Source organism: Microbulbifer regidiadema (SeqCode) (genome assembly GCF_052466995.1).
Genome location: NZ_CP174297.1, coordinates 115,343 through 230,685, shown reverse-complemented (window position 1 = coordinate 230,685; position 115,343 = coordinate 115,343). Strand labels below are relative to the sequence as shown.

95 protein-coding genes and 6 tRNA genes (2 of these 101 running past the window's edge) are annotated in these 115,343 nt (G+C 51.4%); 46 read left to right on the top strand and 55 right to left on the bottom strand.

The annotated features are described in order from the left end of the window. The 3 genes from ACJJIK_RS00995 to ACJJIK_RS00985 all read right to left on the bottom strand — a co-directional run. Positions 1-989, bottom strand: partial view of a SulP family inorganic anion transporter gene (locus tag ACJJIK_RS00995; protein WP_444943913.1) — the 5' portion only. 724 nt of this gene lie to the left of the window's left edge; the window shows 989 of its 1,713 coding nt (coding positions 1-989); it begins with the start codon at positions 987-989; its stop codon lies beyond the left edge, outside the window. 141 nt (positions 990-1,130) lie between these two features. Next, positions 1,131-1,544, bottom strand: coding sequence for a TIGR01244 family sulfur transferase (locus tag ACJJIK_RS00990; protein ID WP_444931619.1), 414 nt, complete (start codon positions 1,542-1,544; stop codon positions 1,131-1,133). Between the two features lie 56 nt (positions 1,545-1,600). Continuing rightward, complete coding sequence (locus ACJJIK_RS00985) at positions 1,601-2,479, bottom strand: MBL fold metallo-hydrolase (RefSeq protein WP_444931620.1); 879 nt, start codon at positions 2,477-2,479, stop codon at positions 1,601-1,603. Between the two features lie 92 nt (positions 2,480-2,571). Between ACJJIK_RS00985 and ACJJIK_RS00980 the strand changes: the two genes are divergently transcribed. The 11 genes from ACJJIK_RS00980 (at position 2,572) to ACJJIK_RS00930 (ending at position 10,227) form a co-directional block, all read left to right on the top strand. After that, positions 2,572-2,886: a metalloregulator ArsR/SmtB family transcription factor gene (locus ACJJIK_RS00980; protein WP_444931621.1), complete on the top strand. Its 315-nt coding sequence runs from the start codon at positions 2,572-2,574 to the stop codon at positions 2,884-2,886. A gap of 4 nt (positions 2,887-2,890) precedes the next feature. After that, complete coding sequence (locus ACJJIK_RS00975; RefSeq protein ID WP_444943912.1) at positions 2,891-3,328, top strand: YeeE/YedE family protein; 438 nt, start codon at positions 2,891-2,893, stop codon at positions 3,326-3,328. After that, complete coding sequence (locus ACJJIK_RS00970) at positions 3,328-3,759, top strand: DUF6691 family protein (RefSeq protein ID WP_444943911.1); 432 nt, start codon at positions 3,328-3,330, stop codon at positions 3,757-3,759. Before ACJJIK_RS00975 ends, ACJJIK_RS00970 begins: the two co-directional genes overlap by 1 nt. A 134-nt stretch (positions 3,760-3,893) precedes the next feature. Further along, the gene (locus tag ACJJIK_RS00965) at positions 3,894-6,116 is read left to right on the top strand and encodes an ATP-dependent helicase (RefSeq protein ID WP_444943910.1); all 2,223 of its coding nucleotides are present in this window, start codon (positions 3,894-3,896) and stop codon (positions 6,114-6,116) included. Between the two features lie 116 nt (positions 6,117-6,232). Then, positions 6,233-6,721, top strand: a complete 489-nt coding sequence (locus ACJJIK_RS00960; protein WP_444943909.1) for a DUF1993 family protein — start codon at positions 6,233-6,235, stop codon at positions 6,719-6,721. 240 nt (positions 6,722-6,961) lie between these two features. Continuing rightward, on the top strand, positions 6,962-7,603 hold the full coding sequence (locus ACJJIK_RS00955; protein ID WP_444931626.1) for an outer membrane beta-barrel protein: 642 nt from the start codon (positions 6,962-6,964) through the stop codon (positions 7,601-7,603). 388 nt (positions 7,604-7,991) lie between these two features. Then, a tRNA-Arg gene (locus ACJJIK_RS00950) sits at positions 7,992-8,068 on the top strand. A gap of 135 nt (positions 8,069-8,203) precedes the next feature. Further along, positions 8,204-8,280: transfer RNA gene (locus tag ACJJIK_RS00945), tRNA-Arg, on the top strand. A gap of 280 nt (positions 8,281-8,560) precedes the next feature. Further along, on the top strand, positions 8,561-8,836 hold the full coding sequence (locus ACJJIK_RS00940; protein ID WP_444931627.1) for a hypothetical protein: 276 nt from the start codon (positions 8,561-8,563) through the stop codon (positions 8,834-8,836). After that, a complete protein-coding gene (locus ACJJIK_RS00935) occupies positions 8,836-9,378 on the top strand; it encodes a hypothetical protein (RefSeq protein WP_444943908.1) in 543 nt (180 codons plus the stop codon). Before ACJJIK_RS00940 ends, ACJJIK_RS00935 begins: the two co-directional genes overlap by 1 nt. A gap of 201 nt (positions 9,379-9,579) precedes the next feature. Further along, complete coding sequence (locus tag ACJJIK_RS00930; RefSeq protein WP_444943907.1) at positions 9,580-10,227, top strand: MOSC domain-containing protein; 648 nt, start codon at positions 9,580-9,582, stop codon at positions 10,225-10,227. 157 nt (positions 10,228-10,384) lie between these two features. On the opposite strand, the gene ACJJIK_RS00925 is transcribed toward ACJJIK_RS00930, so the two are convergent. From ACJJIK_RS00925 to ACJJIK_RS00915, 3 genes are all read right to left on the bottom strand, one after another. Beyond that, positions 10,385-11,869, bottom strand: coding sequence for an APC family permease (locus ACJJIK_RS00925; protein ID WP_444931630.1), 1,485 nt, complete (start codon positions 11,867-11,869; stop codon positions 10,385-10,387). Between the two features lie 399 nt (positions 11,870-12,268). Beyond that, positions 12,269-13,432, bottom strand: coding sequence for a serine hydrolase domain-containing protein (locus ACJJIK_RS00920; protein WP_444931631.1), 1,164 nt, complete (start codon positions 13,430-13,432; stop codon positions 12,269-12,271). A gap of 723 nt (positions 13,433-14,155) precedes the next feature. Further along, positions 14,156-15,301 carry a serine hydrolase domain-containing protein gene (locus tag ACJJIK_RS00915; RefSeq protein ID WP_444943906.1) on the bottom strand — a complete coding sequence of 382 codons (1,146 nt, stop codon included), beginning with the start codon at positions 15,299-15,301 and terminating at the stop codon, positions 14,156-14,158. Positions 15,302-16,014: 713 nt separating this feature from the next. Here ACJJIK_RS00915 and ACJJIK_RS00910 point away from each other — a divergent pair. After that, positions 16,015-17,592 (top strand): phytoene desaturase family protein, encoded by a 1,578-nt coding sequence (locus ACJJIK_RS00910; RefSeq protein ID WP_444943905.1) that lies wholly within the window; start codon positions 16,015-16,017, stop codon positions 17,590-17,592. A 344-nt stretch (positions 17,593-17,936) separates the two neighbouring features. Here the strand turns inward: ACJJIK_RS00910 and ACJJIK_RS00905 are convergent, their stop codons facing one another. Further along, a complete protein-coding gene (locus tag ACJJIK_RS00905; protein ID WP_444943904.1) occupies positions 17,937-18,377 on the bottom strand; it encodes a 5' nucleotidase, NT5C type in 441 nt (146 codons plus the stop codon). Between the two features lie 809 nt (positions 18,378-19,186). On the opposite strand from ACJJIK_RS00905, the gene ACJJIK_RS00900 reads away from it, so the two are divergent. The 6 genes from ACJJIK_RS00900 (at position 19,187) to ACJJIK_RS00875 (ending at position 28,199) form a co-directional block, all read left to right on the top strand. Next, positions 19,187-20,575, top strand: coding sequence for an SWIM zinc finger family protein (locus tag ACJJIK_RS00900; protein WP_444931635.1), 1,389 nt, complete (start codon positions 19,187-19,189; stop codon positions 20,573-20,575). Beyond that, positions 20,569-22,068: a DUF5691 domain-containing protein gene (locus ACJJIK_RS00895; RefSeq protein ID WP_444943903.1), complete on the top strand. Its 1,500-nt coding sequence runs from the start codon at positions 20,569-20,571 to the stop codon at positions 22,066-22,068. Before ACJJIK_RS00900 ends, ACJJIK_RS00895 begins: the two co-directional genes overlap by 7 nt. A 105-nt stretch (positions 22,069-22,173) precedes the next feature. Further along, positions 22,174-23,253, top strand: a complete 1,080-nt coding sequence (locus ACJJIK_RS00890; RefSeq protein ID WP_444943902.1) for an ATP-binding protein — start codon at positions 22,174-22,176, stop codon at positions 23,251-23,253. 10 nt (positions 23,254-23,263) lie between these two features. After that, on the top strand, positions 23,264-25,567 hold the full coding sequence (locus ACJJIK_RS00885) for a DUF5682 family protein (RefSeq protein ID WP_444943901.1): 2,304 nt from the start codon (positions 23,264-23,266) through the stop codon (positions 25,565-25,567). After that, entirely contained in the window at positions 25,555-26,778 is a 1,224-nt protein-coding gene (locus ACJJIK_RS00880; RefSeq protein ID WP_444943900.1) for a VWA domain-containing protein, read from the top strand. The genes ACJJIK_RS00885 and ACJJIK_RS00880 overlap by 13 nt, the downstream gene beginning before the upstream one ends. Positions 26,779-27,281: 503 nt before the next feature. Then, the gene (locus tag ACJJIK_RS00875) at positions 27,282-28,199 is read left to right on the top strand and encodes a hypothetical protein (RefSeq protein WP_444943899.1); all 918 of its coding nucleotides are present in this window, start codon (positions 27,282-27,284) and stop codon (positions 28,197-28,199) included. A gap of 128 nt (positions 28,200-28,327) precedes the next feature. Here the strand turns inward: ACJJIK_RS00875 and ACJJIK_RS00870 are convergent, their stop codons facing one another. Then, entirely contained in the window at positions 28,328-29,494 is a 1,167-nt protein-coding gene (locus tag ACJJIK_RS00870) for a DNA cytosine methyltransferase (RefSeq protein ID WP_444943898.1), read from the bottom strand. Between the two features lie 588 nt (positions 29,495-30,082). Between ACJJIK_RS00870 and ACJJIK_RS00865 the strand changes: the two genes are divergently transcribed. Continuing rightward, positions 30,083-31,060 carry a trypsin-like serine peptidase gene (locus ACJJIK_RS00865; protein ID WP_444943897.1) on the top strand — a complete coding sequence of 326 codons (978 nt, stop codon included), beginning with the start codon at positions 30,083-30,085 and terminating at the stop codon, positions 31,058-31,060. A gap of 11 nt (positions 31,061-31,071) precedes the next feature. Further along, entirely contained in the window at positions 31,072-31,383 is a 312-nt protein-coding gene (locus tag ACJJIK_RS00860; RefSeq protein ID WP_444931643.1) for a hypothetical protein, read from the top strand. Between the two features lie 990 nt (positions 31,384-32,373). Here the strand turns inward: ACJJIK_RS00860 and ACJJIK_RS00855 are convergent. Both ACJJIK_RS00855 and ACJJIK_RS00850 read right to left on the bottom strand, forming a co-directional pair. Continuing rightward, positions 32,374-32,868 carry a hypothetical protein gene (locus ACJJIK_RS00855; RefSeq protein WP_444931644.1) on the bottom strand — a complete coding sequence of 165 codons (495 nt, stop codon included), beginning with the start codon at positions 32,866-32,868 and terminating at the stop codon, positions 32,374-32,376. A gap of 34 nt (positions 32,869-32,902) precedes the next feature. Further along, positions 32,903-33,079: a hypothetical protein gene (locus tag ACJJIK_RS00850; protein ID WP_444943896.1), complete on the bottom strand. Its 177-nt coding sequence runs from the start codon at positions 33,077-33,079 to the stop codon at positions 32,903-32,905. 663 nt (positions 33,080-33,742) lie between these two features. Between ACJJIK_RS00850 and ACJJIK_RS00845 the strand changes: the two genes are divergently transcribed. The 5 genes from ACJJIK_RS00845 (at position 33,743) to ACJJIK_RS00825 (ending at position 38,746) form a co-directional block, all read left to right on the top strand. Further along, entirely contained in the window at positions 33,743-34,414 is a 672-nt protein-coding gene (locus ACJJIK_RS00845) for a hypothetical protein (RefSeq protein WP_444931646.1), read from the top strand. Positions 34,415-35,101: 687 nt separating this feature from the next. After that, positions 35,102-35,689: a hypothetical protein gene (locus tag ACJJIK_RS00840; RefSeq protein WP_444943895.1), complete on the top strand. Its 588-nt coding sequence runs from the start codon at positions 35,102-35,104 to the stop codon at positions 35,687-35,689. 1,049 nt (positions 35,690-36,738) lie between these two features. Continuing rightward, a complete protein-coding gene (locus ACJJIK_RS00835) occupies positions 36,739-37,299 on the top strand; it encodes a TIGR02594 family protein (protein WP_444943894.1) in 561 nt (186 codons plus the stop codon). 4 nt (positions 37,300-37,303) lie between these two features. Beyond that, positions 37,304-37,753: a hypothetical protein gene (locus ACJJIK_RS00830; RefSeq protein WP_444931649.1), complete on the top strand. Its 450-nt coding sequence runs from the start codon at positions 37,304-37,306 to the stop codon at positions 37,751-37,753. 414 nt (positions 37,754-38,167) lie between these two features. Next, on the top strand, positions 38,168-38,746 hold the full coding sequence (locus tag ACJJIK_RS00825) for a transposase (RefSeq protein ID WP_444931650.1): 579 nt from the start codon (positions 38,168-38,170) through the stop codon (positions 38,744-38,746). Between the two features lie 460 nt (positions 38,747-39,206). On the opposite strand, the gene ACJJIK_RS00820 is transcribed toward ACJJIK_RS00825, so the two are convergent. After that, positions 39,207-39,803 (bottom strand): hypothetical protein, encoded by a 597-nt coding sequence (locus ACJJIK_RS00820; protein WP_444943893.1) that lies wholly within the window; start codon positions 39,801-39,803, stop codon positions 39,207-39,209. Between the two features lie 1,197 nt (positions 39,804-41,000). On the opposite strand from ACJJIK_RS00820, the gene ACJJIK_RS00815 reads away from it, so the two are divergent. Next, entirely contained in the window at positions 41,001-41,834 is an 834-nt protein-coding gene (locus ACJJIK_RS00815; RefSeq protein WP_444943892.1) for a transposase, read from the top strand. A gap of 112 nt (positions 41,835-41,946) precedes the next feature. After that, positions 41,947-42,834, top strand: a complete 888-nt coding sequence (locus ACJJIK_RS00810) for a replication endonuclease (RefSeq protein WP_444943891.1) — start codon at positions 41,947-41,949, stop codon at positions 42,832-42,834. A 110-nt stretch (positions 42,835-42,944) separates the two neighbouring features. On the opposite strand, the gene ACJJIK_RS00805 is transcribed toward ACJJIK_RS00810, so the two are convergent. The 12 genes from ACJJIK_RS00805 to uvrB form a co-directional block, all read right to left on the bottom strand. Continuing rightward, entirely contained in the window at positions 42,945-46,217 is a 3,273-nt protein-coding gene (locus ACJJIK_RS00805; protein ID WP_444943890.1) for a hypothetical protein, read from the bottom strand. 323 nt (positions 46,218-46,540) lie between these two features. Further along, positions 46,541-46,617: transfer RNA gene (locus ACJJIK_RS00800), tRNA-Pro, on the bottom strand. Positions 46,618-46,731: 114 nt separating this feature from the next. Beyond that, the gene (locus tag ACJJIK_RS00795) at positions 46,732-47,100 is read right to left on the bottom strand and encodes a MerR family transcriptional regulator (RefSeq protein ID WP_444943889.1); all 369 of its coding nucleotides are present in this window, start codon (positions 47,098-47,100) and stop codon (positions 46,732-46,734) included. Then, the gene (gene ihfA, locus ACJJIK_RS00790) at positions 47,081-47,386 is read right to left on the bottom strand and encodes an integration host factor subunit alpha (RefSeq protein ID WP_444931660.1); all 306 of its coding nucleotides are present in this window, start codon (positions 47,384-47,386) and stop codon (positions 47,081-47,083) included. Before ihfA ends, ACJJIK_RS00795 begins: the two co-directional genes overlap by 20 nt. Before the next feature lie 129 nt (positions 47,387-47,515). Beyond that, entirely contained in the window at positions 47,516-49,891 is a 2,376-nt protein-coding gene (pheT, locus tag ACJJIK_RS00785; RefSeq protein WP_444943888.1) for a phenylalanine--tRNA ligase subunit beta, read from the bottom strand. Between the two features lie 101 nt (positions 49,892-49,992). After that, on the bottom strand, positions 49,993-51,006 hold the full coding sequence (gene pheS, locus ACJJIK_RS00780) for a phenylalanine--tRNA ligase subunit alpha (RefSeq protein ID WP_444931662.1): 1,014 nt from the start codon (positions 51,004-51,006) through the stop codon (positions 49,993-49,995). A gap of 193 nt (positions 51,007-51,199) precedes the next feature. Beyond that, complete coding sequence (rplT, locus tag ACJJIK_RS00775; RefSeq protein ID WP_020413350.1) at positions 51,200-51,559, bottom strand: 50S ribosomal protein L20; 360 nt, start codon at positions 51,557-51,559, stop codon at positions 51,200-51,202. Positions 51,560-51,595: 36 nt separating this feature from the next. Next, positions 51,596-51,790: a 50S ribosomal protein L35 gene (rpmI, locus tag ACJJIK_RS00770; RefSeq protein ID WP_020413351.1), complete on the bottom strand. Its 195-nt coding sequence runs from the start codon at positions 51,788-51,790 to the stop codon at positions 51,596-51,598. 146 nt (positions 51,791-51,936) lie between these two features. Next, a complete protein-coding gene (gene infC / locus ACJJIK_RS00765; RefSeq protein ID WP_444945026.1) occupies positions 51,937-52,476 on the bottom strand; it encodes a translation initiation factor IF-3 in 540 nt (179 codons plus the stop codon). Positions 52,477-52,503: 27 nt separating this feature from the next. Further along, the gene (thrS, locus tag ACJJIK_RS00760; protein ID WP_444943887.1) at positions 52,504-54,432 is read right to left on the bottom strand and encodes a threonine--tRNA ligase; all 1,929 of its coding nucleotides are present in this window, start codon (positions 54,430-54,432) and stop codon (positions 52,504-52,506) included. A gap of 108 nt (positions 54,433-54,540) precedes the next feature. Beyond that, positions 54,541-54,617: transfer RNA gene (locus ACJJIK_RS00755), tRNA-Val, on the bottom strand. A gap of 176 nt (positions 54,618-54,793) precedes the next feature. Continuing rightward, positions 54,794-56,803, bottom strand: a complete 2,010-nt coding sequence (gene uvrB, locus ACJJIK_RS00750; RefSeq protein WP_444943886.1) for an excinuclease ABC subunit UvrB — start codon at positions 56,801-56,803, stop codon at positions 54,794-54,796. Between the two features lie 240 nt (positions 56,804-57,043). Here uvrB and ACJJIK_RS00745 point away from each other — a divergent pair. Together ACJJIK_RS00745 and ACJJIK_RS00740 are read left to right on the top strand one after the other, a co-directional pair. Beyond that, a tRNA-Asn gene (locus tag ACJJIK_RS00745) sits at positions 57,044-57,119 on the top strand. 46 nt (positions 57,120-57,165) lie between these two features. Continuing rightward, positions 57,166-57,241 (top strand) — tRNA-Asn (locus ACJJIK_RS00740). Between the two features lie 130 nt (positions 57,242-57,371). Here the strand turns inward: ACJJIK_RS00740 and ACJJIK_RS00735 are convergent. The 13 genes from ACJJIK_RS00735 to gyrA all read right to left on the bottom strand — a co-directional run bounded on the left by ACJJIK_RS00735 (position 57,372) and on the right by gyrA (position 73,697). Next, complete coding sequence (locus ACJJIK_RS00735) at positions 57,372-59,324, bottom strand: polysaccharide biosynthesis protein (protein WP_444943885.1); 1,953 nt, start codon at positions 59,322-59,324, stop codon at positions 57,372-57,374. Between the two features lie 54 nt (positions 59,325-59,378). Next, on the bottom strand, positions 59,379-60,260 hold the full coding sequence (locus tag ACJJIK_RS00730) for an MraY family glycosyltransferase (RefSeq protein ID WP_444945025.1): 882 nt from the start codon (positions 60,258-60,260) through the stop codon (positions 59,379-59,381). Between the two features lie 359 nt (positions 60,261-60,619). Further along, on the bottom strand, positions 60,620-60,928 hold the full coding sequence (locus tag ACJJIK_RS00725; protein WP_444943884.1) for a ComEA family DNA-binding protein: 309 nt from the start codon (positions 60,926-60,928) through the stop codon (positions 60,620-60,622). A 140-nt stretch (positions 60,929-61,068) separates the two neighbouring features. Continuing rightward, positions 61,069-61,776, bottom strand: a complete 708-nt coding sequence (pyrF, locus tag ACJJIK_RS00720; protein WP_444943883.1) for an orotidine-5'-phosphate decarboxylase — start codon at positions 61,774-61,776, stop codon at positions 61,069-61,071. 69 nt (positions 61,777-61,845) lie between these two features. Then, positions 61,846-63,039 carry a lipopolysaccharide assembly protein LapB gene (gene lapB / locus ACJJIK_RS00715; RefSeq protein WP_444931669.1) on the bottom strand — a complete coding sequence of 398 codons (1,194 nt, stop codon included), beginning with the start codon at positions 63,037-63,039 and terminating at the stop codon, positions 61,846-61,848. A 1-nt stretch (position 63,040) separates the two neighbouring features. Beyond that, a complete protein-coding gene (locus ACJJIK_RS00710; RefSeq protein ID WP_444931670.1) occupies positions 63,041-63,349 on the bottom strand; it encodes a lipopolysaccharide assembly protein LapA domain-containing protein in 309 nt (102 codons plus the stop codon). A gap of 94 nt (positions 63,350-63,443) precedes the next feature. Then, a complete protein-coding gene (gene ihfB, locus ACJJIK_RS00705; protein WP_444931671.1) occupies positions 63,444-63,752 on the bottom strand; it encodes an integration host factor subunit beta in 309 nt (102 codons plus the stop codon). Positions 63,753-63,892: 140 nt separating this feature from the next. Then, complete coding sequence (gene rpsA, locus ACJJIK_RS00700; protein WP_444931672.1) at positions 63,893-65,572, bottom strand: 30S ribosomal protein S1; 1,680 nt, start codon at positions 65,570-65,572, stop codon at positions 63,893-63,895. Positions 65,573-65,740: 168 nt separating this feature from the next. Then, complete coding sequence (gene cmk, locus ACJJIK_RS00695; RefSeq protein WP_444943882.1) at positions 65,741-66,430, bottom strand: (d)CMP kinase; 690 nt, start codon at positions 66,428-66,430, stop codon at positions 65,741-65,743. 77 nt (positions 66,431-66,507) lie between these two features. After that, entirely contained in the window at positions 66,508-68,739 is a 2,232-nt protein-coding gene (locus tag ACJJIK_RS00690; RefSeq protein ID WP_444943881.1) for a bifunctional prephenate dehydrogenase/3-phosphoshikimate 1-carboxyvinyltransferase, read from the bottom strand. Next, positions 68,739-69,842 (bottom strand): prephenate dehydratase, encoded by a 1,104-nt coding sequence (gene pheA / locus ACJJIK_RS00685; protein ID WP_444931675.1) that lies wholly within the window; start codon positions 69,840-69,842, stop codon positions 68,739-68,741. Before pheA ends, ACJJIK_RS00690 begins: the two co-directional genes overlap by 1 nt. A gap of 46 nt (positions 69,843-69,888) precedes the next feature. Beyond that, positions 69,889-70,968 (bottom strand): 3-phosphoserine/phosphohydroxythreonine transaminase, encoded by a 1,080-nt coding sequence (gene serC / locus ACJJIK_RS00680; RefSeq protein ID WP_444931676.1) that lies wholly within the window; start codon positions 70,966-70,968, stop codon positions 69,889-69,891. A gap of 167 nt (positions 70,969-71,135) precedes the next feature. Next, positions 71,136-73,697, bottom strand: a complete 2,562-nt coding sequence (gyrA, locus tag ACJJIK_RS00675; protein ID WP_444931677.1) for a DNA gyrase subunit A — start codon at positions 73,695-73,697, stop codon at positions 71,136-71,138. A 189-nt stretch (positions 73,698-73,886) separates the two neighbouring features. On the opposite strand from gyrA, the gene ACJJIK_RS00670 reads away from it, so the two are divergent. The 4 genes from ACJJIK_RS00670 to ACJJIK_RS00655 all read left to right on the top strand — a co-directional run bounded on the left by ACJJIK_RS00670 (position 73,887) and on the right by ACJJIK_RS00655 (position 77,549). Continuing rightward, a complete protein-coding gene (locus ACJJIK_RS00670; RefSeq protein WP_444943880.1) occupies positions 73,887-75,212 on the top strand; it encodes a TRZ/ATZ family hydrolase in 1,326 nt (441 codons plus the stop codon). Positions 75,213-75,364: 152 nt separating this feature from the next. After that, a complete protein-coding gene (gene ubiG / locus ACJJIK_RS00665) occupies positions 75,365-76,066 on the top strand; it encodes a bifunctional 2-polyprenyl-6-hydroxyphenol methylase/3-demethylubiquinol 3-O-methyltransferase UbiG (RefSeq protein ID WP_444931679.1) in 702 nt (233 codons plus the stop codon). Between the two features lie 12 nt (positions 76,067-76,078). Continuing rightward, positions 76,079-76,738, top strand: coding sequence for an HAD family hydrolase (locus ACJJIK_RS00660; RefSeq protein ID WP_444943879.1), 660 nt, complete (start codon positions 76,079-76,081; stop codon positions 76,736-76,738). Positions 76,739-76,790: 52 nt separating this feature from the next. Beyond that, the gene (locus ACJJIK_RS00655; RefSeq protein ID WP_444931681.1) at positions 76,791-77,549 is read left to right on the top strand and encodes a YciK family oxidoreductase; all 759 of its coding nucleotides are present in this window, start codon (positions 76,791-76,793) and stop codon (positions 77,547-77,549) included. 81 nt (positions 77,550-77,630) lie between these two features. On the opposite strand, the gene ACJJIK_RS00650 is transcribed toward ACJJIK_RS00655, so the two are convergent. Beyond that, a complete protein-coding gene (locus tag ACJJIK_RS00650; protein ID WP_444931682.1) occupies positions 77,631-77,939 on the bottom strand; it encodes a hypothetical protein in 309 nt (102 codons plus the stop codon). A gap of 236 nt (positions 77,940-78,175) precedes the next feature. Here ACJJIK_RS00650 and ACJJIK_RS00645 point away from each other — a divergent pair, with 236 nt between their 5' ends. The 3 genes from ACJJIK_RS00645 to ACJJIK_RS00635 all read left to right on the top strand — a co-directional run bounded on the left by ACJJIK_RS00645 (position 78,176) and on the right by ACJJIK_RS00635 (position 80,624). Further along, positions 78,176-78,598 carry a hypothetical protein gene (locus ACJJIK_RS00645; protein ID WP_444931683.1) on the top strand — a complete coding sequence of 141 codons (423 nt, stop codon included), beginning with the start codon at positions 78,176-78,178 and terminating at the stop codon, positions 78,596-78,598. A 192-nt stretch (positions 78,599-78,790) separates the two neighbouring features. Next, the gene (locus ACJJIK_RS00640; protein WP_444931684.1) at positions 78,791-79,939 is read left to right on the top strand and encodes a sigma-70 family RNA polymerase sigma factor; all 1,149 of its coding nucleotides are present in this window, start codon (positions 78,791-78,793) and stop codon (positions 79,937-79,939) included. Between the two features lie 100 nt (positions 79,940-80,039). Then, positions 80,040-80,624 carry an acyloxyacyl hydrolase gene (locus ACJJIK_RS00635; protein ID WP_444931685.1) on the top strand — a complete coding sequence of 195 codons (585 nt, stop codon included), beginning with the start codon at positions 80,040-80,042 and terminating at the stop codon, positions 80,622-80,624. Between the two features lie 42 nt (positions 80,625-80,666). Here ACJJIK_RS00635 and ACJJIK_RS00630 read toward each other — a convergent pair whose 3' ends face one another. Then, positions 80,667-81,764 (bottom strand): glycosyltransferase, encoded by a 1,098-nt coding sequence (locus ACJJIK_RS00630; protein WP_444943878.1) that lies wholly within the window; start codon positions 81,762-81,764, stop codon positions 80,667-80,669. A gap of 180 nt (positions 81,765-81,944) precedes the next feature. Between ACJJIK_RS00630 and ACJJIK_RS00625 the strand changes: the two genes are divergently transcribed. Beyond that, positions 81,945-82,835 carry a TraB/GumN family protein gene (locus ACJJIK_RS00625; protein WP_444943877.1) on the top strand — a complete coding sequence of 297 codons (891 nt, stop codon included), beginning with the start codon at positions 81,945-81,947 and terminating at the stop codon, positions 82,833-82,835. A 143-nt stretch (positions 82,836-82,978) separates the two neighbouring features. Next, positions 82,979-84,253 carry an OprO/OprP family phosphate-selective porin gene (locus ACJJIK_RS00620; protein ID WP_444943876.1) on the top strand — a complete coding sequence of 425 codons (1,275 nt, stop codon included), beginning with the start codon at positions 82,979-82,981 and terminating at the stop codon, positions 84,251-84,253. Positions 84,254-84,305: 52 nt separating this feature from the next. Here ACJJIK_RS00620 and ACJJIK_RS00615 read toward each other — a convergent pair whose 3' ends face one another. Continuing rightward, positions 84,306-87,863 carry an indolepyruvate ferredoxin oxidoreductase family protein gene (locus ACJJIK_RS00615; RefSeq protein WP_444943875.1) on the bottom strand — a complete coding sequence of 1,186 codons (3,558 nt, stop codon included), beginning with the start codon at positions 87,861-87,863 and terminating at the stop codon, positions 84,306-84,308. Positions 87,864-88,140: 277 nt separating this feature from the next. On the opposite strand from ACJJIK_RS00615, the gene ACJJIK_RS00610 reads away from it, so the two are divergent. Further along, positions 88,141-88,611: an Lrp/AsnC family transcriptional regulator gene (locus ACJJIK_RS00610; protein ID WP_444931690.1), complete on the top strand. Its 471-nt coding sequence runs from the start codon at positions 88,141-88,143 to the stop codon at positions 88,609-88,611. A 57-nt stretch (positions 88,612-88,668) separates the two neighbouring features. On the opposite strand, the gene ACJJIK_RS00605 is transcribed toward ACJJIK_RS00610, so the two are convergent. Then, positions 88,669-89,190, bottom strand: coding sequence for a shikimate kinase (locus tag ACJJIK_RS00605; RefSeq protein WP_444931691.1), 522 nt, complete (start codon positions 89,188-89,190; stop codon positions 88,669-88,671). 19 nt (positions 89,191-89,209) lie between these two features. Beyond that, complete coding sequence (locus ACJJIK_RS00600; RefSeq protein WP_444931692.1) at positions 89,210-89,932, bottom strand: acyltransferase; 723 nt, start codon at positions 89,930-89,932, stop codon at positions 89,210-89,212. A 117-nt stretch (positions 89,933-90,049) separates the two neighbouring features. Between ACJJIK_RS00600 and ACJJIK_RS00595 the strand changes: the two genes are divergently transcribed. Beyond that, complete coding sequence (locus ACJJIK_RS00595; RefSeq protein WP_444931693.1) at positions 90,050-90,667, top strand: class I SAM-dependent methyltransferase; 618 nt, start codon at positions 90,050-90,052, stop codon at positions 90,665-90,667. Here ACJJIK_RS00595 and ACJJIK_RS00590 read toward each other — a convergent pair. The 8 genes from ACJJIK_RS00590 to ACJJIK_RS00555 all read right to left on the bottom strand — a co-directional run bounded on the left by ACJJIK_RS00590 (position 90,596) and on the right by ACJJIK_RS00555 (position 99,628). Then, complete coding sequence (locus ACJJIK_RS00590; protein WP_444931694.1) at positions 90,596-91,708, bottom strand: prenyltransferase/squalene oxidase repeat-containing protein; 1,113 nt, start codon at positions 91,706-91,708, stop codon at positions 90,596-90,598. The genes ACJJIK_RS00595 and ACJJIK_RS00590 overlap by 72 nt on opposite strands. After that, positions 91,705-92,469: a class I SAM-dependent methyltransferase gene (locus ACJJIK_RS00585; protein ID WP_444931695.1), complete on the bottom strand. Its 765-nt coding sequence runs from the start codon at positions 92,467-92,469 to the stop codon at positions 91,705-91,707. Before ACJJIK_RS00585 ends, ACJJIK_RS00590 begins: the two co-directional genes overlap by 4 nt. Beyond that, positions 92,469-93,845: a glycosyltransferase family 4 protein gene (locus tag ACJJIK_RS00580; RefSeq protein ID WP_444931696.1), complete on the bottom strand. Its 1,377-nt coding sequence runs from the start codon at positions 93,843-93,845 to the stop codon at positions 92,469-92,471. Before ACJJIK_RS00580 ends, ACJJIK_RS00585 begins: the two co-directional genes overlap by 1 nt. A gap of 432 nt (positions 93,846-94,277) precedes the next feature. Beyond that, positions 94,278-95,663 (bottom strand): glutamine synthetase family protein, encoded by a 1,386-nt coding sequence (locus tag ACJJIK_RS00575; RefSeq protein WP_444931697.1) that lies wholly within the window; start codon positions 95,661-95,663, stop codon positions 94,278-94,280. 122 nt (positions 95,664-95,785) lie between these two features. Then, the gene (locus ACJJIK_RS00570) at positions 95,786-97,135 is read right to left on the bottom strand and encodes an aspartate aminotransferase family protein (RefSeq protein ID WP_444931698.1); all 1,350 of its coding nucleotides are present in this window, start codon (positions 97,133-97,135) and stop codon (positions 95,786-95,788) included. A 226-nt stretch (positions 97,136-97,361) separates the two neighbouring features. Then, on the bottom strand, positions 97,362-98,027 hold the full coding sequence (locus ACJJIK_RS00565) for a GntR family transcriptional regulator (protein WP_444931699.1): 666 nt from the start codon (positions 98,025-98,027) through the stop codon (positions 97,362-97,364). 2 nt (positions 98,028-98,029) lie between these two features. After that, positions 98,030-99,133 (bottom strand): hypothetical protein, encoded by a 1,104-nt coding sequence (locus tag ACJJIK_RS00560; RefSeq protein ID WP_444931700.1) that lies wholly within the window; start codon positions 99,131-99,133, stop codon positions 98,030-98,032. Positions 99,134-99,187: 54 nt separating this feature from the next. Then, positions 99,188-99,628, bottom strand: a complete 441-nt coding sequence (locus tag ACJJIK_RS00555) for a VOC family protein (protein WP_444931701.1) — start codon at positions 99,626-99,628, stop codon at positions 99,188-99,190. Between the two features lie 74 nt (positions 99,629-99,702). On the opposite strand from ACJJIK_RS00555, the gene ACJJIK_RS00550 reads away from it, so the two are divergent. Both ACJJIK_RS00550 and ACJJIK_RS00545 read left to right on the top strand, forming a co-directional pair. Then, on the top strand, positions 99,703-100,869 hold the full coding sequence (locus tag ACJJIK_RS00550) for an aminotransferase class V-fold PLP-dependent enzyme (RefSeq protein WP_444931702.1): 1,167 nt from the start codon (positions 99,703-99,705) through the stop codon (positions 100,867-100,869). A 62-nt stretch (positions 100,870-100,931) separates the two neighbouring features. Next, positions 100,932-101,642, top strand: a complete 711-nt coding sequence (locus tag ACJJIK_RS00545; protein ID WP_444931703.1) for an SIMPL domain-containing protein — start codon at positions 100,932-100,934, stop codon at positions 101,640-101,642. 69 nt (positions 101,643-101,711) lie between these two features. Here ACJJIK_RS00545 and ACJJIK_RS00540 read toward each other — a convergent pair whose 3' ends face one another. Continuing rightward, positions 101,712-103,076, bottom strand: a complete 1,365-nt coding sequence (locus ACJJIK_RS00540) for an amidohydrolase family protein (RefSeq protein WP_444931704.1) — start codon at positions 103,074-103,076, stop codon at positions 101,712-101,714. Positions 103,077-103,165: 89 nt separating this feature from the next. On the opposite strand from ACJJIK_RS00540, the gene ACJJIK_RS00535 reads away from it, so the two are divergent. Beyond that, positions 103,166-103,777 carry a glutathione S-transferase family protein gene (locus ACJJIK_RS00535; RefSeq protein ID WP_444931705.1) on the top strand — a complete coding sequence of 204 codons (612 nt, stop codon included), beginning with the start codon at positions 103,166-103,168 and terminating at the stop codon, positions 103,775-103,777. 41 nt (positions 103,778-103,818) lie between these two features. Here the strand turns inward: ACJJIK_RS00535 and ACJJIK_RS00530 are convergent, their stop codons facing one another. Both ACJJIK_RS00530 and ACJJIK_RS00525 read right to left on the bottom strand, forming a co-directional pair. Continuing rightward, the gene (locus tag ACJJIK_RS00530) at positions 103,819-106,635 is read right to left on the bottom strand and encodes a M16 family metallopeptidase (protein ID WP_444931706.1); all 2,817 of its coding nucleotides are present in this window, start codon (positions 106,633-106,635) and stop codon (positions 103,819-103,821) included. A 218-nt stretch (positions 106,636-106,853) separates the two neighbouring features. Further along, positions 106,854-107,942 (bottom strand): Glu/Leu/Phe/Val dehydrogenase dimerization domain-containing protein, encoded by a 1,089-nt coding sequence (locus ACJJIK_RS00525; RefSeq protein WP_444931707.1) that lies wholly within the window; start codon positions 107,940-107,942, stop codon positions 106,854-106,856. A gap of 513 nt (positions 107,943-108,455) precedes the next feature. Between ACJJIK_RS00525 and ACJJIK_RS00520 the strand changes: the two genes are divergently transcribed. Together ACJJIK_RS00520 and ACJJIK_RS00515 are read left to right on the top strand one after the other, a co-directional pair. Continuing rightward, the gene (locus ACJJIK_RS00520; protein ID WP_444931708.1) at positions 108,456-110,420 is read left to right on the top strand and encodes a VacB/RNase II family 3'-5' exoribonuclease; all 1,965 of its coding nucleotides are present in this window, start codon (positions 108,456-108,458) and stop codon (positions 110,418-110,420) included. A 124-nt stretch (positions 110,421-110,544) separates the two neighbouring features. Beyond that, positions 110,545-112,017 carry an aminoacyl-histidine dipeptidase gene (locus tag ACJJIK_RS00515; RefSeq protein WP_444931709.1) on the top strand — a complete coding sequence of 491 codons (1,473 nt, stop codon included), beginning with the start codon at positions 110,545-110,547 and terminating at the stop codon, positions 112,015-112,017. Between the two features lie 100 nt (positions 112,018-112,117). On the opposite strand, the gene ACJJIK_RS00510 is transcribed toward ACJJIK_RS00515, so the two are convergent. Genes ACJJIK_RS00510 through ACJJIK_RS00500 form a run of 3 tightly spaced genes read right to left on the bottom strand, consistent with a single transcriptional unit; the run spans position 112,118 to position 114,903 of the window. Beyond that, positions 112,118-113,020 (bottom strand): polysaccharide deacetylase family protein, encoded by a 903-nt coding sequence (locus ACJJIK_RS00510; protein WP_444931710.1) that lies wholly within the window; start codon positions 113,018-113,020, stop codon positions 112,118-112,120. After that, positions 113,020-113,892 carry a GNAT family N-acetyltransferase gene (locus tag ACJJIK_RS00505; RefSeq protein WP_444931711.1) on the bottom strand — a complete coding sequence of 291 codons (873 nt, stop codon included), beginning with the start codon at positions 113,890-113,892 and terminating at the stop codon, positions 113,020-113,022. Before ACJJIK_RS00505 ends, ACJJIK_RS00510 begins: the two co-directional genes overlap by 1 nt. A 39-nt stretch (positions 113,893-113,931) precedes the next feature. Continuing rightward, a complete protein-coding gene (locus ACJJIK_RS00500) occupies positions 113,932-114,903 on the bottom strand; it encodes a linear amide C-N hydrolase (protein ID WP_444931712.1) in 972 nt (323 codons plus the stop codon). 387 nt (positions 114,904-115,290) lie between these two features. Between ACJJIK_RS00500 and ACJJIK_RS00495 the strand changes: the two genes are divergently transcribed. Continuing rightward, on the top strand, positions 115,291-115,343 hold the beginning of the coding sequence (locus tag ACJJIK_RS00495) for a VOC family protein (protein WP_444931713.1). 346 nt of this gene lie beyond the right edge of the window; only the first 53 of its 399 coding nucleotides appear in the window; the start codon lies at positions 115,291-115,293; its stop codon lies off the right edge, out of view.

Below are 115,343 nucleotides of genomic sequence, written 5' to 3'. Positions count from 1 at the left end.
AATCCCCCACTCACAGGGAACCCACCTGAGAAGCCAGCGCCCATATTGGCCATACCCAGAGCGATCAATTCCTGGTTGCTATCAATCCTCTGCCTGCGCTTAGCGGCCAGGGTTTTAGCAACGGATACAGATTCCACATAACCAATAATGGCAATCATTAGTGCCGGTACCAGCAAGGCCTCAAGGAGTGGCAGTGATATCTTGGGCAGATTAAGTACAGGTAAACCTGAGGGAATAAAACCAACCAATGCGACTTGTCGCGCCTCATAGCCCAACCCAAAAGACAACCCCATCGTTGCCAGCACCCCCATTGCTGGAGCGGCTCTGGATAGGAGTTCGGCGGTACTCGACGATAAACCCATAGCTTGAAGTAGCCCTGCCCCATAGGCTCGTGCCCAATAGAGAAATAGTACCACCCCCAGACCGGTTATAAGCGCTAGATTATTAACCGTATTGAGGTTTCCCCATAGGGAGGCGATCAATTCAGGCGCGGTATCGCCACTGGCAGGTATACCCAGCAAGTGGCGCAACTGACTCAGTGCGATCAGCAAGGCGGAAGCGGTGATAAAGCCCGATATTACTGGGTGAGAGAGAAAATTAGCGAGCATCCCCAGGCGCAAAGCACCCAGCACGGCAAGAATGGCTCCAGATAGGAGTGCAAGGGCAGTAGCAGCACTCAGGTAGTCAACCGCACCCGATGCTGTAACCTCCGCTAATGCAGTGGCACTCATTAAGGAAACCACAGCAACCGGCCCTACCGATAGGGTACGACTAGTCCCAAAAATACCGTAAACGATAAGGGGCAATATACTGGCATACAGCCCCACCTCAGCGGGCAGACCGGCAAGAATAGCGTAAGCGAGGGATTGCGGGATCAATAATACGGTAACGATTGCTGCGGCTAACAAGTCCCGAAGCAGAATTTCACGATTATAACCATGAAAAATATTAAGAATGGGAAACCATCTGGAATACTGCTGCTCAGCCATTATTTACTGCCCGCGCTTTTACTATCCACAGCCCTCCTTATACGCAGGACCCAGGGAGATAAGTGGCGGCGCTCCATTGTGCCGCCATAGAGAATCGTTATTTATCAGCAAACAGTATTGATTGCCGATAAATATTTGCAGTTAAGGTTCGATTGTGACCAGTGCCGCACTAATATCAAAACCCGCCTGCTGAGCCTGGGTGTACAGCTGCTTTTTATCCGCGCCCATCAGGAGTTTAGCTCCGGCCCAAACCTGACTGGAGCGATTACCCGTTCGGCAGAAAGCGTGTACTTTCTCTCCACTTTGTAAAACATCGCGAAACGCCTCACAGTGATTTTGCAGCATACGCCCACGGGCAAAAGGGATAGCCACAAATTTTATCCCCACCGCTAGCGCCGCCTGCTCCATTTCAGTGTAAGAGGGGTGAGCTTCACTCTCACCTTCAGGGCAATTGCATACCACGACTTGAACCCCACTCTGAGCCAAAGGCGCCATGGTTTCACAGGTAATATGCTCAGAGACACTCACTTGATCATCTAACACTTTAATATTCATTATCACCTCAATTTTATACATTCAATAGAGCGAATCACACGGATCAATAAGTTCGTTTAGAGCAGGTTAAGTGGCACCTTTAGGTAAACTGTGCCGTTGGACTCTGCCGGAGGCATCTGCCCAGCCCGGATATTGACCTGTACCGAAGGTACAATCAGCCTTGGCACAGATAGAGTGGAATCACGCTTGCGCCGCACTGCGACAAAATCCTCCTCGGCCACACCATCGCGCAGGTGAATATTTTCTCTGCGCTGCTCACCAACACTGGTCTCGCACTGGTAGTCCCGCTTGCCCTTAGGCGGGTAGTCGTGGCACATAAACATGCGGGTTTGATCCGGCAGGGACAAGATTTTGCGCACCGAGCGATACAACTCCGACGCATCGCCCCCGGGAAAATCACAGCGCGCACTACCAACATCCGGCATAAATAGGGTATCGCCAACAAACAGGGCGTCGCCGATTAACCAGGCCATATCTGCGGGGGTGTGACCGGGACTGTAAATAACTTTCGCTGTCAGCTGCCCCACCTGGAAAGTCTCACCGTCCTTAAAGAGGTGATCAAACTGACTGCCATCAGCCAGAAACTCCCGCTCAAGATTGAATACATCGCGGAAAATTTGCTGCACCTGACAAATCTGCTCGCCAATCCCTATTCGCCCCCCCAGCTTCTGCCGCAAAAATGGCGCGGCCGACAAATGATCGGCATGGGCGTGGGTCTCCAGTATCCACTCCAGGGTCAAGCCTTTATCCCGGATAAAAGACACCAGCTCTTCGGCACTTCGGCTACAGGTACGGCCGGAAGCCACATCAAAATTGAGCACAGAGTCCACTACAGCGGCGGAACCCCCTTCCCTGTCGTACACCACATAGCTCCAGGTCTCCGTTTCCCGGTCTAGGAATGGCTGCACCTGCGCAGGGTGTTGTTGTTGAGGCATCTTCAGCCCTCCAGTATTCGCTACACTAACAATATACAATCTGATAATATATAAAACAATATATTGTAACTATGTAAACTGTTTTAGTCCCTATGTCTGATACTGAACATCTCGACCTTACAAAAATGCGCGATTCCGCCAACCAGGCGGCTATGATGCTGCGCTCCCTGGCCAACCGGGACCGCCTGTTACTGCTGTGTCAGCTTAGCCAGGAAGAACTCAATGTCGGCGAGCTGGAAGAGCGCCTGGGCATCCACCAACCAAGCCTGTCCCAGCAGCTGGGGGTCCTCCGCCGCGAGGGCTTGGTCGAAACACGCCGAGAGGGAAAAAACGTCTACTACCGGGTTGCAGACCCGCGCGTGCTGACCCTGCTGCAAACTCTCTACCAACTCTACTGCGCGGAGTAGCCCTATGACTATCGATTGGGCCGCCTTCACTCCAGGCTCCGCACTCGCAGGGGGGCTACTGATCGGCCTCGCCAGTGCTACTTTACTCGCCTTTAATGGTCGCATCGCAGGTATTTCCGGCATTATTGGCAACCTGCTTAACCACCGCCGAGACACCCTATGGCACTTAGCCTTTATTGGCGGGTTATTGATGAGCCCTTTTGCCTGGAAGGTTTTTGCGGCAATGCCCACCATTGATATTAAGGCAGATTACCCCAGCTTAATTACAGCCGGTTTACTCGTGGGCCTGGGTACTCAAATGGCATCCGGTTGCACCAGCGGCCACGGCGTTTGCGGCCTATCCCGACGCTCTATTCGCTCACTAACCGCCACCCTAATATTTATGACTGCGGGCTTCACCACCGTTTTTCTAATAAGGCACCTGCTGGTGGGGCAATTCTGATGAAAACCAATATCAGCGCACTCTGCGCGGGACTGATTTTTGGCCTGGGACTACTACTCTCCGGCATGACCAACCCGGAAAAAGTACTGGGCTTCCTCGATCTTGTTGGCGCCTGGGATCCATCTCTGGGACTGGTGATGTTTAGCGCTATTGCTGTGGGGCTACCCCTGTTCCACTTGGTCACAAGGCGTGGAAAATCTATCTGGAATCAGCCCCTCCATCTACCCACAAAAAGCCGGATCGATCGCCGCCTAGCGCTGGGCAGCCTTCTGTTTGGCGCAGGCTGGGGATTGGTCGGCCTCTGCCCGGGACCGGCCCTTGTCGCTGCCGGGGCCGGGCAGCCAAAAGCCTTGATATTTGTTCTCGCTATGCTCACAGGCATGAGCATATTCCAACTCTTTGGTAGCAAGCGCACCACAGCAGCGAAATAAGTAAGCCCGGGGCTGATCGGCAAGCCCCCTTTTGCTGCCCCCGATTACCCCTGGAATCCCCCGGCCAAAGGCGGCGCTACTTGTAAGGCGGCACCAAACACTGGCAAAATATCCAGTATTTGGGTGAAAATGCGATGGGCGGCAACAATCTCACATCAGAGCAACAGGCAATCGCAGACCACAGCGGCGGTCACGCTAAAATCATTGCCGTTGCCGGCTCCGGCAAAACCACCGCCCTACTGCACTATATAAAGAATCGCCTGGATGCAGGCATCCCCCCCGAGCGACTACTGGTATTGATGTACAACCGCAGCGCGCGCGAGGACTTTGATCGGCGCATGAAAGGCTTGGCCGAGGGCCCTATACCGGCAGTACACACCTTCCACAGTGTCGGGTATCGCCTATACCAACGCATGATTGCCAACAATCATCTTACTGCCGCCAATCTCTCCCCCCTGCCACAAGCCACTATTCAATTACAGATATGGAAAGCGATTGAAGAGTGTGCCCCTACCCACGAATTAGAGGAGATTCGCGCGCGCAAGCAGTCTGAAATTGAAGCCGCAGAATTTTTTATCGACTATGCCAAAACCATTTTATCCGGGGAGCTAAGCGCATTTCAGGAGCTAAAACTCGGCGACGAGTTTATGTATTTTCTACAGGTATTTCGCACTTTCGAAGCGTGGCGCCGCAGCCAAAGTGCCGTGACCTATGCCGACCTGATTTACGATCCCGCCATGCTGCTCAGCACCGATGAGCAAATGGCCGAGCAGTACGGCGGTTATTATGAAGATATCCTGGTAGACGAATACCAGGATATCAATGAGATACAACACTTTTTACTGCGAGCTCTCAATGGGGAGTCCGGCAACGTCATCGCTATCGGTGATCCAGACCAAACGATTTATGAATGGCGCGGCTCCAAGCCGGATTTCCTACTCAATCTTTTTGATAGGGACTTCCCCCCCTCAAATATTTACCACCTGAGCCGCACCTTTCGTTACGGCCACCAGCTATCTCTAGCCGCCAACCATTTTATTGAGAACAATCGCGATCGCGCCGATATATTCTGCATATCCGCCAGTGAGGAACAACAAACAGAGATAGAGCAGGTGACAACCGATAAAGAGGGTCGCTGGCTGGTAGAACACCTACGCAGATACCAAAAACAGGGGCAGGCTCTCAGGGACGTTGCCGTATTGGTACGACTGTGGTCGATCGCAGCACCTATTGAGCTGGCGCTACTGGCCAACAATATCCCCTACCGATCCGCCAGCCGCAATACCGTACTGTCCCGTCGTGAGTTGCGGCCACTGTTTTGGAGTCTGAATATTGCCTCCGGCCGCTTTACCGAACTTTCGGCCAAACGCCGCCAGCAAGGACTTTATGAATGGCTGACCGCCCCCCATGTCCGCATTCCACGCAAAGTTTTGGAGCCCGTTTGTTCCACCCTGGCCACTCTGGATAAAGACTGGGGCAAACAGTTAATTACCCTGCTGCCAGAAGGCTTGAGCAAACCCCAAGCCAAACGCCTGCGCCAGCGGGCAGACCTGCTCACCCAGATTGAGAGCTGGCGGGGCCATGCTGGAGAACTGTTGCGCCGCCATATCGGCGAATTGGAGCTTCTCAGTGGGATCGCTGATGACGCCTTCACTCGTCAACAGGGGGAGGAAAGACAGCAGACGATCATCGCCTTCTGCAAGTATCTGGACACACTGAAGCAATCCCCCGCAGAAGCCCTGGCACACCTGCAGGAACTACAGCGGCAACATCGAGAGGGCGAGCAATCCCGTGTCGATGGTATTCAAATAACCACGATGCACCAGGCCAAGGGGCTGGAGTGGGGGCAAGTTATTATCCCGAGCCTCACCCAGCACAATATGCCCTACCAACCCCAGCGAGACTTCTCTACACCCGCCTCCCTGGAAAGCGAGCGCCGCCTGATGTATGTCGCTATGACCCGGGCAAAATCAAAGCTGTTCTTATTGGCCCCCACGGAAAATACCGATAAAAAGGATCCCGAGGCTTCGCAGCCCTCTCTGTTTATCAATGAAATGCAACTCCCGCTAAGTAAGTTAATGGCAGATGCTCTGCGGGATCGTCCAGACAAAATCGATACCGATGTACCAGTATCACGCCAGGCACTCCACTATTTAGAGGCCTGCGATTACAACCCCAATATCAGCGCACCCCGCGCACCAATACGAAAACCCGAACCCGGTGAAAGCCTGCGCCACCAAAAACTCGGCTATGGCAGGGTTTTGGGCTGGGAGGATAAGCGCATAGAGATCTTATTTAGCGATGGCAAGGCTCGTCGATTTGATTGGGAAACCCTGTCACAGTATCTGATGCAGTGATGGCCCGGTGAAATTTTTACCGTTACTGTTGATTTCGGACAAATAAAGCCTATGGCGGTCAAAGTATTATCAATTACCGCCATCCCCCAACTTCACATTTTTGCTGACTTATTCTGATGCAAGTATCTATCAAACAGCTTATCAAAAACCCTCTTTCCCAACTATTTTTCATCAGCCAAAAAATCCCACAGGAATTATTTAGTAAACAACTGACCCAGGACATGTTTTGCCTAGGGGAAAACGCAAAAATTGCGACCAATTTTGCCCTTCGCGGGTACTGCCCACTGGTTGACAGAACAACGGTCACTTTTGAAACAGGCGGGATTCAAAAAGAGGATATCCTTCAAACCATTCAAAAAACACTCAATCACCTGAACACCCTACCCGAAGTGACACAGCTAGATGACAGTAAAACAATTGCGGACAAAGCGGGCTTTAGCGTGGTAACGCTTCCTCAGCCGCAATATATCCATCAATATATACTGCCGAATTTGCTATTTCACATAAGTATGGTTTATGCCATTGCACGCAGCCACGGAGTGGCCCTCAGCAAAGGAGATTATGACGGCTACCACAGCTATCCAGCAGCATTTAGTTTTATTTAACGATCGACCTCTGGATAGCTTTGCAACTCTCAATATTTGAAATTTGGTTTTTACAGAAAATTTTAATCCTGGCACTACCGAACATTTGAAATTAACTATTACTCACACGATAGTTCCAGAAGCTAACCTAAACACCTTTAGATTATTTAAAACCACTTGACCCATCCCATTTAAAAAAATATAACTACGTTTCAGGTAGATATCTACAGCAAACTTTTTAACGGAATAGAAGTAATCGGTATGAAAATCTCCAAGCTATTACTACTCCCCCTAGCTCTGACAATCTCCAGCATTTCTACCGCAGAGGAAAAACCGCTCTATGTAGGTTTCGGAATGGGTTACCACGACTTTGATGGGCAGAAAGCTCAATCTGATCACTACCTTGATGGGCAGCGTTTCGGCGATCAAACAAACTCTATAAATATTTATCTCGGCTATCAGTTTAACCAGCACTTCTCAGTAGAAGCTGCCTATCAGCATTTCAATAGTGCTAATGATGAATATCGCGCACTGGTTAACTCTTATGATTACGAAACCGATGGATACCGCTATATCTACGTCAACGACGATGAAACACTTGAGGTCAGCAGTTTCCAATTAAACAGTGTCGCACACTACCCTGTGCTTGAAAAACTGACCCTCAGTGCCAGTCTGGGCCTCTCCTATACCAGAGTCGATAGTGAATTCAGGCCAGTTTCGACCTGGTGGTCACTTATAAGCCCGGTTAACAGATACAGCGAAAAAGACTTCGACCTCACCTACGGTCTCGGCGCCAAATATGACTTTACCGATAACATTTCTGGCAGGCTTCAGTGGAAGAGAATCGATAACGACATCATAGCGGTTAATGGGTTTAACCTATCCCTAGAAACTCACTTCTAGCCCCCTTTACCAGGGAGCGCAAAGGAACCAAGCCCCTCACGGCTTAGCCCAGGGGCCTCTGAATGATTCTGTAATATCCCTGCCGGGCTTGCTGAGCGACTCACACTCTACGTTGCAACATTTTGAAAAGGTCTAAAGCCCCGCGTTGATTGAGAAGTGCTCTACAGGCCAGAGATATCACAAATTATTCAGAGCCCCATACACAATCAAACCTCTCTAAACCGTCGGCAGGATTAACTGGGCACTCAACTATCGCCTTAAATAAGTCCAGGTTGCTCTAAATGCCTCCAAAGTGCCCAATCTTTAGCCAACCCAATGATTTTTAAGGATTTTTTTATTGTTTAGGTTGACTTGTACCAGGTCCATCTATAATATCCGCACCTGTAACGCGCTCGTAGCTCAGCTGGATAGAGTACCTGGCTACGAACCAGGCGGTCGGAGGTTCGAATCCTCCCGAGCGCGCCACATACAAAGGCCTGCATCGAAAGATGCAGGCCTTTTTTATTATCCCCATCTGAGAAATTCAGGTCGATCGTTAAAAGTTTCAAAAAAAGATTGACTAATGGTCGGAAAGGGAATAAATTACGCCACCTCGACGACGCGCTCGTAGCTCAGCTGGATAGAGTACCTGGCTACGAACCAGGCGGTCGGAGGTTCGAATCCTCCCGAGCGCGCCATCTTCAAGGGGTTTACGTTACATGACGTAAGCCCCTTTTTTATTTCCCGCAAGCATACTGGCTGCACCCAGCAATTCCTTTTACAATAAAGAGAGGCTTGGGTTCACCCTGATCACCCCCGCTTCCCCCCCCTCCTTAGCTGCAACACTTGGTCAGCAAGCTAGATCCCGTAGTGAAAGGCTGGCGTCAAAGCTCTGGACAAACTTAAACCAAGTTGAACCAGGAGTCTCAATAGTTAAAAATACGCAAGGAGCTGTCAAAATCAGAAGTAAGGGACTACATGGCTGACATCCTTAAAGATATACTCCAGTTTGTGCAGAGTATGGGGCTCAAGAACGGCCTCTTTGTCATATTTTTCATCTTTGCGCATTACCTGCTCTTCTGGATGTACAGCGGGCGCCTGAAAGATCGTCAAGTTGAAATTGATCGGCTTGCAGCCGATAATAAAGAATACAGAGACAGGTTTCTGAAACTGATGGATAATGCCTTCTCTTATTCTCCACCCACCAGGAAAGCTGCGTCCAAAAGACCGGCTAATGAAAAGGAGTTTGAGTAGTGCTCTATATATTGCTGGCAATTGCTCTTGTCTTCATTTTCGCCAAGATATATCAGCTTCTGGAAGTAAAGAAGCACGATCAGCACCTGTTTGAATTTTGCCAGCTGCGAAGAGATACAATCAGCTACCTCTCCAGCTCCTACACAGACCTATCAAGAACAGATTACATCGCCTTACGCAAGGTTAGTGACACGCTTAGCGCCATCATTGCCGAGTATAAGGAGCACCGCACGGTAGTATTTAACCTCAGGCTATTTTCAGAGTATGTCAATCAGCTAAAAACCTTTGAAAAAAAGACAGAGAAAATATCAACCAACAACCCCCAAATACAAGATCTACTCCATAGAACTCACCGATCTATATTTAATGCCTTTCTAGCATTTACGCCCTGCCTTAAATCGGAGCTCGCTTTCGCTGTTGCAATAAAGCTTATCTCCCTTGGGGTAAAGGCTGGAGTCAAATCGCTCAGAAGGTACTTATTCAGCCTTAAAGAGGCAAAGTTGCTGCTTAATACATTTGAGCGGCTCTCCGCCCCCTGCTGATACCCCTATTCGCCCCAGGCCACATCAAGCTTTCCATAGGTATAGCTTTCATATGCAAAGCTACTCAATTGCTATTTCTGAAACTACAAAAAGCTGTCGGGCAACGGCTCCCCCCCAAAAAAATAATGAAAAATGTGCAACTTAAATTCATTTCATTAAGATCTGCACCTTATACAAGGTTCTATCGATAGGCCAAACTGCATGAAATTAATTTCTATCAATGTATCCAAAAAAATAGCCTCTGAATTCAAAGGCAAGCCCGTTACTACCGGAATCTTTAAAAAATCCACTGAAGGAAGAGTTTTCGTTAGCAAGGGGAATCTAGAGGGGGATGAGCAAGCAGACCTAAAGCACCATGGCGGTAAAGACATGGCCGTATATGCATTTTCTTATGATCACTACGCCTACTGGGAGGGTCAACTAGGCAGAAGCGGGCTTAAATATGGCGCATTTGGTGAAAACCTAACCATAGAGGGACTTCAGGAAGAGAAGATTTTTATTGGGGATCAATTTCGCATCGGCAGCTGTCTCCTGGAGGTAAGCCAGCCCAGGATACCCTGCTTTAAACTCTGCATGGCAATCAACAGTGATTCCGCAGTCAAGATTTTCACAAACAGCTTTAATTGCGGTGTATATTTTAGAGTCATTGAGCAGGGGTATATCGAGGCCGGAGATTTTATGGAAAAAACTTATGAAGCATCAAACTCTATAAGCATACGCTCCATGTTCAGATCTTTATTTGACAAAGATTTCCTCGATGCCATGGACACGCTTCAAATCGCAAGTCAGTTACAACCCTTATCACAAGAATGGAGAGATAAAGCCACAAAACGACTTGCCAAATACTGACAACTAAAATCTTACGTTTTCCGAAAGCAATGGCAAGTAATACAAGCCCCATAACAACACCGTTACTACAAAGCTTGGGGGTAATCGAAATTTAGCGCCCCTTTAGCTTTACTCCTGTGAGCAGACTCATCAAAAGATCAAGGGGCCACAAGAAAAATTATGGCTCATTATATATCCTACAAAATTTAACATAGGTTTTTGAGGATATTAACAAGTAAATAATCGCCGAAAAAACCATCACCAACCAGGTGTATTGCACAAAATATAAAACCCATAAATAGGAAATAAATGGCAATACAAAAACAGCCAGCTTCTTAATACCAATACTGGTAATATGCAGCGAAGCATATATACAAATCAGCACCGATAAAGAAGAGCATACCAATAACAGTGATGATGGCTTTATTGTAATCATTAGCGCGCTTAGTAAAACAAAAACGATACCTCCAAAGTATCTCAGCCCGGGCTCAAGCGCCCCCATACTAATAGGAGCAGCCATATATCCAACCAGGTGATAACCGGTGACAATCACCATAAGCGCCGCCCAGCTATCGGCATGAGCAAGAACAATCGCCGCTATCAACCAATTGGTGAGTATAGAACGCCTTGATAAATTGTGTATAGGGTCGAGTACAGCCAACCAGCCAGGCATCTGTCGCACCGAGGCCATAGCAAACAGTATTCGCGATGAAGCCCCCAGGTAAGTGTATCCCGAAGCTGAAGGGCTTATGATACTATCTGCAAGCAGTATCATGGCAAGAAAATGCAGCCCCAGCAGCGCAGCCAGATCTAAAAGTGGCGAGTCAAAATTAATCTCTTGCCAGCCGCCATTTTTCACCAGGAGATCGTTTGGCACCGACGCCATAAAGGCATATTGTAACGCCAGATAAACAAGCGTCATAATCGTTATTGACAAAAACACAGCCAAAGGAATATTGCGCTTTGGATTTCTAACCTCACTGGAAAAGGCAGCACTAACCTGAAAACCATTAAATGAATAAATCAATCCAGCACCAACTATTGCGGAAAAAGCGCTTTGAAAGCCAAACTCCTGATCAGAATCTATCGAGAAATTTGCCCCACTGGTATCATTACTAAATACTACAATAAGCAACACAATTATTGCGAAGGTAGGCGTAAAAATTTTCAGCACCGTAACAACATTATTGATTTTGGTAAGAACACGTATTCCATAAAAATTAATCACCAAATACACAAAAAGAATGCTTAGTGCAAGTACCTTACCCCACAAGGTTAAGATGTGATTATCAATTAAAAGAGAGGAGTCAATCGCAGATGAAATATATTGAGTGGTTGCCTGGGCCTCTGTAGCCACAACCATTAAGGAACCAAACCAATTGGCAAATGCAAATGGCATCCCAAAGATACTGTTGTGTGACAGCGCACTCGCTTGAGCTAAAGCACCACGAACTGGGTAGAATGCAACAATACGCGTTAGGCACAAGCCAACCATTAGGGCGAAAAGTGCCGCTAAAATCCACGCTCCAAATGCCCAGTTACCCGCATAATTTGCCGTCAACTGTGCGCCAAACAACCAACCTGAGCCAATCATGCAGGTCGCACTAAGCAGCGTAGCACTGATCAGGGAAACACGTGCTTTTCCGTCTTTGGCACAATCCATATCAACTATTTCTGAAGTGTTACGCAGGTGTTGTCACTATCCAACCTGGTAAGTCCTGCGGCTAATACTTTTAGTCTAGTCAGCTACGGGGCCTTTGAATAATTCTGTAATACCTCTGCAAGCCTTGAGAGCTACATATATTAAATTAAACTCCCCCACAAATGGTCGCAGGAGTTGTAACGTAAAATTCGCCTCCCCAGAATTCAGCTTCACTTCAGCCCCATAACAATAGATCACACTAGATTCACAAGCTGAAATATTAAACACTAAAAAGGCCTATTGCGCTGCAACAAATAAAAAGCCGCCTATTTTAGTGTTTAATTCCCCTCCTCCCACTGGGAAGCCTATGAATAACGCCACAATATCTCTGCAAACGCTAAAATCAGCAGATATTACGCCTTACTCAGAGTACGACGAAACATCCCAACGGGCACAATTTGCAACATCGATATATTCCTTGAGGATGGCAACCATACGTCCGCGTATGCGCCAGAACTTCTCAGGGACATGATTTGTCGCAAAAGCAATTGAGGCCCTACACTCAGGAATAACAAACAGATAAGCCGTAGCTGCATTATCAGTCACACCACCGTGATGCAGTGCTAGCCATGGCTTTTCCTCCTTCCCCAACTCGATACCAGCAACCCGCCAACCAAGCGAATATTTTTCCTTATTAACCTCACCGTTGCGTAGTTTCACTGGTGTAAAAAGCGCCTGTAATGCATCATTTGATAAGAATCCAACCTTATAGAGAGCTTGGGCCATCCTCACCAAATCGGAAGGGGTTGAAATAAATCCTCCTCCACCAAAGAGAAAACTCCTATCTCGCTCACCTGTGGAACGAACAAACACTCCCATGCTATCCACATTCGAATAATAAGCTGCTTCGCTCCCCCGCCCAGCAAAAGAAGTATCCAGCTCTGTAGCTGCCATCCCCAAGTGACTCCAAAGCTCTGATTTAAGATAATCGATATACCCTTTTTCTGAAGCGGCTCCAACAACAGCTGATAGCAAGATATAGCCATTTGATGAATAGCGATACTGAGTTCCAGGCTCAAATAACAATGGGTGCCCATCGAATACGTAAAATGCATCCAGCGGAATTTTATGATTCTTCACATCGGTAAATTCAGCTAAATCCCTCTCCCGAGTATCGTGCGGCACGCCAGCTGTATGCGCGGCAAGCTCAGCAACACTAAACGTTGATGTATACTCAGGGTGCTTGACATAGGCACTTACTGGTTGTTGCAGGTCCATTTTACCCTCAGTAAGTAATCGAGCCACAGCCAGTCCTGTCATAGGTTTGGACAAGCTGCCGACTGAATATTGCGTGTCAGTATCGGCCTCCAACTCCTGTTCAATATCAGCAAATCCTATCGCCTGAGCAAAAGCCACCTGGTCGTTCAGCCCTATTGCGACAGATAAGGAGGGAAGCTTATACTCCTCCTTTAGCACTGCAACCTCCCTCATAATCCTGGAAGCCTTATTCTCCTCTGCGAAGGCCTCCAAAGCCAGCCCCTCAGACAACGCCATCAAGCTGATTAACAAATAATTTCTTAACATTTTTCCCACTTCGAATTTACCATGATCATACTGTCAACCATAAATCAACAAAAACTGACTTATTTATCCCTACCAAAGTATCTATACACTCAACTACAATGTGTATTCATGTTTGATCAATTACAATTTGGTTAGACGCACCTAGCCCAGGGGATAGATGCAGTAGGACAATTATTTTTTATCTCCACCCAAGTATTACTTGACCCGCTAACAAAGCCGGCGAGCACTATAGGCAGTTAGTATGTCAGCCATACCCATCAGGCGCTACTGAAGGAGCATGGAATGATATGTTCAATGAGCAGTAAAGGAAATTGTTGGGACAACGCACCAGCTAAGTGGCTTTTAGCAGCCTGAAGTGAGAGTGACCAATAAGAAACCCCTATGGAACAAGGGAGGATACGACCACAGATGTGAGAGCCTATATTAATTATTAAAACTCATGCAGAATACACACAATACTGGGCCATATAACCCCTACCAGATTTGAGAAATGCGCTTAAAGAGGTGTCCGGTTGGGCTTGATCACAGCAAAGGTGAACGAAATAGGCTTGAAGTGTATTTGTTTTCAATACATTTTAACCCCAAGCAGAGTTCGGTTTAACCTATAAATCTATGGCACTACAACTGAATCAATATAAAATCCTCTCCTCCCCTACAATATCAAACAACGACTTTAGGAGAGGGAGGGCAGCACTAAATCAGTCTAGCTTAGATTTTTAGCCATTAAAACTGAGCATGTTCATTATGAAATAAATCCAACGTCCTCAGAGACAGCTCTACCAAATCTACTGCTCGATCACTATCCGCATTTTTAATGGCACTTACCGAACGGGCATGGTCAGGGCAGAGCATCAGTATACTATTCGCACCAACAGCCTCTCCGCTAATTATCTTCATATTTGGGTGCTCCTGAAGAATTCTAATCACATCTGCATCTTCCACCGGATCATACAGCTCACCCAAAGCACTGGAATCAACAATCCAGCCCATACCATAACTAAGCTCATCGCCACTTGCTAGAGTCCCCGGGCTAAAAATTTCAGATATAGACTCAGCGCTCAGGTAGCGCTCATCAAGGTGCGATAAAGCAAATTTAACCAAATCACTCGGTGTTGAAAGCATACCTCCGCCAGCATACTTATAGCTGCTATTTACCTCTGGAGAGTTAATTAAGGTTCCACCCCAATAAGAATAGGCTCTTTGCCTATGAGGTATTATGGGTGAATTCTCATCGAAGGTACTATTTTTCAACTTCAATGGCACAAATACTTCTTCTTGCACCAATGTCTTAAACTCAGATCCCGACGCAGACTCCATAGCCGCAGCAAGTAGTGTCCAGGCATAAGTAGAATATCCAAAGTCTGTCCCCGGATAGAACAGCAGGTCATCATTTTTAAAAATATCTAGCGCCTCTGCTGTCGAGCTATACTCCACATTGAGAAGCATCTCCTCCTCAGAGCTATAGTAGCGTATTCCGGAAGTATGATTCGTTATCTGCCTGAAGCTAATGTCAGCGTGTGAATCAGGCCAAGCCTCCACTAGTGGGCCGACATATTCATCCAGCTCAAGAGCCCCCTGCTCTTTTAATCTCATCAAAGCAGCAGTAGTGATAACCTTTGAAATACTCGCTATCCTTAACTTAGTTCTTCTGGTCATTGGAACTTTAGCTTCCAAATCAGCAAAACCATAGCCTTTTGCCCAGCGAACGTGTCCATTTTCCCCAACAGCCACACTAACCCCGGGTACTGACTCCTCTGAAACTGCCTCCTCAAAAATATCATTTAGGCTATTTACATGACTTTCTGCGTTTGCAGCTTGCAACGCTGCACACAATATAAACGCAGCACAATAAGTTAGACGTTGGTACATGATTTGGGCATCCATCCTCTATTATTTTCATCATCAAAAAGACACATCAATATACCGCACTCAGCTATCGATGTGAAAAAAATCTCACAGTTAAAGTAGAAAAAGTGCAAGCGATAATAGAGCATAAAATTAACCCCTGCGGCAAACCGATTTCCAACCTAGAGCTGAAAGTAAAACTGCCTCCTGACAATTAATAATTAAGCAGAAAAATGTTTTATTTCTAGAAGCAAGCCAAACACCTCCCGCCGAGCAGAAGTGAAAGCATACTCACCTTTAAGCGAAAGCATTGCAATCTAACATAAAGTATCACCAGATAATCCAAGGCTAAACATGGAAGCTTTATGAGAGCTGAGTCTTTATTTGTATTATACCCCCCAGCAGAAACAAACCCTCCTACATAACCCCTACATCTACCAGAGTTCTACGACCTATAATTCCCACAAAACATTCAGGCTTACAGAGCAAGATCTCTGTTTCTGTTAAAACCTCAATATTTCCAATAGAAAATCTCGCATATAGCTTTACATAGGGCTTATAGCTTGTCAGTTCATTTTTTAACAATCTGAGGCTAGCGCCATAACCACCAGGAGGTCATATAAAAGCACAAAACAGTGTATTTTAGTACGACCTACAATAATCTTCTTTTCAAACCCTGCATTTTTCAATACTCTTCAAGAACAATCTGAGCTTACCCCATCAAAACGAGAATAATAATGAAGGATTATTTGATTATCGGCGGCGGCCATAACGGTCTGGTCTGCGCCTGCTATTTGGCTAAAGCGGGAAAAAAAGTAACGATACTTGAGCGCCGATCAATTGTTGGCGGTGCTGCGGTTACCGAAGAATTTCACCCAGGATTCCGTAACTCTGTAGCAAGCTATACTGTTAGCCTGTTAAATCCGAAAATCATCAAAGACCTCCATCTGCATGCGCACGGCCTGGAAATCAAGTTGCGGCCGCAATCAAACTTTTTTCCACTTTCGAATAGAGAAAGCCTCTCCTTCCACAAGAATCTCGCAGATACACAGGCAGAAGTTGCGCGCTTCTCGGAAAGGGACGCGACCACCTTACCTGACTTTTATGCCATGCTGGAAACTGTAGCGGATATTTTGCGCGAGGAATTGTTGCGCTCGCCCCCCAATGTAGGGGGTGGTCTTGCAGATCTAATCCGCGCAGGCGGTTTTGGCCTGAGAGCTAAAAAACTGAGTATGGCATCGCGCCGTGATGCACTGGACCTATTCACCAAAAGCGCCACCAGTGTACTGGATGCCTGGTTTGAAAATGACCACGTCAAGGCCGCATTTGCATTCGACGCTATCGTGGGCAACTATGCCGCACCCAGCACTCCCGGCTCAGCCTATGTCTTGCTACACCATGTGTTTGGCGAAGTAAACGGTGAGAAAGGTGCCTGGGGGCATGCAATGGGCGGTATGGGTGCTATTACCCAAGCCATGCATAAGGAGGCCGAGCGCCTTGGTATCACTACTCGCACAAACACCGAAGTTAGAGAGGTCTTGGTTAATAGCGGCCGCGCCACAGGGGTGCAGCTAAGCAATGGGGAGATAGTTACTGCCGATAAAGTGATCGCCAACATTGGCCCCAAACTGCTCTACTCCCAAATGATTGACGAGCAACACCTGAAACCCGAATTTCATCGTCGTGTGCGTGGTTTTAGAGTGGGCTCCGGCACTTTTCGTATGAATGTAGCGCTGTCTGAACTACCCGACTTTACCTGCAAACCCGGAACTCATTTGCAGCCACACCATCAGTCTGGAATTGTCATTGGTCCCAATATGAATTACTTGGAGCAGGCCTATGTGGACGCAAGGCAATACGGCTGGTCTAAGCAGCCCATTGTAGAAATATTGATCCCCTCCACCGTCGATTCCACTCTAGCTCCCAAAGGCCAACATGTCGCTAGCCTATTCTGTCAACAATTCGCGCCGGAGCTACCGGAGGGCAAGTGTTGGGATGACTATCGCGAGCAGGCAGCGCAAACTGTTATCGATACTGTCACAAACTATGCCCCCAATTTTCGCAACGCTATCATCGCGCAGCAAATTCATTCACCTTTAGATTTAGAGCGCAAGTTTGGCTTGATCGGAGGCGATATTTTTCATGGCGCCCTAGGCTTGGACCAGCTATGGAGCAATCGCCCCTTTATGGGCTTTGCGAATTACCGCACGCCGATTCAAGACCTGTATCTCTGTGGTTCGGGCAGCCATCCGGGTGGAGGGGTCACCGGTGTACCTGGTCATAATGCTGCAATGGAGATTTTGAGAAATCAATAAAACAGCCAGAGAAATAAGAGCTTTAGGTGTCGTATTCCACCGCTAAATTATAGCTTATTGAAAATTCGTGTGTAGCCGTTAGAAAAAGTAAATACCCTCCGCAAAACCGGAGGATATTTACTCCCATATTGTCAACATAAGTGCCGCACTTGGTACACCCCTCAATAGCTAGTGGTTCACGCGGTTAATACTATAACGATTAATTTTCCCACCCGGCCTCGCTTAGGCTCCTACATTATTTTGAAGAGGGCTAGGCATTAGCCTAGCACACACGTATTGATCGGTAGCAGTTCGTCTAGGGCGTAGGCTGTCTACTGGAGGGACTTGCTGGATCGGAGCATTAATTATACTTGAAAATAGGCCCTAACAGCATTCCAGTCAGGGTATTTATTTGAACCAAAATGTAATAGCTCTCCTTCAAACTCACTTTGGCAGCGACCAGTGATATTGTCGTCGATTAGGAACTCTCCTTTTAACAAGCTTTTATTTGGACTAATAATTAACCTGTTAACCATCTCCATCCCTAAGTGATTACCCACCCAAACTCTTTTTTCGGTATAACATAAAGGATTCTTGACCGATGGCGCCGTAAGAATATAGGGCTCATACTGCTCTGATGCGAGCAGAGCGTTAACAGCTTCGATAGCTCCGATCAACGGCGATAGGTTTGCAAAAAAACCATATTGTGACTGAGGGAATTTTATCGATGGATTTCTTTCCAGCTCTCTCTTTGACGCCCCTGAAAAATCACAAAGCACATCATCCATATCTATATATACAATCATACCTTTCCTAATCCGTACAACACCCAATCTGTGTTTTATACCTATACTTTAATCCTGCTCAAAACCTCATAAAGGGAGATGATTTGACTCCTCCACTATGTGCCCCCTCTAACCCGATAAAGGCCTAATATTTTCGAACACCTCGCTAAGATAGTAAAACTAGCAAGTGAGGTAAAGTATGACAACCAAAGATACACGCCGTAACTCTTATCTCTGGGTGAGGATGTTCGATTTCTAAGGCCACAGAAGCTATAGGAATCCGTGCCAGCAAACTGTGATAGTGGGCAAAGGTGCTGGAGGCGGGATAAATCTGGATATTGGCGAGCACGCTAAATTATAGCTGAACCTATACGCAATAAGGAATACACCCAGCATCTATACCTGCTGACTGTCTTTATCAACTTATAATCGAGAAAATAACCCGCTGCCCCAGGTGCCGCACGCCTAAAATCTAAGCAGTATAGATTTTAGGCAATTAAACCATAGGAAGAAGCATTCAAGATCCTGTACTCAGATCAAAAATAAGCTTTCTTCATATGGTATTTTGTTAGAAGCAGAGCTTCATTTATTAACGCTACCCCGAGAATACTACGGCTAACCCTCACCCCTCAACAAACCGCTCGATCGTACCAACTAAACACCTGGGAGTATGTGTTTCTTGCTCTAAATCAATAGGAGTGACGGCAAAATCAAGATTTGTGAAATTAGATTTTAATCTCTTCATACTGCGTGATACCTTATGCGCCATCATAGTGACCCAGATACGAAGGCTGTATTTACATACAGTATACAGTTGTGTAAGGCAAGAAATGAATATTTCCCTAGAGGTTGTGCAAGAGCTGGCTCCAGACCAGGCATCTTTGAATGCAGCCAAAAAACTGTTGAAACCCGCTAAGTGGCCTCTGCGCGGTAAAGCAGCTTCTGTAAATTGCATATGGGGGCAGTGCCAAGGATCGGGGGCTAACCCCTACTACATCATGGCCGATACGGTGGATCATGGTTACAAATGCACCTGCCCTTCACGCAAGTTCCCCTGTAAACATGTTCTGGCCCTGTTGTGGCAATTTGCCGATGGTCCAGATGATTTTGCTGAGGGCGAAACACCGGAATGGGTCGTAGAATGGCTGGGGCGGCGGCGCAAAACTAAGACTGAAGCGCAAACTGACACAAAAGCCACCACCGGCAAAAGTCTTCACGGCATTCCTGAGGAGGCCCCAGAAAGCGCGGAAGAGCGAGAGAAAAAGGAGGCGGCCAAGGCCAAGCGGGCAGCGCAAACGCGAGCCAAAACCCACAAGAGCATCGCGGTGGGGTTGAGTGAATTTCGGCAGTGGGCGGAGGATCAGCTGCGCACCGGTATGGTGGGGTTTCTCAAAGAGCTGCGCTCGCGCTGCCGCTATATTTCCTCGCGTTTAGTGGATGCCAAAGCTGCGGGGCTGGCATCCAGGATTGATGAACTACCAGCCAAGACCCTGGGACTTGCGCCACAGAAGCAGGCTGAAGTCGTTTTCAAGGAGCTGGGGCAATTAATATTGCTCTGCAACGCCTGGCTCACCGATGAGGAAGACGTGGATGCTCGCAGGGCTATTGCCGTTACCGAGAACCGCGATCAGATACTGGGAAACCCCGCCAGCCTGCGACAAACTGGCATCTGGCAGAATATCGGGGAGAAGGTGAGCACCCGCCGCGATGGCCTGGTGAGCCATGCCTCCTGGCTACTCAAGCTCGACAGCGACACCTCCGTTTTTGCTCTGCTGTTGGATCACTACCCCGCTTCTGCGGGGCGCCGCGAGGTGGGGATTGGAGTCGGCGCCTGTATTGAGGGAGAGCTGGCTTTTTATCCCAGCCGCACCCCCATAAGAGCTTTCCCTGTTGGGTTTAAGATCGCACAGGATGATGTGAATAAAATCTGGCCAGCCCAGCAGGAGAGTGTGCTCTCTCGCTATCAAAAGCAACTTTCTCTGCTGCCCTGGGTCGAGCAGATACCACATATTCTTGAAGGTGGCCGCCTACTGCGCTGCACCAATGGCAACTATTGGTGGCGCTGTTCTACTGGGCAGCAAACACTGCCGCTCAACAATGAACAAATTCCCGCCCTACTACTGGGCTCAAAGCTACAGGCGGCATTTATTTTATGGGACGGAAGCAGTGCTGAACTCTATAGCGCACGCACCGAAGAGTGGGGGACCATCGCATGCTAACGCCTGAGCAAATCCAGGAAGAACAGTTATTATTGGAACGCCTGCAACAGCGCTGGATGGTGGGTTCTGACTTACCCATAGAACTGGATGCCCTACCCGCATCCTGGCACCCGCTGTTTGAAGACTTGGCAGAAGAGCATTTTGCCTCAGCGGCAATAGCCCTTCTCAGCCAGCACCAAAGTGCTCTCTATCAACCCCAGACTGCGGAGGAGTTGCGCGACTTTCCGCTGCTACCCGAGCTGAATAAGCCCGTGCTGCCCTACCCAATGCGCGCCCATTTTCGACGAGTCAGCGGCAGTCTTCAGTCTCACTCTACGGAGCAAATCGGCTTGCTGCTGCAATTGATGCTACAGCGAGGCTATATTGCCCACCCCGCCGACTGGCTTCCATCGAGCAACGACGAGGGCTTACCGGGAGTATATCTACCCTGGTCACAATGGGTCGCCAATGAGCAGAGTGCTATTGATGAGAAGGAAGCGCTAACAGAGGAAAATTGGGATGACTGGTACCCCGCCAGTCGCCTGGTAAAGCTTCGGGAGATGCGCTTCAGCAATCCCGCCGCCGCACTAGCGCTGATCCAGACCTGCGCCGCAGGTGAACCCGCCGAAAAACGCTTAAGAATAGTGCAAGTTCTAACTATTCGGCTGAGCGAAGCGGATACAGAATACCTGCAATCCCTACTTAAAGATCGCTCACAAAAAGTAGTGCGCCTCGCCAGTCAGTATTTGTCCCGATTGGGGCAGGCGCCGGAGCTTGAAGGCAATGCGCAGACGGTATCTTCTGCACAAGAGTTAGCTGAATTTTACGAGTTAAAAAACAAGGGGCTGGTAAACAAGCAACCACAGCTATTGCCGCGCAAACTCAAAAGTAAGAAGCAGCAAGCTATCCGCTCAGAACTCCTGCAAAAGATCCCCCTGCACAGCTTTGCCGAGGTACTGGATATCACTGTGGCCGATTTGGTCGGAGCCTGGCAATTTGACACAAATCGCGATTATGACAACCACAGTTTTGTCACCAGTGCGGTAGACAGCCTACCGGATGAGGCCATTGCTTTATTAGTCGGCAATATTGAGGGCTATCTCGATACGGGAGAGGCCGGTATGCCCCTTCTGCACAGTCTATTACCGCGCCTGGAACAATCCCGCCGCGCCGAATTGATGTTCGGATTGCTGCAACATAAAAAGGCCAAGGTGGACTTTCAGGATTTGCTCCAATTTTTGCCCGAGCCTCTAACAGAACTCTCCTGGGATGGATTGAAAAAGACTTCACCCTGGAAAGCGCTGCTGAAGCTTGTTGCCGAAGAATTAAATGAGAATGGCTATCTACAGTCTATTTATATCCAGCGAGAGCTAACGGCGCTGGGTTTGATGTTGCCTAGGGAAACGACTCAACCACTACTGGAAACACTGTTTAAGCAGGGTGTACTACAAGCCGACCCGGCAACCGACTGCCTCCGATTTAACCGTGGACTTGCGAGCGTGGATGAGCGCTAGCTCACACACCCAGCAACGATTTTATTTTAAGACCGATAGATATCCGGCTGAACTCGTAAAGAAAATCCATGAGCTCCCGGATAGGTAAAACAAAAGGATTCCCCCATGAGTGACGTACTTCGTCAACCCGCTGAAATTACCTACCAGTCAGAACTGGATGCCCTGAAAGCCGAAGACGCGGGTAAAAAGCCAGAGAACTGGAGCCTATCGCCCCAGGCCGTGGTGAAATACCTGATGGGAGGCACAACAGCCGATGGTGTGGAGATCAGTGCAAAATATATCGGCAACCGCCGCCTGATTGAAACGGCCGTTGCCACCCTCGCCACCGATCGCGCACTGCTGTTACTCGGCGTGCCGGGCACGGCAAAATCCTGGGTATCCGAACACCTGTCTGCGGCTATCTGCGGCAATAGCACCCGGGTTATCCAGTGTACAGCGGGCACCGACGAGAACCAGATTCGCTATGGCTGGAACTACGCACAGTTACTGGCAAATGGCCCCAGCAAAGAGGCTTTGGTACCAACTCCCCTGTTCCGCGCTATGGAGCAGGGCACCTTGTGTCGCCTGGAAGAGCTGACCCGTATGGGTTCTGATGTTCAGGACACTTTAATTACCGTCCTCTCAGAGAAGATGTTACCGATCCCCGAGCTAAACGATGCAGTTTATGCCCAGCGCGGCTTTAATGTTATTGCTACTGCCAATAATCGCGATAAGGGGGTAAATGAACTCTCCTCCGCACTGAAGCGCCGCTTCAATGTCGTGGTGCTGCCACTGCCCGATGATATGAAAGAAGAAGTGAGCATTATTTCTCGCCGCGTAGCAGAGATGGGTGAAAATCTGGAATTGCCGGTACCCGCCAATGCCAGCGAGGAGATCGAGAAAATAGTAACCATTTTCCGCGAGTTGCGCAGCGGTGAAACACTCGATGGAAAAATCACCCTGAAAACCCCTTCCGGCAACCTGTCTACCGCCGAGGCGATCGCCGTAATGGTGGGCGGTTTGAGCCAGGCCAACTGGTTTGGCAATGGCAAATTCAGTGCAGAAGAACTCTCCAGCAATTTGGTGGGGGCCATTGTCAAGGACCCCGTACAGGATAAAGCGGTACTGGAAGAGTATTTGGAAACGGTGCTGAAAAAGCGCCGCGACTTTGCCGGTTACTACCACACCATGAACGAAGTACTGTAAGGGATATCCCGTGTCCAAGGTGGATTGTCATTATTTTGGTATTCGGCACCACGGGCCAGGTTCGGCGCGGCGGCTTGTCGCCGCGCTGGATCAGCTGAAACCAGAAAAAGTATTGATCGAAGGCCCGGCTGATTGCAGCGAACTACTGCCCCTGCTAGCCAGTGCACAAATGCACCCCCCGGTAGCACTACTGGGCTATGCCGCAGAGTCACCCGCCTCCAGTCTCTACTACCCGTTCGTAGAGTACTCCCCGGAGTACCAGGCCTGCCTATGGGCCGTACAACAGGGAGTAGAAGTTAAATTTATTGATCTACCCCTCAATATCCAGCTGGCACAACTGCTGCACCCTGAACCCCAGGACGCAGAGGGAGAGCCGAGCGAAGCCGAAGCAGCCCCCCCAGCGACCGCAAACCCGCCGGAACCGAGCACCGACACTTCCGACCCTATCGGTCTGTTAGCCAGGCTGGCGGGCTACAAAGATGGTGAGGCCTGGTGGAATGATCTGATCGAGCAGAACCGCGACGACAGCGCGGAAATATTTGCCAGAGTAGAGTCAGCCATGACTATGCTGCGCCGGGAGATGAGCGAAACAACTCCCCTGTCGCCAAGGGACCTCGTGCGTGAAGCCTATATGCGCCTGGAAATCGCCAAAGAAAAGAAAGGGGTGGAAGGTGAGATTGCCGTCGTCTGCGGGGCCTGGCATGTCCCGGCATTTCGCCAAAAGCACACCGCCAAAGATGATCGCGCACTGATTAAACAGCTGCCGGCAAAACTGCCCAAAAGCAAAGTGAAAACCACCTGGATACCCTGGACATCCCCCAGATTGGCGATGGCTTCCGGTTATGGTGCCGGGGTTGCCGCACCCATGTGGTATCAGCACCTTTGGCGCGAGGGCAGCGGCGAACAGTGGCTGGAGCTTTGGTTTGGCCACCTGGTAAGAGCACTGCGCCACAGCGGGCAGGTGGTTTCCACCGCTTCTGTTATTGAGGCAGTGCGCCTGAGCCACAGTTTAGCGGCGGTAAGAAATCGCCCCGCTCCCGGATTTGAAGAAATTATTGAGGCCGCCATAGCCTGTCTGTGTTTTGGTGAGCGCCTTATCTGGCAGCAAATAGAAAGAGAGTTGTTGCTGGGCCAGGAGGTCGGGGCCATTCCCGAAGACGCGCCGCTGGTGCCGCTGCTGGAGGATCTACAGCGCTGGCAGAAAAAGACCAAGCTGAAGCCCACCGCCCTGGATAAAGAAGTTTCCCTGGATTTACGCAGTGAAATCGGCCTGAATAAATCTACCTTACTGCACCGCCTCGCCGTGCTTGAAGTGCCCTGGGGCAAACCCTCCCATACCGGTAAAAGCCGCGGCACTTTCCGGGAAAACTGGATACTCAGCTGGCAGCCGGAATACGCAGTAAAACTGGTGGAAAACCTAGTTTACGGCTCCACCATTGAGCAGGCGGCCAACAATAAATTAATCGAGGCGATTGCCGCTGAAGACAATTTGGGCAAGTTGGCCGAAGTGGTTTTACTGTCCCTTGAATCTCAGTTACACCGGGCTTCTGAAGCGGGCCTCAAGCAATTGGCCGCGCGGGCAGCCCTGGCCAGTGATGGTATCGAACTTCTCGACAGCCTACCGGCCCTGATTCAAGTGCAGCGTTACGGCACCGCGCGAGAATTAGCCCTGGAGCAAGTCGCCGGCCTGGTAGAGCGCCTAACCATGCAATCCGCCCTGGCCCTCCCCTACGCCTGCCGCAATCTCAACGACGAAGAGTCCCTGCGACTGCGCAATAGCATCCACAGCGCTCACCAGGCACTGCAACTGGCAGAGCTGAGTGACGAAGTGATGGCGGACTGGTGGCAGGCTTTTGAGCAGCTGGTCGATAGCCCGCTGTCGAGCTTGCAGGTCAGCGGCCTGTGTACACGCCTGCTCTATCAGGCTGAGCGCATTGATGGACACAGGTTGCAGCAATTGCTGGAAAAAGCTCTATCCCCAGCCGTGCCCGCCGCTGACGCAGCGCGATTCTTCGAAGGTTTTTTTGCCGAGGCGGTTGAGCGCCTACTCTACGACCCAGTATTGATGGCAGCGGTACAGCGTTGGTTACTGCACCTGGATGAAGAGGCATTCACCCAATATTTGCCCCTGTTCCGCCGCGTATTCTCCAGCCTCGATGCCATGGAGCGCCGGCGTATGATGGAACTGGTGCTGGGCGCCCGTTCCAACCACTCGGTCCCCAAGACCATCAACCCCGACGTATTACCGCAGTGGTCAGAGCACCTATTGCGCATTGGCAAATTAATTCATAAGGACAAGACATGGGCGCAGTAAACGAAGTGTCTGACGAGCAGCAACCCGATGAGGTAGGCAGCGACAACAGCGCAGAAAAAGAACGCCGCTGGCGCCTGGTGCTGGGGGCTGATGAAGACGACTCCGGGCTGTCAGAGCGCGATACGCGCCTATCCCAGGCTCTGAGCGCACTCTATGGCAGCGGAGACAGCGAAACCGGCAAGAAGGGCCGCGGCGGATTATCGCGCTCTTCACCACAGGTATCCCGCTGGCTGGGCGATATCCGCGAGTTCTTTCCAACGCCAGTAGTACAGGTTGTCCAACGGGACGCATTTGAACGCCTCGGCCTCAAGCAAATGCTGATGGAGCCCGAGTTCCTTTCGGCCATTGAAGCGGATGTTCACCTGGTTGCAGACTTGGTCAGCCTGCGCTCCGTGATGCCGGAAAAAACCATTGAAACGGCTCGCCAAGTTATCAAAAAAGTGGTCGATGAACTGATGGAGCGTTTGGAACGCAAGACCACAGAGGCGGTTAGAGGGGCAGTGAATAAATCAAAACGCAGTTTCAGACCGCGTTTTGCCGATATCGACTGGCACAGAACTATTCAGCAAAACCTCAGGCACTACCAGCACGACTACCGCACCGTGGTGCCGGAGAAGCTAATTGGCTTTATGCGGCAGAGCCGCCGCCTCGCCGATTTGGATGAAGTCATTCTGTGTGTCGACCAATCCGGCTCCATGGCCACCTCCGTGGTATACAGCTCTATCTTTGCCGCTGTCATGGCTTCAATACCGGCAGTGAAAACCAAGTTGATCTGCTTTGACACTGCAATTGTCGACCTTACCGAGGACCTGGAAGACCCAGTCAGCGTCCTATTTGGCGTGCAGCTGGGGGGCGGTACCGATATCAACCAGGCAGTGGCTTATTGTGAGGACAAAATTGAACGTCCAGGCAAAACCCACTTAATCCTGATTACCGACCTGTATGAAGGGGGAAATGCCGAAGAATTAAAAGCACGGGTTGCCAACCTGGTTCGCCAGGATGTGAATGTAATTACATTACTCGCACTCAGTGATGATGGGCGCCCATCCTATGACCAGTCATTGGCAGAGGAATTTGCTGCAATAGGCTCACCGGTTTTTGCCTGCACTCCAGACCAATTCCCGGACCTGATGGCAACAGCACTGCGCCGTGAGGATGTGCTCAGTTGGGCAGCCGACCAGGATATTAAGGCGGTTCGCCCAAAGAAATAGATCCTTCTCCTCTGATGAATGGGGGTAAGTGCAGGTACTTACTCCCTCTCACTTACACCCATATCGGAGTATTCCAACAAAAACTCAACCTCAAGCGCACCTTAAAAAGGCCTTTAAAGATTCACTCAACCCAGCAAAATTGATGTAGCGGCTTGTCCCGAGCTAAAAGCGCAGAGTGTGCAAATTATGCCATTGTCAAGCTTTTCTTAATTTCACACCGCCAAATAGCAAGAATATAGCTATTGCGTACTTTTAAACTAGCAACACATTTATCTCAACTTCAGCATTTGACGCGCAACAACACAAAAATCCTTATTTAAAATCCCCGTCTAACCTCAGAGCACTCAATGATTGAGTTGTTTCTGTTTAGCTATATACAATAAGTCCACTTTACGAAAGCATTTATACCTAAACTGAAGGTTGATTCGGCAAACCTATTGCCTGCCCGCCTATACAATAAAAATAAAAGCTCTCAAGCTAATTTTCACTCAAGGATTACAGAAATGTTTAACTTATCCAGAAAAGAAATGGTTTTAGGTGTCGCAATACCCATCACTGCCGCTATCATTGCTGCCATTATAGGATTAATGGGCAATCAAGAACGGGATAAGAAGCCAGCCAAACTAACTTTAGAAAAGATTTTCATTGCTAATAACAGCACACCCGAGAACTTGTTTGGCCAATGGGAAATAACCAATATAGCAGCCGAAGACCTAGGTGGAGAGTATCACCGTGAACTGGTGGAAAGTGACTGGGGTGAAATGGAGATAAAAGACTCTGGCATCCACATATTAAACCCAGAACTGTTCAAAGCGGAGTTCCTCAAATCTAACCACAGCTATATTCACTGGGAGTTCAAGTCTGGAACAATTGCAGACGAAATAGAATTCACCGGTTACAGAGACGATATTAGTGAAGCAACAAAATCCTATCTAAAGCAAAGCTCATTTTACCAAACCTACCAAAGGCAAGTAAAAGGTACTGAATACTTCAACTGGAGACTTTTACTCACCGAGTATTTGAACTCAAAAATCGATACAAAACCCACCCTCAGGATAACCATTAGAAACACCGGGGAGCAACCCGCCACCGCTTACGGGATTACCTCTAAAAATATATTTATGAGCGGTGGGGAAGCCGGCGCCGGTGGCTCAAGGTTAGAGGTTGCCAACTTAGAGACAGATATCCCATTGTACTGGGACAGAGATGCCCGGTTAGATTTCACTCAACCAATAGTGATAGACCCTGCGGAAACCGCAATGCTACAAGTCAACCCTATAGTGGAGGATGCAGCAAGGGGAGATGGTGATGGAACTCTGACCTATCAACTTTCGCTACAATATTTCAATGGCGAAGAGAACACAGAGAAAAGCATCGGGATTTTTGCACAGAGTGATGGACAAGGCTTCGAGGAATATTGATCACACTGAGAACACCACACCATCAGATTTCGACAGCCCGCAGCAGGCACAATGGTTAACCTGCATGCCGACTGCAAAACTCAGTGATCAGCGCCGAATCGCACCTAAAAGCCTACCTTTCAGCCAGATCACGAGCTGCTGGCCCGCCGTAGCGCATCAAAAACACTCTCCCCCACCATACGAGCCAACTGTACCGGCACTGCATTACCCAACTGTCGCATCGCCTCACTCCATACGCCGGTTATCTCGTATTCATCAGGAAAGGTTTGTATTCGGGCACTTTCCCTTACTGTGAAATAGCGCACCGCCCCATTCTCAAATCGAATCATATTTTCCCCACCAGGAACACCATGGACTCCGGCTTTCAGAGTCTTCGAAGGAGCATCGATATAGCTGCCAGTGTGCCCCGGATATACCCAAGCCCCTTCCTTGAATACATGATTTAAATATTTACCCCTTCCCTCCTTTAAATACGGCTTGGGCAAATCGTATATAGCGTCTCGTACCGTGTGCCAAGGCTTGGCACTAGGAGGTGACTCTCCATATCTCTTTATCAGGCTGACCCTCTTACGCTGCTCGCGATCAGATAACAGCGGCGGACTGACCTTATGACGATTCCAATAATCTAAGGAAACCATTTGATCCCACAGCAACCGATCCTGGGTATGTGTTACCTCAGGAAATGACCACTCAACTCCGAGATCCTTTCTAAACCCAACAATTACAACCCGCTCCCTTTTTTGTGGCACACCAAAGTCTGCTGAATTTAGCAGACGAAAGGCAACATTGTACTCGGAAGAGGATTTGTGACCTTCCGTATGTAACCTTTCCAGCCTTGCAAGATGGCATTGCCAGCTCTCCACTGACTCTCTCACAATATTTGGATACTGCAGCTGTAACAAAATATACTCAAAATACTCAGAAAAAGACTTTCTCAATAAACCTTTTACATTTTCTAAAATAAATGCTTTTGGTCTAAGCTCTCGAATTGCACGCACCGCTTCGGGAAACATATCTCTATCATCATTGTAAGCTGAATGCTTTCCCCCTAGCGAAAATGGCTGGCATGGTGGACCGCCAGAAACCAGATCAACAGCATCGTATACGCTGTAATCACAGGTGCGAATATCAGCCTCAACAACTTCACACTCAGCTCCCATAAGTCGATTACCAATCAACGTGGCACAGGCACCGCTATTGCGTTCAAACGCAGCCAGAGTATTAAATCCTGCTTGATGTAAACCAACCCCCAAACCTCCAGCACCCGCAAAAAGCTCTATTGACCTCAGTGACATACCGCTCACTCTTAAACCTAAAACCTGTAAGAAATATCCCGCAACAACCCTTTAGACCCAACAACCTATGGGTATAAAGCTCGGCAATGATAAATGAAAAATCCGACAAGATGTCGGTTTTTTTGAGGTTAGCTAAATAATCAGAAAGTTACTATGAGACATCCGGAACTGTTAAACTATAAGTACCTCCCCGGCAAAGCCAGAGATCCTCTCTTTTGGGCTAGAGCTCCTCACATAAGCTTAATATGAAATCACTCATGGCAGCACTCCCTAACCTGCAAAGAATACTCCAGACAATAACCCACCACAGAACCAATCGAAATAAAACCTTTAATTACTTAAATGACATCCTAGAAAAAATAAGAATTTATAGATCCCTCCAACACTTTAATAAATAAAGCCAATAAATTCGATTAGCTTATGAGAACTTTCTCCCCTAGAAAAATGGCGTTAGTTAGCCTCCAACTTATAATTAGCAAGTTGTAAACATGTACAGAAGTACTATATTGTGCACCCACACAAAATTAAGTGTGGAATATAAAATGATCGCACCGCTACTAAACACCCATTAACTTAAATGGACTAGATATGAACAAGGCTCATATTTTTCTTTCACTGGTAGTGTTCTCAGGAGTGTCACATGCAGATACCCTTTACAATTTTGTTGAGACAGATCAAACCGCAAGCTTTATAAGCGGGCATAATGTTGCCAAGCAACCAGAAGTCGATGAGACTGCTGTAAAGAAGCAATATACATTAATGGAGCGCACTTCATCTTTAAGCGCCATTGCAGTCACTCCAGACGGCAAGCAATATGTAGCAGGAATAGATAAAACAGCACTTGCTCTACTAGAGCAAGCAATAGAAACTATTGAGTCACACGGCTTAGATTCAAGAATTTTTTCATCCAAAGGGCAGTTGCCCACTATAATTCCCAGTGAGCAACTACTAACACCCTCAGTTGTAATAGGCACTGACGATAGAGTTCAAATCACTAATACGGTGCAAAATCCCCACTGGTATAATGGCCGTATTGATGTGGGGTGTACCGGTACGTTAATTTCAGAAAAGCATGTATTAACCGCTGGACATTGCGTTTCTGATGGTTCCGGAAACTGGTATAGCTCCCTTGATTTTACAGTGGCTCAATCTGGCAGCTATGAACCCTGGGGAAGTGAAAACTGGTCAACCGCCGTAACCACTACAGCCTGGCATAATAATGCAGATACCAATTATGACTACGCGCTTATTGTATTAGCGGAAGCACCTCATAATGGACATTCCGGGTGGGGCGTCTATTCAGATGGTACTCATAGTGTTACTGGATACCCAGGAGATAAACCATCTGGCACCATGTGGACAGACTCAGGCAGCACAACTTCCAGCACCTATAGAGTGTGTTATACATTAGATACAGCTGGCGGCCAAAGTGGTAGCGGGATTAAAGACACTGCTGGCTATGTTCGTGGAATCCATACAACAGGGTCACCCTCACAGAATTGTGGAACACGTATGACCAGTACACTGTTTACTACTTTACAAGATTGGATTGAGAGTTACCCATAAAGTAAAACGCCTTGTTCAAACTTGGAAAAGGCGCCCTTTGGCGCCTTTTTAAAAACATGAAAAAAATTATTCCTTTAATCTTTTTTCTAAGTGCATGCGGTATAACGGCCAATGATGAATCCGAATGGCATCGGGTAATGGTAAGGGGCAGCCTAAAGACACCTGACCCCGTTTTACGCGAAGTACAACGCCTGGAAAAATTAGGGCAGGTAAGAGATGTCGTTATTTTAGAGTCCTATCCATTACAGATATGGTTTAGCTCTGATTTGGAGACTGTCGAAAAACTGAAGGCTCTATCAAAGCAAAATAGCTCCACACAATAACTATATCCTGGATTTCCTAGCGCTAACTGATAAGTGGCAAAGGCAGCCACTCTTGACGACGCCCTCACCTCTTTATGTCTCCTAAACCAGCCGCCCATCAACTCACAATAACACTTCCCTTCAATACTTGAACAAAAATTCCAGGTAGAACCGGTAATGATTTTTACCATGAAACTGGATCTACCAATCTCGTATATGAACCACCTATAGCACTTACCCACACATAGAATTCACATTCTTACCTTGTACGGCTGGGCTCCATTAACTCTTACCATCAGAGAGTGCACTCCAGCATCAACTAATTAATCGGCAAGGCCAGCCTGAACCCACCTGAAATCAATGGCCTTCCTATCAGTATAAACTTGGCACTTAAATGTTAGTTTAAAATCTGTTCTTGTCACAACAGCGACAGACTACTTTCAGTCCTATTGCACAGGGATTTTAGGTCTACAATTATCAAACCCTAAAAATAAAAAAAACCGGCTTGGGGGCCGGCTCAAGAAAGGATGACCGCTGCATGGAAACCAAAGCAGCAGTGAATATATTAACCTCAAGCACCAACACTGTCAATACATACACCTGTACATCTATACAGCTCATGTCGATTTGTGCGCCACTTCATGGTCCAACATACCTGCATAAGGCTGGCTTTGGAACTTTTAGCTAGGAGCGTGTGTATTCCCTCTCCATAAAATGTTACGCAGTTCTGAGGTAAAGGAAGTCAAGGTTTTTAAGCTCAGCAATTATATTAGGCACATTAAAATCTAATACTAGAGACTCAGCCTTTTCAGACTTATTTGACCTCTTCCAGAACAGTCGTACCACACCTAAAGAGCTATTACGCTTATAGGTGGTAAGTATCTAACTACGCTAAGGTGCTGTCCTTTCAGCTGCATCCTATTGATGTTAATGAACTGGGACAGCGAGATTTAACTTTTAGAAAATAAGACCACATCACCGATAACACACCTACTATTTTCAGACGGCCGACTACCTCCTCCAAACAACAAAGTAGTTATTTTCCACACTCCCCATTGCCATAAGCATTACCCCATGATCAAATTTAGGCAGCGCCTGTAACTTCTCAACCAATTCAGGTAAACCTAGTGCATCATTAGATACTGCAATTCTTTTGTTTTTTTCAGAATCCATTATTATCCAATAAAGATCATCATTGAATGGACCCATATCGCCAGTTGTAATAGCAATTTCACTAATCTCCAACCATTTGATTCCCTCTTTCTGGCGGTCAGGAATAATTTTTCTTATCTCTTCAGAGTCAAACTCTATATACCCCTGACGCAGCTCAGCCCTTCTTTTATGGAAATCTTCCAAGATGGGAGAAAACAGGAATACAATAAATAAAAATAAAGCTACCAACCCACACCAAAAAGCCTCAGGCCTATCAACCATAAAGAACAGGATAGAGGCCGCCAAACAAAAAAGACCATACAGGGCATTCTTTAAACTATAAGAATATTTCATCTTTAGTCCCTAAAACTAATGAACCTAAAAACAATCAAACTTCAGGCTTGCCTTTAATTTTATTCAAAATAATTTGATATAAGACAAGATCATTAGCTATTTCAATAGCATCATTAGACTCTGGATCTAAAATATTTTGACGCTCGCATAAAAGCTCAATGGTTTTCTTTACAGAGTATCGAATAAGCCTTAATTCCTGTGTTCCAAACATTATTTCTCCGTTTGACTACAATATTTACCAATGTAAACAGCTATATTTCCAGCCTACCACTCAATTTTCTTCATCTATCACCAACCTTCAATATAAATGGTACACACTTACCCACTAAGGGGGTTGGTAGGTCCAAGTAATTTAACCCTACCTTAGAGTAAGAGTTGGCTTCAAACTTTATGTTACCAATAAAGCTTCCTAGCTGTTTGCCAACTTGTACTTATCTTGGAAAGAAATACAGACCTCTATTATGCAAATAAATTTGACAATCAGTGGTAAAAGTTTGGCCCCCTATCTACTAAAAGCTTTCAGTACGTAATTACCACCTCCTTTAAAACTAGCATCCCAGCTCATGACCACAATCTTTTGCCTGTTTTTTGAGCTTTGGGTATCCAAGATTGTGGTTATACCCTTAGCAACATCAGAGCCCATACATATGGACCGAAAACCAGTGAAGTATCGAAGGAAACTCTAAGTGCAGGGCCTCAGATGGTCAATTTTTCAGCAGCTTGAACTCTAAAAATGACCAAATTCTAAAAATTTATGCCCAAATTTTAAAGTCAGCCAGTCTATACATCGATATATTTTCCAAGTTAGGGTTAGGAATGCATCAGTAAGAGTCTACTCCTGCCCCCTAGTTATACTGTCCCAAAGGAGGTCATTATGCCATTTAGTAAACCATGGAGAATATACTGCTCTGGAGACTTTTTTTATGGGTTTTCGGGAAGCAGAGCGAGGTTAATTCAACAATTAACTCAAAAAAAAATGAGAGATCTTGCTGATAAAGGCACGATCGCATGGCTTGATCAACTACTAACCGGAACCGCCGTAGACAAATGTCATTTCTTAAACGAAGACTTTAGTAATTTCTGTCGTAGTAAAGAGAAGTACAAGTGTGTTGTGCAAGACAATGTCAATCTAGAGCCACCACGAACAAATGATCAAACAACGGATAACAAAATATGGAGGCGGAAAAGTAAAGCCGGGATTGAGTTCTTAGTAAAACACAATCATTTCATTCATTTTGCAATAGACTATGATATCGATTGGAATGCTGTTATTTCCAAACCAGGGATTCCAGCAGAAGAAGCTAAATTCCCCTTTAAAAGAGAGCCAGTCTATCAGTTCAAAGCTGATGAGCTTAAGTATCGCGTTATTACATATGCAGAAATAAGATTTATCTTTCGAAATAGAAATGATAAAGATTTCATGAAACGAATACAGTTTTGGTATCAAGACAGCAGCGCCAATAATAGTGCATTCAGTCCCGAAGCACCTCCATGGGAAAGATACCCTGAAATATGGAAAAACTATAAACCAAAAAGTGAATCCTAATTGATCGGAAACTATTGAAAATCACCACTTAACCTATCCACTTAAATGCCATGCATTTAATCACATGAGTGCATGGCCCGTTACCACTGAAAATATCACGCCCATTTATAGTGCGGAGAACCGCGCCAATTCTGTGGGTATTTAGCTCTTATTTACTGCAAGCAGACTCAAGTAATTTAGAAAATCTCTTAGACAATTTTTGAGTACCTAGTCAAAATTTCGAAAGAGTCTGAGTTTAGCTCCATTCAACAACAGATTCATGCATCTACTAACTGTAGACGACCTGAAAATCTATTTCCTATGGTCCGCAGTGAGGGGGAATTGATGGGAGCATCCCTCGATTTTCGAGCGACTGGAGAGATAGGCAAAGCATTAAGCATACAGAGCAAGGACTGCTGATGCTTCTTTCTGGTACAACCTACTAGTTTCCACCGAGTTTATCAAAACGACTCCTTCTGGGTTTTCATCCAAACTGACAGCCCCTCAAGTAGAACTTTTGTACCACTTTATAGTACTTAACCCTAAATCAAAAAATAATTGGGAACCAGATGTCAAAAATAATTCTACCGCTTCTCTAGGTTCTATGGATATCTAGAACTCACCCAGTCTAAGGGTGTTTTCAAAAATTTATTCTGTGGGAAGCTTGGTGTTATACTTTTGGTATTGTGATAATAACAAGGTATACAAATGTCAAAATACATTTACCTCCCCATAAATAGTGAAGAAATGCTAGAGTTTGCAGAGAATATGGCGAGCGCTTGGGATATCCCTAAGAATCATATCCTTGCCAACAAGGTAACATCCGGTATTGGTAAATCCATGTACCGCTGGATAGATAAGTGTCTCAACAGTCTCAAATCTGGTGATACTCTTTATATTGTTGCTCATGGCACCGGCGGTGGCGACGGTAAGCAGATTGGTGCACAACGCAATAGCGGTAAGAATAAACAAGCAAAAGTTTTTGATAGAGGGGTAGAGTCGTGGCAGGGCGGAGTGTGGAAAACTTATACTCCAACGCAGCTGGCTGATACCCTGGTTAAAGAGGGGTTGCCTGCTAACTTTGTTGACCTACATCTCTGTGCTTGTGGGTCAGGCTATGATGGTGAGAAATTGAGGCCCTGGGCCCAGCGTTTACGCGAGGCAATGGCCACTTCTCATAAAAGCCTAGAGGTTACTGGGTATCTTGGCTGGTTTGATGCTACTGGTAGCTCTGTTAAGATTAAGGTTAACACCCAGTATTATGATTTGAATGAGCGTGCGGTCACCTTTTCTTAATAGTTATCGACTGGCTAAAGGATGGGATGGTGTAAACATTTGCAAGGGTATTCAAAACTCTGTGTCAGCCAAGCCGCTGTAGGCTGATGTATTTCAGCCAGGTAATCTGAAGGGTGGATCGCCAGCTGTGATAGTGCCGGATTCCAATTTTGAATCGGGCACATCCAGCTACCCTTCAGCTGTTCGAGATTTTTATATTATTTTCTAGATTTTCACTCAAACTTACACCCCTCAAGTGGAACCTTCGTTCTATTTTGTAGTGCTTAACCCAAGGGTTTCCTGAATTACTAACATTAGCTACCCTCTACCAATCCTGCTCTACTCCTAATGCTTCACGCTCCTTACTCCTAAAATTACTTCTCCGGGGCGCTAGCCCCGGCCATCATGGTTAATGCTTTCACTATAGATTGTAGGCGATAACTTCACCTATACGACTTTCGAAGCCACCCCAGAAATCTCCATCGCCTCAATTTCTTGATCGAGTTAAAACTTCAGACACAATGACTGATGGATATTTGATAGTCCTCAAATAAGACCCACCCCGCTTCCTAAAAATTAGCTTCTACCATACTTCACTTGGTAGTTTTACCATCTTAGTGAGGCATCCGGAAGTATTAGACCACTACATAATTTCTGTAAGCACAAATCCCTACCTAAGCACACTGTCTCAGAGCCCCCCTGAAAACTTACACGATGGTACCATTTGTTGGGTAGAGGGCTTTCACCTCCAATCTTTTGCCAATTTAGCTCGGCGCACTGAGTGTCCAGGATTGCCGCACTACGGTATGGGACTATTCGTTTTTTTACCTTCCAGGTATCGGCATTGACATGCTTCGACTACTTAAGTAAAGATGGGTGGCATATCCATGCTTCTATGCGCAATTTACTAATCTGTCAACAAAACAGAACTGTAATTTCTTTAGAGTTATCAGGCTGCTTATCCTCTTGAATTACATAGGATGCTGATTTTCAAGAGTAACTTTTTGTGTTCACAGTTCTTCCCAGCTCTTATGGAAATTTTCTCCATTATATAGATAAAGGATTATACTATGTTCAAACAAACTTCCTCACACCCACAATGTGAAGACGCCCCTAAAACAGATATACTTAATTTTTGTTTTACTCCTTGGATGAAAACCGCATACAAGGAGCGGGGTCAGAGTGAGGTGGCAGGTGTTAAGGCAAACCCAAGGATACTCCAATATTTCTCGGCATCTGAGTTCTGGGGAACTGATGATTCTGGTGGTAAAAATGCTTGGTGTGGTTCTTTCGTAGCCTGGGTAATGAAGCAGCATGGTTACACTCCTGTAAAAGCGGCATTCAGAGCCAAATCATGGAAAGCATTTGGCAAATCGATAAACGCACCAATACAAGGGGCAATTGCAATAAAAAGTAGAAATGGGGGTGGGCACGTTGGATTTGTTATGGGGAAAGATCCAGCTGGAAAACATCTATTCATTTTGGGCGGGAATCAAAATAATGAAGTAAACATTACTAAATACTCTGCCAAGGTTTGGGAGGCATTTGTTGTGCCTTTAAATTTTGACTTATCTAACAGCCGATTACCGATATACAACTTAACAGCGGCAGTAGTAACCTCAGAGGCATAAGGATATGAAGCTAATAACTGCTGTTAAATACATCCTTTTATTTTTACTTTTTTTGGCCAATCAAGCATGCTCTGACCATCCTAATGCCCAGCAAGAATTTTTATCAGAATCAATACTAAATACGCCGTTTACTGCTGTTATTCAACACACACGGGTTATCAAGCTGTCCTCGTATCCTGGTGTGGGTGATACTTACCAGTTAAGCGCTGACGTACTTGAGGCCATAAAAGGGGTTCATCAAAACCAGATAACCTATAGGCTTATTGTAGAGGTGGGTGAAGATGTCATTCTGGATGCTAAGCCAGTAATAATTAGCCTCTGTCAAGATAATGGGGGGTACTATTGGCCTGGAGTGGGAGCTGAATTTCCTGCGAGCAAAAAATTAATTAAGATTGCTCATAAAGTAGCAAAAGAAAATTCTCAGGCAGTTCTAGATCAAAATCATTGTGGTTAAACTGAATATAAGAGGGCCTGTACTCAACTCTGAAGTGCGTCAGTTAATCATCTGGAGAAGAACGGTCAGCTGAAGGTAACATCTGCCACTTCTTCTCCGCCAAGAGATTAAGTGGTGACAAAACATTACCGACAGCTGACCAAAGAGCAACGAAGTTATTTCAGGACACCCAGTAAAGGGGAAACTTGAGACGCCACGCCCATTGACACAATACAGGGGATACAACAAAAATACTGGATATTAAAACAGTAAAACCCCTATCTCATGACCCAACCTCGGCGTTCGCAAATATCCCTCGATGCAACTCCTTACTATCACTGTGTCTCCCGTTGTGTGCGCAGAGCTTTTCTTTGTGGGAAAGATATCCAATCCGGGAGAGATTATGAGCATCGGCGTCAGTGGATTGAGGGCAGAATGCAAAAGCTGGTCGGAATCTATGCGCTTGATATTGCAGCCTATGCTGTGAGGAGCAACCACTACCATATTGTGCTCTATATCGACACAGAAGCCCCCAAAACTTGGTCCGATACCGAGGTCATTACTCGCTGGCAAGAACTTTTTAGAACTTCCGCGCTAGCTCAACGCTACCTTCAAGGGGACCCTCTTGATTCTGGCGAAATGGAAAAGCTTTATGAGCTTGTCGCCCTTTGGCGAGCGCGCTTGCAGGATATCAGCTGGTTTATGCGCTGCCTTAACGAATCTATTGCTCGTCAGGCAAACAACGAAGACAGCTGCACCGGGCGTTTCTGGGAGGGGCGGTTTAAATCCCAGACCCTGCTGGATGAAAAGGCACTGGCAGTCTGTATGGCCTATGTGGACCTCAACCCTATTCGAGCCAAAATAACGAAAACTCCAGAAGAGTCCAATTACACATCCATTGCGCAGCGCATTCGAGCAGCCATGTCTGGAGAGCAGCCTAAAAATCTTCTGCCTCTTGTAGGCCCAGAGCAGAAAGGTATGCCCAAAGGCCTCCCCTTTCAGCTAGATCACTAGCTGGAGTTGGTCGGCTGGAGCGGACGACATCTGGACCCGAGAAAACGCGGCGCTATTGCTGCCAATAGCCCACCTATATTGCAAAGGCTGGGCATTTCACCGAAACACTGGCTCCACTTGAATCGCAACTTTGAAAGCCGCTTCAAGCGTCTACTCGGCGCAGCTGAAAAAGTCAGAGAAGTCTGTGCCCAGCAACATAAACGCTGGGTGCATGGCCTGCACGACTGTGAAATCTATCTCTCTAGCAGCACCTAAAGCAATTACAAACCGCTAATAATCGAGCTAACCATACCGCTATCGCCTCGCATGATCAAATTATGATCAGTCGGGGAGATGTACGCCTAAACCTAATCTGATACCTACCTCTTGACTACTAGCAAGCCCAGAAAAGATGAAATGCACGACTTCAAAGCTATTCTTTCAATTTATGGGCGTCTTGGATTCATCTCCTGGATTCTAGCTACTTCGACCAAGAGTGCTCTACCGTTGGAGTGTATGTCATCATAGAATATTCGTGCTCACTTGGGTTGCGGAAGATACCATGCTTCCAATGGTGTGCGGTTGCAAAACATGATCTTCGAGTTTCTGGACGAGCCATCTTGGCGTGCCAAAGATCAATTACAAAACAGTCTTCACCCCATGTACGGCGATCATGATCATGCGATGGATTGACTCTATCCACTACAACGAAATGGTGATGAACTCCGGGATTTTTAAACAGCTCAAACCTCCCATGAAATTCTATAACGGAATCTATGACAAACAGCACATAGCTCGCCAATGTGTCGCATGCCACATTAATACTATTCGGCTTAGCTCCATCTCGTTTCTCATACAGACTCCTCCCCATCTCTAACCAAGCATTTTGAGTGAGGTGCCCTCCTTGTCTTAATTCTCTGTTATTCGCTAGCGCAGCAGCAACGTGAGCTACTGATGCCTGCGTACTCGCACCCTCATATCTTTCCCCTCCATAAACTGAACGATTTGCAATGATAATTTTATCCATAAGTGGAGAAAGGTGTGATTTTATTATGCGAATTTTTTGATCTTTAGACATTGTCAGAAACCTTACTGGTGACTTGTAGTTTGTGTAAATTTAGTTTCTCTATATTATTTTATCTAAGGCAAAATAGCCTATACCTTCATTAAAAACAATCGTGCAACACTCATCTCAACCACACCCATGCAAGGATTTTTTATTACAAGCGCAGAAAATAATCCAGAATAAATTTCGAATCACTGACACCTATTATATTCCTACATGTGCTTCTTTACAGTTGCAACCTGTAACAGTTAAATCTTTCACCCACCCAACTCCGAGCCCTCCAATATCTCCACCCCCAATCCACTCAAAAACATACAAAACCAACAACCCATCAACTATAACCGAAAAAATAAAAAACTGACATATAGCAGAAACCTTATATATCGGCACTCCACAATCTTATATCACTTCGGGAATCCTTTAATTGTAAACGAACCGCCCAACTTCACCTGGAAACAGGAGAAACCATTGCTAACCTTTGCTTTAAGGTACACAATTAAACACTCTCAATAAAAAATCTACGGACAGCTAGTGCCCTGTAACGAACTAAGCGCAGGGATAAAAAACCTATAAAAACAGCTGTTTGTACATTGTAAACATGTTCCAGGCCCATGTTTTAAGGTTTTTCTATAATGGCAATCTATTTGTTACACCACACTAGCCTAGCCCTTTCTCGCCCCACAGTTAGCAGTACACCAGCCATAATTTCTCCCCTTAAGCTTTACAATAATACACCCAACAAATTATCTCAAGCTGAATACTTCTTTATTTCGGGAACATGATTTTTATCCTTAAAATCACTCACTTTTATAATCCAGCTTTATTGAAGGTATTTTAAGATTATCTATTATTAACCCGGCGATTCTATAGTTCTATATAATGCCCAAATGAATATTGTTGATGCAAGAAAATTACCCGCTTCCGCTCAGGAAGAAAAACGCTAACAAAGTTATTTCTGGACACCCAGCAAAGGGGAAGCTTGAGGCGCCACACCCATTGACACAATACAGGGAATACAATAAAAATACTGGATATTAAAACAGTAAGACCCCCCACCTCATGACCCAGCCTCGGCGTTCGCAGATATCCCTCGATGCAACTCCTTACTATCACTATGTCTCCCGTTGTGTGCGCAGAGCTTTTCTTTGTGGGAAAGATATCCAATCCGGGAGAGATTATGAGCATCGGCGTCAGTGGATTGAGGGCAGAATGCAAAAGCTGGTCGGCATCTATGCGCTTGATATTGCAGCCTATGCTGTGATGAGTAATCACACCCATATTGTGCTCTATATCGACACCCACACAGTGAACTCTTGGTCCACTATTGAAGTTATTGAGCGCTGGCAGCAACTCTTTAAAGGTTCTGTACTGAGCCAACGATATCTTCGCGGTGAGACCCTGGATGCCGCCGAGCTGCAAAAACTTCAGAAAGTGACAACTCTTTGGCGTGAGCGCCTGGCCGATATCAGTTGGTTTATGCGCTGCCTGAACGAGTCCATCGCCCGCCAGGCCAATGCCGAGGACAACTGTACCGGTCGTTTCTGGGAAGGGCGTTTCAAGTCTCAGGCTTTATTGGATGAAAGAGCCCTCGCCGCCTGCCTGGCTTATGTAGACCTCAACCCTATCCGTGCCGGCATTGCCAAAACTCCAGAGGACTCCGATTACACTTCAATCCAGCAACGCATCCACGCCGCAATCTCAGGTGAGCAACCCAAAAATCTATTGCCGCTGGTGGGTGGGGAACACCGGGATATGCCCAAAGGCTTGCCTTTTCAGCTGGATCATTATTTAGAGCTGGTAGACTGGAGCGGACGACATCTGGACCCGAGAAAACGCGGCGCTATTGCTGCCAATACCCCACCTATATTGCAAAGGCTGGGCATTTCACCCAAACACTGGCTCTACCTGAATCGCAACTTTGAAAGCCGCTTCAAGCGTCTGGTCGGCACAGCTGAAAAAGTCAGAGAAGTCTGTACCCAGCAACATAAACGTTGGGTGCATGGCCTACACGACTGTGAAATCTATCTCTCTAGCAGCACCTAAAGCAATTACAAACCGCTAATAATCGAGCTAACCATACCGCTACCGCCTCGAATGATCAAATTATGATCAATCTGGGAGGGTGTGTGACTAAACCTAATCTGATACCCACCTCTTGACTGCTAGCAAGCCCAGAAAATATGAAATACACGACTTCAAAGCTACTCTTTCAATTTATGGGTGTCCTGGATTCTTCGAAGTCCAGGCGTACTTCAACCAACAGTGGGCCAAGATCCGGGCGAAACTGAAGCGAAGCCAGATCCAACCCTATGGTTTCCGCGTGGTTGAACCGCATCACGACGGTTGCCCGCACTGGCACATGCTCTTGTTCATCGCTCCCGAGCAGGTCAAGGAGGCCCTCAGTATCTTCCGCCACTATGCATTGGAGATTGATGGCAACGAACCCGGCGCTCAGAAGCGACGCTTCACCGTCAAGTACATAGACCCGAACAAAGGTACTGCCGCTGGCTACATCGCTAAATACATAGCGAAGAACATCGACGGAGAGCACGTCGGCGAAGACCTATATGGACATGACACGATTCAGAGCGCCATCCGCATCCGAGCCTGGGCCTCTACCTGGAAGATCCGTCAGTTCCAGCAGATCGGTGGCCCCAGCGTTACCGCGTGGCGAGAGTCCCGCAGGCTTGCCCATAGTGAGCATGCAAAAGCCGCTTTGGATTCTATTGATTGCGAGCTTTTGAAATGTCTTATAGAGGCTGCCGATAAGGGAGACTGGGAGACATTTACCGAGCTTTCAGGTGGCCCAACTCCAGAACGAGCCAGCCTGCCGTTGCGGGCTTTGCACGTAGTCAAAGAAGGTCTAAACAAATACGGCCAAGAAGCTCAAAAATTGATCGGCCTTCTGTTCCAGGCGAAATCCAGAGTCATTACTCGCTTTCACGAGTGGACAGTTCGGCCTGTTGCTGAATTCGAAACTCGCGGAGCGGAAGCGGAAGCGATAGGAGGGGCGAATGCCCCTCCCTTGGAGTACTGTCAATAACTGTACGATCAGTTTTGAGAAGGCCGGAAATATCCTCCTGCTCTAAAAACTAAAATAAGCACGCTCTAAATAGAGAGCAAACTAAATCAAATCTCTAGAGTTATTTCCAATCAGCCCCTATTGAACCTAATTTTCATCAGCGAGAGCACGGGTGGATCTTTAACCTCTGAAGGAATTTTGGGATTGTCGTTACTCGAAATCGCAACACTGTCAATATCGTTTGGGCCAATCGTCCAAGCTTCTACAATATTGATATTGTCAAGCTTAATCACCTCGTCAAATCCACGCCCCCCGCCAGGAATAACTCTCCCATTATCCAAACCAGCATATGCCAAGTAAAAACAACCATATTTTTTGTAATCAGCGATAAATCTTTCTAGGTTATTTTCATTATCTGGAGTCATCGTATTTAACCGCGCGACCATTTGAACAGTCCTAGCTTCTCCAACATCAATATTCTCCGCAATACAAACCCGATAATGAGCCGGATTTTCTACATCAATATTTCGAACTATCGTAATCCTAAGTCGATTCCTTTTGTCAAAACCGCCCAGCTCACTCATTAGATCTCGAAAGATTACGGAGCCAGCTTCCAGGTCCTCAAACATTAGAGCAAGTCCGGGAGGTTTATCGCCTATTTGAAAAAAAGCCACTCCGCGCCATGTTGTTCGATCCCAAAGCCTGACTTTGATCAGCCCTTGCACCGTCATATCTCGGTGTCTAAGCTTTTCATAATCCATCAGATCTTGGGGCGGCATTCCTTCCCCAGGTTTCAACTCCCCATGCTTAGATCTTTCTTCAGCATTCTTTGGAAAATCTTTGTCCCAATTCTGAGAACGCAATAAAGAAAATGTACCAAGCCCTTCACGTTTGGCCACACCCTGGATGTCGTGAAGGTAATCATCACCTAGAATATTTTGTTGACTTGCAAAGCAGGCACCAAAGGAGACTGAACGCTCCAATGCACGATCACCACCTATCAGTGTCTCAACCAACTCTTTAGGATTTTTAGGTCTATAAACACGAGCCAGAATCTCCAGCACAAACTCATGTAACCACTTTTGGATTTCCTTCTGGCCAGAAACATCCAAATTCCCGATAGAAAATGAAGAGCACATCACATTGAACACAACGGTGGAACCCGAATCGTCCAACTCATGAGTGATAGAAACCGCTTCTTCGTCATCAACAGACACATGGATTTCGACACAAGATTCCAGCGTCATTACCTGATCTATCATTCCAGTCGAAAAAAAGCTCTCTATAACTGAAAGCAATGTCTCTGCAAGCTCTAAAGCGGGGCTCCGATTTGGAAATGAAACCTTAAACAAACACCCCAATACAGAGCTCGAAAGCGAAATATATTTAGCGTCTTGCAACAAAATATCAGGAACATCTGCACCAAAATCAAGATCTCTCAGCATGCACAGATAGTCTGTAAACTCTTCATCAAGATCTACCTCTAACTCTCCTGAAGCGACCTCCGGATAGCCTAGAGCAACCAGAAGGCATGCACGACTTGTATACAATTGATTAGAATCCAGTAAATCAGGAAATTTTTCCAACTTACCCAAAGTACTTAAACTCGAATTCAAAATACATTTCGATAGAAACCCATCAAAGCTAAACAAATCCTTTTCAGTTAAAAAATCTCCTTCAACATTTTGATCAACCGCCCTTGCTAATTGCCACCAAACGAGTGCATAAGATATCCTACCGAGTTGAAGCTCAATTTCCGCCAGCCTATGGTAGGCATATATTTGCGCAGAAATTAACTCCCCACCCTGCCAATAATCTTGGGTTATTAAAGAAGCTGCAAGCAACAATGCAGCCCGCGCAGCCCACACCAAGCTAACTTGACGATAGGCTTCAGATAGCAGGTAAAGTGCCGAAACGATATCGCCTCTTGACTCCTCTTTATAGAGCCCCACGAGAGACTTACCAACCAACTTAATGGCTTGGTACGGCCGCCCAGAATCAAGCGCTGCCGCACCTCTTTTCAGAAAAAGTAAAGATGCCTTTAACTCACCATATCTAGATACCGCCTTCTCAGTCACAAGATCTAGTAGGGATTCAAACTCAGCATCCTCCGAAAAAAAATCGTCCAACGAAGAAATCAATTCATATAGTTCCTGAAATGGAAACCCGACCAGACCATCGCCCAAGTGAATTAATTCTCTGATTTTTTTGAAAAAATCGGATGCTTGATCTAAGGATTTTATTTGATGAAATTCGAGAAGATAAACGTTTGCCCTAGCCATCAAAGAGTTACTTGGTCGAGATTCATCAGCTGCCATCTCTTTCAGAAACTCGTCAACTTTTTCTAAAATGGAGACAATTTCTGGCTTCATTTCTATAGAGTTTCTACGGCAATGCCCGATATACACACCAAGCAAAGTACCCAGATCACCCCACTGCCTATACTGAGATATAGACTGTGCAGCCTCAAAGCTTTTTCCAATTTCCTCCTCAAACAATTGGATATCTTCATACCACCAATATGCAGCCCATGCATACTGATAGTGAGCCCGAAATTGCTGGTAATTATTCCCAAAACGATGAGCAGCCTTCACTGCACGATCAAATTTTCCTTGGCTTTCAATGTGAGGATGTTCCAACTCTTTGGATAAGATCGCCGACTCTAGCAGGAGATCAAGCTGCCCAACGCTGATAGCTGTTGGATCAACACTTTCACTTATTTCTTTTTCGACTTCATCTAGACGCAAAGTTTTCGCATAATCATTGGGGCCAACCGTTACTTCTCTGCGCCAATCAACGGCCACCGACAAAAGGTCAATCGCCAATCTTTCATAACCGTTCTTAAAGACCTGATCCAATATCCAGCTGGCATCTAAAATCCGAACTTCGATTCCAAACTCTTTAGATAATGCATCTTCCACTTCACTTCTTTGGTTAGATTTCGCATACCGACTTGTTATACAAAATACTTTTGTGTAACCCCGTTCTGTCCCGACAACTTTTCGCACATCAGTTCGGCACTTCTGTCGCCAATTTTCTTGGGTGCTAACGGCGAAGGCCCAACGCTCTCTATCGGCACTCTCGTTGACCCCAACGTACCAAAGCACACTTGACTGCTCAGAAACAGGAAAGGTTTGCGTATCGACTTTTCCATCACCTCCCGCAACAGGTCCTGTCTGCTCCTGGAGGTTAGGACAAATTACTTTTTCACAAAGCTGCTTCGCAAAATCCTCAAATGCCAACTCCTGACTTCTTCGGTTTAATGTATCGAGATGATGCTCTAGGACAGCACGATCGAGGTTGCCAATTTCTTCACTTATTGAATCTGAAAATCTTTCAGGCCTTCTAGCGCGAAGGAATTCCCTCGGTGTATGTAGCTTCTCATTCTTCTTATTCTGACTCATAGATATTTTCTAGCTCACTTGCGACAGGAGGGGAAAAATAATCTTATCAGAACGAAGATTGTGGAAAAATGGCGCGCTAGGACAATGAGTTTGGGTGCCGGCCTATGCCGAAAGCATGGATGAGTAGTGCCGCCGATTTCCAGGCGCCAGTCCGCGGCAGCATTACCTAAAGATTGAAGAATGCGCTGAATTAAGATCGCGAAGGTATCGCGATCTTAATAGCTCGAAGGAGAGCCTTTGGACTTAATATGGACTTAAACTTAGGATACAAAAAAGCCCGCTAAACTGGCGGGCTTCTAAGTCGTTGATTTTCAACGGTTTTATGGTCGGAGCGGCCGGATTTGAACCGACGACCACCACACCCCCAGTGTGGTGCGCTACCAGGCTGCGCTACGCTCCGATTTTGAAAAATCACTCACTTCGCTAAGTGATTGATTTTTAAGGACATCGTGTCTCGATGTGGCGTGAATAATACCGGACTAGCGGCAGATTGCAAGCCCCAATCGGTACTTTTTTAGAATTTCTTTCCCTCCCTCAGCAGGGCGGCAATATCCTTTAGTTCTGCGATCACCTCGGGCAGCACCTGCTGCAACTGGACCACCTCCGCCCGCTCGCTGCCGGTCTCGATCTGCTGGCGGGCCCCACCAATGGTATAGCCCTCTTCGTACAGCAGCGCACGAATCTGGCGGATCATAATGACATCTTGGTGCTGGTAGTAACGGCGGTTGCCGCGGCGCTTGACGGGTTTTAGCTGGGGGAACTCCTGCTCCCAATAGCGCAGGACGTGGGGTTTAACGGCGCACAGTTCGCTCACCTCGCCGATGGTGAAGTAGCGCTTACCGGGGATTGCAGGCAATTGAGCGTTATTGCTCGGTTCCAGCATGCTCTTCTACTCGCGCCTTGAGTTTTTGCCCGGGCTTGAAGGTGACTACCCTGCGGGCGGAGATGGGGATTTCCTCGCCGGTCTTGGGATTGCGACCGGGGCGTTGGCTTTTATCGCGCAGGTCGAAATTACCAAAGCCCGAGAGCTTGACCTGTTCGTTCGTTTCCAGCGCATTGCGGATTTCCTCGAAGAAGTATTCGACGATCTCTTTCGCTTCGCGCTTGTTAAAACCCAGCTCTTCGTACAATTTCTCGGCGAGCCCGGCCTTGGTCAGTGCCTCTGTCATTGGGTCCTACCAATTGATTCAGAGGCGTCGACTCCAGATCGGAAGCGGCCCGAACCGCGGCGGCTTTCAACCCGGTAGCAGACGCTCTCGGGGTGCAATTTAGCCTGCACCCGAGAGCGTCATGCTCTGCTAGCGCAGACTAGCGTTATATTTTTCTGCTAGTTTTCCGACCACCGCATCTACAGCGGCATTGATTTCGTCGTCATTAAGGGTGCGCGACGAATGCTGAAAGGTCAACCCCAAAGCGACACTTTTTCTATTTAAATCAATGCCTTTGCCCTGGTAGACATCAAATATTTTGAGGTCCGTCAAGGTTTCGCCGGCAACTTCGACAGCCGTTTCCACCAGGCTGGCGGCGGGAACCTCGGCATCGATCAGCAGGGCCAGGTCGCGGCGCACTTCCGGGAACTTGGACAGCGGACGGAACGCGGGGGTTTTGCCCTCGCCGATCGCTTCCAGGCTCAGCTCAAATACGAACGCGGGCTTGGACAGGTCCAACTTCTTCTGCAACTGCGGGTGCAGGGCACCGATCACCCCGACTTCGCGCTCACCGCGCATAACCTTGGCGGTTTGACCGGGGTGCAGCGCAGGGTGCTGGCCGGCGACAAAGCGGAACTCATCGGCGACACCGGTGCGAGCCAACAGGGCTTCTACATCGGCTTTCACGTCGTAGAAGTCCACGGCGTCTTTGCTGCCAGTCCAGTTTTCTGCGTAGCGGCTGCCGTAGGCGAGACCGGCAATCATTTGTTCCTGGTGCAACTCGGCACCCGGCACAAAGCGCAGGCCGGTTTCAAATAGGCGCACGCGGTTTTGCTGGCGATTCAGGTTGTACTGCAACGCTTTGCACAGGCCCGGTAGCAAGGTGGTGCGCATAACCGCCAGCTCAGCGCTGATCGGGTTTTGCAGGGCCACCGGATCGGCTTCCGGATCAAACAGCGCGGCGCTGTCGCTATCGATAAAGCTGAAGGTAATCGCTTCGTAGTAACCACGACTCAGCAGGGTTTGCTCCAGGTTATCCTGGGCAATGGTGCTCTCGGGGCGCGGGGCGATTTCCAGTTCGGCAGTAAAGCTTTCGCTGGGGATACGGTTGTAGCCGTAAACACGGGCCAGCTCTTCCAGCAGGTCGGCTTCGATGGCGATATCGAAACGGAAGCTGGGGGCGAGGAAGGTCCAGCCTTCGTCGTTCTGGTCAATTTTTTCCAGGCCCAGGCGGGTGAGGATATCGACGATTTCGTCATCGGCCAGTTTGATGCCCAGGCCCAGCTCTACTTTCGCGCGGCGCAGGGTAATGTGGCGCTCGGCGGGCATAATTTCAGTCAGCTCGCGCACGTGTACCGGACCGGGCTCACCGCCGACGATATCCAGCAGCAACTGGGTAGCGCGCTCTACCGCTTTCTCTTGCAGGTGGTAGTCCACGCCGCGCTCGAAACGGTGGGAGGAGTCGGTGTGCAGGCCGTAAGAGCGGGCCTTACCGGCAATGGCCAGCGGGCTGAAGAAGGCGCTCTCCAGGAAGATATGCTGGGTGCCTGCGGTAACGGAGGAATCCAGGCCACCCATAATACCGGCCATCGCCAGAGGTTTTTCCTCATCGGCAATTACCAGGGTGCCCTCTTTCAGCTTGACTTCCTGGCCGTCCAGCAGGGTCAGCTCTTCACCGGCTTCTGCCATACGCACTTTGATGCCGCCGGAGAGTTTCTCCAGGTCGAAGGCGTGCATGGGCTGGCCCAGTTCCAGTAGCACGTAGTTGGTAACATCAACTACCGGGTCGATACTGCGCAGGCCGCTGCGACGCAGGCGCTCCTGCATCCACAGGGGCGTTACCGCTGTGATATCGATATTGCGAATAATCCGACCTACATAGCGCGGGCAGGCGGCTTCGGCCAGCAGGGATACCGGCATACTCTCGTCGATCTGCTGGGCTACCGGGGCAACTTCCGGGCCCTGTACCGCACAGCGGTTCAGTACGCCCACTTCGCGAGCGATACCGGCAACACCGAGGCAGTCGGAACGGTTCGGGGTGAGATCCACTTCGATGGTCTCGTCGTCCAGCTGCAAGTATTCACGCAGATCGGTACCGGTGGGTGCGTCTTCCGGCAGCTCCCAGATACCGTCGTTGTCTTCGCCCAGCTCCAGTTCGGTCTGAGCACAGAGCATACCGAAGCTCGCTACACCACGGAGCTTGGCTTTTTTGATTTTAAAATCGCCCGGCAGCTTGGCGCCTACCAGGGCAAAAGGAATTTTAATGCCGGTGCGCGCATTGGGGGCGCCGCATACCACCTGCATTTCACCGTCGGGGTGGCCAGCGACTTTACACACGCGCAGCTTGTCTGCATCCGGGTGCTGTTCACAGGCGACAATCTCACCGACAACCACTCCGGAGAAATCGCCCGCAACTTTTTCTATACCATCCACTTCCAGGCCGGCCATGGTGATTTGATCGGCCAGTTCCTGCGTGGTGAGTTGCGGGTTTACCCATTCCCGCAACCAGGAGTTGCTGATTTTCATAGTTGATCTCTTTCTGTATTCCGTCAGCGCAACTTGGTGCGCATTGCGCCTGGGGCTATTGCGCCGCCCAGGCCTCCACAATTCGACTGCTGTCGCTCGGCTTAGAACTGCTTCAAGAAGCGCAGATCGTTATCGAAGAACAAGCGCAGGTCGTTGACGCCGTAGCGCAGCATGGCGAGGCGCTCGATACCGATACCGAAGGCAAAGCCGGAGTATTTTTCGCTGTCGATATCGCAGGCGGCGAAGACGTTTGGGTGCACCATGCCGCAGCCGAGAATTTCCAGCCAGCCGGTGCCGGAACATACGCGGCAACCTTCACCGGAACAGGCGGTACACTGGATGTCCGCTTCTGCGGAGGGCTCGGTAAACGGGAAGTAAGACGGGCGGAAACGCACCGGTACTTCCGCTTCGAAGAAGGCGCGCAGGAATTGGTCGATGGTGCCTTTCAGATGGGCGAAGCTGATGTTCTCGCCGATTACCAGACCTTCCACCTGGTGGAACATGGGCGAGTGGGTGACATCGGAGTCGCAGCGGTATACGCGGCCCGGGCAGATAATGCGCAGCGGCGGAGACTTTTTCTCCATGGTGCGGATCTGCACTGAGGAGGTGTGGGTTCTCAGTACGGTGGTGGGGTCCACGTAGAAGGTGTCGTGCATCGCGCGCGCGGGGTGGTGCGCGGGAATATTCAGGGCTTCGAAGTTGTAGTAGTCCTGTTCGACTTCCGGGCCGTTTTCAACAGAGAAGCCAATGCCCGCAAAGAATTCTTCCACGCGCTTTAGCGTGCGCGTAATGGGGTGGGCATTGCCCTGCTCTTCGCCGCGCCCGGGCAGAGTGACATCGATAGTCTCTTCGGCCAACTTTGCGTTGATGGCGGCCTGCTCCAGCATAGTGCGGCGCGCGTTAATTTTTTCTTGAACCTGCTGCTTGGCTTCGTTGATCTTGGCACCCGCCGCCGGACGCTCCTCAGCCGACAGCTTGCCCAGGCCTTTCAGCAGTGCCGTCAGCTGGCCTTTTTTGCCCAGGTAATCAACACGCACCTGATCCAGTGCGGCGAGGCCATCGGCCTTCTCCACCAGCTCCATAGCCTGCTCGGTGAGGGACTGCAAATCTTGCATCGAACTGTTCCCGTTTGAATCCAACTTCGATTAATTTTTTCTGCTTTGTTCGGCCGGTACTCTCTGTACCGGAGGGAATTTCCCCAGGCACCGCCACCGGTAAAAAATAGCGGAAACTCCATAAAAAAATAGGGAAGGGCCGCTACAGCCCTTCCCTATTTTGAGTATTCAGTTTTACAACTGAAGTGACAGCTTACGCTGCCAGGGCTGCCTTAGCTTTTTCAACTACGGCAGCAAAAGCGGCTTTATCGTAAACAGCCAGATCAGCCAGTACACGGCGATCCAGTGCGATGTCCGCTTTTTTCAGACCTGCGATCAGGCGGCTGTAGCTCAGGCCTTCAGCACGGGACTGGGCGTTAATACGGGTAATCCACAGAGCGCGGAAGTTACGCTTCTTAACGCGACGGTCACGGTATGCGTACTGACCAGCTTTAATTACTGCCTGCTTGGCAACGCGGAATACGCGTGAACGCGCACCGTAGTAACCTTTAGCCTGCTTCAGAATCTTCTTGTGACGACGACGCGCCTCTACACCACGTTTTACACGGGCCATAACTCTATCCTCTTAAACCTTTGCGATTTGGGCCAATTACTTGGCGCGCAACATACGATCGACCAGACCTGCATCAGACTTGTTCATAGTCTGGGTGCCACGCAGCTGACGCTTGCGCTTGGTGGTCATCTTGGTGAGGATGTGGCTCTTGTTAGCGTGCTTGTGCTTGTAGCCCGCAGCCGTCTTCTTGAAGCGCTTGGCAGCGCCACTGTGAGTCTTTGCTTTCGGCATTTTGTACTCCAAAGTGAATATTCGCCTGAAAAACAGGCACCCTTAGTAACTGCCGGCAAGCGAAGTTACCGGCACTGCGAGAGCGGGGAGGCAGCCGTCGCCCAACCACTTCTCAAAGGAGATACGGGGAATGACTTCCCCGGACCTCACTTTTTCTTTTTGAGCGGAGCAATCACCATCAGCATTTGACGACCTTCCATTTTCGGTCGCTGCTCGACGGTACCCAGCTCTTCAAGGTCCTTTTCGATGCGCTGCATCATTTCCATGCCCAGCTCCTGGTGAGCCATCTCGCGGCCACGGAAGCGCAGGGAAACTTTGGCCTTGTCACCCGCTTCCAGGAAGCGGGCCAGGTTGCGCAGCTTGATCTGGTAGTCACCGATATCGGTGCCCGGACGGAATTTCATTTCCTTGATCTGCTGCTGCTTCTGCTTCTTCTTGGCGGCATTCTTAGCTTTTTTAGCTTCGAATACGTGCTTGCCGTAGTCCATGATCTTACAGACTATCGGCGTGGAGTCCGAGGCAATTTCAACGAGATCCAAGCTAGCTTTTTGTGCAGCTTCCAGCGCTTCATCCAGGGAGACAATGCCTACCTGTTCGCCATCAGCGCCTATCAGGCGGATTTCTGACGCTTCAATCTGATCGTTTATGCGGGCCTTTTTGGACCGTCCCTTAGTATCTCGTTTAATAGCTATGGTCTCCCAGTTGCCAAGTTGTTATGCATTATCTTCTGTCAAACGGCCGCGACGATTTACGTCTTGCTCGAGAATCTCAAGGAATGACTCATACGTCATAGTGCCCAGATCTTCACCGCTGCGGGTGCGCACAGCCACGGTCTGACTTTCTACTTCCTTATCGCCAATTACCAACAGATAAGGAACACGCTGAAGCGTGTGCTCGCGGATTTTAAAGCCGATCTTCTCGTTTCTCAAGTCAGCTGTAGCGCGGTATTGCTGTTCACCCAGGCGAGCTTGCAAATCGCGACAATAGTCGGCCTGGCGATCGGTAATATTCATGATCGCCACCTGCTGCGGCGCCAGCCAGGTGGGGAATGCACCTTCGTAGTGCTCGATCAAAATGCCAATAAAGCGCTCGAAGGAACCCAGGGCGGCGCGGTGCAACATAACCGGCGATTGGCGCGAGCCATCTTCCGCTACAAACTGGGCATCCAGGCGACCCGGCATAGAGAAGTCCACCTGAATAGTACCGCACTGCCATACACGGCCGAGACAGTCTTTCAGGGAGAATTCGATCTTCGGTCCGTAGAAGGCGCCCTCACCCGGCAGCTCTTCCCACGGCAGACCCGCGGCATCCAGCGCATCGGCCAGGGCTTTCTCGGCCTTATCCCAGCTCTCGTCGGAACCGACGCGCTTCTCCGGGCGAGTGGAGAGACGGTAGATAACGTCCTGGAAGCCGAAATCCTTATACACAGAGTGCAGCAGATCCATAAAGTCAGAAACCTCTGACTGGATCTGGTCTTCGCTACAGAAGATATGGCCATCATCCTGTACAAAGCCGCGCACGCGCATCAGGCCGTGCAGGGAACCGGAGGGCTCGCTGCGGTGGCAGGAACCAAACTCCGCCAGACGCAACGGCAGGTCGCGATAGCTGCGCAGGCCCTGATTGAATACCTGCACGTGACAGGGGCAGTTCATCGGCTTAATGGCGAACTGACGCTCTTCACTGGTGAGGGTGAACATGTCATCGCCAAACTTATCGGCGTGACCGGACTTGCGCCACAGGCTGAAATCTACCAGCTGCGGTGTCTTAATTTCTTTGTAGCCGAATTCGCGCTGGCGGCGACGCATGTACTGCTCGATAGTGCTGTAAATGGTCCAGCCGTTCGGGTGCCAGAACACCATGCCGGGGGCCTCTTCCTGGATATGGAAAAGGTCAAATTTCTTCGCCAGCTTGCGGTGATCGCGCTTCTCTGCCTCTTCGATACGACGCAGGTAGGCTTTCAATTCTTTCTTGTTGGCCCAGGCAGTGCCGTAGACACGGGTCAACATTTCGTTGTTGGAGTCGCCGCGCCAGTAGGCACCGGCCACTTTGGTCAGCTTGAACGCTTTCAATCTGCCGGTGGAGGGCGCGTGGGGGCCGCGACACAGGTCTTCAAAGTCGCCCTGGCGGTAGAGAGAGATATCTTCATCGCTGGGGATGCTGTCGATAATCTCGGCCTTGTATTCCTCGCCCATTTCGCGGAAGTATTTAACCGCGTCTTTGCGCGGCATCAGGCGGCGGCTGACAGGAACATCTTCTTTGGCCAACACTTCCATACGCTCTTCGATCTTTTCGAGATCTTCCGGCGTAAACTGGCGCTCGTAGGCGAAATCGTAATAGAAGCCATCCTCGATAACCGGGCCAATAGTGACCTGGGCAGTGGGATACAGCTGCTTGACCGCCTGCGCCAGTAAGTGCGCGGCGGAGTGACGGATCACTTCCAGGCCTTCGGGCTGGCGATCAGTAATAATCGCCAGGTTCGCATCGGCATCAATAACGTAACTGGTATCAACTTCCTTGCCGTCTACAACGCCTGCAAGTGCGGCTTTTGCCAAACCAGGGCCGATATCAGCGGCTACATCGTGTACGGAAACCGGAGCAGAAAATTCTCGACGGGAACCATCGGGGAGAGTAACAACGGGCATTGCTTTTCCTTTGTTCTCAGTGGCGATCCCTACCAAAGACCGCATGAAACTATCCATGAAGATACTCATGGAACTCTTGATCGGATGGGGCATCCATCCTTTGAAAGGTGGTAGACCCGGGCGGATTTGAACCGCCGACCTCTGCCATGTCAAGGCAGCGCTCTAACCAACTGAGCTACGGGTCTAAAGCTCTACAGCGGGGGAACCCTGTGCTGTGAAGAGCGCAAACTTTAGCACCGCTTTTCAGTGTTTTCAACAACTTACTGAAGTTTTTTATAATTTTTTTTAAGAGTGGCCGTTCATCAACGGGCCGATGTGGGACCCTGAAAAGGTAGCTTCAGGGCCCACCCTTCCGCAAGCGCTATTCCACACCTTTCAGCTGGGTAATTTCATCGCGCAATTTTGCCGCTGCTTCAAATTCCAGGTTTTTCGCGTGCTGGTACATCTGCTCCTCCAGCTCGGCGATTCGGGCCCAGCGCTGCTTATCGGTAAGCGCCGCGACATCCACCTTATAGTCACCCTCACCTTCGGCAACCTTGCGGCGCCCTTTCTTCGGCACGCCAGGGGCCACCGCCCCCTCCAGAATATCCGCCACACTCTTACGAATTCCCTTGGGGGTAATACCGTGCTTTTTGTTGTGGGCCAGCTGCTTTTCACGGCGACGGCGAGTCTCCTCCAGTGCGCGCTCCATAGAGCCGGTCACCTTATCTGCATAGAGGATCGCCCGGCCCTCCAAATTTCGCGCGGCCCGACCGATAGTCTGGATCAGCGAGCGGTCGGAGCGCAGGAAACCCTCTTTATCGGCATCAAAAATTGCCACCAGGGCAACTTCCGGCATATCCAGCCCCTCCCGCAGCAAGTTAATACCCACCAACACATCGAATTCACCAATGCGCAGATCGCGGATAATCTCGACCCGCTCAACGGTATCGATATCGGAGTGCAGGTAGCGGACGCGCACACCGCTTTCGGCGAGGTATTCCGTCAGATCCTCTGCCATCCGCTTGGTCAGCACGGTAATCAGCACTCGCTGGTCCGCATCTACACAGCGGTGGATTTCAGACAGGGCGTCATCCACCTGGGTGGCGGCGGGGCGCACTTCAACTTCCGGGTCCACCAGGCCGGTCGGGCGCACTACCTGCTCAACCACCTGCCCCGCATGCTCCTGCTCATAGGGGCCGGGAGTTGCGGAGACAAAAACTGTCTGGGGCGCCAAGCCCTCCCACTCTTCAAATTTGAGCGGGCGATTATCCAGGGCCGACGGCAGGCGGAAGCCGTATTCCACCAGGGTTTCTTTGCGCGACCTATCCCCCCGATACATGCCGCCGATCTGCGGCACCGTTACATGGCTCTCATCGATAAACAGCAGTGCATCGCTGGGCAAGTAATCGAATAGCGTGGGTGGTGGCTGGCCAGATTCGCGACCAGAGAGATAGCGGGAGTAATTCTCCACCCCATTGCAGTAACCCAGCTCCTGCATCATTTCCACATCGTAGCGGGTGCGCTGATCCAGCCTTTGCGCCTCGACCAGCTTGTCGTTGCCGCGCAACTGCTCCAGGCGCCCGCGCAATTCACCTTTGATTTCATCGATGGCGCTGACAATCGTCTCTCGCGGCGTCACATAGTGACTCTTGGGGAAAATGGTGACCCGGGGCACCTTTTTGAGCTGCTCCCCAGTAAGCGGGTCAAACAGCGTGATTTCTTCAATCTCCTCATCAAAGAGAGATAGGCGCACCGCTTCCATATCGGAGTCTGCCGGGTAGATGTCGATAATATCGCCGCGCACCCGGTAGGTAGCGCGGCGAAAGTCCGCATCGTTGCGGGTGTACTGCAATTCGGCCAGGCGCCTGAGGATGGTGCGCTGATCAACGAGATCACCGCGATCCAGGTGCAGCACCATCTTCAAATACTTGTCCGGATCACCCAAACCGTAAATTGCCGAAACTGTGGCAACGACAATCACATCCCGCCGCTCGATCAGCGCCTTGGTGGCAGAGAGGCGCATCTGTTCAATATGCTCGTTTACGGATGCATCTTTCTCGATAAAAGTATCTGAAGAAGGCACATAGGCTTCCGGCTGGTAGTAGTCGTAGTAGGAAACAAAATACTCCACCGCGTTCTTCGGGAAAAATTCTTTAAACTCTCCGTAGAGCTGAGCCGCCAGTGTTTTATTGTGGGCCATCACAATGGCCGGCCGCTGTAGGCGCTCAACAATATTCGCCATAGTAAAGGTCTTACCCGAACCGGTAACACCCAGCAGCGTTTGATGGCTCAAACCATCATCAATCCCCTCTGACAACTGCGCTATCGCCAGCGGTTGATCCCCCGCCGGCTGATACTTGGACTCCACCTTAAAAGGTCGCGATTCCATACACTTCCCCCAACCACTTAAACGTTCATGCAACACCGGATTGTAGGCTGTCGTCATACCGCTCACAATTACCAGAGAACAGCGTCCCACCCCTCTCAATTCGGGTCCGTGGTGTTTTGCACCCGGGGCAAAAAATAATTTCCTGACAAATCAATTAGTTAAAGATGAAAAAAGGGGTTGACCTAGTCGGAAGTGCTCTATAATATACGCGCCATCTGAACGGCAACGCCGAAAAGATATTCCGCCTTAGCTCAGTTGGTAGAGCAAATGACTGTTAATCATTGGGTCGCTGGTTCGAGCCCAGCAGGCGGAGCCAAATTTCAAAGCGCAGCTTAATTTGCGCTATATAAGTTAGATTAAATTCCGCCTTAGCTCAGTTGGTAGAGCAAATGACTGTTAATCATTGGGTCGCTGGTTCGAGCCCAGCAGGCGGAGCCAAACAAAAGCCCGGATAGATCCCATCTATCCGGGCTTTTTCTTTTCTGCTCAATTTTTTTCAGCTCACTGTGCACGGTATCAAGCTGCGAAATAGCGGCCAACCTACTGGGTGACCGCGAAAAATAATCCCCTAGCGAGAAATAACCTCCCCAGCCAGGGGCAGCCTCTCAATAGTGGCCACACCTTTCTCTTTGCGTATCCGCCCCTGCTGTGACCAGACGGCATCAACCAGACCCTGCTTGGGAGCATATCCCCCCACCGCTCGGCACAAAATCCTGCGGACCTGCTCACAATCATGGGACATACATGCATCCCTGAGCTCTGAGATTAGAAGGTGCAAGACCTCGCTGTCGAGGCGCTCTTCTTCGGCGCGCATAATCATGGGGTGATCCGTGCCCAGCACGTTATCCCCCAACAACAACTCCTCGTACAGCTTCTCCCCGGGCCGCAAGCCGGTCAACTGAATCTCAATATCACCATCGGGGTTCTCTTCATCCTTGACGGTATGCCCCATCAGGCGAATCAAGCGCTCGGCCAAATCGTAGATACGTACCGGCTCGCCCATATCGAGCACAAATACATCCCCTTTGCGCCCCATGCTGCCGGCCTGCAACACCAGCTGAGCCGCCTCGGGAATCGTCATAAAGTAACGAGTTACCTTTGAGTGGGTTACCGTCACTGGGCCGCCGGCGTTGATCTGATCGGTAAACAGCGGAATTACCGAACCGGAGGAGCCGATAACATTGCCGAATCTGACCATGCAAACGCGCATCTTGTTAAAGCGGCGACCAAAATCCTGGCAAATTAACTCGGCAAATCTTTTTGTGGCTCCCATCACATTGGTCGGCCGAACGGCTTTGTCCGTCGAGATAAGCACAAACTGCTCAACCCCATGCCGCTCAGCGGCCTCAAGCACAGACAGCGTGCCCAGCACATTATTCTCTGCGCCGACAACGACATTCTGCTCAACCAGCGGCACATGCTTGTAGGCGGCCGCATGGTAGATAGTCTGCACCGAGAAACCCTGAATTATTTCCGCCATGCGCCCGGTATTGCGCACATCACCGAGCAGTGCGGTTACTTCAAAGCGCACCCCGTCATCCTGCTGCTGCTGGCACAGCTCCCGCTCAATCTGATAGAGGGCGTACTCGGAGGATTCAACAACAACGAGCCTGGAGGGCTGCCACTGCGATATCTGTCGACACAACTCAGACCCGATAGACCCTCCAGCACCGGTAACCAACACCACTTTGCCACTGATAGAACCGGCAACAAGCTCTTTCTGCGGCTCAACCGGGGCGCGCCCCAGGATATTCTCATAGGTTTGCGACACATCCTTCGTGCGACCAACTCCATCGAGCAGCTCCTCCACGCCCGGGATTGCCTTAACCACCAAACCGCGCTGCCTGAGAGAGCGGGCTATCTCTTTGCGACGCCGCCGGGGCACCCCGGGCATAGCCAGGATAACCTCCGCAATATCCTTCCCGGCGACAACCTCCAGTATGTCTGCGGGGTTGTACACCAGCAGCCCATCAATAAAGGTCTTCTGCTTGGAGGCGTTATCATCAAAAAAGGCAACAGGCTTATACAGCTGCCCGTGAACCAGCGCCTTATACATTTGCAAACCGGCAGTACCTGCACCGTAAATCGCCACCCGGGTCTTGTGGATTTCCAGCGCCGCCTGGTAGTAAAGTCGAACCAGCCAGCGGGACCCCCCTACGGTGATAAAAGCAAAACACCAATAGATAACTGGAACCGAGCGGGGAACCCCAGCTGTAGTCAGGTAAGAAAAGAGGCCCAACATCACCGCAGAGAGCGTCACCCCCTGCAGGACAGCAATAATCGCCTTTTGCCCCATATAGCGAATAATGGTCCGATACAGGCCGAGCCGGAGAAAAATAAAGCTGGTGGCGCCAAGCGTTAACGCCAGACAAGCAAACATTCGCCACTCAAGGAATTGTGCGACATTATTGAGCCGAATTGTCATAGCCAGCAGAAAAGCCAAACTCAACATCAGCATATCAAACGCCAACATCAACACCGGCTTATGGGCCCTCTTTACACTTCGCCAAACTCTTGTCACACGACTCCCCGAAATCTACCAAGCAAACCCGGAGCCACCCTCAATAAAGGCAGCTCAGGCCCTCCCAAATATGGCAACAACAACCACCACTAAAGAACAGAGCATCATTGCACCCAACTGTAAAATGAGCGCTTTCCTTACTCCAATTTGAATTGCGCACTTCTGATAGAAGTGCTGCCGGTGAGCCTCCCACCAACGCTGGCCAGTCACCATCCTTTTCAGTAGCGTATAGGTGGCATCCAGCCAAAATGGTGCAAATATAACCACCGGCATCCAAAACTCAAACGCCCCGCGTCGCCAGCCAAATAGACTGACAGCCACCACCGCCAAACCGATACCTGTCGACCCGGCATCACCCAAAAAAATCTTCGCTGGCGGCCAGTTAAAAATCAGAAATACCGACGCACAAACAGCAACCACCGCACAGAACCAAGCCAGCTCTATATCTCCATTTAAAGCGCAGATCACTCCCAGAGAGGAGAAGCCAACAAGGGCCATTGTCCCCGCCAGGCCGTCCATGCCGTCCATAAAGTTATACAGATTGACAACCCAGACTCCCGCCAAAGTGACTATTGGATAGACCCACCAATCCAGCCTTTCAGGTAGTGCGAATAGCAGCAAAATCACGGCCAAAAAATGGACTGAAAAGCGATAGCGTATAGCTACATCTCTCAGGTCATCCAGTGCGGATACCCCCAACAGCAGCACAAAGGCGGCCGCCACCAACAGCGGCAACTCCAGCGGACCCAGCACTATCGCAACCAGGCACCCCAACAAAAGCGCCCACCCCCCGGTACGAGGCACCGGGACCGAGTGCATCGAGCGGTTATTTGGCACATCCAGCGCAAAATTGCGCATTCTTACAACAAACATCGACGTAGCGCCATAGCTGGTTGCTGCCGCGATTAATAGCGGGATCACCCACTCCCAAGCCACACCACTCAACTCGCCACCCCTTTACTGTTTCCAGTCAAACCAACGCCTTTTTTTAGCCGAAAATAGGCAAAAAAACCCCATTTCCCAACAGGGTCACTAAAAAATTCTACGAATCCTACAGGAAAACTTAAAAAACTTCCCTGGCAATAGATACTCGTCAATCATCAAGGGAAGTCGGCATTAGAGGTGGAACACAATAAATGGCAGGCTTTATAGTTGGTGCAATCTGAATTTTGCACTTTAGCGGGGCTAACAACTGGGCGACACCAGGGGAATTCATCTATCACGGCACTCTTATTTATCAGCTCAAACCCCGACTGGAGGCCGTCAAAAACCCACCAGTCGGGACCCGTAAACCTTTAGAGCCGAATCACACCCCTGTTTTTATCCAGGGTTGCCGCACCTATTCCCTTGACGTTCAACAACTGCTCTACAGAGGTGAATGGGCCGTGCTCTTCGCGATATTCGATTATCAATTGTGCCCGCGCCTCGCCAATGCCATCCAACTTCTCGGCAAGCTCGGCGACTGAAGCACTGTTGATATTGACTGACAACAGCACCTCTTTGACATCAACACTTTCTGACTCCCCCGCATACACAGAGGGGTTCAGAAGCAGCGAAAAAGCTAATGCGAAAACAACAGAAAGCAATCGGTAGGTCAATCTCATGGTTAACTCCCAGTGAATTATCAGTTTCACTTTGGGACTGCAATTACCTCCCCCAAGCCACACCATGATACCAATAGGCAGCTTTTTGTCGGCTCGAGCCTAATTACACCGCATTACAAGTTGCGAAGCAAGAAACCATTCTAAGCTGTCAATTCAGCCAAAATTGACTTCAGCGCCAGCAAAGGCTCAGGCGCAGCGGTGATGGGGCGACCTATAACCAGATAGTCAGACCCCTGCGCCAGCGCTTCAGCAGGCGTCAGTGTGCGTCGTTGATCCCCGGCATCGGCACCCGCCGGACGTATCCCCGGTGTCACCAAAGAAAAGTCGGCACCGCACTCACTGCGCAACATTTGCGCTTCACGCGCAGAACAGACCACTCCGTCCAACCCGCAGGATTTAGCCTGAGAGGCCAGGTGCAACACCTGCTTCTCCAGCGGAGCTGCCACACCTACTGCGGCCAGCTCCTCAGCGGTTGTACTGGTCAATACGGTAACCGCAATCAATAGAGGCTTATCCTCACCAAATTCCTGCAAGGCCTCAGCTGCTGCTGACATCATCCGCTCACCGCCACTTGCGTGAACGTTAACCATCCAAACGCCCAGTTTCGCAGCCGCTTTCACCGCCTTGGCAACGGTATTGGGAATATCGTGAAATTTAAGATCGAGAAATACTTGAAACCCTCGGTCAACCAGGGTTTTCACCAGGTCCGGACCAGCTGCTGTAAACAATTCTTTACCGACCTTAACCCGACACAGAGACGGGTCGAGCTGAGCGGCCATAGCCAGCGCAGACTCAGCATTGTCGTAATCGAGAGCAACGATAACCGGAGAAGAAACTTTAGATTGCAAGAAATACCTCATTCATTTTAAAGCCATCCCGACCAGCCAGCAGAGCTGGCGAGCGGGACAGCAGTTACTTTACTCGCCCTCAATACCCTTAACGGAGCGCACCGAGTCCCAGTGCTTACAACTTGGGCACAACCAGTGCAGCTGATTACCAGAAAACCCGCAGTTGCTACAGCGGTAGTGAGGACGACTCGCTATTAGCTGGTCGATTAATGTTTTGAGCAGGGAGAGGTTTTCCCTTGCCCTACCCTCAGTGCTATCTATATGAAGGTCGAGAAAACGCCCCAAGCCCCTTAGAGAGGGGCGCAGCGCCAGCTGCCTCCCCATAAATGCCGCCGCTGCCGCCTCGCTATCCTGCTCCTGGATGCGTTCGGCCAAGGCAATCAATACACTATTGGAAGGGTACTCTCTTAAAAGGGACTCCAGGTAGCGGTCCAACCCTTTGCCATCGCCCAAATCCCCGTAGCAGGTGATCAGCAGCTCTAAAATTTCAGGGATATAATCCGGACTCTGCTTGGGAATCCGCTGCAATACCTTAATCGCCTCTTTGGGCTTGCCAAGCAGATATTCCAGGCGCCCCCACAGTAAATTTGTGCGCACCGAATCGCGCTCGTAACTCAGAGCAGAGTCGATATGCTTTCTCGCGCTGAGATAGTCCTTTGTCGCCATAGACTCTTCCGCTAGCTCACAGCAAAAGTGTGCCTGAACCGGTGCCCAGTCAGCCGACAAGCGTTTAAATCTGCGCCCGTGCAACAAGTTGACCGCGTGAATCGCCTTGGCCCACTCCCTCTCGTCCCGGTAAACCTCAATTAGGCGCTCCAGGCTTATGGCCTTTAATTCCTGGGAGGTCTCAACCAGCTCCTGCAATAAGCGCTCAGCCCTATCTAACCAACCCGCAGAAATATAGTCGCAAGCGAGTTCAAACTGGGCTTTATTTTGACTGACCCTGGATAAACTGGGACGCCCAAGCAGGTTTTGATGGACGCGGATGGCCTGGTCGTACTCCCCCCTTCTGCGCAACAAGCTTCCCAGAGCCAGGTGGGTGTCAAAAGTCGCCTGACTTACCTCCAGGGAGCCGATAAATTTATCGATGGTGTCATCATGGCGCTCGCTCAGCAAATAATTCAGGCCCTGAGCATAAGACCGCACCAGCGCATGCTCTTGCTCACCATAATCCGCCACTTTCTTTTTGGCACTTCCCCGCCCCAGCACCCAGCCAATCGCGATTGCCGCAAGCAGAAAAAAGAAATAGGTAAAATCGAGCAAATCAGTCTCCAGAAACCTTGCGGTGGGCGGAGCGCAGCTCCCGCTCCATCTTCTCCAACTGCTTCTCGAGCACCTTCACTTGACGGCGTTTGGCATAAACAGGCAACAGGCTCACGATAAAGCCCAACAGCAAACCCAGCAGTAAAAAACCAATCAACCAAAAACCGACACTACCCTCCGGCAGTGGGTAGCCCACGATATTCGGCGCGATAGTCTCCGGGTTGGCAACTGCGAAATAGATTCCCAAAGCGACACAAAGCAGGGCAACAACCCCATAGACGATGCGTATCAACCAACGCAAAAATGACAAGGGAACCTCCACGTTCCACAAAATAACCTTATCGATTAACGACGAAGCTTATCCCAACTAAAAACAGTATTTGTGCTGCCGCCAGAGGGTGCCATCATACTTCGATACTCACCTCATCGTGCATACTTCGATTCACTCTGTCGCGCAATTCTTTACCTGGCTTGAAATGAGGGACGTACTTCCCAGCGAGATCAACCGCATCTCCCGTTTTGGGGTTGCGGCCTGTGCGCGGGGCTCGGTAGTGAAGAGAGAAACTACCAAAACCGCGTATTTCTATACGCTCACCCTGAGACAGGGCATCTGACATAGTATCGAGTACCACTTTTACCGCCAGCTCTACCTCCTTAACTGGCAGCTCATCCAACCTCAACGCAATCCTTTCGATCAGTTCGGACTTGGTCATGTGCTCCGCAACCTTTGTAAGTCATTGATTATTCTGGAGTAGAGCACCAATCATCTAATAGAAAGCCGGACTGGGCAACCCCAGTCCGGCTTTCAGGTCGCTCCAAGCAGAAGACTCGGAGCGGTGAACTTCAAAAACTCTTAGTCTTTGCTGTTCATTTGCGCCTTGATCAGGTCACCGATAGTAGCGGGCTGAACTTGCTCAGACTGCTTCTTGCTGTGATCCTTGATGGCTTGCTTCTCGTCGTCCTGGTCTTTGGCTTTGATAGACAGGCTGATCACGCGGTTCTTGCGATCCACGCTGGTGATCTTAGCTTCTAGCTCTTCGCCTTCTTTCAGAACGTTGCGAGCATCTTCAACCTTGTCGCGGCTGATTTCAGAAGCGCGCAGCACGCCTTCTACTTCATCCGCCAGGGTGATGATGGCTTGCTTAGCGTCAACTTCCTTAACAGTACCTACAACGATGCTGCCGCGATCGCTGGTGGTAACGTAGTCAGAGAACGGATCGGACTCCAACTGCTTGATGCCCAGGGAGATGCGCTCGCGCTCGGAATCGATACCCAGGATAACAGTCTCGATTTCGTCGCCTTTCTTGAACTTGCGAACAGCTTCTTCGCCAGCTTCGTTCCAGGAGATGTCGGACAGGTGAACCAGACCGTCGATGCTGCCGTCGAGACCGATGAAGATACCGAAGTCAGTGATGGACTTGATCTTACCGGAGATCTTGTCGCCCTTAGCGAATTTACGCGCGAAGGCATCCCACGGATTTTCTTGACACTGCTTGATACCCAGGGAGATACGACGACGCTCTTCGTCGATATCCAGGATCATCACCTCTACCTCGTCGCCAACCTGGACAACTTTGGACGGGTGGATGTTCTTGTTGGTCCAATCCATTTCGGAAACGTGTACCAGACCTTCCACACCTTCTTCCAGCTCGGCAAAGCAGCCGTAGTCGGTCAGGTTGGTTACAACCGCCTTCACGCGGCTGTTCTCTGGGTAACGCTGCTTGATGGATACCCAAGGATCTTCGCCCAACTGCTTCAGGCCCAGGGATACACGGCTGCGCTCGCGGTCGAACTTCAGTACTTTTACTTCGATCTCGTCGCCAACGTTCACGATCTCGCTCGGATGCTTGATGCGCTTCCAAGCCATATCGGTGATGTGCAGCAGGCCGTCGATGCCACCCAGGTCTACGAAAGCACCGTAGTCGGTCAGGTTCTTCACGATACCCTTGACGCTCATGCCTTCCTGCAGGCTTTCCAGCAGAGCTTCACGCTCTTCGGAGGTGGCAGCTTCCATAACGGCGCGGCGGGAAACAACTACGTTGTTGCGCTTGGAGTCCAGCTTGATAACTTTGAACTCGAGCTCTTTACCTTCCAGGTGCGCAGTGTCGCGAACCGGACGAACGTCAACCAGAGAGCCGGGCAGGAACGCACGGATATTGGCAACATCAACAGTAAAGCCACCTTTAACCTTACCGCTGATAACACCTTTAACCACTTCGTCAGCTGCGTGAGCTGCGTCGAGGATTTTCCAGGCTTCAGCGCGCTTGGCTTTTTCGCGGGACAGACGGGTTTCACCGAAACCGTCTTCTACAGCTTCCAGGGCAACCTGTACTTCGTCGCCCACCTGCAGCTCAACTTCGCCTTTATCGTTGGCGAACTGTGCAGCAGGGATAACGCCTTCAGACTTCAGGCCCGCGTGAACGGTAACCCAGTCTTTGTCTACGTCGATTACAACACCAGTAACAATTGCGCCCGGTGCCATTTCAACGCTTTTCAGGCTCTCTTCAAATAGATCAGCAAAGCTCTCGCTCATTACATTACCTATAGTGCTGGGTCCAGCCGTTGGTAACTGTTAAGTCTAGTCAACCGCCAGCCGCGACCCCAACCGCGCTGCCAGCACGCGGGTCGGATTACGACAGCGGCCGGGCGATTCTGGCTGATCCCGGCCGCTGTCGTTAGAAAACTATTTACTGCCCGAACTTCAGGGTGAAATACGACCCTGAACCAAATCGAGCACTTTTTGGAGGACTTCATCGATGCTCACCCCGGTACTATCCAGCTCAACCGCATCCTCAGCGGGAGCCAGGGGGGAGGCTTTTCTATTCATATCCTGTGCATCTCGGGCACGGATGTCCTCCAGCAGGTCGCGGAGGCTAACAGAAACCCCCTTCTCCTGCAACTGAGCGAAGCGCCGGTTAGCGCGCTCCTCGGCGCTGGCGGTGAGATAGACCTTAACCGGCGCATCGGGAAACACCGTAGTGCCCATATCCCGCCCATCGGCCACCAGGCCCGGGGCCTGGCGGAAGTCCCGCTGGCGCTGCAACAACGCTGCCCGCACACCGGGGATAGCCGCGACCTTGGAGGCCGCCATGCCGACCCGCTCCATACGGATATCCGTAGTCACATCATTCCCTTCCAGCCACACCTGCAATTGGCCAGCGCTCACGCTAAAGCGCACATCGAGGTCTTTCGCCAATTCGGTCAACAACTTGTCGCTGGAGAGGTCAATCTCCTTATTGAGCGCAGCCAGAGCTGCAGCCCGGTATAGAGCTCCGGAGTCCAGCAGTGTGAAATTCAGCCGATCCGCCAAAAGCTTTGCAATGGTCCCTTTACCCGAACCACTGGGGCCATCAATAGTAACTACCGGTGGCAACCTGTTTGTATCGCTCATATTCTTCTATACAACTCAACATCTTTGGGGTGGCTGCGCGCAAATGAGCCGCAATCACCCCAACCTGAACACCCATATCACGCCAACTGCAATTTCAGGCCCGCACCCGTTGCCAGCTCGGCAAAGTTCGGGAATGAGGTCGCCACATTGGCGCAGTGAAGGATGCGGATTGTATCCTTTGCGCGCAGCGATGCCACTGCAAATGCCATAGCAATACGGTGATCTCCCAGACTGTCGACAGTACCCCCAGAAAATACGGCACCCTCTTTACAGCCCTGAATCACAATACCATCCGCTGTCGGCTCAGCCTTCACCCCAAGGGCGATCAAACCATCTGCCATCGCCTGGATGCGATCACTCTCTTTGACCCGCAACTCCTCGGCACCCACCAGAACTGTCTCGCCCTCGGCGCAGGCTGCCGCAACAAACAGCGCGGGGAACTCGTCAATCGCCAAAGGCACTTGATCCTCAGGAATGCGAATCCCCTTTAGGGGAGCGTAGCGCACGCGAATATCCGCCACCGGCTCACCGCCCACTTCGCGCATATTCAGCAGTTCAATATCCCCACCCATTGCGCGAAGAATATTGATAACCCCATCGCGGGTTGGATTGATCCCCACATGCTCCAGCACAATATTGGAACCGGGAGAAATAGCTGCGGCCACCATAAAAAATGCCGCTGACGAAATGTCGGCAGGCACATCGATACGGCAGGACTTCAGGGAGCCCCCGCCAATAACCTCGGCCCGGGCACCTTCGCGCTCCACCTTATAGCCAAAGCCCTGCAACATGCGCTCGGTGTGATCGCGCGTGGGGGCAGGCTCTACGGTAGACGTGTGCCCCTCACTATAGAGCCCGGCGAGCAGCACCGCAGATTTCACCTGAGCACTGGCCATCGGCAATACGTAATCCATCCCCTTCAGCTCACTACCGCCCTTAATCAGCAGCGGCGGGCGCCCCTCGGGGCCAGTCTCAATATTCGCCCCCATCTCGCGCAGCGGGTTGGCCACGCGATTCATCGGACGCTTGGACAGAGATTCGTCACCGGTGAGGGTTACATCAAAATCCTGTCCGGCAAGCAACCCGGTCAACAGGCGCATAGAGGTCCCGGAGTTGCCGAGATACAGCGGTCCGGGCGGCGCTTGCAAGCCCTTAAGGCCGACGCCGTGAATCACAACCCGACCGTTGTCCGGCCCTTCGATCACCACCCCCATATCGCGAAATGCCTGCAAGGTCGCCAGCGCATCCTCCCCCTCCAGGAAACCCTCAACCTCGGTAACGCCCTCGGCCAGGGAGCCCAGCATAATGGAGCGGTGCGACATGGACTTATCTCCCGGCACCCGCAATTTGCCACTCACAGCCTCACCCGGCTGCACGATAAAAGTAATCTCTTGTTTTTGCATAGGTTCCGAATACGCTTGTTTTGCCAACATTTTGGTAAAGTGATCGCGCGCTGCCTTGGCGCGGGTAAAGACCCCCATCAGGGCAGCACTATCGCCCGAGGCAATGGCGTCGCGCAGAGAGGAGAGGTTGAGGCTATATAGGTCAATGGACTTTAAGATGGCATCCCGATTGGCGAGCATAATATCTCGCCACATAACCGGATCACTGGAGGCAATGCGGGTAAAATCGCGAAAACCTCCCGCAGCATAGCGGAAGATATTCTCGTTCTCCGCATCGTGGGCCAGGGTGTCCACCAAACTGAAAGCAATCACATGGGGAAGGTGGCTAGTGGCGGCCAGGACCTCGTCGTGCTCCTCCACCGGCATTATCAGGGTCTCCGCCCCCACAGCCTGCCACGCCCGCGCCACAAGCTGCAAGTGGGCGGCGCCGGTGCTCGCGAGCGGTGTCAGAATAATGCGGTGATCCCGATAAAGGTCGTCTCTGGCCGCTGTGACACCACTTTTCTCAGAGCCGGCAATTGGGTGCCCCGGCACCAAAAAGTCTGGGACACTGCCCCAGACTTTTTCCGCAGCCGACACCACGCTACCTTTGACACTGGCGCCATCTGTTACTGTAACCCCTGCCGGCAGGTGCTCTTTTAGCTGCACAAATACAGACTCAACCGCCAGTGTAGGTACCGCCACAAACACCAAGTCGCCGGGCTCCAACTGCGGCAACAGCTGCTCCAGATCAGTGCTGGCGCGATCGACAATACCGAGCGCCCGGGCCTCATCGCAGACGCTCTCCTCTAGAGCGACGCCAATAACCTCCCGGCAAACCCTGGCAGCTTTCAATGCCAGGGCAAAGCTCCCCCCAATCAGACCGATTCCAACAACCAGCAGCCGGCCAATTTGCGCCTGCGCCATCACAACACTCCGCGAGGGTAGGAACCCAGCACTTTCAAGTCTGAGGCGCAGCCACCCACTTCTTTTAATGCCTCGGCAATGCCCTGGGTATCGCGGTGCCCACTGAAATCAATAAAGAACACGTAGGTCCAGTTGCCAGACTGAGAGGGTCGCGTCTCCACGCGAGTGAGATCAACACTATAGCGGCGAAATGGCTCCAGAAGATCGTGCAGGGCGCCGGGCTCATTGCGCATAGACACCATCAACGAAGTCTTGTCATCGCCACTCGCGGGCACCTGCTGGGTACCGATAATCAGGAAGCGGGTGGAATTATCTGGGCTGTCTTCAATCTTCTCCGACAACACCTTTAGACCGTAAAGGTCCGCAGCCATATCGCCGGCGATTGCAGCGGCATTCCACTCCCCCTTCACACGCTTGGCCGCATCCGCATTGCTGGCAACCGCGATGCGCTCCACATTGGGATAGTGAGCATCGAGCCACTTGCGACACTGCGCCAAACTCTGCGCATGGGAGTAAATACGGGTAATTGACTCGGGGCGGGTTACATCTGAAATCATCAGGTGGTGATGGATGCGCAGCTCCACTTCACCGCAGATACTCAGGTTGGAGTGCATAAAGTTATCCAGGGTGTGATTAATCACCCCTTCGGTGGAATTCTCCACCGGCACAACGCCGTAACTGACAGCACCGGCCTCCACCTCGCGGAAAACCTCATCAATGGCCGCCAGCGGGCGACTCTGCGCAGAATTACCGAAATGTTTCAGCGCCGCCTGCTGGGTAAAGGTGCCCTCTGGGCCCAGATAGGCCACCTTGACAGGCTCCTCCAGGGCGAGACAGGCCGACATAATTTCACGGAACAGCCGCGCCATCTCTTCATCGGTCAGGGGGCCACTATTGCGCGCCATCGCCTTGCGCAACACCTGCGCCTCGCGCTCGGGGCGATAATAGAGGGTATCCTCACCCATGGCTTTCTTGACCTCTGCAACCTCCAGGGCGCAGCGGGCCCGCTCGCTGATTAAGCGGGCAATCTCTCCATCAATATCGTCGATCTGGTTGCGCAGCTCCAGCAGGCGCTGATCGCCACTCACAGTTTCCTCTGCCATTCGTTTATCTACTTTCTCTAAAAATCATCAGTATTGGGTTAATCGCTTAGGCCCTGCGCGCTTCGAAATCCGCCATAAATGCCACCAGGGCTTCCACTGCCTCCATGGGAACGGCGTTATATAACGACGCGCGCATACCACCCACAGAGCGATGCCCCTTTAAGCTCAGCAGACCTGCCGCCTCCGATTCCACTAAAAACTGCTTATCCAAGCGCTCATCGGCCAACACAAAGGGAACATTCATGCGGGAGCGGCTCCCCAGCTCAACCGGACTGGAGAAAAAGTCACTATTATCGAGGAAGTCGTACAGCATTTTGGATTTAGCATCGGCTTGCTTCGCCATTGCATCAACACCCCCTTGATCCTTCAGCCACTGGAAAACCAGACCGGACAGGTACCAGGCGAAAGTGGGCGGAGTGTTATCCATAGAGCCCGCCTCTGCCGCCACCTTCCAGCTCAGACTGCGGGGAATATTCTCCATTGAACGATCGAGCAGGTCGTCGCGGATCAGGGCTACGGCGATCCCCGAGGGACCAATATTTTTCTGCGCGCCGGCATAGATAACGCCGAATTTCTCCACTTCAATCGGTTGCGACAAAATAGTCGAAGACATATCCGCCACCAGCGGACAATCCACTTCCGGCACATAGCCAAATTCAACGCCGCCAATCGTCTCGTTAGGGGTATAGTGAAAATAGGCCGCATCCCCACTGGACTGCCAACTGTCTGCTGCGGGTGCATAGCTGAAATTGCGATCTTCACTGGAGGCGACCACATTTACCTCACCGTAGCGGCGCGCTTCTTTAATCGCTTTGGCGGCCCAGCTGCCGGAATGGATAAATTCAGCTTTGCCAGAGCCGGCACCGAGAAGATTCCAGGGCACTGCACTGAACTGCCCCGTTGCTCCTCCTTGCAGAAATAGCACTTTGTAATTGTCCGGCACACTGAGTAGATCGCGCAGATCCTGCTCGGCCCGCTCAGCGACCTCAACAAACTCTGGAGAGCGGTGGCTAACTTCCATTACGGAGCAGCCGAGCCCCTGCCAATTGAGCAACTCCCTTTGCGCCTGCTCCAATACCGGCTGCGGCAAAGCGGCGGGACCTGCACAGAAATTAAACTTCCTCATGAGCTGATTTCCACAATACAAAAAAGGTTTCAAATACAACTAGATGTGCCTACGCACAAATTGCCATTCAAGGGGATAGATATCGCGCCTTTAGCGTTTTTCATGGGAGCCAAAGGCAAGAAAGGCCGCGATAAACGCAGCCTTTCTTAGTGGTCTGGAGCGGTGGGTCACTCTTCCCCACCGTTTTCTTCACCGTCATCTTCGGTCTCTTCAATGCGACCGAGACCAACCAGCTTCTCGCCAGTCTTCAGGCGAATCACCCGCACCCCCTGCGTATTGCGCCCAAGTACAGACACTTCATCAACACGGGTACGCACCAGCGTGCCCTGGTCGGAGATCAGCATCATCTCCTCACCTGGGTGCACCTGACAGGCACCAACCAAGGCACCGTTGCGTTCACTCTCCGCGATCGCAATAACACCCTGGGTACCGCGACCCTTGGTGGGGAATTCACTGATTGCCGTGCGCTTACCGTAACCATTCTCAGTAGCCATCATCACAGAGCCACCCTCTTCAGGGATAACCATAGCGATAACCTGCTGCCCCTCCTGCATACGGATGCCGCGAACACCGCGGGAAACACGCCCCATAGAGCGCACATTGGACTCGGAGAAGCGCGCCGCTTTACCGGCACTGGTGAGTAGTAGCACATCGCGCTCACCATCGGTAATCGCGGTGGCAACCAGGCGATCCCCCTCCTCCAGCTCAATAGCACGCAATCCGACACTGCGGGGGCGGGCAAAGGCGGTGAGCGGGGTTTTCTTCACGGTGCCGTTGGCGGTGGTGAAGAAAATAAAGTGATTCTCATCGTACTCGGATACCGGCATCAGGCTGCTGATACGCTCACCCTCTTCCAGAGGTAACATATTCACCATCGGGCGGCCACGGGAAGCACGGCCAGCGGTGGGCACTTCATAGACCTTCAGCCAGTACACCTTGCCCTTATTGGAGAAGCACAAAATGGTGTCGTGGGAATTGGCGATCAACAGATGCTCGACAAAGTCCTCATCTTTTACCTGAGTCGCCGACTTACCCATGCCCCCACGGCGCTGGGCCTGGTAATCGGTCAGCGGCTGGCTCTTGGCGTAACCACCATGGGAGATGGTGACCACCTTATCTTCCGGGGTAATCAGGTCTTCTACCGTCAGGTCCTGGCGAGATGCAACGATATCGGTGCGGCGCTCATCGTTAAAATCTTTTGACAGCTGCTCCAACTCTTCGCGGATCACTTCCATCAGGCGCTCGAAGCTACCGAGGATATGCAGGTATTCAGCAATCTGCTCCAGTCGATCCTGGTATTCCGCCAGTAGTTTGTCGTGCTCCATACCGGTCAGGCGGTGCAGGCGCAGCTCGAGGATGGCTTGAGCCTGAGCTGGCGACAGGTAGTAGGCGTCGTCGCGCAGGCCAAACTCTTGCGGCAGGTCGTCTGGGCGGCAAGCATCGGCGCCAGCGCGCTCCAGGAACTGCTGCACATTGCCCACAGGCCAACCTTTGGCCAGCAGTGCCTCGCGGGCATCCGCCGGAGTCGCAGAGGATTTGATCAGCTCGATGACCGGGTCGATATTGGCAATGGCAATTGCCAGGCCTTCCAGAATATGGCCGCGCTCGCGGGCTTTGCGCAGCAGGTAAACCGTGCGGCGGGTAACCACTTCCTGGCGGTGGCGAATAAAGTGCTCGAGCAGCTCTTTGAGGTTCAAGACCTTGGGCTGGCCATCGACCAGAGCCACCATATTGATACCAAAGACGCTTTCCAGCTGGGTCTGGGAATAGAGGTTGTTCAGAACCACATCACCCAGCTCACCGCGCTTGAGCTCAATCACCACGCGCAAACCGTCTTTGTCAGACTCATCGCGCAGCTCGGAGATACCCTCGATTTTCTTCTCTTTGACCAGCTCGGCAATACGCTCAATCAGGCGCGCCTTGTTCAGCTGGTAGGGAATCTCGGTAATGATGATGGTTTCGCGATTGGTCTTATCATCGCGGATCACATCCGCCTTGGCGCGCACATAGATACGCCCACGGCCTGTGCGGTAGGCCAGCAGGATACCGGCGCGGCCATTGATGATGGCACCCGTGGGGAAGTCCGGCCCGGGGATATACTCCATCAGGTCGTCGACAGTCAGCTCGGAGTTTTCGATCAGCGCCAGGCAAGCCTTGATCACTTCACCCAGATTATGGGGCGGGATATTGGTGGCCATACCCACCGCAATACCGGAGGAACCATTGACCAAGAGGTTCGGCACACGCGAAGGCAACACCTCCGGCATTTGCTCGGAACCGTCGTAGTTATCGACAAAGTTAACGGTTTCTTTATCGAGGTCGGACAGCAGCTCGTGGGCCAACTTGTCCATACGGATCTCGGTATATCGCATGGCAGCGGGGCTGTCACCATCGATAGAACCGAAGTTCCCCTGGCCATCGACCAGGGTGTAACGCATAGAGAAGGGCTGAGCCATACGCACAATCGTGTCGTAGACCGCAGTGTCTCCGTGCGGGTGGTATTTACCGATTACGTCACCAACGACACGCGCTGATTTCTTGTACGGTTTATTCCAGTCGTTTTTAAGCTCGCTCATCGCGTAGAGCACGCGGCGGTGTACCGGCTTGAGGCCATCGCGTACATCCGGCAGTGCGCGCCCGACAATCACGCTCATGGCATAGTCGAGATAAGACTGCTTGAGTTCTTCTTCGATATTAATCGGAGAGATTTCTTTGGCTAATTCGCCCATGGCTTACGGCGTTCCTTTTATAGCGCGGGCGTACGTACTGTGCCCGGGATAAGCGGGCGATTCTACCATAGTTTGAGATATTTGGAGGCGCGGGACTCGGAGATATCCAACTACAGTCCAAACCGCAGTTGTCGCCCCCTTGGACTGCGGCTAAAGTAAAACCCCCGTAACAGTCACCCAATAAAGCTGATGCAACAAACTGTCGATACCCTGATCCACGCGCGCTGGATTATCCCGGTCGTACCCGAGAAAAAGGTGTACGAAAATTGCTCGCTTGCGATAGAGCAGGGCAAAATCTCCGCCCTGGTACCCACCGCTGAAGCTTCGATGCGCTTTAAGGCAAAAGATGAGGTCGACTTGGGGCAGCACGCACTCATCCCCGGGCTGATCAATACCCACAACCACGCCCCCATGACCCTATTGCGCGGCTACGCCGATGACCGCCCTTTAAAGGAGTGGCTGGAACAGCATATCTGGCCAACCGAACAGCGCTGGGTGGGTCCGCAGTTTGCGGCCGACGGCAGCCGGCAAGCCATTGCCGAGATGCTGCGCTCGGGCACCACCACCTTCTCCGACCAGTATTTCTTCCCGGAAGCTGTTGCCATTGCTGCACGGGAGAGCGGAATCAGGGCTCATATCGCCTTCCCGGTGCTGGATGCCCCAACCCCCTGGAGCCGCAACAGTGATGAAGCGCTGCACAAAGGGTTGGCCCTGCGCGATGACTACCGCGCACACGACCGTATTGAGGTGGTATTTGCCCCCCACGCTCCCTATACCGTAGGCGATAAAACCCTGGAAAAAATTGCAGTCTGCGCTGCCGAGGCGCAGATCCCTGTGCAAATGCACCTCCACGAAACCCATGGCGAAGTTGAAAGCGCCCTGAGCGCCACCGGGGAGCGGCCCACCGAGCGACTGTTCCGCCTGGGATTATTGGGGCCGCAGACACTCTGCGTACATATGGTGGCCAGCAACCAGCGAGATATTGAGCTAGTGAGTTCAAGTGGCGCTCACGTTTCCCACTGCCCCTCCTCCAACCTCAAGCTCGCCTCAGGCTTTTGCCCAACCTATGACATGCTGGAAGCGGGCATCAACGTCGCTCTCGGTACCGATGGCGCTGCGAGCAACAATACCCAGGATCTGTTCTCCGAAGCCAATACCGCAGCGCTACTGGCAAAAGCCGTCAGCGGGAACGCGACCGCCCTACCCGCACACCAGGCACTGAGCATGGCGACTATCAACGGCGCCAAAGCGCTAGGTATTGAAGACACCGCTGGCAGCTTGGAAGTGGGCAAAAGTGCGGACATCGCAGCCATTCATTTGGGCGGACTAGAACAGCAACCTTTGCACGACCCCGTATCCCAGCTAATTTATGCCAACGGTGGACACAATGTCAGCGACGTCTGGGTGGCAGGGCGGCAACTTTTAAAGGAGCGCCAGCTGCAAACCTTAAACGAGACTGAGGTTATCCAGCGTGCGCAAATGTGGCGTGATAGAATCAATGGAAATTCACGCTAGATCAGGAGCCTCCGAACAACCCCGTAATATCTCTGCGGACCTTTGCGGCCGCAGAAACGTCACGGAACGATTCAGAAGCTCCATAAATCCTGATTCCGGCCCAATCACTGGAAAATGCCGGTTACCGAGCGACGGAGTTTGCAGAGAAGTTCATGAGCAATGTAGATCCCTCAGAAATCGCCAAATTTGAGCAACTTGCCAGCCGCTGGTGGGACAGGGAAGGCGAGTTCAAACCGCTACACGAAATCAATCCGCTGCGCGCCAATTACATCGACGGGCACGCTCCAGTTGCCGGCAAGAAGCTCCTTGATGTGGGCTGCGGTGGCGGCATTCTGGCCGAGGCCATGGCGCAAAGAGGGGCCGATGTAACCGGTATCGACCTGGGGGAGGCCCCCCTTAACGTCGCCAAACTGCACGCCCTCGAAAGTGGTGTCAGTGTCAATTATCGCAAAGTGGCGGTAGAGGAACTGGCAGAAGAAGCACCTGAAAGCTTCGATATTGTTACCTGCCTGGAGATGCTCGAACATGTACCAGACCCCTCGTCTGTTATTCGCGCCTGTGCAAAACTGGTAAAACCCGGCGGTAAACTCTTCTTTTCCACGATCAATCGCACCCCCAAAGGGTGGCTGTTTGCCGTAGTCGGGGCCGAATATGTCCTACGCTTACTGCCCAAGGGCACGCACGAATACAGTAAGTTTATCCGCCCCTCAGAAATGGGCGCCTGGCTGCGCGATGAGTCCCTGGAAGCTCACGATATTACCGGCATGACTTACAACCCAGTTAGCCGCAGCTACAAGTTGAACCCTCGGGATGTCGACGTCAATTATCTAATGTATGCCAGTAAACCCGAATAAGCGAACAGCCAAATGAAAGCCGTTTTATTTGACCTGGATGGTACCCTGCTTGATACAGCACCGGATTTTATTGTTGTATTAAATCAACTGCGCCAACAGGAACAACTGCCACCACTACCCGACGAGACAATCCGCGGCACGGTGTCCAATGGTTCCAGGGCGTTAATTACCCTGGGATTTAATATAGCGGAAGGTGATCCCGCATTCCCGGAATTGCTCCAGAGACTGCTGGATCTCTATCTCGCGCACCTTGCCGAGAAGACAACCACCTTCCCCGGCATCGAAAACCTGCTCGACAACCTGGTTGAAAACAATCTCCCCTGGGGAATTGTCACCAATAAGCCAGAGCTCTATACAACACCATTAATGGAGGCATTTACCCACCTGCCACCCGCCTCCGCGATTATCTGTCCAGACCATGTCAGCAAATCCAAGCCAGACCCCGAGCCCCTATTTTTAGCCTGTAGCCAAATTGGATGCACACCCGCTGAGGCAGTTTATATCGGCGATCACAAACGCGATATCATCGCCGGACAAAAAGCCGGTATGCCAACTATCGCCTGCGGATATGGTTATATCGACTCGACAGACAACCCCGCCGACTGGGGGGCGGACCACCTGGTAAATTCCGCCGACGAGATTTGGCCACTCCTACAACAACACTATTTTTGAAAATTGAAGTAACGCTGGGCATTAAGGCTCAGTGACAGTATCGGGATATTTCATGTCAGACTTTGTTGGCGATTACCAAGCGCCCTCCGACCTACTAAAAAGCAAAATTATTCTTGTCACCGGTGCCGGAGATGGCATAGGGAAAACCGCAGCAAAAACTTTTGCTGCGCACGGGGCAACAGTCATCCTGCTTGGCCGTACAACCCCCAAACTAGAAGCGGTCTATGATGAAATCGAGGCCGCCGGTGGCGCACAGCCTGCAATTTTCCCTATGGACCTCAGTACGGCAAAAATAGAGGAGTTTGAGGGGCTCGCAGAAGCTATTCGCACCGAGTTCGGCCGCCTGGATGGACTCCTGCACAATGCCGGCCTGCTCGGGCAGCGCACCCCCATCGGCAATTACAATTTCAATACCTGGCAACAGGTAATGCAGGTCAATGTCAATGCGGCATTCGGCCTGACCAAGGCAATGCTGCCTCTACTGGAAGAGTCAGACGCGGGATCTATTGTTTTTACAAGTTCCAGCGTGGGGATCAAAGGAAGGGCTTATTGGGGTGCCTATTCAGTATCAAAATTTGCCACTGAAGGCCTTATGCAGGTGCTCGCCGATGAGCTGGAAGGCGTATCCAATATCCGGGTGAACAGCCTAAACCCCGGAGCAACCCGGACAACGATGCGCGCAACCGCCTACCCTGCGGAAAACCCGCAAACGGTCACCTCGGCAGAAGACATTATGCCCACCTATCTCTACCTGATGGGCGATGACAGCAAGGGCCTGAGCGGAAAGCACTTTAGCGCCCAGCAAAAATAGACACACTAACTATGGACAAGAGCCCGAGTTTTACCTTCGGGCGCTTGTCCAGCCAACTTTCACTCGAACTATATCGGGCTGCTATTCGCCAAAGTCCTTTTCATCGCTGTTTTTGCCACCCGAGCCCTCTGCCAACGGCGGCATCTGCTCAGGGGCATCGGCAAATACATCACCGTCAAACTCCAACATATCAGAGTCGTCAAACAGCTCGGCGTCCTCAGCGTCTCCCGAGTACTGGTTATAGTCAACGGACTGATCGTCCCGTTCACTCAATACGGCCCCCGCTGCATGCGCCCTAGCCCGATCAGAGACAGCGAGATTCACTCCCTCGCAAAAAAAATAGCCAATCACCACAGTAAACAGCGCTACAGGTGCTAATAAACCCTTCATTCCCCACCCCTGGATAGTTTGATTTTATAATCCATTCTGCACTGATAGCTTTCAACCTTTGCAATTTTTCAGTGCAGTCCCCAATACCACAGCGCTCAGCCATCACACACTATTTCATAAATTCTTTCATGTTGATCTGCGGAAAGGTGTGAACCCCTTCCCAAATCTATTTGTTCAATAGCACCTTATCAGGCAGAATGAACGCATAATTAGCCAATAAATCTATACCCTGAATTATGAAAGTAGCACTTATTTTCACCTTACTGGCACTCTCTTCCCCACCGGTTTTTGCGGAGTCTATCAGCGACCAGATCAAAGCCTGCTCCGGGATTAAATCACAAGAAAACCGCCTCGACTGCTATGACCGGGTTGCCCACTCTTTAGAGGAGCGCGCTGTTAGAGAATTCGGCCATGAGCAGAAGCTTGCAAGTGAGGAGGCGCCTGAGAGAATCGACGCCAAGATCGCAGCAATCCAAATGGGCGCCCATGGCAAACGATTTATTACGCTTGATAACGGCCAGCTGTGGAAGCAAAATGATTCAAGCAACGTATTCTGGAAAGTTGGCGACCCTGTAGTTGTAGAAAGAGCACTGCTTGGCTCCTTCTTTATGAAGCCTATTGATGGCGGTCGCAAGCTCCGTGTAAAACGTATTAAGTAGGTTTATATCCCCGGCGGGAGCACCTTATCCCGCCCCACCCGACTTATTGCAGCAAACCAAAGCAACCCTCCAGTCATACCTGACCCAGGCGCCCTTCCCAATACTCTTCTATAGTGAGAGGGAAATAGGCGCCATCAACGCCTATAGCCTCACAGCGTATGGTACTCACACAGCCAACAGAAGGTTAAGCACTTGTCCCGAGAACACTTTTACTCAAGGGATGAAGAATGGCTGAAGGATACAAGCGACCCCCTCTCCGACTCTTCTCAGGGTATAGATACGCCCAACCCCAGCGTTGAGCGCAGCCCCAATGTCGAAGAGATCCCGGCAGCGGGCGATACGCTCTCCGAGAGCGGTAGCACCCCGATGCAAAGCTATCTCAAGCACCTTTATAGGCTTGAGCTATTAACCCCGGAGGATGAGCACAGTACCACCTGCCTATTGCGCGACCTGGAAGAAAAACTGATCTCCAGCCTTCAAAATAGCGGCACCCAGCTGGTCCAGCTGCGCAGCGAAGGGGTAGAACAGCGGGGAAGCACCGGTGCCTACGATCACGGGCTGATCATTGCCCATACAGAAGCACTCCTCTCCAGCGAGAACCTGGACAGGCGCAATCGCAGCAGACTGAATGGGCTCCTACAGCGCTTTCAAAAGCAGCGAAAAAAATTGATCCAGTGCAACCTGCGCCTGGTTATCGCTATCGCCAAACGTTTCCGCAACCCATCGGTCCCCTTTATCGACCTGATTCAAGAGGGCAATGTTGGGTTAATGAAGGCAATTGAGCGCTTTAAACCGCAAATGGGCTACCGCTTTTCAACTTATGCCTACTGGTGGATTCAGCAAGAGATTCAGCTGGCCCTAAGGCGCAACGAAGATCTGGTTCGACAGCCGGCCAATGTTCAGGATGACTTAAGAGCCATTTACAGAGCCATCGGCGAAGTTCGCGCCCTAGGACAACCCGCATCCGATGACAATCTGGCCCGCCAGACCGGGCTCGATATCGAGAGGATTCAAAGCCTGCTAAAACTGCCCGGACCAACTGGGTCACTGGATGACCCGGTAGCAGACGACCAGAGCAGTACCCGGCTGGACTACGCACCCGCAGATGAGCTTTACAATACAGACGAGCTGGTGACCAACCAGGAATTGGCTCAGCGCCTGCGAGAGGCGGTTTCCCGCCTGCCGGCACGACAGCGAACAGTCCTCAATTTGAGGTATGGGTTAATTTCCGACAAGGATTGCTCTTTTCGGGTTATTGGCGAGCAGCTGGGGCTTAGCCAGGAGCGTGCGCGGCAATTACACTCTGACGCACTGCGACAACTGAAACGCCAGTGGCGCTAGAAGAGAAAGAAACCGATGGCAAGCCCCTCTCTGGACGCTTGCCATTGAACCCTTGCCCACTAGTCTTTAAAACAGTTTCATCAGCAGATTCCGCAAAATTATGCGTAAATCAGTATTCCCAAGCGAAACTCACAGTGCTCGCAAACACTGTGCCTGTCTGCTTATCGGCGGCTTCCTGTTTGCGCCGCCGATCTGTGCAGAGTCAGAGTTTATTGCAAGTGGCGGCAAGGGGCTGGGAGATGAACTTATACAATACCTGTCTATCTCAGCCGCAGATATGGCAGGATTTAGCTATTCCCAACGACTATCCTCATTCAGCCTCGGCGATAATACCCTGCAATGGTGGGGTCAAGGCAGTTATTCCCATCTGCGAATCAAGCACCTCAAAGAAAAACAGCTGCAAAATATTATTGAAATTAAGCCCGTCTTGCGCTGGTATCCTCGCAGTGAGCCACAGGGCAGCTTTACCGAAGCGGGCATAGGCATGTCCTACTTAAGCGAAAGACATTTTGGCGAACTCGAATTGAGCACCAAGCTCAATTTTGCACTGCATTTGGCACTGGGATATCGCTTTAGCAGAGGCCACTCCGTCTCTTTGCGCTACAGCCATTTCTCCAATGCCGGCACCAATATGCCCAATGTGGGCTTTGACACCCTCTCCGTCAATGGACACTTGTATTTTTAGCCGGCTTTTTATCGTCCAAAAGCCTGCAGAGGCATTACAGAGTTAATTTAAAACCCTACGGAAAAAATCTATAGTTTTCTCCGCTGCGCTTGCATAGCCAAAGTCTTGCGGGTTCAAGCTGTTAGAGCGCCCCAGCAGACCTAAAGTCGACTCTATCAGCGCTTTCGTATCGCCTCGCTGCACCAATCCGTCGGGGAAATGATTTTGCAAAACCTCCCCCGCGCAACCATCGGCATAAGCAATTACCGGACGCCCCATCGCCAAAGCCTCCTTGGCATACTTGCCACTCTCATCCCTCTCCCCGGCAAGGTGAAAGACAAGTTGAGAGCTGGCATAGAGCTCGCGCATATCGCGGCGCTCACCGAGAAAGGTCACCTTGCCACCCAGGTTCAAGTCTTGCGCGAGCGCTTCCAATTTTTTCAGATAGCGCAAATCATTTCCTAGTGGGCTGCCGACGACTACTCCGTGAATGTCGTCCCTCTGCCCTACAATTTGTGCCAGCATTTGCAAAAATGCCTCGTGCCCCCCGCCGGCAGAAATCACCCCCGGCATCAACCACCAGTTTTTCCCCTCCAGCTGGGGGTAGCTATTCAGAAGCTTCAACTGCCACTGGCTGGCTACGGGCTTTTCACGGTCAAACTCGCGAGTGTTGATACCGCGATAAATAATCTCCATTGATTTTTCTACAGGCCTGGCGATGGACTTATTCAGGTGCTCAGCAACCCCATATGAAGTTGCAATAATTCCATCTCCCGCCGCCAAGCCTTTATTGAAGTAGCTATTAGAGAAATATTGATCCACCAAAGGCACCAATTTGGGGCGGTTTGTGGCGGGGGCACGCCTTAGCGCGCGCCAGGCGAGAAAGGCTGTCGGGCGGCCATAGGTATGGACGATATCCGGTTGCAACTGGGTAAGGACCCTGCGCAGGCGGGATACATGGCGCAGTGACCAAGCCGACTCCCGGATCGCCGGAAATTTAATATGCTCACTACCGTGTAGGCGAAACCGCGCCTCCATTGGTCCACCGGCAGAAATTACCAGGGATTCATGGCCCTTTTTGACCAATTCATTGGCAAACTCAAGCGCAAGCGTTGCCGCGACCCCTGGCTCTAAACTGGGTAAAAACTGTACAACCTTCAATTTGACTTCCGTGACCGCAGACCAAAAGGGCTATTTTGACTCCGCCAAGGAGAATTTCCCAGCTAGTCATCACTAATTTACACGGGAATGGCTCTATTTGCCAAAACTGCCCCCCTACCTCTGGTGCCAGAAAAGGTTAATGGTAGTATTTAGCGAAGCAAACCACTCAGGGACTTGATCATGCTCCATCGACAAATAAGTTTTGTACTCGCCCTCATACTATTTTTGCTCACTGTAGGGGCTTCAGCCGCTGAGAGCGATAAAGGCATCTTTTGGAAAGCGAGTAAAGATGGCAAGACGGTTTATTTACTCGGCTCCATACATCTGGCAACTGAGGATTTCTACCCTCTTAGAGAAAAAATTGAGCAGGCATACAGCAGAAGTGATGCCATTGCCGTAGAGGCCGATATCCTCGCTGCTGAAGGTGACCCACTGTTGCAGCAGCGCATCATGATGGAATCCGTGTATCAGGGCGAGCGCACCCTGAAAGACGAGCTGCCCCCCGAGCTGTACGATCAACTGAAATCATGGATGCAAAAGCGCAATATGCCCGAGGCGATGTTTATTCGACAGCGCCCCGCCATTGCCATGATCTCTATGAGCATGCTTGAGATGCAAGCCCACGGCCTCAACCCTGAGCTCGGTATTGACCGGCATTTCCTGTTAAAGGCCAAAAAAGATGGCAAGTCTATTCTGGAGCTAGAGGGTGTACTCCAGCAGTTTCAGATGTTAAATGGCCTGGAGAACCCAGCCCTGCTACTCCAGCAGACCCTGGAGCAAATTGAAGATATTTCATCTTTTTTACCCCAAATTACCAGCGCTTGGAAAAAGGGGGATAGCGATACCTTAAACCGCCTGATTATCCTCGACAGCCTAACAGAGAATCCCGAATATAAATCGCTGTACGACACCCTGTTCTTTGACCGAAACAAGAAAATGGCTGAAAAAATTGTCCTCAAAGGACCGAACCACAAATCCCTATTTGTGATTGTCGGCGCCGGCCACCTAGTCGGTGAGCGCAGTGTGCTTGAATTCTTGGGCGACAGTGGCTACCAATTAGAGCGCCTCTAATACAGCGCCCCTCCAGTGATTTTCGGCGCAGATTTTCTGCGCCGCTTTATTTACGCCCCTCCCGACTCCGCCTGTTCTATTGCTAAACTCGAATAACACTTTTCCCTCGATCAATGATCACTCTCAACAAGAAGAGGTGCCCTATGAAGGGTTGGGGAGCATGCTGTGTCATAGCCACCCTTTTATTTAGCCTGGCGGTCATTGCCGATGAGGCCGAGACAACTGGCGGACTAAAAATTATCTCCGATGATGGCAATTTCTCCGCACAGCTCGGCGGAAGGATACACTTCGATACCTATATTTTTGATAAAGACCTGGAAGACCCAGTCAATACCACAGACTTTCGCCGCGCCAGACTTTTTGTAAAGGGCAAAGTATGGCAGTGGGATTACAAGCTAGAGCGGGATTTTGCCAGTGATGGAACCGGTGGACTTCGCGATGTTTACCTCGCGACTGAACTCTACAATGGAAAACTCACCATCGGTAACTTCAAGCCCGGCCGCTCAATTAATGAGCTCACCAGTTCCAACGACTTAGTACTGATGGAGCGGGCGGCCACCTCTGCCTCAGGTATTTTTAGTGGCCGAGGGCGGCAACAGGGAATCGGCTGGAATACCTATTGGTGCTGCCACACCTTCAGCCTGAACCTGTTTAATTTGCGCAATCCGGGCGAACCCAGAAATTCAGGGTTTGGTAGCGCTGCCCGGTTAACCTGGGCCCCCATCAGCAGCGCGATATCGACACTCCACCTGGGGATATCCCAAAGTTATGAAAAAGCAAATCAAGACACCCCGGATATCCTCGCGGAAGTTGCCTATGCCGGTCGCCGGGGGCCTGAGCAACTCATAGCTATCACCCCCGGCGGAGCGGATAACTTCTTTGGGGCGTTTGGCGATGACGAATTCTTTCTAGGGGATGCCGGAAGACATGCCAATATCACCGGCCTCGAATTGGCAGCGACATATGGTTCTCTATTTATGCAGGCGGAATATGCCTACGGACAGTTTGGCGGCAAGCTATACCTCTCTGAATTGACATTTGAGGAGTTTTTCGGTCAACCAGCAAACTTTTTTTGCGACCCCATCAGTGGGTGCTTTATTGGCGATCAGGATGTCCACGCCTGGTATATTTTGGGAAGCTGGGCAATTAGCGGACAGAGTAAACCCTACGACGCCAAAAAGGGGGTATTTAAATCGATAAAGCCATCGCCCCCAGAGGGTGCCTGGGAACTGGCGGCAAGATACAACAGCATAGATAATCGGGACTTGCGCCACCTGCGAGCCAGCAACTTCACTTTGGGATTTAATTATTATTTCAACCCCAAAGTGCGGCTCATGATGAATATCACCCTGGGCGACGACGATTTTACTGGAGATAAAACTAACCAATTCGCCGTGCGCTTACAGGGTGTCTGGTAGGAAATAACGAGCGGCTCTAAAAACTCTCCGAGCCGCTCAGGTAAAGCGGTAATTAACCTACCTGCTGCGCCTTGGCCGGGTCAAACACTTCAACTTCCGCCGATCGGTTCACATCCCGGATTGGATTTTCAAAAAGCTTCCAGGCGATATCCCGCTGCTGTTTTGCCTTTTCAATATTGGCCTCTTTGACCGGGCCATAGCCCCGGATGCTGTCCGGATATTGAAGTAGCTCGACTGCGGCGGCATGATTCTGCGAATTCAATTGATCCAGAACTTTCTTAACCAATTCTTCATATTCGCCAATCAGCGCCCGCTCCATTTTTCGCTCAGCGGTATAGCCAAAGATATCAAACGCCGATCCACGCAAGAATTTTAGCTTCGCCAGCACAGTAAATGCCTTATACATCCAACCGCCAAACTTCATTTTGCGGGGACGCCCCAGGCCTTTATCGAAGCGCGCCAATAGTGGGGGAGCCAAATTAAACTCCAGGGTAAAGTCGCCACTAAAGTTTTCTTTGAGTGATTCGCTAAAGCGACTATCGGTATACAGGCGGGCGACCTCGTACTCGTCTTTATAGGCGAGCAGTTTTGCATAATTGTGCGCAACGACCTCAGCCAGCTGTACATTGCCGGGCACTTTTAAAATCTCAGCAGATTTCACTGTATCTACCAGACTGCGGTAGCGCTCGGCGAGATCTGCATTTTGATAGCCGGTGAGATGCGCCACCCGATGAGCCACTATCGCCTCAAGCGTTTGTGGCACCTCTAGCGCAGCTTTTTCAGGCCTTAACAGTTTATCTAACGCTTGGCGATTCTCTGCCGCCAGGCGCCCTGCGGCAAATCCCTGTAGGTTGCCCTCCACAGCCACACCATTTAAGCGGATCGCTTCCAGTAGAGAGGCCTCAGTTAGCGGGATCAGCCCTTTCTGCCAGGCGTAACCGAGCATAAAGATATTGGCGGCGAGCGTATCCCCCAGGGCCGACTTGGTCAGGCGATGTGCCTCTACAGAACTCAGCTCACTAACCGCACTGCTCACCGTATCCAGCACCGCCTGCGGCGAGTGGACATCTTCACGCCCAAGCACCGTTGCCGCCGTTGGGCTCAAATGGGTATTTACCACCGCACGGCTGTGCGATTCATCCAGCTTGGCCAGACAAGCCGCCACATTGCCCGCAGCAATCAGGTCGCAGGCCATTAGGGCATCGGCGCGGCCATCGGAAATACGCACCGCCTGCAAAGCCTGGGGCTCGGCGGCAAAGCGGATATGGGAGTAAACCGCCCCGCCCTTTTGTGCCAGGCCGGTCTGATCAAGGGTGCTGCACGCCTTGTCTTCGATATGCGCCGCCATCGCCAACAAGGCGCCAATAGTCACCACACCGGTGCCGCCAACGCCGGTCACCAGGAAGTTGTAGGGCTGCTGTAAGTCCGGCAGCTGTGGCAAGGGCAACTTGGCCGCTTCAGTACGCAACACATCGCCAACCCCGGCGCCCTTGGCTATCTTGCCGCCTTTCACCGTGACAAAGGACGGGCAGAAGCCGTTAACACAGGACATATCCTGGTTGCAGCCAGTTTGGTTTATCCGGCGTTTATCTCCCAGCGCCGTTTCCACTTTCTCCACTGCGATACAGCTCGACTGCTGGACACAATCCCCACAGCCCTCACACACCAGCTCATTGATAAAGGGGCGCCCCTCGGCTTTGGGTAGCAGCCCGCGCTTGCGCTTGCGGCGCAGTTCAGTGGCACACGTCTGGTCGTAAATAATAACGGTACAACCTTCAACCTCACGCAGCTCATTCATTACCACGGGCAGGTAATCCCGGTGATGAATTTCAACTTCACTGGGGAAAGACAGCGCACCTTTGTATTTATCCGGGTTATCCATCACCAGGACAACCTTCTCTACCCCTTCCGCCAAAACCTGACGACAAATCATATCCGGTGCCAGCTCCCCGTCGTGGGGCTGGCCGCCGGTCATGGCGACTGCATCGTTAAACAGGATCTTGTAAGTGATATTGACCTTGGCAGCCACGGAAGCGCGAATCGCCAAAATGCCGGAGTGGAAGTAGGTGCCATCACCCAGGTTTACAAAGACATGTTTTTCACTAGTAAACGGCGCCTGCCCCACCCAGTTAACGCCCTCGGCACCCATTTGCGTGAAGGTATAAGTCTCCCGGTCGAGCCACTGGGCCATATAGTGACAGCCAATACCTGCCAGAGCCCGACTCCCCTCCGGCACCTTGGTGGAACGGTTGTGGGGACAGCCGGCGCAGAACATGGGCAGGCGCGATACGCTGGAGCCCGCCTGCCGGGAAATGCGCTCAGCCAGGGCGTTGAGGCGCATCAGGCGGTGCTTACCGCCTTCGTCCAACTTGTCCTCACCCAGAACAAAGCCCAGCACCTGGGCAATAATCGCCGGCGACAGTTCGCCATAAGCTGGCATCAACGGCTGATCGCTATCGTCCACCTTGCCGAGAATACGCGGGAAATTCGGGTCCTTAACGTGAACGTTGTACAGCTCCTCTTTCAGCTGCACCTCCATCAGGCTGCGCTTTTCTTCAAGCACCAGCAGCGTATCCAGCCCTCGGGCAAACTCCTGAATACCCGGCACATCCAGGGGGTAGGTCATGCCCACTTTGAGGATGCGGATACCGAGCTGTTTGGCCTTCTGCTCATCGATACCCATATCTTCGAAGGCCTGCATCAGGTCCAGATGGGCCTTACCGGTAGTGACGATACCGAGGCTCGCCTCGGGGTTCTCCAACACCACCTTGTTAAGCTTATTGGCGCGGGCAAAAGCCAGTGCAGCGGGGCGCTTGTAGCGCCACAGGCGCTCTTCCTGTTCGAGGGGGTTATCCTGCTTGCGAATATTCAGGCCGCCCTCGGGGCGCTCGATATCCGGGTAGTTAAATTTGACCCGCTCAGGGTCCACTTCCACGGTCGCAGAGCTGTCCATATTTTCTGCCAGGGTGATCATGGCCACCCAGCAACCGCTAAAGCGCGACAGCTCCAAGCCGTAGTGACCATAGTCCAGCACCTCCTGCACGGTGGCGGGGTTCAGTACTGGAATATGCATATCCACAAAGGCAAATTCAGATTGTCCGGGATAGGACGATGACTTACAGCCGTGGTCATCGCCGGCAATAATCAGCGCACCGCCTTTGGGAGAGGAACCCGCCGCATTGGCATGGCGAAAGGCATCGCAAGAGCGGTCGACGCCCGGCGTCTTGCCATACCAAATGCCGCAGACGCCATCCACTTCCGCGCCCTGGAACAAGCCCACCTGCTGAGAACCCCAAACTGCCGTAGCGGCCAACTCTTCATTGACGCCAGGCTGGAAACGGATGTTGTACTCTTCCAGCAGTTTTTTCGCCCGGGATAACTGCAGGTCGTACCCGCCCAGGGGCGACCCCCGGTAACCGGAGATAAAAGTCGCAGTATTGAGACTGCGATCCCGGTCCATTCGCATCTGATCTATGGGTAAGCGCACAAGGGCCTGGATGCCTGAGAGGAGCACACGCCCCCTGAGCATGGTGTAGCGATCGTCCAGTGAAACTTGTTTTTTTACCTGGGAGTCCGCCGTACTTTGAGGACTGGTTACTTTTTCAGTCATACACCTACTTCCGGTTAATTATTCTTCTCGAAACCCGGTCCGAGTTATTAGTCATTATTCTTCCGAATAGTCCGTTTTCTGTGGCTAGGTGCGCCTGTTGTTATATTTGCCGCAAAGTCCCAGAGCGGCTGAAGGCGCACGGCACCTATCCCGAAACGGTTTAGTCAGGTCATACTAGTTCGTTAAGGGCAATGGAGCATTGCTTTATTCACGCAAATATGCGTAAATTTGTGATGAAAGTTTCGAATGAAATAATTTTTATAGGATAGGAGTCTTTATGAAGCGTTCGACAGACCTGGATGATTTTGACCGCAAGATTCTGCGAGCGCTGCAGGAGAACGCAGATTACTCCATGGCAGAGCTGGGTGATAAAGTCGGTCTTTCCCACACGCCCTGCTGGCGCAGAATCAAGCGATTGGAAGCCGAGGGCATTATCCGTGGCCGCGTTACCCTGCTAGATCCACGCAAGTTGGACCTGGGTGTTACCGTCTACTGCTACGTTATCATTCACAACCACGATGAGGAATCCCTGAACAATTTTGAATCAGCCGTTCAGGATGTCCAAGAGGTGGTGGAGTGCTATTCAACCAGTGGGGACAAAGACTATGTCCTGCGCGTGGTCGTAGATAGCGTGGAGCACTATGAGCAGTTACTGAAGCGCTCTCTGGTGCACCTGCCAAACGTGGCATCGGTCAACTCCACCTTTGCCCTCAAGCAGGTGAAATACACCACTCAGCTGCCACTTTAAGGCAACAGCGAGAAAAGTAAAGCCCCTCGTCTCAAGGCCTGGGGCCCGCTGCAAAAATCATCGCGACTCGGCAAACTCTCCCAGCGCCTCAAGCACCTGCTCAAGCACCTGCTGCAGGGAGCGACCATCACAATTCACCGTAATTTCTGCATATCGCCGATAAAGGGCTTGGCGCTCTTCAAACAGCTCTACAAAAGACTGCCCCGGGGCCTTGGCGATACCGCGGCTTTCATAGTTGTGGATACGCCGGCGCAGCTCTTCTGCCGAACACTGGAGAAACACCACCACCCCCTGAGTGCGCAGGTTTTCCATGCCCTCTTCGCTATAGACTGCGCTGCCTCCGGTGGCGATAACATCACTGGGGAGGCTAGCCTCGGCTAAAACCTCCCCCTCAATGGCGCGAAGGTTTAAATAGTCACTGTCGGCCATAATTTGCTGCAAAGTCTTGCCCTCCCTGGATTGAATCAGAACATCAGTATCCGTAAATCCCAGCGCAAGCTCCTTGGCCAACAACACCCCCAGCGTACTTTTTCCGGCGCCGGGCATTCCAATCAGGACAATGCTTTTTCTTTTTTTCATTTAATTAATACTTACACATTTAATCGCCACGGCGGGGAAAAAATACTGCGCGCAGCCACCCCAATAAACTGTTGTCTGCCAACATCATCTTATCCAGTTCATCCAGATTGTGCGCCTGGCGAAAGGCATCGGCAAATAATGCCTCGCGGGTAATCATACGCCGCTTGGGATTTATTGATTTAATGGGTTTTGCCGGATTGCCGGCGACAACCGTATTTGCAGGGACATCCTTAGTGACGATACTACCGGCCCCCACCACAGAGTTATCACCGATAGTGACACCTTTACAAATGGTTGCGCCATCACCAATCCACACATTGTTACCCAGGCGTACCGGTGACGTACAGCGGAACGGGCGCGTGCGATTGTAGAGTCCGTGCCAATCGGAGTCTGAAATATAGACATTGGCCGCGATCATGCAGGCATCACCAATTTCTATAGATTGCGCCGCAGAAATACGCACGCCCGGAGAGATCAGCACAAAATCACCAATAGTAATAAACGCTTCGCCCCCTTTGTGCCCAAAGGTGGTAAAGCGGATACATTTTTCACTATTGGAGATTAGGTGGGGGTAATTCCCCAGTCGAACATTTCCACCAAAAACATGAACAGAACCCGGGTCCATCACTTCCGGCTCAACACCAACCGCATCAAATTGCGGCAGAAGAAAATACTCCATTCGCCATTTGCGCCAGCGCAACTGCACTCGCTTGAGCCAATAGGGTCTGTGATCCTTACGCATACTTCAATTTCTACTTATTTTCCTGAGCCCCAAAGAGCCGCTGAATAAAAAACCCAATTGCTTTTGTAATAGTGGCAGTTTAGTGTTTCGACCACGAAAAACAGCAAGCGGTTACCCATGTCTCTAAAACTACCTGTCGATATTCAAACGATTAAAGGATTTCTCGCCGCCCATGAGGGGGAAGCTCTCTACCACTTGGCCGCGAAGGCCAGCTCCCTGGGCGCCTGCCTTGAGGTGGGCAGCTACTGCGGCAAATCGACTATCTACCTGGCCAGCGCCTGTAAACTATCCGATAACATCCTGTTTGCCGTAGACCACCATCGCGGTTCCGAGGAGCACCAGCCCGGAGAGGAGTATCACGACCCCGAGCTGTTTGATGGTCAGGCCAATTTAATGGACAGTTTCCGCACTTTCCGCGCCAATATTCGCGCTGCCGAATTGGACGACTGGGTAGTTCCCGTGGTCGCCCCCTCCGCAACGGCCGCACGCCGTTGGAATACCCCTCTGGGCCTGGTCTTTATTGATGGCGGCCACTCACTGGAGGCGGCCATGACCGACTATCGCAGCTGGTCCCGGCATATCGTGCCCGGCGGCTACCTGGCTATCCACGATATTTTCCCGGACCCTGCCGATGGCGGCCAGGCGCCCTATGATATTTACAAGCTAGCCCTGGCTTCCGCTCAATTCGAGCTGGTCGAAATTGTCGATACCCTGGGCATCCTGCGCCGCATTTGAGGGCAGACACACCGAGGTAAACAGCGCGCTCGCTGGCGTTAATCCGGCGAGCGCATCGGCGGCCAAAAGCATGGCGCCAACGGTCCAGGTAGTTTTTTCCTCCGGCCAGATAGCCTCATCCCGATAGACGTAACCGGTCCAATAGCCTCCGTCTTTGTCCTGCCAGCGGTGCAAGCCGCGATACAAAATCTCTGCTCGCGAGCGCTGTCCAGCGGCAACCAGGGACATGGTGAGTTCGCACGACTCAGCCACGGTTACCCAGGGCTCATCACTGACACAGCGACAGCCCAAACCGGCCACGACAAACTCATCCCAGCGCTGCTGAAGGCGCAGCTGCGCCGCCTCGCCAGAAAAAGCGCCGGTTAATACCGGGTAAAACCAGTCCATCGAAAAGCGCGCCTTGCTCTCCCAGGTACGGTCAAAACGCTCCGGCTTATTGCGCAGTGCATCGCCCAGCGCATCCCGTGCAAACGACCACTGAGGGCGGGCAATACCCAGCTGATGGGCAATGTTAATGGCGCATTCCAGGCTTTTATAAATAGAAGAGCAACCGGTGATCAGGGCGTCTTCCAGCGGTTTACCCTCGGCATCCACCGCCCAGTGAATTTCGCCAAACTCCGTTTGCAGGCGCAGTACAAACTCGATCGCGCCCTCCACCATCGGCCAATAGCGCTGCAAAAACAGCGCATCCTTACTGATCAGGAAATACTGCCAGACCCCTGTCGCCACATAGGCGACAAAATTGGTTTCGCGGCGCTCCCGATTGTCGATATCGCCGTCTTTATAAGCCGCCCACCAACTGCCGTCCTCCAATTGTATTTCAGCCAACCAGCCATAGGCTCTTTCCGCAGCGCTGAACTCCCCGGCAATGGCGAGCCCCATAGCGGCCTCGACATGATCCCAGGGGTCGGCATAGCCGCCTTTAAACCAGGGAATTGAGCCATCGGCAAGCTGCTGGGAGAGGATATAGGCAGCACTATTCTGAATAAATCCTTCCGGAAACAGGCCTGAAACTTTTGCCGACACAGAAACCTCACTCATGCTTCAGCGCCCTCAGACAGGGGGAGGGGCGCATCTTCTACTCGCTGTGCCGAACTGGCAGGCTTGACAAAATAAAGCGCAATACTTTTTCCCAAAAACGGGTTCAGCAATTTTTCGAGAATCCGGGTAAATGCCGGTTTCTTCATCAGATCCCACACCAGCAAGCGGTGATAGGCGGATACCAAGCGGGCGTTGGGCTTATTCCAAAACAGGCACTTCAACCACCAATAGGGGGCGTGCAGTGCATGGGCTTTATGCCGGGCAAAATAGCGATGACCCAGCTTTTCAATATCCTCGCGCAACCCGCGCTCGCGAAATATTCGAATGTGCCCCCCCTCAACCTGATGGTATTCATCACTGAGTTTCCAGCACACCCACTCGGGGAAAAAGGCCGGTACCGTCGCGGCAAAAATACCGGAGGGTTTTAACACTCGATTGATCTCCGCCAATACGGATTTATAGTCGGGGATATGCTCGAGTACCTCCGAGCAAATCACCACATCAAAACTCCCATCGGCAAATGGCAGCTGCAAACCATTGGCAACACCGAACTGCAAACGGCCCTTTGAATGCTCGGGAGCGCGGAAAGGTTCCGCTCGCTCACTGGCGGTGCGCACATCGTCAAAACACAGGTCGATGCCGTAAACATCGACCTCATCGGTAATCATCAAGTGAATGGAGTGACGCCCTTCACCGCAGCCTAAATCGAGGACTTTTTGTCCCGGGCGAAGACTCAAGTGCTGTGGATCTACGGTAATCATTAAGCGGCCTCCGCACTGCGTATATTCGGCGTATCCACGGCGTGATCACCAGACTGTTGCACCAGGGAGTGCCCGAGAATTTCCCGGTAATATTTCACCAGGCTGTCTGCGGCAATCTTCCAGGAAAATTTATTTTCAATACGCTGTCGGCCTTTCTCGCTGAGTTCTTGGCGCAGCGCCTCGCTGGACAACACTTGGCGCAGGGCGCTGGCCAAAGCCTCGTGATTGCCTGCAGGCACCACAATTCCGGCATCCCCAACGACTTCGGGTAAAGCCCCCCCATCACTGGATACAACAGGGGCACCACACGCCATTGCCTCGCCGGCGGGCAAGCCAAAACCTTCGTAGAGCGATGGGCAAGCGACCACTGTCGCCTTGCGGTAATGATCCACCAGCTCATCGTTAGAAATGCCGGAGACAAACTGCACCCTATCTTGAAGGTCCAGGTCGTGAAGCAGGCGCTCGGTGGCACCACCCTCGCGCAATTTGCCTACCACCAGTAGCTCTATGTCCGCATACTCCCCGCGCAGCTCCGCCAGCGCCTGTAGTAAGAAACGTAAACCTTTCAGTGGCTGGTCCGCCGAGGCGGTAGTCATAATACGCAGCGGCAGGCGCTTATTCTCCGCCCCCGGGCTGAATAACTCGGTATCAATACCGTTGTAAATAAGGTGAATCTGTTCGGGAGCCACACCAAATTGCTCGATAATATCCCGCTCAGATTGCTTGGAAACCGTCACTATATGGCGGAGTTTGCGCGATACTTTTATCTGCATATTCAGGAAGTTATGCCAGCGGCGCACCAGCAGGCGAAAACGCCAGTCAGGAGCCGCATCTAACGCCAATTGGCGGTCGCGGGTAATGGGGTGGTGAATGGTTGCGACAACAGGCAAGCCATTTTTCTCGATATCCAACAGGCCGTAGCACAGTGACTGGTTGTCGTGAACAATGTCGTATTGCTTGCCGTGCTTGCGCAGGTATTTATTGACCCGGCGACCAAAGGTATAGGGTTCGGCAAACCCTCCGGTAAGCTTGCTCCACCATTCAAAAAAATCCGCCCATGACAACAGGTGGCGGGGTTTCAAGGCCCGTGCGGGGCGCTCGACTTCATAGAGATTCAACCCCGGCATTTTGATAAGCTTGACGCGCTCATCGAGCTCCGGGTAGGGCTGCCCAGAAATAACATCCACGGAGTGACCGGCATCAACCAGTGCTTTACTCAGGTAGCGCAGGTAAATGCCCTGGCCGCCACTATGTGGATGGCTGCGATACCCCAAAAGGCAAATTTTAAGCGGCCGCTTTTCGCCAGCCGTTGGACCGTCTGCACAATTTCCCAAGGCGGTCATAGTTTCCCCATCTGCAATATTCTTATACCCCATTACATTAACCACTTGCGCACAGGCATTCTGCAAATGCCGACACGCAAGAATCGACCGTCTGGGGTGTCTCACTGGTAAAGCGGAAGAATACACTGGCGGAGAAATGACTGCTAGGCAGAAGCGGTCCACACTCTTGGTATCCTGACTCAAGGGTGTGCTCGCAAGCCAAAATGGCGACAGGGCCACCAACTCAGGCCATATCGCCCGACACCCTCAAGGTAGACAAAGGCTAAAACAGGTATTAACGAGCGGGTAATAAAAAATGCCCGCCAAATGGCGGGCTAGATTTCTCGAACACACTTTCAGGAGGAGAGTTTCAAGCGCGTTATGCACTTAAATTTAGGTATAGCAGAGGAATTGCCTACCCTGACTCTCCTGTCGTGAAAGCCGTTTATTAAAGCGGTTATCGGCGCTCAGGCACACCCTCAAAATTTATACCCGGTGCAGATAGCTCTGGTATTCAACATCGGTAACGCGGGCGGCGATCTCGGCCTGCTCCTGTCGCTTCAACAGGGAAAACAATTCCACAAAACGCGGATCGAGATACTCGCGCCACAGAGGGCTCTGTTCGAATCGCTCCAGTGCACCGCTCCAGGTATTGATCAGCTTCTCACTCTCCACCTGATAGGCATCGCCCTCGACAGGTGCCGGCGCCTCCAGCTGCTTCTCAATACCGTGACACACACCGGTGAGAATCGCAGCCAGCACCAGGTAGGGGTTTACATCCGCCCCGGCAATGCGGTGCTCGATACGCCGCGCTGCGGGATCACTGGCGGGCACCCGCAAAGTAGTGGTGCGATTATCGTAACCCCAACAGAGATTCAGCGGTGCGTGGGAACTCTCCTGGAAGCGGCGGTAAGAATTGCTGTGGGGTGCAAAGAACGCCATCGCATCGTTGGCCGTCGCCAGCATTCCAGCGGCGGCATAGCGCAGCAAATCGGAGCCGCTGTCAGAGCCATCGTCAAAGACATTCTTACCACTGGCGTCGATCAAACTCATATGCACATGCATGCCGTTGCCCGCCTGATTGCCAAAAGGCTTGGCCATGGTGCTCACGCGGAAACCGTGGCTGCGCGCTACACCTTTTAGCAGGCGCTTAAATAGCAGTGTTTGATCGGCGACTTTAACCGGATCGGCGCTGTGCAGCAGGTTGATTTCAAACTGCCCCGGCGCGCACTCTGACAATACCGAGTCGGCGGGGATCCCCTGGGCTTCGCAGGCTGCGCGCACATCGGCAAAGAAGTGTCGCTGCGCGTTGAGCTCGGATAGGTCGTAAACGTCGGTAGACGGCACCAGCTCCGCATCGTTATCGCTAACCGGGCGCGGGCGCGCCAGGTGATCCACCTCATCGCGAAGCAGGTAGAATTCCAGCTCGGTCGCGCACACGGCGGTATAGCCCAGCTTGCCGAGGCGCTCTACCACGCGTTGCAACTGGCTGCGGGGATCGGCGTAGAGAGAGGAGCCGTCCGCTTCGTGCAACTGCATATGCAGCTGAGCGGTGGCCTCGCGGTGCCAGGGCGCCAGGGTCATTGGGGATACCGGCAGACAGACACCATCGCTGTCCCCGCTGGCAAAGACCAGTGGGCTGTCTTCAATATCCCGCCCCCAGATATCGAGACTAACCGCACTGCGCGGCATTTGCAGGCTGCCCTTAAGCAGTTTCTCGGCCGCTTCCGCCGGCAACCATTTCCCTCGCGGCACGCCATTGATATCGAACATAAAGCCTTCAATCCACTTTAGGTCCGGGTGCTCTGCCAGGAATTTTTGTGACTGCTCCAACAGGTCCGGCTGGGCAGTGAATTCTTTTTCTTGAGACATAAGGTGCCTGGGGGTGATCCAATCTAACCGCGCAGAGGCGGTCCAGCCCCCCCCCTCCCACTTATTACCGTGGAAAGAAGAGCTCGCTGGCCGCCTCTGCAACAGGGTGTCTTGCCGCTATGTTACGCCAGTGCTTTCGCAGTGTCGTCCAGGGCGCGATGTGCTTTTTCTACCAGCTCGTCGATCTGCTCTGTGGTCATAATCAGCGGCGGCGCGATAACCATGGCATCGCCAACCGCGCGCATAACCAAGCCGTGCTTGATACTCAGGTCACGGCATACCGCACCTGCGGTGCAATCGTCGTCGAAGCGAGCGCGGCTGGCCTTATCTTTTACCAGCTCCAAGGCGCCGACCATACCCAGACTGCGGGTTTCGCCAACAATCGGGTGCTCCGCCAGTTCAGCCCAGCGCTTGGACAAGTAGGGGCCGGTTATATCGCGAACATTCTCAATAATCTTCTCACTGCGCAGAATATTGATAGTTGCCAGACCAGCCATACAGGCAGCCGGGTGCGCGGAATAGGTATAGCCGTGAGTAAACTCACCGCCCTTGGTTTTAATCACCTCAGCGACGCGGTCACTCACCATAGTGCCGCCGAGCGGGAAGTAGCCATTGGTTACCGCCTTGGCAAAGGTCATCAGATCGGGCTTCATGCCGTAATAGTCGGCGCCGAACCACTCACCGGTACGACCGAATCCAAAGATCACTTCGTCCATCACCAACAGGATGTCATACTGGTCCAGCACTTTCTTGACTTCCGGCCAGTAAGTTTCTGGCGGAATAATTACCCCACCGGCGCCTTGAATTGGCTCGGCAATAAAGGCCGCGACATTATCCGGACCCAGCTCCTGGATTTTCTCATCCAGACTGCGAGCCGCCTGAATACCGAATTCCTCTGGAGACATATCGCCACCCTCGGCGAACCAGTAGGGCTGCTGTGCGTACTCAATATAATCGAGCGGCTGGAACTGCTTGTGCATACCGCTCATCCCACCCAGACTGGCGCCGGCAATGGTAGAGCCGTGATAGCCGTTCTTGCGGGAAATCACGATGCGCTTCTCGGGCTTCTCCTGGATATCCCAGAAACGGCGAATCAGGCGCAAATTTGTATCGTTGGCCTCGGAACCGGAGCCGGTAAAGAACACGTTGTTCATATGTGCCGGAGTCACTTCCGCCAGGGCGTCGGCAAGTTCAATTGAGGGCACCGTAGTGCACTGGAAAAAGCTGTTGTAGAAAGGCAGGGTATTCAGCTGCTCGTAGATCGCATCGCTGATCTCTTTGCGGCTGTAGCCGAGATTGCAGCACCAGAGGCCCGACATTCCGTCGAGCAGTTTGTTGCCATCAATATCGGTGATGTAAGCGCCCTCGGCGCTGGTAATGACACGGGTCCCCTGCTGCCCCAAATCGTGGAAGTCGGTAAAGGGGTGTAACAGGTGCTCGCGGTCGTGTTGCTGCAGCTCAGTCTTGTTCATATTTATCTCCTGGCTTTCACAGGCCTTGCTCAGCGCCCACCCATCGGGCTCCAAAGGCCAAATCGTTACCACTAATTTGTGATCACATTCTAGTGGGGCCATCGACAGAAGCGCAAGGGCTATCTGCCCCTACCGAAAACATAAGGTCGAATTGCACCCGCGCGAGGAAAAAAAGTGGAAACTAAATGGTCAAGAGGACTTGAAGTGCTGATGGGACCAGGAGCTGCTATAGCAGCTCCTCTGCGGAGATAGAGCCGAGCCCCTCCTCAATGTCCTGCTGAATGGCTTTGCGCACCTTCAGCACATCCCTACTGGCAATAGCTTCAAGCAGGTCCTGGTGCCGATCTGGCAGCTCCTGCACACCGAAGCGCTGAAAAACCAGATGCTGGAGGGGCGCGGTCTGCAACCACAGACTCTCAATCAGGGACAAAATGATATGGGGCTGCCCCAGGCGGTAAAGGGTAAAGTGAAACTCCAGGTTGGTGGTTACATAGCGCTCGATATCTTTCTGCGCCAGCGCTTCAGTAACGCGCTCATCCAACGTCCGCAGCCGCGCCAAGTCGGCATCGCCAACCAGAGGCAGGGCCTGCTCTGCGGCCTGGCACTCCAGGGCAACCCGAGCGGTGCAGATCTCTGCCAACTTTTCCGGGGTCATTGTCGGCACCTTGACCCGCCGGGTATCCGACAGCTCCAGGGCCCGCTCCGAAGTCAAGCGGCGCAGCGCTTCGCGTACCGGCATGGGGCTGCAATTGAGCTCTGCGGCCAGCCCCCGGATCGTAATCGCCCTGCCCGGCAAAAATTTGCCCCGCAGAATCGCATCGCGCACCTGAAAATAAACCCGCTCTTGGGTTGTACGGTACTCCTCCTGAGGACTGTTGAATTCTTGCACCATACCTATGCGGCCCTGACCTGCTGCAATCGGTGGGGGATATCCTCGGCGCCCACCTCAATTAAATAGTCCGCCGCCCGGCCACTTTGCCAAATTTCATAAAAGTCATCCGCTACCCGGCGGCTCAAATCAACCACCCGCCCCCAGTACTTCAAACGATCTTCACGGTCGAGTTTGTAGAAATCATTGCGGTCGGGGATTTTGCCATAGGGCAAGGTGGCAACGAATTTGGGCGAAGGGGCCACAACCAGAGTGGATTGCATCGCATCACCGCGAACCCGCCGCCAGGAAAGCCCTTTGTCAAACCAACCGGGCACCATATAGGGGAAAAAGTGCGGATAGAGCTCCAATCCCTGGGGGTGGCGGAAGCGCAGATCAAAGTGATAGTCGGTGATGCCGCCATCGCGATAGTTGCCCTCAGGGGCCCCCTCGGGCGTCTGTACCCCGGTCATCACCAGGGGAATACAACCACTGGCCAGCACGGCGGCACAGGTATTCTGCTCGCTGAGCGGTATGTTTTCAGTGCTCAAGTTTTCGAAGTGGATGCCCGCCGACTTTTGCGAATGAAAAACCACCCGCTCCCAAAAAGCGCTCAAGCTGTTGCGGGAAACCGCATTGGCCAATGCCGAGGCCAGTAACGCCGGGGCCAGAAGCGCCTTGTTTTCGCTGCCCAGAGGCCCCCTGCCCCGCACCGCTACAAAATGACTGTGCCAGATGGGGTTTTCCACCACCTCGCGAGCGCCATCGGCAGCCAACACCGCCTGCAACATCTTGCGACCGCCGGCGGTAATTTCCCCAGGTGAGGGCTTTTCGGAATAGACTTGATTGATATAGTAATGCTCCAATCGCTCAAGTGCCGACAGCGGCTCCGCCATGGCGTAACACATGTTGCGAAAACTGCCGATAGACGATCCCAAAGTGGTGATTGGCTCACTCCGCTCCTTGAAAAACTCCCCCATCAACACCCGATCCAACTGGCTGATCACCAGCCACTTGGGGCCACCGGAAGCGCCGACCAGTGTGGAAAACTGCCCCTGGGACAAGCCCTCCCCACGTATGCGCCGTGCAGCCGTCTCTCCGGCCAACAGAATACAACTGGTATTTTTCACTCAATTTCTCTTTTTTAGGCCGTCAAAATCTATCCAAGCTACAACTATCCCGAACTACCACTCGCCCTGATTTTCCATCGACATCCAGGGTTCCTGAGGGGCGAGCGGCGCTCCGCTCTGCAATAATTCAATGGAAATACCATCCGGGGAGCGGAGAAATGCCATGTGGCCATCTCTCGGCGGCCTATTGATAACCACCCCCTGATCCATCATACGCTGGCAAACCGCGTAAATATCATTCACCCGATACGCCAGGTGGCCGAAATTTCGTCCGCCCGTATAACTTTCCGGGTCCCAATTGTAAGTGAGTTCCAGCGTCGGAGCCTTATTCTCCCCAGCCGCCTCAAGATCCTCGGGTGCTGCGAGGTATACCAGGGTAAAGCGCCCTTTCTCGTAATCATTTCGACTAACAACCTGTAGCCCCAATTTTTCACAGTAAAACGCCAGAGACTCATCCAGATTGGTTACGCGAACCATGGTGTGTAAGTATTTCACCCTCTACTCCTTCCTGTTGCCAAGCTCTACAATCAGCCCATAACAAATAAATCGGCTTTTAAAGCTAAACACCTATGTATAAAAAATTCTATCGCGAGTTCCTTCAGGCACCCAGCGGCAGCCCCTCTTCTATGCTGCATATGGCTTGCCACTCCCACCACTACTGGCCCGATGTCACCCTGAACGCGGTGCAGCAGTACTGGCGCGATGCAGCGCTACTGGCCGACGAAAAGTGGGGGCCAATTTTTGAAGAGAAGATACCCCTATGGCAAGCGGCGATCGCGAAATCCCTCAACTTGCCCCGGGCAGACCTAATCGCAATAGCGCCGAACACCCACGAGTTAGTGTACCGGCTACTGAGCGCATTCGACCCCAGTCAACCACTGCGCATCCTCACCACCGACGGAGAATTCTACAGTATTGCCCGCCAGCTACAGCGCCTGGAAGAGCTGCCCCAGGTAACGGTAACAAGGATTGCCAAAGAGCCCTATGCCACCCTGGCCGAACGATTCGAGAGCGAACTACATGCGAATGAATACCACCTGGCCTATGCCAGCCTGGTATTTTTTGACTCTGGCGTGGTATTCCCCCAACTCCTAAATATCGCGGCACGAAAACCCCAAGACACCCAATTTGTTATCGATGGATACCACGGCTTTTTTGCCCGCCCTATCGATCTCACAAGCGTTGCGGACAAGGTTTTCTTTACCGCCGGCTCTTACAAGTACCTCGGCGCCGGCGAAGGCCTGTGCTTTATGACGATTCCCGCAAACTGCACCCTGCGGCCACTCAATACCGGCTGGTTCGCAGAAATGGCCGAATTGGAAAATCGCTCGGGAGAAGTGGGTTATAGCGACAATTGGCTGCGCTTTGCCGGGGCGACCATGGACTATTCAACCCTCTATAAAGCCCTGGCTATCTTTGATTTATTCCATCGCGAAGGGATTACCATAGAAAAAATACATCGCTATGTTCGCGATGCGCAAAGCCGCTTCCTCACCAGTATGGATAACTCAAACCACCCCATCTTAAATCGCAGCAATTTGATTGCTCACGACCTGGAAAAAGGCCACGGCCATTTCTTTACATTTGACTGTTCACGAGCGGAAATTTCACACGGGGTTCAGGAGGAACTCAAAGCCCGAGCCGTTCTGTGCGATCGCCGCCAACAGTTTCTGCGGCTGGGATTCGCCATTTACCACGATAAAAATGAAACTTATCAGCAAGTATTTAACTCTTAAACCAATACTCAGCTGCGATTCAGCAACCGAGTATAGTGGCACCCAATGGACAAGGAAAAATGATGAAAGCAATAAAAATTTCGGTAACGTCTCTCCTGGCACTACTCGTTGCAGCCTGCGGTAATGAGTACACAGCGGAGAAACAGGGAACCCTGGTCTCCATCACTGCGCGGGGGGAGGCCAGTCAGATGCCCGATATCGCCACAATTTCTGTGGGGGTGGTGACTGAATCGGAAGACAGCAAGCAGGCGATGCGCGATAACGCCAGGCAGATGGAATCCCTAATGGCCGCGATCAAAAAGTCGGGCATCGATGACAAGGACAGCCAAACCACCGGTGTCAACCTGTCTCCCCGCTACCAATACCAGAAAAACAAGACCCCGCGTATTACCGGTTACACTGCGCGCAATACTGTCCGCGTGAAGGTTCGCAAGCTGGATGAACTCGGCAAAGTCTTAGACAACCTCACAGCTGCTGGTGCCAATCAAATCAACGGGCCGAGCTTTGAAATTGGCGAACCCGGCCCGGTTCAGGCCAAAGCCCGGGAAAAAGCCCTTGAGGACGCCCAGGAGCGCGCTGACATATACGCCAAGGCACTGGGCACCAAGGTGCGCCGCATTGTCAGCATTGCAGAAAACGGCAACGGCGGTATGCCCCGCCCCATGTACCGCGCCGAGCGGGCGGCGCTACAAGATAGCGCTCCCACCCCCATTGCACCGGGGGAAACCACCCTCAGCGTAAACCTGGATCTCGTGTACGAATTAGAGGATTAAGCCCAAAAGTTTTACCGCAGTGAAACCGCCTCAACACCCCGCTGTTTCACTGCCGCTCTTTTCCAGCGGCTAGCCGCTAACCCCCTGCGCAAGAAATGCATCGTCCGGCAGCTCGCTGGGCTCTTTGTAGATAACACCCGCTTTCATCACAAACAAAACCCGCTGCATTGCCGCAATATCCTCCAGAGGATTACCGGCCACGGCGATAATATCGGCTATCTTGCCCTCACCAATACTGCCGAGTTCATCTTGCACTTGCAGCAGTTCGGCGGCATTCCAAGTGGCTGAACGCAGTGCATCTGCCGGGCTCATTCCCCCCTGAACCATCAATAAAAACTCACGGGCATTATCCCCGTGACGGGTAACACCGGTGTCGGTTCCAAAGGCAATTTTTACTCCGCGCTTGTGGGCACGACTAAATGTATCCTGCATCAGCGGACCCATAGTCGCGGCTTTGGGACGCACCAAGTCGGGCAAAAAACCTTCGATCGCCGATTTTTCTGTCACCCACTCGCCAGCCATCAGGGTTGGCACAAACCAGGTGTTGCTGCGGCGCATCAGATCCATCACCTCATTATCCATATAGGTACCGTGCTCAATGGAGTCTACTCCCGCTCGAATCGCGCGGATCATTCCCTCTTTGCCGTGAGCGTGTACGGCTACGGTAAAGCCATAGTCCCTAGCAGCTTCAACAATTGCCTCCAATTCATCCGGCATAAACTGTGGGTTTTGACCGCTCTTTGCCACACTCAAAACCCCGCCGGTCGCAGTGATCTTGATCAGGTCTGCGCCGTCTTTATAGCGCTGGCGGATCGCTTTTCGCGCGCTGATCGGCCCATCGATAACACCATCGACCGGCCCCGGATTCCCCATCAAATCCTGCCTGAGCCCATTGGTGGGATCAGCGTGCCCGCCGGTGGTTGCAATTGTCTTGCCCGCCGTATAGATACGCGGGCCCTCCACCAAACCGTTGTTGATTGCATTGCGCAAACTCACGGTTACATTATCGTGATCACCGAGATTTCGAATGGTGGTAAATCCAGCCTGTAGCGTACGGCGAGCGGCATCCACGCCGCGCAGGGTAAAGTCGGCGGGGCTCCAGCTGAAAGATTCCATATAGGCACGGGGCCCAAACTCGTAAGTTAGGTGGCTGTGCATATCCATCAAACCCGGTAAAACCGTATATTCACGCAAATCGATCAAGCGCTCCCGATCGTGTCGGGCAAACCCTTTCTGCACAGAGTCGACCCGCCCGTCGACGATATGGATGGTGCGATTTTCCAATAATTTTCCATTACTGCTATCAAATAATTTACCGGCGTAGATAGCAACGCTCTCAGCCCCCGCCTGGCAGCTAAAAAGCCCGGCAAATAGCGACAAAGCCACGGCGGCTGCGCGGTTGACAAAGTAGCTTCGGTTGGTCTTTGTTGTCATTGTCGTCCCCAGTAGATCTCTTTTAGATTCTTAACGTCCTTACCAAGATCGCACAATCTACGCAATTACTCAGGCGAGAGGAAGACTCTATGAAAATCTATGAATTTGCAGTAGCGCCAAACTGCCGGCGTGTTCGTATGTATATGGCAGAAAAGGGCTTAGACGCAGAATATATCGCTGTCGATATTGCTAAAGGGGAGAATCTTAGCTCAGAGTTTCGCAGTAAAGATATCAACAAAAAAGTGCCAGTGATGGAACTGGATGACGGCACTTATATCGCGGAATCTGTAGCTATTCAGCGCTACGTTGAGGAACTGCACCCAGAACCGCCCCTCTTTGGCCGCGACCCGAAAGAAAAAGCCCAGGTAGAGATGTGGAATCGCCGCGCCGACTTCAACCTTATGCTGCCTGTGACGATGTGCTTCCAGCACGTTGCCGGTTTCTTTAAAGACCGTATGAATATCTATCCCGACTTTGGCGAGGATGCGGGTAAGCGGGCTGTTACGTTTATGGACACACTCGACAGCCACCTCTCTGATCACGAATTCTTGGTCGGTGACTATTTTTCAGTAGCAGATATCAGCATGGTATGCGCTCTGGATTTCGGCAAAGTGCAAAACCTCCGCCCGGACCCCGCAAAACACTCGCACTTAATCCGCTGGCGCGAGCAGCTTAAAGAGCGCCGCAGTTTTAACGCGTGATTGTTGCGGCCCCGCCCCAATAGGGCGGGGTACATTGCAAATCAGTCTTTGGCGGGCAGCACCTCTACGGGACCAATATCCAACGCTTCAACCTCATCTTGGATCTTGCTCAGGTCCCCGACAATTACCCAGGTAAATTGCCCTGGCGCAAGGTATTCCCGAGCGGCTGCCTCCACTTGCTCCTTGTTTAGGGCTGAAATCCGCTGGGGATATTCAGCGATATAGTCCTCCGGTAACCCCTTTTCCAGCTGCCAATTAATACTGGACAGCAACTGCCCCTTGGTCTGGAAGCGCGCACTCTGCTTGAGCATTTCATCGTTCTGGTAATCCTCAAGCTCTTTCTCAGTGATAGGACGGCCACCCAAGTAATCTTTATACTCCTTGAGCAGCTCTTTGATTGCCGGGGCCGTTTTATCGGTTTGCACCGGGGCAAACAGGATATAGGGGCGCTGCCCCTCAGTATCCAGGGAAACCGCGCGGGCACCATAAGACCAGTGTTTATCTTCACGAAGGTTCATATTGACCCGGGAAGTAAATTTTCCGGCAATAGTATTAGCCATCGCATCAAAAGCCTCGGCGCCCTGCGGCTGCCACGGCGGCATCAACAGACCCGCCATAATATAGCTCTGCTGTGCGCCGGGACGATCGAGTAAATAGACACGGGCTTTTTCCGGGCGCGGCACCTTGGCAACTTCGATTTTGGCAAGCTCCGTTTTAGGAGCCGTCCACTTGCCGAGAGTTTTATTCAAAAGCGGCTCAATCTCTTTCTCGGTCACATCCCCCACGATAACCAGAGTTGAATTATCCGGGCGCACCCAGGTTTTCTGGAATTTCAGCAGGTCTTCACGGGTTATAGACTTAATCCCCTGCGGTGTACCCGAGCCGGTCAGGGGGGAGCCGTAAGGGTGATTTTTTCCAAACAATAGCGGTGGCAGTTCACGCATAGCCAGCCCCTGGGGCTGGGCCTTTTCCTGCGCTATTGCATCCAATCGATTGGACTTAACCCGCTCCAGGTCAGACTCGGGGAATCGAGGCTCAGTGACCACCTTTTCAAATAGTTCCAGCGACGGTTCCAGCTGGGTTTTGAGCGCACTCATACTGATATTGTTGTAATCGAGCCCACTGCTGCTGCCAATATTTACACCGAGCTCTTCTGAGCGGGAACTAAACTCCAGGCTATCCAGGTCGCCGGCACCCTCATTGAGCATTTGCGCCGCAACTGAAGCCAGCCCCGGTTTATTTTTATCTGCGGAGGCACCACTGCGAAATTGCAGATTCATCAGCACCACCGGCGTATCGTGGCGCTCCGCCAGAACCACCTTTAAACCATTTTTCAGGGTGAATGCTATTTGTTTTGGCAACTCCAACTCTACGTTTTTATCTACCTCTGGCAGCTTACTGCGGTCGGCCCCCTCCGCCGCTGCGGTATACTTCTGCTGCGGCGCAATAATTAAGGTGTAAGAGTCCTCTTTTAGCCACTGTCGGGCCACTTCTTGAACCTCGAGAGCAGATACCTTGGCGTAATCCTCGACACCTTTAACCAGGGCTCCCGGATCGCCGAAGTAAAATTCAGAGCGGGCAAGAATATCGCTCTTACCGCCAAAGCCACCGGTTTTTTCCAGTCCTTTTACCAGTCCGGCAAATTCACTCTGCTTTACGCGGCGCAATTCCTCCGCACTCACACCATTTTTGGCGAATTGCTTGAGTTCTTGGTTGAGTAAATCTTCGACCTTCTGTTCAGACTGTCCCGGCTTCACATCGACAATTATTATCAACTGCCCGGCCAGTTGGCGACCGTAGTAAAAAGCGCTAACACTGGTTGCCACCTGCTCATCGCGTACCAAGCGGCGATAGAGAAGGGAATTTTTTCTGTTGGCGAGAAGGGACGTCATCAATTCCAGCGCATCTTCCACTTCACTCCCGACCGCAGGTACGTTCCAAACCTTATAAATACGAGTTTGTGGTACCTGATCGTAAACGACCTCCCGCTTTTTCACTTGGGTAGGCAGCTCCCAGTTTTTAATTCGCGGCTGCACACCGGTACTCGGAATATCGGCAAAATACTTGCGCGCCTTGGCCATAGCTTCTTTGACCGTGACATCCCCGGCAATAACCAATACCGCATTGGCGGGCTGATAGTGGTCCTCAAACCACTTTTTTACATCCTCAAGGCTGGCGTTATCCAAGTCTTCCATCGAGCCAATCGGTGTCCACGAATAGGGGTGCCCCTTGGGGAAGGTGCTTTTGGCAATAATATCGAACGCTTTGCCATAGGGGGCATTCTCCCCCTGGCGCTTTTCATTCTTCACCACACCACGCTGCTCATCCAGAACCTCCTGGGTGATCGCCCCCTTGAAGTGCCCCATTCGATCGGACTCCATCCACAGAGCCATATCCAGGGCGCCCTTGGGTACGGTGGCGAAATAATTCGTGCGGTCATTGTTGGTTGTGCCATTCATATCGGTGGCACCAGAGCGCTGGAACGGTTCGAAATACTCACCGGGGAAGTTTTCACTTCCGTTAAACATCAAATGCTCAAATAAATGAGCAAAACCGGTCTTACCCTGCGGCTCATCTTTAGAGCCCACTTTGTACCAAATATTGGTGGAAACGACCGGGGCCTTGTGGTCCTCGTGCACAATTACCGTCAAACCATTGGGCAGCACTTCTTTGTGGAACGGAATATCCAGCTTTGGCGGCGGGACATAGGCGCCCTTATCTGACGCCGCTGCCTTACTGCTAGCTGCGGCTTCCCTATCCACCGAAAGCGCGTGGGGCGTATCATCGCTGGACTGCCCACAAGCGGAAAGACCGCTAATCGCAATGGCAACGCTGATCAGTAGCGGACGCAGGTGCATATTGTCACTCCCTTTTAAAAACTGCGGCTTGAGGATGGCAAGTTTAGGCCAGCTTTACTCTCAGTGTCAGCTAAACCTTTCCCCATCGACAAATTTACAAAAATTCCAGGCAAAAAAAATGGGCACCGAAGTGCCCAAGTCAATACATCACAGAGAGAAGCGAAGTGCTAATCGCCCAAGGAATCAGCCTATCAACCCTACTCCCATACTAAAAAATCTTACGCAGCCACAGTACCGGACTTACCTTCGGCCTCTCCTGCCACTGAGTGGTGACCAAAGCGCTCCTCGGCAACTCGATCCGCCACGTGGGCGGTAGTCTGACCGGTTTCATCGGCGCGCTGGAACACTTCTTTCATCGTGTTGCCGATCTCTTCGATATGAGCGCGCACTTCAGCGGCGTCGTAATCACCTTTCTGCTGATAGTACACATCGATAATACCGCCGGCATTAATGACATAGTCCGGTGCGTACAGAATGCCTTTTTCACGGAGCACCTCGGCGTGGCGCTCTTCTGCCAACTGGTTGTTAGCGGCACCGGCAATGGCCTGTACCTTCAAGCGGCTGATGGTGTCGTCATTGAGAATGGCGCCCATCGCACAGGGAGCGAACAGGTCTACGTCCAGGTCGAAAATTTCGTCGGCGGTTACGGCTATCGCACCCAGCTCAGTAACCGCGCGATCGATATTGTCTTGGAAAATATCGGTCACGAACAGTTCCGCACCGGCATCTTTCAGCAGCTTGGCGAGGCGGAAGCCCACATTGCCAACGCCTTGAATAGAGACTTTCAGGCCGCTCAGGTCTGTTCTGCCCCAGCGGTGCTCTGCCGCAGCTTTGAGGCCCACAAACACACCGTAAGCCGTTGAGGGAGAGGGGTCACCGCCGTATTCGGAGCCCGCAAACAGGCCGGAGACAAATTCGGTTGTCTCACCGATTACACTCATATCTGAAACACTGGTACCAGAATCTTCAGCCGTAATGTAACGGCCGCCGAGGGTATTAATAAAGTCACCCATGGCGCGCAGCAACTCGGGGGTTTTTTCTTTACGCGGATCGCCAATAATTACGGATTTTCCGCCGCCCAGTTTGAGGCCGGCCATTGCAGACTTGTAAGTCATACCGCGGGAAAGACGAAGGACATCATTCAGGGCCTCGCCATCATCGGCGTAGGGCCACATACGGCAGCCACCGAGGGAGGGACCCAAATTCGTATTGTGTACCGCGATGATAGCCTTCAAGCCACTCTTTGCATCTTGGTAAAACGCCACTTGCTCGTGTTTATCGTAGGCGGAATGGGAAAAAATACTCATTAACTGTTCCTCTCCGGAAGGCCGGTTCTACAGCTGGGGAACAACCACAGCCCTTATCTGTTTTTATGTGGGGTAAGATTATATCCAGCTCCCACAGACAAAGTTTGCATATTTTGCACACATGAGCGCTGTAATAGCGAAAATATCATCTGATAGCAAAATTTTTAGGACACCCTTTCACACCAGAACAACCTGGGCCGCCCAGTCATTAAACTGGGCGGCCGGCTCCACACCCCGATCCCCCTCCGACTGAGAGGGGGGCTCCCCCATCCCCCAGCACTGACGGCATGCCTATAAATTCCCTATAACCACCCCTGGAGAGAAAATCATTTCTCTATAAAGCCCCCACCGGGAACCGCTTTTAACATCCACCCTAGCGCTCCCTTTTTTCCAAAAGAATTTGAAAAACTCATAACACTGGCAGCTGAGAGCACTTCTGCGCCCACCTCGTTACACCCTCTGCGCATGGTCTGGTAGAATCCGCGCCCAAATCGACCCATAGAGATAAACTCGATGCTGAATGCCGACGCTCTGAAACAACTTTCGCAACTGAAAACAGATATCCGCTCCAGTAAGGAGTTTGCCGAGGGCCGGGTTCGCGGCAGTAACGGCAAGTTTGGCTTTGTTGAGTTGGATGACGGAAGGGAAGCCTTCCTACCTCCCAATGAAATGGAGCGTGTATTTCCCGGTGACCGGGTCCGAGTCAGTCTCTCTGAAGAGAACAAGGGGAAACTCGCGGCGGAGCTCGACGCACTGATCGACAGCCAGCTCGACTATCTCGTTGGCCAATACGTACAGCGCGGCCAGGGCCACTTTATCCAACCCACGCAAAATGGCTTGTCCCGCTGGATCTTTCTTCCGCCCAAGGCTCGGGGCAAAGCCCAGCCGGGAGAATTCATCGCCTGTAAAGTAAACCGCCACCCGTTCAAGGACGGCAGGGCGCAGGCCAAAGTGGAAACCGTGATCGGCAAACCCGATATGCCCGGCATTGAGCACGCCTATGTGGTCGCTCAATTTAAACTGCCGGAACAATTTGCTGCTGGCGCGCAAAAGCAAGCGGATACGATTGCCGAAAAACTGAGCGCAATTACCGCTGAGCGCAGCGACCTTTCCGAACTGGGCTTCGCGACCATTGACGCGGAGAGCACCCGCGATATGGACGACGCCCTGACCGTCAGCAAGCGGGATGGCGGCTGGACCCTACATATCGCTATCGCCGACCCGTCCTCGGTGATCGATGAGAACAGCCCGCTGGATAAAGAAGCGTTTAATCGCGCCCACAGCCAGTATCTGCCCGGCGAAACCCTGCCGATGCTGCCGCGCAACCTTTGTGAGAACCTGTTCTCCCTGGTCCCCGGCGAATTGCGCCCCGCCCTGGTGATCCATATCGATATCGACAGCGATGGCAGCATCGGCAATAGCCGCTATGAATTTGCCGCTATTCGCTCTCAGCACAAACTGAGTTATGAGCAGGTTAGCCGCTTTATTGAAGGCGACGACTCCGCTGTACCCCAAGAGCAACAGGACAGCCTGCGCAATTTGGCCGCAGTCTACGAAGCCCGCGCCGCCTACCGCGCCAGCCACTCACTGGCCATGGAAGATCGCCCGGACTACGAAATTCGCCTGAACGACCAGCGCAAGATCGAGCATATCGAAAAGCAGGAGCGCAATATCGCCCAGCGCATGGTCGAGGAGGCAATGCTCGCCACCAATATCAGCATGGGCGGCAAACTCGCCGAGATTGAGCAGGGCTGCTTCTCGGTTCACCTGGGCTTCCGTGAAGAGCGTATGGGCGAGGTTCGCAGCCTGCTGAAAGAACTGCTGCCCGAACAGGCAGAGGCCGATCTAAGCCAGTTGGAACACTACCTGGCACTGGTTAAGCAGCTGGAAAATCATGAAGAGCCCCAGATGAAGAACCTGCTCGCCGTGCTCAAGCGTATGCTGCGCCCGGGACAGCTCGACAACAAGGCGGGACCTCACCTGGGACTGGGCCTAGAGGCCTACGCCACCGTCACCTCTCCAATTCGCAAGTACAACGACCTGCACAACCACCGCGCACTGCGCGCTGCCGCGCAGGATACAAAAGCGCCCTCACTGGCCGATGACAAGATTGAGGCCCTGCAAGAGAGCCTGATTCGCGGACGCCAGGCAAATCGCGCCCTGGAACAATGGCTCTACGCCCAGTTTATCGAAAGCAAAGTCGGGCAGGTATTTTCAGGGAAAATTACCTTGGTGAACGGTGCCGGCATTGGCGTGCGACTCGACGATTTTGGCATTGACGGCTTTGTGCGCATGAATGGGGACAAGAAGAATTTGCCGGCCTTCGATGGCAAGCAGTTGATTCTCAGCCACAACGAACAGAGCTTCCGCTTGGAGCAGGAAGTTTTCGTTAAGGTGGCATCTGTCGATGTCGACAAGCGACGCATCGCTTTCGAGCTGAGCGCTGCACAAGCTAAAGCCGATACGGCTCAACAATAAAGTCCAGTCTGTTTATCCAAGCCCGGCTCTCGCCGGGCTTTCCCGCCGGGGCCCCAAGCCCAGCGCCTGTGATCGGCCAGCTAACCCACAGCTCCGGCATCAATAGAATATATCGAGGCCACTGATGAGCAATATTGCTACATTAAACCCCACGCCACTGTGGGCACACTTCGCCAAACTCTGTGAAATTCCACGTCCCTCCAAACATGAAGACCGCGTAGTGGAATATATTGTCAACTTCGCCAAAGAGCGCGACCTCGGCGTTCAACTGGACGAGATCGGCAACGTTATTATTAAAAAGCCCGCCACCCCGGGTATGGAAGACCGCAAGACCCTCGCGTTGCAGAGCCATGTCGATATGGTGCCGCAAAAAAATGCAGATACTGAGCACGACTTTCTCACCGACTCCATCAAACCCTATGTCGATGGCGACTGGGTAACCGCTGAAGGTACCACCCTCGGTGCAGACAACGGTATTGGGGTTGCCGCTATTCTGGCGCTGATGGAATCTACCGATATTCCCCACCCCGCCTTGGAGGCCCTGCTGACAATTGACGAAGAAGCAGGCATGACCGGCGCCAAGAATCTCAAGCCTGGCTATTTTGAAGCTGACCTGCTCCTCAATCTGGATACTGAAGATGAAGGCGAGCTGTATATCGGCTGTGCCGGCGGTGTCGACGTCAATGTCAGCCTGCCCTATACGCCAGAAGCGATCCTGCCCGGTGCCGAGGCAGTAAAACTGTCTGTGCGCGGTCTCCGTGGCGGGCATTCAGGCCTGGATATCGACAAGGGCCGAGGCAATGCCAACAAGATCGCAAACCGCATTATCCACGCCATTCTAACCCAGGTCCCCGAGCTGCGTATTGCCAGCCTGGATGGCGGTAGCCTGCGCAATGCGATTCCCCGCGAATCCTTCACAACCCTGGTCGTACCTTCAGTAGCGGTCGATAAAGTACAGGAAATTGTAAAAAGCGAAAGCGCGCAAATTGCCCGTGAACTGGACAACGAAGCGGCACTGGATATCGCCCTGGAAGCTACCGAAACTCCAGCCAACACCCTGGACGCCGATAGCCAATTGACCCTTATTCGCGCAATCCGTTGCTGCCCCAATGGCGTTGAACGAATGAGCACTGCTCTCGAAGGCATAGCGGAGTCATCCAACAATTTGGCCCGCGTTGTAACTACGGAGGAAAACGGTGAGCATCGAGTAAAAATCCAATGTCTTGTCCGCAGCCTCTCCGACAGTGCCCGCGACCAACACGGTCTCAATGTCGCCGCCACTTTCCAGCTGGCCGGTGCGGAGACAACACTGGACAACGACTATCCGGGTTGGACCCCGAACCCCGAATCTCCGCTGCTGGCGATGATGAAAGATGTCTATAAGGATATGACCGGCGAGGATGCCGAAGTGAAGGTTATCCACGCCGGCCTGGAGTGCGGCCTACTGGCCAAGCCCTACCCCAACTGGGATATGGTTTCCTTCGGCCCCACTATTCGCCGCGCCCACTCCCCTGAAGAGAAGGTACACATCCAGAGCGTGGCCAATTTCTGGGATTACTTTATCAAAGTGGTCCAGGCCATCCCCACCCGCGACTAAACACTCAAATGGGTCCTGGGTTATCCCAGGGCCCAGCCCTTACCGCCCCACCCAGTCCCGTACAGGGGCTCAGCACGGCACACACCGCGCCCTCCTCTTTTTAGCGTCTAAAGCTGGAGAAGTTTGAAATCCAGTGCTGCGCAACATCTTTGCGGCGGCACACCCAGACTGACTCAAAACTCTGGATATATTTCAGAAACCGGTAAACCCCTGTAGCCCGGGCAGGATGGCCACTGACCCGCCCGTGTAGACCGACACTCATTAACTTGGGGCACACACTCCCCTCCCGCCAAAGTTGGTCGAAAGCGCTTTTAAGCAGTGAGAAGAAATCGTCGGCTGTCGTACAGCCACTGGGCAGCAAGTACTGTATATCGTTGTTGACCAGGGTGTAGGGAACCACCAACAGTGGGTCAGCTTGCTGCCCCCAAAAGGGCAAGTCGTCACTATAGGAGTCCGATGTATACAGCAGCCCCTCAATTTCCCGCACCAGCGATCGGGTGTGGGCACTCACCCGCCCCGTATACCAGCCAAATGGCGGCCTGGTGGTTAACTGTTCAATCACCTTAACGGTGAGTTGAATATCGTGTTTTTCACGGCCTTTAGGGCTATTTTTATAGTCAATCCAGCGGTACCCGTGCCCCGCTATCTCATGGCCCCCAGTCACCAACGCCTGGGCCAAAAGGGGGTTAAGTTCCAGCGCCTGCCCCGTAGCAAAAATGGTTAAGGGCACATTAAAACTCTCAAAGATATCGAGAAGCCGCCAAACCCCCGCGCGCGAACCGTATTCATACATACTCTCCACACTGAAATCCCGCCGCCCAACTCGTGCGGGCCTACCCGGGAGTTCATGCAGGTAGGATTCAGATTCCCGATCACCGTTCAGCGGGCTGGACTCGGAGCCCTCCTCCAAGTTCAAGACAAATTGAACGGCTATACGGGCCTCGCCAGGCCAGTGGGGGTGGGGTGGGCGGCCGGCGTAACCCTCCAAGTCTCTCTCGTACATTAACCCAGCTCAAAAGTAGTCACACCAAAAATGCGCTCTTGAGCCATATCTGGCACTGGCCCCAGGTACATTTTCGCACAGCCAAAAACCTCCTCCATTCCATAGTGCTTCGCCAGAGACATAGCCGCAGTGTTATTTTCTGGCACATCCAAAAAAATAGGCCCATCATCTGCAAAGATGGCCAGTCGCTTCAGCAGTAAATCTGCCACTTTGTAACTATCTGCAAACAGTGGGCCGACTTTAAACCCATCGCGGCAACGCCTAATCACACCATAACCACAGAGATTGCCAGACTGAACATACCCCAAACTCAATGCCTCAGGCTGTGAAATCCACGCTTTGAGAAATACTTGCCGATCTGCGGGAAAGCAGGTCCGGTCATAGGCCATTAACTGATCGAAGGGGACCTCACTGAGCGGGACAACTTCAGCGGGGCATCTACTGTTTTCACCCCCAAGGGCCGACGGTTCAACACGATAGCGGAGATCGCGATGGGAAAAGTTAAAACCACCGCGAGCATAGTAGTCCTGCATCGCAAATACCCCGTCCATAGCAATACTCGCATCCGGCCTCAAGCGGGCTTTTAACCGGTCTCGGCGAAAATGCCAAAGCTGATTACCCAGCCCGTGGCCGCGAAATTCAGGCCGGATAATAAAAAAGCCCATAAAACCAAAACTATTACCATAAGCGGTGATGGCTCCACCACCGATTAATTCCCCCTGTATCTCCGCTGCGATATAGGCTTGCGGGTCCGTTTTCCAAAAAATTTCTGCATCATGCAAACCCGGATTCCAGCCTTCAAGCGCAGCCCAGTCAACCAGCAAATCCAATTCTTTACGGGTCATCGCCCGAGTGGTCAATGCTTCATGCATAAAGTTGAAATCCCATTGATATCGTATTTCCTCAACCACTTAAGGGGTGAGGAATTTAAAGGGTTTTGACGGCCTCAATTTAGACAGCACATCTCCACCGCTGCTCATCGGGGCATTCAGCTGCATAGACATTATTTTATCCCCCGGCGCGATAGAAACACTCGCCATATCCAACCATATTACCGATGGGTTGATCACAGAATCAAAATAATAGCGCTTATTTTCCTGATCGATAACCGAGTGCCAAAGGGTTGAAGCGATATTGGGTTCATCTGGGTCATCCATTCCCAGGGGTACACTGACAGCGCGAATTTGGGAGAATGCCGATGCCAGTGCAGCGCGAGGTTCCTGGTATTCTCGCGATACGGCTAAAGCATAGCTCGCCCTTACAAAGCGATCTGCTGCGCTAATCGTCCCCGGCAAGAAGTTCTGCCCCCCGATCAACTCCCAATAGGCATTGATAGCCCGCTGCTGATCATAGGGTGGTGAGTTAGTCATTATGGTGAACTGTTTGCCGTGATGGATTTTTAGCTGACCATCAATATGCTCAAAAATAGCGGAGTCCCCGCTGGGATCAGAAATGGCAATATGCGCACTAGCCGGCTTGCCATTGGGTAAGTTCGCGCCGACCACAGTAAAAGGCTCTTTTTGCATTTCTTCTACCGCTTCTTTTACTGTTGCATAGTTATCCAAAATATACTGCAACCAAGCTCCGACAGAGATCGCTGGCTTGCCCCGTACAGCGACATTCCCGTAGTTCGCCTCCGCTAAATACAAGAGGTTACCTGCCAGCCCTTTTTCATTGAATCCATCCGAAGTAGCCGCATCGTAAATGCTGATAACGATTGAACCATATTCTGAGGTCCAGCTAATAGACGCTGTCCCCACACCACCACTGCGCTGCATACCTTTAGGGAAAACCCAAAAGCGCATTATCGCATCAGTATCACTCCAGTCCATACTGCGCGCGGTAATATAGGTATCATTACCCCCTACAATATACGTGTACAAGCTGCCGCAGCCACTGACTCAAACAGGCACAATATCACAACGAGAAAACCCACAGCGACTCGCACCCTTACAGCTAAAAATGAAATCATTTTCATTTTACTCAACTCCGCCCCAATCAATCAGTTAACCTTCAATGCCATTTCACCCGCCCAACAAGGAATCGATGAGCAAAGCTAAGTATTGGCACCACTTTCAACTCCAGCACTTTAAACAAAAGATAGTTTCTGTAGACTTTCAACCCGATAAAACCGGGAAATCTTTCACTTATAACATTAAAGAATTATTTATAGGCTCGTTAAGCTGAATAATTTGATCAGTCATCACAATAGTGTTTCTACCAAACAATAAAAACCCCACTAAAAATACAACTCAGCAACGGGGCTTCCCATGAATTCAATTGGCAGACTGGTAATTCTGGTTAACAACTATGAAGAGGCCAT

Bases quoted from the DNA above. Each gene is read 5' to 3' on its own strand.
- pheT (WP_444943888.1), bottom strand. From the start codon at position 49,891: ATGAAAATCAGCAACTCCTGGTTGCGGGAATGGGTAAACCCGCAACTC.
- ACJJIK_RS00575 (WP_444931697.1), bottom strand. From the start codon at position 95,663: ATGTCTCAAGAAAAAGAATTCACTGCCCAGCCGGACCTGTTGGAGCAG.
- ACJJIK_RS00605 (WP_444931691.1), bottom strand. From the start codon at position 89,190: ATGAAAAAAAGAAAAAGCATTGTCCTGATTGGAATGCCCGGCGCCGGA.
- ACJJIK_RS00645 (WP_444931683.1), top strand. From the start codon at position 78,176: ATGAAAGTAGCACTTATTTTCACCTTACTGGCACTCTCTTCCCCACCG.
- ACJJIK_RS00600 (WP_444931692.1), bottom strand. From the start codon at position 89,932: ATGCGTAAGGATCACAGACCCTATTGGCTCAAGCGAGTGCAGTTGCGC.
- ACJJIK_RS00650 (WP_444931682.1), bottom strand. From the start codon at position 77,939: ATGAAGGGTTTATTAGCACCTGTAGCGCTGTTTACTGTGGTGATTGGC.
- ACJJIK_RS00550 (WP_444931702.1), top strand. From the start codon at position 99,703: ATGTATAAAAAATTCTATCGCGAGTTCCTTCAGGCACCCAGCGGCAGC.
- ihfB (WP_444931671.1), bottom strand. From the start codon at position 63,752: ATGACCAAGTCCGAACTGATCGAAAGGATTGCGTTGAGGTTGGATGAG.
- gyrA (WP_444931677.1), bottom strand. From the start codon at position 73,697: ATGGGCGAATTAGCCAAAGAAATCTCTCCGATTAATATCGAAGAAGAA.
- ACJJIK_RS00580 (WP_444931696.1), bottom strand. From the start codon at position 93,845: ATGGGGTATAAGAATATTGCAGATGGGGAAACTATGACCGCCTTGGGA.
- ACJJIK_RS00820 (WP_444943893.1), bottom strand. From the start codon at position 39,803: ATGTCTAAAGATCAAAAAATTCGCATAATAAAATCACACCTTTCTCCA.
- ACJJIK_RS00690 (WP_444943881.1), bottom strand. From the start codon at position 68,739: ATGGCGCAGGCGCAAATTGGCCGGCTGCTGGTTGTTGGAATCGGTCTG.
- ACJJIK_RS00865 (WP_444943897.1), top strand. From the start codon at position 30,083: ATGAACAAGGCTCATATTTTTCTTTCACTGGTAGTGTTCTCAGGAGTG.
- ACJJIK_RS00595 (WP_444931693.1), top strand. From the start codon at position 90,050: ATGTCTCTAAAACTACCTGTCGATATTCAAACGATTAAAGGATTTCTC.
- ACJJIK_RS00825 (WP_444931650.1), top strand. From the start codon at position 38,168: ATGCAAAAGCTGGTCGGAATCTATGCGCTTGATATTGCAGCCTATGCT.
- ACJJIK_RS00890 (WP_444943902.1), top strand. From the start codon at position 22,174: ATGAGTGACGTACTTCGTCAACCCGCTGAAATTACCTACCAGTCAGAA.
- ACJJIK_RS00625 (WP_444943877.1), top strand. From the start codon at position 81,945: ATGCTCCATCGACAAATAAGTTTTGTACTCGCCCTCATACTATTTTTG.
- ACJJIK_RS00900 (WP_444931635.1), top strand. From the start codon at position 19,187: ATGAATATTTCCCTAGAGGTTGTGCAAGAGCTGGCTCCAGACCAGGCA.
- ACJJIK_RS00515 (WP_444931709.1), top strand. From the start codon at position 110,545: ATGAGCAATATTGCTACATTAAACCCCACGCCACTGTGGGCACACTTC.
- ACJJIK_RS00585 (WP_444931695.1), bottom strand. From the start codon at position 92,469: ATGATTACCGTAGATCCACAGCACTTGAGTCTTCGCCCGGGACAAAAA.
- ACJJIK_RS00905 (WP_444943904.1), bottom strand. From the start codon at position 18,377: ATGATTGTATATATAGATATGGATGATGTGCTTTGTGATTTTTCAGGG.
- ACJJIK_RS00970 (WP_444943911.1), top strand. From the start codon at position 3,328: ATGAAAACCAATATCAGCGCACTCTGCGCGGGACTGATTTTTGGCCTG.
- ACJJIK_RS00570 (WP_444931698.1), bottom strand. From the start codon at position 97,135: ATGAACAAGACTGAGCTGCAGCAACACGACCGCGAGCACCTGTTACAC.
- cmk (WP_444943882.1), bottom strand. From the start codon at position 66,430: ATGAGCGATACAAACAGGTTGCCACCGGTAGTTACTATTGATGGCCCC.
- ACJJIK_RS00530 (WP_444931706.1), bottom strand. From the start codon at position 106,635: ATGCACCTGCGTCCGCTACTGATCAGCGTTGCCATTGCGATTAGCGGT.
- ACJJIK_RS00930 (WP_444943907.1), top strand. From the start codon at position 9,580: ATGAAATTAATTTCTATCAATGTATCCAAAAAAATAGCCTCTGAATTC.
- ACJJIK_RS00635 (WP_444931685.1), top strand. From the start codon at position 80,040: ATGCGTAAATCAGTATTCCCAAGCGAAACTCACAGTGCTCGCAAACAC.
- rpmI (WP_020413351.1), bottom strand. From the start codon at position 51,790: ATGCCGAAAGCAAAGACTCACAGTGGCGCTGCCAAGCGCTTCAAGAAG.
- ACJJIK_RS00940 (WP_444931627.1), top strand. From the start codon at position 8,561: ATGGCTGACATCCTTAAAGATATACTCCAGTTTGTGCAGAGTATGGGG.
- ACJJIK_RS00920 (WP_444931631.1), bottom strand. From the start codon at position 13,432: ATGTTAAGAAATTATTTGTTAATCAGCTTGATGGCGTTGTCTGAGGGG.
- ACJJIK_RS00670 (WP_444943880.1), top strand. From the start codon at position 73,887: ATGCAACAAACTGTCGATACCCTGATCCACGCGCGCTGGATTATCCCG.
- ACJJIK_RS00565 (WP_444931699.1), bottom strand. From the start codon at position 98,027: ATGGTGCAAGAATTCAACAGTCCTCAGGAGGAGTACCGTACAACCCAA.
- rpsA (WP_444931672.1), bottom strand. From the start codon at position 65,572: ATGAGCGAGAGCTTTGCTGATCTATTTGAAGAGAGCCTGAAAAGCGTT.
- ACJJIK_RS00910 (WP_444943905.1), top strand. From the start codon at position 16,015: ATGAAGGATTATTTGATTATCGGCGGCGGCCATAACGGTCTGGTCTGC.
- rplT (WP_020413350.1), bottom strand. From the start codon at position 51,559: ATGGCCCGTGTAAAACGTGGTGTAGAGGCGCGTCGTCGTCACAAGAAG.
- ACJJIK_RS00925 (WP_444931630.1), bottom strand. From the start codon at position 11,869: ATGGATTGTGCCAAAGACGGAAAAGCACGTGTTTCCCTGATCAGTGCT.
- ACJJIK_RS00880 (WP_444943900.1), top strand. From the start codon at position 25,555: ATGGGCGCAGTAAACGAAGTGTCTGACGAGCAGCAACCCGATGAGGTA.
- ACJJIK_RS00965 (WP_444943910.1), top strand. From the start codon at position 3,894: ATGGGCGGCAACAATCTCACATCAGAGCAACAGGCAATCGCAGACCAC.
- ACJJIK_RS00545 (WP_444931703.1), top strand. From the start codon at position 100,932: ATGAAAGCAATAAAAATTTCGGTAACGTCTCTCCTGGCACTACTCGTT.
- ACJJIK_RS00615 (WP_444943875.1), bottom strand. From the start codon at position 87,863: ATGACTGAAAAAGTAACCAGTCCTCAAAGTACGGCGGACTCCCAGGTA.
- ACJJIK_RS00850 (WP_444943896.1), bottom strand. From the start codon at position 33,079: ATGTTTGGAACACAGGAATTAAGGCTTATTCGATACTCTGTAAAGAAA.
- ACJJIK_RS00815 (WP_444943892.1), top strand. From the start codon at position 41,001: ATGCAAAAGCTGGTCGGCATCTATGCGCTTGATATTGCAGCCTATGCT.
- ACJJIK_RS00975 (WP_444943912.1), top strand. From the start codon at position 2,891: ATGACTATCGATTGGGCCGCCTTCACTCCAGGCTCCGCACTCGCAGGG.
- ACJJIK_RS00845 (WP_444931646.1), top strand. From the start codon at position 33,743: ATGCCATTTAGTAAACCATGGAGAATATACTGCTCTGGAGACTTTTTT.
- ACJJIK_RS00980 (WP_444931621.1), top strand. From the start codon at position 2,572: ATGTCTGATACTGAACATCTCGACCTTACAAAAATGCGCGATTCCGCC.
- ACJJIK_RS00510 (WP_444931710.1), bottom strand. From the start codon at position 113,020: ATGTACGAGAGAGACTTGGAGGGTTACGCCGGCCGCCCACCCCACCCC.
- ACJJIK_RS00540 (WP_444931704.1), bottom strand. From the start codon at position 103,076: ATGACAACAAAGACCAACCGAAGCTACTTTGTCAACCGCGCAGCCGCC.
- ACJJIK_RS00990 (WP_444931619.1), bottom strand. From the start codon at position 1,544: ATGAATATTAAAGTGTTAGATGATCAAGTGAGTGTCTCTGAGCATATT.
- ACJJIK_RS00895 (WP_444943903.1), top strand. From the start codon at position 20,569: ATGCTAACGCCTGAGCAAATCCAGGAAGAACAGTTATTATTGGAACGC.
- ACJJIK_RS00870 (WP_444943898.1), bottom strand. From the start codon at position 29,494: ATGTCACTGAGGTCAATAGAGCTTTTTGCGGGTGCTGGAGGTTTGGGG.
- ubiG (WP_444931679.1), top strand. From the start codon at position 75,365: ATGAGCAATGTAGATCCCTCAGAAATCGCCAAATTTGAGCAACTTGCC.
- ACJJIK_RS00795 (WP_444943889.1), bottom strand. From the start codon at position 47,100: ATGCTGGAACCGAGCAATAACGCTCAATTGCCTGCAATCCCCGGTAAG.
- ACJJIK_RS00725 (WP_444943884.1), bottom strand. From the start codon at position 60,928: ATGAGATTGACCTACCGATTGCTTTCTGTTGTTTTCGCATTAGCTTTT.
- ACJJIK_RS00805 (WP_444943890.1), bottom strand. From the start codon at position 46,217: ATGAGTCAGAATAAGAAGAATGAGAAGCTACATACACCGAGGGAATTC.
- pheS (WP_444931662.1), bottom strand. From the start codon at position 51,006: ATGCAAGATTTGCAGTCCCTCACCGAGCAGGCTATGGAGCTGGTGGAG.
- ACJJIK_RS00830 (WP_444931649.1), top strand. From the start codon at position 37,304: ATGAAGCTAATAACTGCTGTTAAATACATCCTTTTATTTTTACTTTTT.
- serC (WP_444931676.1), bottom strand. From the start codon at position 70,968: ATGAGGAAGTTTAATTTCTGTGCAGGTCCCGCCGCTTTGCCGCAGCCG.
- ihfA (WP_444931660.1), bottom strand. From the start codon at position 47,386: ATGACAGAGGCACTGACCAAGGCCGGGCTCGCCGAGAAATTGTACGAA.
- pheA (WP_444931675.1), bottom strand. From the start codon at position 69,842: ATGGCAGAGGAAACTGTGAGTGGCGATCAGCGCCTGCTGGAGCTGCGC.
- ACJJIK_RS00955 (WP_444931626.1), top strand. From the start codon at position 6,962: ATGAAAATCTCCAAGCTATTACTACTCCCCCTAGCTCTGACAATCTCC.
- ACJJIK_RS00985 (WP_444931620.1), bottom strand. From the start codon at position 2,479: ATGCCTCAACAACAACACCCTGCGCAGGTGCAGCCATTCCTAGACCGG.
- ACJJIK_RS00620 (WP_444943876.1), top strand. From the start codon at position 82,979: ATGAAGGGTTGGGGAGCATGCTGTGTCATAGCCACCCTTTTATTTAGC.
- ACJJIK_RS00875 (WP_444943899.1), top strand. From the start codon at position 27,282: ATGTTTAACTTATCCAGAAAAGAAATGGTTTTAGGTGTCGCAATACCC.
- uvrB (WP_444943886.1), bottom strand. From the start codon at position 56,803: ATGGAATCGCGACCTTTTAAGGTGGAGTCCAAGTATCAGCCGGCGGGG.
- ACJJIK_RS00660 (WP_444943879.1), top strand. From the start codon at position 76,079: ATGAAAGCCGTTTTATTTGACCTGGATGGTACCCTGCTTGATACAGCA.
- ACJJIK_RS00655 (WP_444931681.1), top strand. From the start codon at position 76,791: ATGTCAGACTTTGTTGGCGATTACCAAGCGCCCTCCGACCTACTAAAA.
- ACJJIK_RS00520 (WP_444931708.1), top strand. From the start codon at position 108,456: ATGCTGAATGCCGACGCTCTGAAACAACTTTCGCAACTGAAAACAGAT.
- ACJJIK_RS00535 (WP_444931705.1), top strand. From the start codon at position 103,166: ATGAAAATCTATGAATTTGCAGTAGCGCCAAACTGCCGGCGTGTTCGT.
- ACJJIK_RS00610 (WP_444931690.1), top strand. From the start codon at position 88,141: ATGAAGCGTTCGACAGACCTGGATGATTTTGACCGCAAGATTCTGCGA.
- ACJJIK_RS00590 (WP_444931694.1), bottom strand. From the start codon at position 91,708: ATGAGTGAGGTTTCTGTGTCGGCAAAAGTTTCAGGCCTGTTTCCGGAA.
- ACJJIK_RS00915 (WP_444943906.1), bottom strand. From the start codon at position 15,301: ATGTACCAACGTCTAACTTATTGTGCTGCGTTTATATTGTGTGCAGCG.
- ACJJIK_RS00525 (WP_444931707.1), bottom strand. From the start codon at position 107,942: ATGAGTATTTTTTCCCATTCCGCCTACGATAAACACGAGCAAGTGGCG.
- ACJJIK_RS00835 (WP_444943894.1), top strand. From the start codon at position 36,739: ATGTTCAAACAAACTTCCTCACACCCACAATGTGAAGACGCCCCTAAA.
- ACJJIK_RS00505 (WP_444931711.1), bottom strand. From the start codon at position 113,892: ATGCATGAAGCATTGACCACTCGGGCGATGACCCGTAAAGAATTGGAT.
- ACJJIK_RS00840 (WP_444943895.1), top strand. From the start codon at position 35,102: ATGTCAAAATACATTTACCTCCCCATAAATAGTGAAGAAATGCTAGAG.
- ACJJIK_RS00855 (WP_444931644.1), bottom strand. From the start codon at position 32,868: ATGAAATATTCTTATAGTTTAAAGAATGCCCTGTATGGTCTTTTTTGT.
- thrS (WP_444943887.1), bottom strand. From the start codon at position 54,432: ATGCCCGTTGTTACTCTCCCCGATGGTTCCCGTCGAGAATTTTCTGCT.
- ACJJIK_RS00960 (WP_444943909.1), top strand. From the start codon at position 6,233: ATGCAAGTATCTATCAAACAGCTTATCAAAAACCCTCTTTCCCAACTA.